Source organism: Streptomyces sp. NPDC087422 (genome assembly GCF_044744145.1).
Classification (GTDB): domain Bacteria; phylum Actinomycetota; class Actinomycetes; order Streptomycetales; family Streptomycetaceae; genus Actinacidiphila.
In genome coordinates this window covers 346029-459515 of the sequence record NZ_JBIUXT010000004.1, presented here as the reverse complement: position 1 = coordinate 459515, position 113487 = coordinate 346029, and the positions used below count along the sequence as shown (strand labels likewise).

102 protein-coding genes (1 of these 102 cut by a window edge) are annotated in these 113487 nt (G+C 72.2%); 72 read left to right on the top strand and 30 right to left on the bottom strand.

Going from position 1 to position 113487, the window contains the following annotated elements:
- From ACIO6U_RS15300 to ACIO6U_RS15280, 5 genes are all read left to right on the top strand, one after another.
- On the top strand, positions 1–262 hold the 3' portion of the coding sequence (locus ACIO6U_RS15300) for an STAS domain-containing protein (protein ID WP_355342692.1). The gene continues 143 nt to the left of window position 1, outside the view; the window shows 262 of its 405 coding nt (coding positions 144–405); its start codon lies off the left edge, out of view; its stop codon occupies positions 260–262.
- Positions 259–672, top strand: coding sequence for an anti-sigma regulatory factor (locus ACIO6U_RS15295; RefSeq protein ID WP_355342689.1), 414 nt, complete (start codon positions 259–261; stop codon positions 670–672). The genes ACIO6U_RS15300 and ACIO6U_RS15295 overlap by 4 nt, the downstream gene beginning before the upstream one ends.
- The gene (locus ACIO6U_RS15290; protein WP_401719152.1) at positions 669–2009 is read left to right on the top strand and encodes a SpoIIE family protein phosphatase; all 1341 of its coding nucleotides are present in this window, start codon (positions 669–671) and stop codon (positions 2007–2009) included. The genes ACIO6U_RS15295 and ACIO6U_RS15290 overlap by 4 nt, the downstream gene beginning before the upstream one ends.
- Before the next feature lie 8 nt (positions 2010–2017).
- Positions 2018–3397 carry a PP2C family protein-serine/threonine phosphatase gene (locus tag ACIO6U_RS15285; protein WP_401719149.1) on the top strand — a complete coding sequence of 460 codons (1380 nt, stop codon included), beginning with the start codon at positions 2018–2020 and terminating at the stop codon, positions 3395–3397.
- A gap of 324 nt (positions 3398–3721) precedes the next feature.
- A complete protein-coding gene (locus ACIO6U_RS15280; RefSeq protein ID WP_401719146.1) occupies positions 3722–5683 on the top strand; it encodes a hypothetical protein in 1962 nt (653 codons plus the stop codon).
- 254 nt (positions 5684–5937) lie between these two features.
- On the opposite strand, the gene ACIO6U_RS15275 is transcribed toward ACIO6U_RS15280, so the two are convergent.
- The 8 genes from ACIO6U_RS15275 to ACIO6U_RS15240 are packed head-to-tail and all read right to left on the bottom strand — an operon-like array spanning position 5938 to position 15289.
- A complete protein-coding gene (locus ACIO6U_RS15275) occupies positions 5938–7002 on the bottom strand; it encodes a hypothetical protein (protein ID WP_401719143.1) in 1065 nt (354 codons plus the stop codon).
- Positions 6999–8207 carry a ring-opening amidohydrolase gene (locus ACIO6U_RS15270; RefSeq protein WP_401719140.1) on the bottom strand — a complete coding sequence of 403 codons (1209 nt, stop codon included), beginning with the start codon at positions 8205–8207 and terminating at the stop codon, positions 6999–7001. Before ACIO6U_RS15270 ends, ACIO6U_RS15275 begins: the two co-directional genes overlap by 4 nt.
- On the bottom strand, positions 8204–9643 hold the full coding sequence (locus tag ACIO6U_RS15265) for an amidase (protein WP_401719138.1): 1440 nt from the start codon (positions 9641–9643) through the stop codon (positions 8204–8206). The genes ACIO6U_RS15270 and ACIO6U_RS15265 overlap by 4 nt, the downstream gene beginning before the upstream one ends.
- Positions 9640–11292: an ABC transporter substrate-binding protein gene (locus tag ACIO6U_RS15260; protein WP_401719135.1), complete on the bottom strand. Its 1653-nt coding sequence runs from the start codon at positions 11290–11292 to the stop codon at positions 9640–9642. Before ACIO6U_RS15260 ends, ACIO6U_RS15265 begins: the two co-directional genes overlap by 4 nt.
- Positions 11282–12370, bottom strand: coding sequence for an oligopeptide/dipeptide ABC transporter ATP-binding protein (locus ACIO6U_RS15255; protein ID WP_401719132.1), 1089 nt, complete (start codon positions 12368–12370; stop codon positions 11282–11284). Before ACIO6U_RS15255 ends, ACIO6U_RS15260 begins: the two co-directional genes overlap by 11 nt.
- Complete coding sequence (locus tag ACIO6U_RS15250; protein WP_391162969.1) at positions 12367–13263, bottom strand: ATP-binding cassette domain-containing protein; 897 nt, start codon at positions 13261–13263, stop codon at positions 12367–12369. Before ACIO6U_RS15250 ends, ACIO6U_RS15255 begins: the two co-directional genes overlap by 4 nt.
- A complete protein-coding gene (locus tag ACIO6U_RS15245) occupies positions 13260–14195 on the bottom strand; it encodes an ABC transporter permease (protein ID WP_355342659.1) in 936 nt (311 codons plus the stop codon). The genes ACIO6U_RS15250 and ACIO6U_RS15245 overlap by 4 nt, the downstream gene beginning before the upstream one ends.
- Positions 14192–15289: an ABC transporter permease gene (locus ACIO6U_RS15240; RefSeq protein ID WP_355342656.1), complete on the bottom strand. Its 1098-nt coding sequence runs from the start codon at positions 15287–15289 to the stop codon at positions 14192–14194. Before ACIO6U_RS15240 ends, ACIO6U_RS15245 begins: the two co-directional genes overlap by 4 nt.
- A gap of 364 nt (positions 15290–15653) precedes the next feature.
- On the opposite strand from ACIO6U_RS15240, the gene ACIO6U_RS15235 reads away from it, so the two are divergent.
- The 5 genes from ACIO6U_RS15235 (at position 15654) to ACIO6U_RS15215 (ending at position 21228) form a co-directional block, all read left to right on the top strand.
- The gene (locus tag ACIO6U_RS15235) at positions 15654–16619 is read left to right on the top strand and encodes an IclR family transcriptional regulator C-terminal domain-containing protein (RefSeq protein ID WP_391046162.1); all 966 of its coding nucleotides are present in this window, start codon (positions 15654–15656) and stop codon (positions 16617–16619) included.
- The gene (locus ACIO6U_RS15230; protein WP_401719128.1) at positions 16616–18007 is read left to right on the top strand and encodes a hypothetical protein; all 1392 of its coding nucleotides are present in this window, start codon (positions 16616–16618) and stop codon (positions 18005–18007) included. The genes ACIO6U_RS15235 and ACIO6U_RS15230 overlap by 4 nt, the downstream gene beginning before the upstream one ends.
- The gene (locus ACIO6U_RS15225) at positions 18004–19299 is read left to right on the top strand and encodes a Zn-dependent hydrolase (RefSeq protein WP_401719125.1); all 1296 of its coding nucleotides are present in this window, start codon (positions 18004–18006) and stop codon (positions 19297–19299) included. Before ACIO6U_RS15230 ends, ACIO6U_RS15225 begins: the two co-directional genes overlap by 4 nt.
- Positions 19296–20642, top strand: a complete 1347-nt coding sequence (locus tag ACIO6U_RS15220; RefSeq protein ID WP_401719122.1) for a dihydroorotase — start codon at positions 19296–19298, stop codon at positions 20640–20642. The genes ACIO6U_RS15225 and ACIO6U_RS15220 overlap by 4 nt, the downstream gene beginning before the upstream one ends.
- 214 nt (positions 20643–20856) lie before the next feature.
- On the top strand, positions 20857–21228 hold the full coding sequence (locus ACIO6U_RS15215; protein ID WP_401719120.1) for a hypothetical protein: 372 nt from the start codon (positions 20857–20859) through the stop codon (positions 21226–21228).
- 195 nt (positions 21229–21423) lie between these two features.
- On the opposite strand, the gene ACIO6U_RS15210 is transcribed toward ACIO6U_RS15215, so the two are convergent.
- Positions 21424–22503, bottom strand: a complete 1080-nt coding sequence (locus ACIO6U_RS15210; RefSeq protein WP_355342638.1) for a glycoside hydrolase family 25 protein — start codon at positions 22501–22503, stop codon at positions 21424–21426.
- Between the two features lie 505 nt (positions 22504–23008).
- Positions 23009–23749, bottom strand: a complete 741-nt coding sequence (locus ACIO6U_RS15205) for a class I SAM-dependent methyltransferase (protein WP_401719117.1) — start codon at positions 23747–23749, stop codon at positions 23009–23011.
- Between the two features lie 131 nt (positions 23750–23880).
- Here ACIO6U_RS15205 and ACIO6U_RS15200 point away from each other — a divergent pair, with 131 nt between their 5' ends.
- The 5 genes from ACIO6U_RS15200 to ACIO6U_RS15180 all read left to right on the top strand — a co-directional run bounded on the left by ACIO6U_RS15200 (position 23881) and on the right by ACIO6U_RS15180 (position 27493).
- Entirely contained in the window at positions 23881–25011 is a 1131-nt protein-coding gene (locus ACIO6U_RS15200) for a histidine kinase (RefSeq protein ID WP_391046149.1), read from the top strand.
- Positions 25008–25658, top strand: coding sequence for a response regulator (locus ACIO6U_RS15195; RefSeq protein ID WP_401308753.1), 651 nt, complete (start codon positions 25008–25010; stop codon positions 25656–25658). The genes ACIO6U_RS15200 and ACIO6U_RS15195 overlap by 4 nt, the downstream gene beginning before the upstream one ends.
- A gap of 260 nt (positions 25659–25918) precedes the next feature.
- The gene (locus ACIO6U_RS15190) at positions 25919–26485 is read left to right on the top strand and encodes a type 1 glutamine amidotransferase domain-containing protein (RefSeq protein ID WP_401719113.1); all 567 of its coding nucleotides are present in this window, start codon (positions 25919–25921) and stop codon (positions 26483–26485) included.
- 127 nt (positions 26486–26612) lie between these two features.
- Positions 26613–27170, top strand: a complete 558-nt coding sequence (dps, locus tag ACIO6U_RS15185; protein ID WP_355342623.1) for a DNA starvation/stationary phase protection protein Dps — start codon at positions 26613–26615, stop codon at positions 27168–27170.
- 44 nt (positions 27171–27214) lie between these two features.
- Positions 27215–27493, top strand: coding sequence for a DUF6479 family protein (locus ACIO6U_RS15180; RefSeq protein WP_355342620.1), 279 nt, complete (start codon positions 27215–27217; stop codon positions 27491–27493).
- A gap of 124 nt (positions 27494–27617) precedes the next feature.
- Here the strand turns inward: ACIO6U_RS15180 and tal are convergent, their stop codons facing one another.
- Positions 27618–29240, bottom strand: coding sequence for a transaldolase (gene tal / locus ACIO6U_RS15175; RefSeq protein WP_401719109.1), 1623 nt, complete (start codon positions 29238–29240; stop codon positions 27618–27620).
- 241 nt (positions 29241–29481) lie between these two features.
- On the opposite strand from tal, the gene ACIO6U_RS15170 reads away from it, so the two are divergent.
- Entirely contained in the window at positions 29482–29610 is a 129-nt protein-coding gene (locus ACIO6U_RS15170; RefSeq protein WP_401719106.1) for a hypothetical protein, read from the top strand.
- Here ACIO6U_RS15170 and ACIO6U_RS15165 read toward each other — a convergent pair whose 3' ends face one another.
- On the bottom strand, positions 29611–30285 hold the full coding sequence (locus ACIO6U_RS15165; RefSeq protein WP_401719103.1) for an HSP18 transcriptional regulator: 675 nt from the start codon (positions 30283–30285) through the stop codon (positions 29611–29613). It lies immediately after the preceding gene.
- A 141-nt stretch (positions 30286–30426) separates the two neighbouring features.
- On the opposite strand from ACIO6U_RS15165, the gene ACIO6U_RS15160 reads away from it, so the two are divergent.
- Positions 30427–30858, top strand: coding sequence for an Hsp20/alpha crystallin family protein (locus tag ACIO6U_RS15160; protein WP_355342611.1), 432 nt, complete (start codon positions 30427–30429; stop codon positions 30856–30858).
- A gap of 174 nt (positions 30859–31032) precedes the next feature.
- Positions 31033–31467, top strand: coding sequence for a DUF2267 domain-containing protein (locus tag ACIO6U_RS15155; protein ID WP_391162989.1), 435 nt, complete (start codon positions 31033–31035; stop codon positions 31465–31467).
- Here ACIO6U_RS15155 and ACIO6U_RS15150 read toward each other — a convergent pair.
- Together ACIO6U_RS15150 and ACIO6U_RS15145 are read right to left on the bottom strand one after the other, a co-directional pair.
- A complete protein-coding gene (locus tag ACIO6U_RS15150; RefSeq protein ID WP_401719100.1) occupies positions 31422–32666 on the bottom strand; it encodes a PP2C family protein-serine/threonine phosphatase in 1245 nt (414 codons plus the stop codon). The genes ACIO6U_RS15155 and ACIO6U_RS15150 overlap by 46 nt on opposite strands.
- A 383-nt stretch (positions 32667–33049) precedes the next feature.
- The gene (locus ACIO6U_RS15145) at positions 33050–33382 is read right to left on the bottom strand and encodes a MerR family transcriptional regulator (protein WP_355342602.1); all 333 of its coding nucleotides are present in this window, start codon (positions 33380–33382) and stop codon (positions 33050–33052) included.
- Positions 33383–34096: 714 nt separating this feature from the next.
- Between ACIO6U_RS15145 and ACIO6U_RS15140 the strand changes: the two genes are divergently transcribed.
- Both ACIO6U_RS15140 and ACIO6U_RS15135 read left to right on the top strand, forming a co-directional pair.
- Entirely contained in the window at positions 34097–35110 is a 1014-nt protein-coding gene (locus ACIO6U_RS15140; protein ID WP_355342599.1) for a dihydroxyacetone kinase subunit DhaK, read from the top strand.
- A gap of 35 nt (positions 35111–35145) precedes the next feature.
- Positions 35146–35892, top strand: a complete 747-nt coding sequence (locus ACIO6U_RS15135; RefSeq protein ID WP_355342596.1) for a DAK2 domain-containing protein — start codon at positions 35146–35148, stop codon at positions 35890–35892.
- Positions 35893–36022: 130 nt separating this feature from the next.
- Here the strand turns inward: ACIO6U_RS15135 and ACIO6U_RS15130 are convergent, their stop codons facing one another.
- Together ACIO6U_RS15130 and ACIO6U_RS15125 are read right to left on the bottom strand one after the other, a co-directional pair.
- Positions 36023–36715, bottom strand: coding sequence for an HAD family phosphatase (locus tag ACIO6U_RS15130; RefSeq protein ID WP_355342593.1), 693 nt, complete (start codon positions 36713–36715; stop codon positions 36023–36025).
- A gap of 161 nt (positions 36716–36876) precedes the next feature.
- Positions 36877–37842: a ScbA/BarX family gamma-butyrolactone biosynthesis protein gene (locus ACIO6U_RS15125; RefSeq protein ID WP_401719095.1), complete on the bottom strand. Its 966-nt coding sequence runs from the start codon at positions 37840–37842 to the stop codon at positions 36877–36879.
- A gap of 111 nt (positions 37843–37953) precedes the next feature.
- Between ACIO6U_RS15125 and ACIO6U_RS15120 the strand changes: the two genes are divergently transcribed.
- The gene (locus ACIO6U_RS15120; protein ID WP_391163259.1) at positions 37954–38613 is read left to right on the top strand and encodes a ScbR family autoregulator-binding transcription factor; all 660 of its coding nucleotides are present in this window, start codon (positions 37954–37956) and stop codon (positions 38611–38613) included.
- A 248-nt stretch (positions 38614–38861) separates the two neighbouring features.
- Positions 38862–39176: a hypothetical protein gene (locus ACIO6U_RS15115; RefSeq protein WP_401308727.1), complete on the top strand. Its 315-nt coding sequence runs from the start codon at positions 38862–38864 to the stop codon at positions 39174–39176.
- 54 nt (positions 39177–39230) lie between these two features.
- On the opposite strand, the gene ACIO6U_RS15110 is transcribed toward ACIO6U_RS15115, so the two are convergent.
- The 6 genes from ACIO6U_RS15110 to ACIO6U_RS15085 all read right to left on the bottom strand — a co-directional run bounded on the left by ACIO6U_RS15110 (position 39231) and on the right by ACIO6U_RS15085 (position 46670).
- Entirely contained in the window at positions 39231–40496 is a 1266-nt protein-coding gene (locus ACIO6U_RS15110) for a chloride channel protein (protein ID WP_355342581.1), read from the bottom strand.
- A gap of 222 nt (positions 40497–40718) precedes the next feature.
- A complete protein-coding gene (locus tag ACIO6U_RS15105) occupies positions 40719–43649 on the bottom strand; it encodes a BTAD domain-containing putative transcriptional regulator (protein ID WP_401719090.1) in 2931 nt (976 codons plus the stop codon).
- A 93-nt stretch (positions 43650–43742) separates the two neighbouring features.
- Positions 43743–44105 (bottom strand): hypothetical protein, encoded by a 363-nt coding sequence (locus ACIO6U_RS15100; RefSeq protein ID WP_355342575.1) that lies wholly within the window; start codon positions 44103–44105, stop codon positions 43743–43745.
- A 117-nt stretch (positions 44106–44222) separates the two neighbouring features.
- Entirely contained in the window at positions 44223–44801 is a 579-nt protein-coding gene (locus ACIO6U_RS15095) for a hypothetical protein (protein WP_401719088.1), read from the bottom strand.
- Positions 44802–45042: 241 nt separating this feature from the next.
- A complete protein-coding gene (locus ACIO6U_RS15090) occupies positions 45043–45675 on the bottom strand; it encodes a response regulator transcription factor (RefSeq protein ID WP_188280250.1) in 633 nt (210 codons plus the stop codon).
- Positions 45676–45701: 26 nt separating this feature from the next.
- The gene (locus tag ACIO6U_RS15085) at positions 45702–46670 is read right to left on the bottom strand and encodes a histidine kinase (RefSeq protein ID WP_401719737.1); all 969 of its coding nucleotides are present in this window, start codon (positions 46668–46670) and stop codon (positions 45702–45704) included.
- A gap of 320 nt (positions 46671–46990) precedes the next feature.
- Here ACIO6U_RS15085 and ACIO6U_RS15080 point away from each other — a divergent pair, with 320 nt between their 5' ends.
- The 6 genes from ACIO6U_RS15080 to ACIO6U_RS15055 all read left to right on the top strand — a co-directional run bounded on the left by ACIO6U_RS15080 (position 46991) and on the right by ACIO6U_RS15055 (position 52005).
- The gene (locus ACIO6U_RS15080; RefSeq protein WP_188280217.1) at positions 46991–47263 is read left to right on the top strand and encodes a hypothetical protein; all 273 of its coding nucleotides are present in this window, start codon (positions 46991–46993) and stop codon (positions 47261–47263) included.
- 45 nt (positions 47264–47308) lie between these two features.
- The gene (locus ACIO6U_RS15075) at positions 47309–47767 is read left to right on the top strand and encodes a CBS domain-containing protein (protein WP_355342569.1); all 459 of its coding nucleotides are present in this window, start codon (positions 47309–47311) and stop codon (positions 47765–47767) included.
- A 181-nt stretch (positions 47768–47948) separates the two neighbouring features.
- Positions 47949–49235 (top strand): ArsB/NhaD family transporter, encoded by a 1287-nt coding sequence (locus tag ACIO6U_RS15070; RefSeq protein WP_355342566.1) that lies wholly within the window; start codon positions 47949–47951, stop codon positions 49233–49235.
- A 400-nt stretch (positions 49236–49635) separates the two neighbouring features.
- Positions 49636–49998: a hypothetical protein gene (locus ACIO6U_RS15065; protein ID WP_355342563.1), complete on the top strand. Its 363-nt coding sequence runs from the start codon at positions 49636–49638 to the stop codon at positions 49996–49998.
- A gap of 226 nt (positions 49999–50224) precedes the next feature.
- On the top strand, positions 50225–51469 hold the full coding sequence (locus tag ACIO6U_RS15060) for an NAD(P)/FAD-dependent oxidoreductase (protein ID WP_355342560.1): 1245 nt from the start codon (positions 50225–50227) through the stop codon (positions 51467–51469).
- A gap of 182 nt (positions 51470–51651) precedes the next feature.
- On the top strand, positions 51652–52005 hold the full coding sequence (locus tag ACIO6U_RS15055) for a PRC-barrel domain-containing protein (protein WP_355342557.1): 354 nt from the start codon (positions 51652–51654) through the stop codon (positions 52003–52005).
- Here ACIO6U_RS15055 and ACIO6U_RS15050 read toward each other — a convergent pair.
- Positions 51993–52634 carry a TetR/AcrR family transcriptional regulator gene (locus ACIO6U_RS15050; protein WP_401719083.1) on the bottom strand — a complete coding sequence of 214 codons (642 nt, stop codon included), beginning with the start codon at positions 52632–52634 and terminating at the stop codon, positions 51993–51995. The genes ACIO6U_RS15055 and ACIO6U_RS15050 overlap by 13 nt on opposite strands.
- A 141-nt stretch (positions 52635–52775) precedes the next feature.
- On the opposite strand from ACIO6U_RS15050, the gene ACIO6U_RS15045 reads away from it, so the two are divergent.
- The 16 genes from ACIO6U_RS15045 to ACIO6U_RS14970 all read left to right on the top strand — a co-directional run bounded on the left by ACIO6U_RS15045 (position 52776) and on the right by ACIO6U_RS14970 (position 69864).
- Entirely contained in the window at positions 52776–53927 is a 1152-nt protein-coding gene (locus ACIO6U_RS15045; protein WP_401719081.1) for an FAD-dependent oxidoreductase, read from the top strand.
- A gap of 326 nt (positions 53928–54253) precedes the next feature.
- Positions 54254–54907 (top strand): RNA polymerase sigma factor, encoded by a 654-nt coding sequence (locus ACIO6U_RS15040; protein ID WP_355342550.1) that lies wholly within the window; start codon positions 54254–54256, stop codon positions 54905–54907.
- Positions 54904–55989, top strand: a complete 1086-nt coding sequence (locus tag ACIO6U_RS15035; protein ID WP_401719078.1) for a CU044_5270 family protein — start codon at positions 54904–54906, stop codon at positions 55987–55989. The genes ACIO6U_RS15040 and ACIO6U_RS15035 overlap by 4 nt, the downstream gene beginning before the upstream one ends.
- 130 nt (positions 55990–56119) lie before the next feature.
- On the top strand, positions 56120–57139 hold the full coding sequence (locus ACIO6U_RS15030) for an aldo/keto reductase (RefSeq protein WP_355342545.1): 1020 nt from the start codon (positions 56120–56122) through the stop codon (positions 57137–57139).
- A 300-nt stretch (positions 57140–57439) separates the two neighbouring features.
- Positions 57440–57985, top strand: coding sequence for a hypothetical protein (locus tag ACIO6U_RS15025; protein WP_401719075.1), 546 nt, complete (start codon positions 57440–57442; stop codon positions 57983–57985).
- A 149-nt stretch (positions 57986–58134) separates the two neighbouring features.
- The gene (locus tag ACIO6U_RS15020) at positions 58135–59106 is read left to right on the top strand and encodes a PQQ-binding-like beta-propeller repeat protein (protein WP_401719072.1); all 972 of its coding nucleotides are present in this window, start codon (positions 58135–58137) and stop codon (positions 59104–59106) included.
- A 659-nt stretch (positions 59107–59765) separates the two neighbouring features.
- Entirely contained in the window at positions 59766–60839 is a 1074-nt protein-coding gene (locus ACIO6U_RS15015; RefSeq protein ID WP_366823751.1) for a substrate-binding domain-containing protein, read from the top strand.
- Positions 60836–61819, top strand: coding sequence for an ROK family protein (locus ACIO6U_RS15010; RefSeq protein ID WP_391046092.1), 984 nt, complete (start codon positions 60836–60838; stop codon positions 61817–61819). Before ACIO6U_RS15015 ends, ACIO6U_RS15010 begins: the two co-directional genes overlap by 4 nt.
- The gene (locus ACIO6U_RS15005) at positions 61816–62640 is read left to right on the top strand and encodes an ATP-binding cassette domain-containing protein (RefSeq protein ID WP_188280229.1); all 825 of its coding nucleotides are present in this window, start codon (positions 61816–61818) and stop codon (positions 62638–62640) included. The genes ACIO6U_RS15010 and ACIO6U_RS15005 overlap by 4 nt, the downstream gene beginning before the upstream one ends.
- On the top strand, positions 62637–63878 hold the full coding sequence (locus ACIO6U_RS15000; RefSeq protein WP_391046090.1) for a sugar ABC transporter permease: 1242 nt from the start codon (positions 62637–62639) through the stop codon (positions 63876–63878). Before ACIO6U_RS15005 ends, ACIO6U_RS15000 begins: the two co-directional genes overlap by 4 nt.
- Positions 63875–64900 carry an SIS domain-containing protein gene (locus ACIO6U_RS14995; protein WP_401719066.1) on the top strand — a complete coding sequence of 342 codons (1026 nt, stop codon included), beginning with the start codon at positions 63875–63877 and terminating at the stop codon, positions 64898–64900. The genes ACIO6U_RS15000 and ACIO6U_RS14995 overlap by 4 nt, the downstream gene beginning before the upstream one ends.
- 106 nt (positions 64901–65006) lie before the next feature.
- Positions 65007–65852 (top strand): GntR family transcriptional regulator, encoded by an 846-nt coding sequence (locus ACIO6U_RS14990; RefSeq protein WP_355342525.1) that lies wholly within the window; start codon positions 65007–65009, stop codon positions 65850–65852.
- Positions 65849–66946 (top strand): N-acetylglucosamine-6-phosphate deacetylase, encoded by a 1098-nt coding sequence (gene nagA, locus ACIO6U_RS14985; RefSeq protein ID WP_401719063.1) that lies wholly within the window; start codon positions 65849–65851, stop codon positions 66944–66946. Before ACIO6U_RS14990 ends, nagA begins: the two co-directional genes overlap by 4 nt.
- Positions 66943–67608 (top strand): N-acetylmannosamine-6-phosphate 2-epimerase, encoded by a 666-nt coding sequence (locus tag ACIO6U_RS14980; protein WP_401719060.1) that lies wholly within the window; start codon positions 66943–66945, stop codon positions 67606–67608. The genes nagA and ACIO6U_RS14980 overlap by 4 nt, the downstream gene beginning before the upstream one ends.
- A 162-nt stretch (positions 67609–67770) precedes the next feature.
- Positions 67771–68640 (top strand): NAD-dependent epimerase/dehydratase family protein, encoded by an 870-nt coding sequence (locus tag ACIO6U_RS14975; RefSeq protein ID WP_401719057.1) that lies wholly within the window; start codon positions 67771–67773, stop codon positions 68638–68640.
- A gap of 231 nt (positions 68641–68871) precedes the next feature.
- Positions 68872–69864, top strand: coding sequence for an ABC transporter ATP-binding protein (locus ACIO6U_RS14970; RefSeq protein WP_401719734.1), 993 nt, complete (start codon positions 68872–68874; stop codon positions 69862–69864).
- Positions 69865–69902: 38 nt separating this feature from the next.
- Here ACIO6U_RS14970 and ACIO6U_RS14965 read toward each other — a convergent pair whose 3' ends face one another.
- Both ACIO6U_RS14965 and ACIO6U_RS14960 read right to left on the bottom strand, forming a co-directional pair.
- Positions 69903–72737 carry a hypothetical protein gene (locus ACIO6U_RS14965; protein ID WP_401719054.1) on the bottom strand — a complete coding sequence of 945 codons (2835 nt, stop codon included), beginning with the start codon at positions 72735–72737 and terminating at the stop codon, positions 69903–69905.
- 209 nt (positions 72738–72946) lie between these two features.
- Positions 72947–76213: an FtsX-like permease family protein gene (locus tag ACIO6U_RS14960; protein ID WP_401719052.1), complete on the bottom strand. Its 3267-nt coding sequence runs from the start codon at positions 76211–76213 to the stop codon at positions 72947–72949.
- 665 nt (positions 76214–76878) lie between these two features.
- Here ACIO6U_RS14960 and ACIO6U_RS14955 point away from each other — a divergent pair.
- From ACIO6U_RS14955 to ACIO6U_RS14910, 10 genes are all read left to right on the top strand, one after another.
- Complete coding sequence (locus ACIO6U_RS14955; protein ID WP_401719049.1) at positions 76879–78609, top strand: DUF4331 domain-containing protein; 1731 nt, start codon at positions 76879–76881, stop codon at positions 78607–78609.
- Positions 78606–79373, top strand: coding sequence for a class F sortase (locus tag ACIO6U_RS14950; protein ID WP_401719048.1), 768 nt, complete (start codon positions 78606–78608; stop codon positions 79371–79373). The genes ACIO6U_RS14955 and ACIO6U_RS14950 overlap by 4 nt, the downstream gene beginning before the upstream one ends.
- On the top strand, positions 79370–80731 hold the full coding sequence (locus tag ACIO6U_RS14945) for a tetratricopeptide repeat protein (RefSeq protein WP_401719045.1): 1362 nt from the start codon (positions 79370–79372) through the stop codon (positions 80729–80731). The genes ACIO6U_RS14950 and ACIO6U_RS14945 overlap by 4 nt, the downstream gene beginning before the upstream one ends.
- 131 nt (positions 80732–80862) lie before the next feature.
- Complete coding sequence (locus ACIO6U_RS14940; RefSeq protein ID WP_355342498.1) at positions 80863–82014, top strand: acyl-CoA dehydrogenase family protein; 1152 nt, start codon at positions 80863–80865, stop codon at positions 82012–82014.
- A 3-nt stretch (positions 82015–82017) separates the two neighbouring features.
- Positions 82018–83136, top strand: a complete 1119-nt coding sequence (locus ACIO6U_RS14935) for an acyl-CoA dehydrogenase family protein (RefSeq protein ID WP_401719043.1) — start codon at positions 82018–82020, stop codon at positions 83134–83136.
- Between the two features lie 148 nt (positions 83137–83284).
- The gene (locus ACIO6U_RS14930; RefSeq protein WP_401719040.1) at positions 83285–84277 is read left to right on the top strand and encodes a zinc-binding dehydrogenase; all 993 of its coding nucleotides are present in this window, start codon (positions 83285–83287) and stop codon (positions 84275–84277) included.
- Positions 84278–84363: 86 nt separating this feature from the next.
- Positions 84364–85635 carry a cytochrome P450 gene (locus ACIO6U_RS14925; protein ID WP_401719037.1) on the top strand — a complete coding sequence of 424 codons (1272 nt, stop codon included), beginning with the start codon at positions 84364–84366 and terminating at the stop codon, positions 85633–85635.
- A gap of 79 nt (positions 85636–85714) precedes the next feature.
- Positions 85715–86572: an SDR family oxidoreductase gene (locus tag ACIO6U_RS14920; RefSeq protein WP_391046062.1), complete on the top strand. Its 858-nt coding sequence runs from the start codon at positions 85715–85717 to the stop codon at positions 86570–86572.
- On the top strand, positions 86572–87816 hold the full coding sequence (locus tag ACIO6U_RS14915) for a cytochrome P450 (protein ID WP_401719033.1): 1245 nt from the start codon (positions 86572–86574) through the stop codon (positions 87814–87816). Before ACIO6U_RS14920 ends, ACIO6U_RS14915 begins: the two co-directional genes overlap by 1 nt.
- A 53-nt stretch (positions 87817–87869) precedes the next feature.
- Positions 87870–89261: an MFS transporter gene (locus ACIO6U_RS14910; RefSeq protein ID WP_401719030.1), complete on the top strand. Its 1392-nt coding sequence runs from the start codon at positions 87870–87872 to the stop codon at positions 89259–89261.
- On the opposite strand, the gene ACIO6U_RS14905 is transcribed toward ACIO6U_RS14910, so the two are convergent.
- Genes ACIO6U_RS14905 through ACIO6U_RS14895 form a run of 3 tightly spaced genes read right to left on the bottom strand, consistent with a single transcriptional unit; the run spans position 89208 to position 91692 of the window.
- A complete protein-coding gene (locus ACIO6U_RS14905; protein ID WP_401308647.1) occupies positions 89208–89996 on the bottom strand; it encodes a hypothetical protein in 789 nt (262 codons plus the stop codon). The genes ACIO6U_RS14910 and ACIO6U_RS14905 overlap by 54 nt on opposite strands.
- Positions 89993–91186: a CoA transferase gene (locus tag ACIO6U_RS14900; RefSeq protein ID WP_401308644.1), complete on the bottom strand. Its 1194-nt coding sequence runs from the start codon at positions 91184–91186 to the stop codon at positions 89993–89995. Before ACIO6U_RS14900 ends, ACIO6U_RS14905 begins: the two co-directional genes overlap by 4 nt.
- On the bottom strand, positions 91183–91692 hold the full coding sequence (locus ACIO6U_RS14895; RefSeq protein WP_188284259.1) for a VOC family protein: 510 nt from the start codon (positions 91690–91692) through the stop codon (positions 91183–91185). The genes ACIO6U_RS14900 and ACIO6U_RS14895 overlap by 4 nt, the downstream gene beginning before the upstream one ends.
- Positions 91693–91883: 191 nt before the next feature.
- On the opposite strand from ACIO6U_RS14895, the gene ACIO6U_RS14890 reads away from it, so the two are divergent.
- The 8 genes from ACIO6U_RS14890 to ACIO6U_RS14855 all read left to right on the top strand — a co-directional run bounded on the left by ACIO6U_RS14890 (position 91884) and on the right by ACIO6U_RS14855 (position 101666).
- The gene (locus ACIO6U_RS14890; protein ID WP_401719026.1) at positions 91884–92747 is read left to right on the top strand and encodes a branched-chain amino acid ABC transporter permease; all 864 of its coding nucleotides are present in this window, start codon (positions 91884–91886) and stop codon (positions 92745–92747) included.
- A complete protein-coding gene (locus ACIO6U_RS14885) occupies positions 92744–94651 on the top strand; it encodes an ATP-binding cassette domain-containing protein (protein ID WP_401719023.1) in 1908 nt (635 codons plus the stop codon). Before ACIO6U_RS14890 ends, ACIO6U_RS14885 begins: the two co-directional genes overlap by 4 nt.
- A complete protein-coding gene (locus tag ACIO6U_RS14880) occupies positions 94648–95370 on the top strand; it encodes an ABC transporter ATP-binding protein (RefSeq protein WP_355342465.1) in 723 nt (240 codons plus the stop codon). Before ACIO6U_RS14885 ends, ACIO6U_RS14880 begins: the two co-directional genes overlap by 4 nt.
- A 189-nt stretch (positions 95371–95559) precedes the next feature.
- Positions 95560–97746 (top strand): acetate--CoA ligase family protein, encoded by a 2187-nt coding sequence (locus ACIO6U_RS14875; RefSeq protein WP_401719021.1) that lies wholly within the window; start codon positions 95560–95562, stop codon positions 97744–97746.
- On the top strand, positions 97743–99179 hold the full coding sequence (locus tag ACIO6U_RS14870) for a CaiB/BaiF CoA transferase family protein (RefSeq protein ID WP_401719018.1): 1437 nt from the start codon (positions 97743–97745) through the stop codon (positions 99177–99179). The genes ACIO6U_RS14875 and ACIO6U_RS14870 overlap by 4 nt, the downstream gene beginning before the upstream one ends.
- Positions 99176–100081: an enoyl-CoA hydratase/isomerase family protein gene (locus ACIO6U_RS14865; RefSeq protein WP_355342456.1), complete on the top strand. Its 906-nt coding sequence runs from the start codon at positions 99176–99178 to the stop codon at positions 100079–100081. The genes ACIO6U_RS14870 and ACIO6U_RS14865 overlap by 4 nt, the downstream gene beginning before the upstream one ends.
- Positions 100078–100809: an enoyl-CoA hydratase/isomerase family protein gene (locus ACIO6U_RS14860; RefSeq protein ID WP_401719015.1), complete on the top strand. Its 732-nt coding sequence runs from the start codon at positions 100078–100080 to the stop codon at positions 100807–100809. The genes ACIO6U_RS14865 and ACIO6U_RS14860 overlap by 4 nt, the downstream gene beginning before the upstream one ends.
- Positions 100806–101666: an enoyl-CoA hydratase-related protein gene (locus ACIO6U_RS14855; RefSeq protein WP_391163033.1), complete on the top strand. Its 861-nt coding sequence runs from the start codon at positions 100806–100808 to the stop codon at positions 101664–101666. Before ACIO6U_RS14860 ends, ACIO6U_RS14855 begins: the two co-directional genes overlap by 4 nt.
- A gap of 47 nt (positions 101667–101713) precedes the next feature.
- On the opposite strand, the gene ACIO6U_RS14850 is transcribed toward ACIO6U_RS14855, so the two are convergent.
- Positions 101714–102196, bottom strand: coding sequence for a MarR family transcriptional regulator (locus ACIO6U_RS14850; RefSeq protein ID WP_355342447.1), 483 nt, complete (start codon positions 102194–102196; stop codon positions 101714–101716).
- Positions 102197–102453: 257 nt separating this feature from the next.
- Between ACIO6U_RS14850 and ACIO6U_RS14845 the strand changes: the two genes are divergently transcribed.
- The 7 genes from ACIO6U_RS14845 to ACIO6U_RS14815 all read left to right on the top strand — a co-directional run bounded on the left by ACIO6U_RS14845 (position 102454) and on the right by ACIO6U_RS14815 (position 108944).
- Positions 102454–103032 (top strand): hypothetical protein, encoded by a 579-nt coding sequence (locus tag ACIO6U_RS14845; RefSeq protein WP_355342444.1) that lies wholly within the window; start codon positions 102454–102456, stop codon positions 103030–103032.
- 4 nt (positions 103033–103036) lie between these two features.
- Positions 103037–103510 (top strand): nuclear transport factor 2 family protein, encoded by a 474-nt coding sequence (locus ACIO6U_RS14840; protein WP_401719010.1) that lies wholly within the window; start codon positions 103037–103039, stop codon positions 103508–103510.
- A gap of 42 nt (positions 103511–103552) precedes the next feature.
- Positions 103553–104662 (top strand): NAD-dependent epimerase/dehydratase family protein, encoded by a 1110-nt coding sequence (locus tag ACIO6U_RS14835; RefSeq protein WP_401308621.1) that lies wholly within the window; start codon positions 103553–103555, stop codon positions 104660–104662.
- Positions 104663–104842: 180 nt separating this feature from the next.
- Positions 104843–105559 (top strand): sugar phosphate isomerase/epimerase family protein, encoded by a 717-nt coding sequence (locus ACIO6U_RS14830; protein WP_401719007.1) that lies wholly within the window; start codon positions 104843–104845, stop codon positions 105557–105559.
- 84 nt (positions 105560–105643) lie between these two features.
- Complete coding sequence (locus ACIO6U_RS14825) at positions 105644–106999, top strand: FAD-dependent oxidoreductase (protein WP_401719005.1); 1356 nt, start codon at positions 105644–105646, stop codon at positions 106997–106999.
- 149 nt (positions 107000–107148) lie between these two features.
- Positions 107149–107499: a ferredoxin gene (fdxA, locus tag ACIO6U_RS14820; RefSeq protein WP_355342430.1), complete on the top strand. Its 351-nt coding sequence runs from the start codon at positions 107149–107151 to the stop codon at positions 107497–107499.
- A gap of 29 nt (positions 107500–107528) precedes the next feature.
- A complete protein-coding gene (locus ACIO6U_RS14815; RefSeq protein ID WP_401719002.1) occupies positions 107529–108944 on the top strand; it encodes a cytochrome P450 in 1416 nt (471 codons plus the stop codon).
- 69 nt (positions 108945–109013) lie between these two features.
- On the opposite strand, the gene ACIO6U_RS14810 is transcribed toward ACIO6U_RS14815, so the two are convergent.
- Positions 109014–109937: an SDR family NAD(P)-dependent oxidoreductase gene (locus tag ACIO6U_RS14810; RefSeq protein WP_401719000.1), complete on the bottom strand. Its 924-nt coding sequence runs from the start codon at positions 109935–109937 to the stop codon at positions 109014–109016.
- 229 nt (positions 109938–110166) lie between these two features.
- On the opposite strand from ACIO6U_RS14810, the gene ACIO6U_RS14805 reads away from it, so the two are divergent.
- From ACIO6U_RS14805 to ACIO6U_RS14795, 3 genes are read left to right on the top strand one after another with little or no spacing between them, the layout of a single operon-like run.
- Positions 110167–111801: a class I adenylate-forming enzyme family protein gene (locus ACIO6U_RS14805; protein WP_401718997.1), complete on the top strand. Its 1635-nt coding sequence runs from the start codon at positions 110167–110169 to the stop codon at positions 111799–111801.
- 3 nt (positions 111802–111804) lie between these two features.
- The gene (locus tag ACIO6U_RS14800; RefSeq protein ID WP_401308602.1) at positions 111805–112974 is read left to right on the top strand and encodes an acetyl-CoA acetyltransferase; all 1170 of its coding nucleotides are present in this window, start codon (positions 111805–111807) and stop codon (positions 112972–112974) included.
- Entirely contained in the window at positions 112971–113450 is a 480-nt protein-coding gene (locus ACIO6U_RS14795; protein WP_355342415.1) for a Zn-ribbon domain-containing OB-fold protein, read from the top strand. Before ACIO6U_RS14800 ends, ACIO6U_RS14795 begins: the two co-directional genes overlap by 4 nt.
- Positions 113451–113487: the final 37 nt, after the last annotated feature.

Here is a 113487-nt window from a genome sequence, read left to right as displayed (position 1 = left end):
CGACATCACCGCCGTGGAGATCGTCGACTCGTTCGTCGGCCGCATGCTGGCCACCATCGCCAACCTCGCCCGGCTGCTGGACGCCCAGACCGTCGTGGTGGGCATGCGCCCCGCCGTCGCGATCACCCTGGTCGAACTCGGCCTCTCGCTCGGCAACGTACGGACCGCGCTCACCTTGGACAAGGGCCTGCGCATGCTCGAACACGACCGCGTCGGGCACGGCTTCGAAAGCACCGTGCCGGACGCCGCGGCTGACGCATGAACGGCGCCTCCCGTACCCCGGAGGTACTGGAGATCACCGCCACCACCCAGGTCGTACAGGCCCGCCAGTTGGTGCGCGCGCTGGCACAGGAATGCCGGTTCTCCCTGGTGGAGCAGACCAAGCTGATCACCGCGGCCAGTGAACTGGCCCGCAACACCCTCATCCACGGCGGCGGGGGCACCATGACCGCACTGTTGGTGGAGCAGCACGGACGGCGCGGCGTGCGGCTCGTCTTCACCGACGACGGACCGGGCATCGCGGACATCGACCTGGCGATGACCGACGGCTGGACCTCGGACAGCGGAATGGGCCTGGGACTGCCCGGTTCCAAGCGGCTGGTCGACGACTTCGTACTGGAGACGACGCCCGGCGAAGGCACCACCGTCACCATCACCAAGTGGGTCCGATGACGACCCCCGGTTCCCCCGGGCTGGCCGACTGCGAGGACGTGGCCTGGTTCCGCGACCGGCTCGACGCCGCGCGTGGCGCGGCGGCGGCGCTCGGCCGCCGGATCGGCCTGGGCGATCAGCGCACCGCCGAGTTGGTCCTGGCCGTCTCGGAACTGGCGGCCAACATCACCAAGCACGCCGTCGACGGCTCCCTGCTGCTGCGGGTGCTGCGCAGCCACGCCGAGTCCGCGGGGAACGTGGTGGCAGGTGTGGAGGTGATCGCTGTCGACAGCGGTCCCGGCATGGCCGACGTCTCCGCCGCCCTGCGGGACGGGATGTCGACCGCGGGCACGCTGGGCATCGGCCTGGGCGCCGTACAGCGTCTCGCCGACACCTTTGACATCCACTCCCAACCGGGCGTCGGCACCGTCCAGTTGGCCCGCTTCTGGCCGCGCTCCGCGGCGCCCGCCACGGCCGGGGAACCCGCCGTCGGAGGCATCACCCGCCCGATCAGCGGCGAACAGTCCTGCGGCGACGCGTGGGCCGCGCGTATGGACGCGCGGACAACGGCGCCGCGTGGCCAAGCGCCGACAGCCCCTGACCAGGCCGCCGGCGCACCGCCCAGTTGGTCGGACCTGACCAGCCCCCGTCCCACCGCGGTCAGCGCCGCGGACGCCGGCCTCCGGGCCGGTCCGTGGCCGGGTTCGGGCGGCCGTCCGGCGTCGGCACACGGAGGCGACCGTCCGGCGTCGGTACACGGAGGCGACCGTCCTGCGCCCGTACACGGGGGCGGACGTCCCGCGTCGGTGCGCGGAGGCGCGCGTCCCGCGCCCGTGCGGGGCGCCGTGCCAGGGCCCGGCGAGGGCCTGCTCGTCATGTCCTGCGACGGACTGGGCCACGGCCCGCTGGCCGCGCTGGCCGCACAGGCGGCCGTCCAGGCGTTCCGCACCGGATCCGGTCATACGCCCGAGCAGGTGATGGAAGAAGTGCACCGCGCGCTACGCGGCACCCGCGGCGCCGCCGTGGCCGTCGCCCGTCTCGAGCCCGACGGGCGGGTGCTGTTCTGCGGCGTCGGAAACATCACCGCGGTCCTGCTCACCCGGACCACCCGCACCACGTTGCTGTCCCACCCCGGCATCGTCGGCCACCAGACGCACCAACTGCGCACCCATGAATACCGGATGCCCGCACAGGGCGCGCTGGTGATGCACTCCGACGGGCTCAGCGAACGCTGGAAAGGCGCCGATCTGGCCGGGATGCTGCACCATCCGCCCGCGGTGATCGCCACGGGACTGCTGCGCCTGGCCGCGACCCGCCGTGACGACGCCAGCGCAGTGATCGCCAAAGCGGCCCAGTGAGCCCGCCCGTGTCCGACCGCCTCAGCCCGACCCCGCTGCTGGTCACCCCCATCAGGACCGAGCGGGACGTGTTCGCGCTGCGCCGCCACGCCAAGACCATCACCGAGGCGGTCGGCCTGGACAGCCGCGACCAGGTACGTCTGGCCACCGCGGTGAGCGAACTGGGCCGGGACCTGCTCCGCCCCGCGGTGAGCGAACCGGGCCGGGACCTGCTCCGCCCGGCGCCGATGACCGCGGTCTTCAGCATGCGGCAGGAACCGCCCGTTCTCCTCACCGTGTTGCAGTGGGGCGACGACCGCGCCCCCAGCCGCGAGTCGCTGACGGCCGTCACCCGGCTGCTGCCCCAGACGCGTTACGAGACCGCCCCCGCCGCTCCCGCGCGGCCCCCGTCGGGCCCCGGCCGCGTCGAGATCGCCTGCCCGATCCCCGAACTCGCCGCCCGCGACCTGCGGATTGAGCAGGTCCGCTCGCTCCTGGCGTCCGCGAGCCCGGCCAGCGCGATCGACGACCTCCAGGCCCAGACCCGCGACCTGATCGCCTCACTCCAGGAAGCGCACGCCCAGCGCGACGAACTCGAACGGCTCAACGACGAACTGACCGAGACCAACGCCGGCGTCATGGCCATGTACGCGGAACTCTCCGTCGAGCACAAAGACGTCGTCGAGCGCTACAGCCAGGAACACGAGCTCGCCCTGGCTCTGCAGAGTACGTTCCTGCCCGCCACCCTCCCACAGGTCCCCGGCGCCGAACTCGCCGTGCGCTACCTGCCCTCCGCCACCACGGCCGAGATCGGCGGTGACTTCTACGAAGCCGTCGACACCTCCCGAGGGCTCCTCCTGGCAGTCGGTGACGTGGTCGGCCATTCCCTGCAAGCCGCCATGGTCATGGGCGAACTCCGCCACGCTCTACGCGCCTACGCCGCCCAGGACCACCCCCCGCACGTACTGCTGGAGCAGCTCGACCGGCTCCTGGGTCTTCATCGGCCCGGATGGACCGCCACCGTCTGCATCGCGCTGGTCGAGCCCGGCAACGCCTGCCTGCGTATCGCCAACGCGGGCCATCTCCCGCCGCTGCTCCTCCACCCCGACGGCACCTATCGCTACCTGACCGAACACGGCCCGCTGCTGGGCCTGGGCCTGCCCCATCCCCCCGCCACCGCGCACCCCGTCGAACCCGGCAGCCGACTCCTCATGATCACCGACGGGCTCATCGAGACCCGCGACAGCATCCTGGACAAACGCCTCGAACTCCTCGCCGCCACCGCCGCGGCCGGCCCCCGAGAACCCGACGCCCTGTGCTCGGAACTCCTCGACACCTTCGGCGCCGAGCCCGACGACGACATCATCGTCTTCACCACCCGCCTCACCCCGCCCCCAGCGGAGGGGTGAGTGTCGCCGTCGGCCGTGGTCCTGCCCGGGGCCGGGCCGGGCCGTGCCGCCGGGTGAGACCCGCCGCACCTCCGGCGATCGACGGTGTCGACGGCCCCTGCCGCCGACTTCGGCGATGACGTGGCGGGCCGTACAGGGTTGCCAGCAGCCGGCATCGTGGTCCGTTGCTCCGTCCTGTCATCATGACCACGGCGCGGGAGTGGGGGCGTCGTGGTCCGCATGAGGGCATCCGCGCCATGTGCCTTCCACCGGTCCTGTGCCGCCTCGCTCCGATGTGCGCGAGCATGCCGGGCGCAAGAGCGCTCGCCTGAGACAGGAGCCGTAATGGCACTGAAGATACGCACACCGAAGACTGCCGCCGTGGCGCTCGCCGTCACCGTGGCCGCGGTCTCGTTGGGCACCGCCCTTCCCTCGGCCGCCGCCGGGTACACCGCTTCGGCGGGACCGTGGAGCGCGGCCGTCGCCCTGACCGGAGCGGACGGCCAGCAGTCTCTCATCGATGTCCAGGTGGCCGGTGACGGCGCCGCGTTCGCGCTGTGGCGGGACAAGGCCGCCGGGGCCACCGGTTGGGACTTCCGGACCGCCGTACGGCCTGCCGGAACCACGACGTGGAGTGCGCCGCACACCCTGGCGACCGGGCGTGCCGAGAATTCCGCGGCCGTCCTTGCCGTGAGCGCCGACGGACGGGCCGTGGTGTCCTGGCTGGACGGCAGTGGCGCGGACGGTTCGCTGGTCGCCCTGGCCGCGGGCTGGAACCCGGCCACGGCGGCCTGGTCCGCCCCGGCCACCCTCGCAGCCTGGGACGGCCTGGACATGTCCACGCCCCGCCTGGCCGCGGCGGCCGACGGCACCTTCACCGCCGTATGGGACCAGGGCGACGGGTACCGTAACTACGATGTGAGAACCGCCGCCCTCGCCCCCGGCGACCAGGCGTGGTCCGCACCCCGGACGCTGGCTTCCACCACGACCGGATCCCTCTGGAGCATCGACCTCGCGGTGGCCCCCGGCGGCGCCGCCACCGCGGTCTGGGATGAACTCAACCGTTTCACCGGCGAGCACACGGTCTCCACCGCCACCCGCACCTCGGCCCGGTCCAGTTGGAGCGGTGCCTCCGTGCTGCCCGGCACCGACGCCACGTCAAGCGACGTACAGGTGGCGATGGACGCCAAGAACGCCTCCACCGTGCTGTGGCGCAACGGCGCCAACGACCTCAAATCCGCCACCCGCACCGCTCCTTCGGGTAGCTGGAGCGCAGCTCAGACCGCCGTTTCCGCCATCAACTACAGCGACGGAAGCGAACCGTTGGCCGCGCCCAACGGGGACGTCACCTACGTGTGGACGGGCTGGAGCCCCACCGCCGGTGTCCCCGTGGTGCAGACCGTGACCCGTACCGCGAGCACCGGGACCTGGTCGGCGCCGAAGACGCTGTCCACCGGCTACGTGAACTGGCGGGTGGACGCCTCCATCGGCGCTGACGGAACCGTGCAGGTCGTGTGGCCGCAGGTGCCGAGCATCGACAACGGCAACGACCACTACCTCGAGTGGGCGGTGCGCGCCGACGGCACCTGGAGCCAGGCCACCGCTTTGAACAGCACACCTGTCGTCGACGTCCCCAACACCGACGCCCTCGCGGGCGAGGTGGCTGCCGGACCGGACGGCCGGGCCACGGTGCTGTGGCGCAAGGCCGAGTACGTCGGCAGCGGCGGCTACACCTCCCAGGTGTGGTCCGAGGCGCAGACCCTGTTGATGGTCAAGCCACAGATCACCACCAACGCCGCGGTGAGCGGAACGGCCCGAACCGGCTCCACCCTCACCTGTTCCGCCGCCTGGAACGGCACCAACGCCAAGGCCGCCTTGGCCTGGTTGCGCGACGGCGCGGTCATCTCCGGTGCCACCGCCAAGACCCGCGTCCTCACCTCTGCCGACTACGCCCACCAGGTGTCCTGCCGGGTCACGGTCAGCAACGGCGCGGGCTCCGTCGCTTCCACCTCGCCCGCGCGGAAGGTCGAGGTCGGCCCCGCGCTGAAGACCACCACCGCGCCGTCGATCTCCGGCTCCGTCAAGGTCGGTCACAAGCTGACGGCTGCCCGCGGCACCTGGTCGCCGTCCGCCACTTCCTACACGTACCAGTGGAAGCGCAACGGCAAGACCATCAAGGGTGCGACCAAGTCCGCCTACGCCCTGGTGAAGGCCGACCGCGGCCGGAAGATCACGGTCACGATCACGGCCCACCGCAACGGCTGGACCAGTGGCGCGGCCACCACAAAGCCCGTCACCGTGCGCTGACCCGACGCGGGCCGGTACCACCGGCCCGCGTCCGCCGGTCCGGAGCCCGGCCGACTCAGAGGTGGTGGGCCAGCCCCGAGTCGGCATGTTCAGGTGGGCGAACGCCGCGCGCGTCAGCGCCGGAGGCCGGGCGACGCCACGGCGGCGACCGGGGCCGAAGGGTCGGTCTCCGTGCCCGGTCGCCTGCCTCGCTGACCCGCGGGGACGGTGTTCCGTGAGGTGCGCCGCCCGCTGACGGGATCAGCGGGGGCGGTTCAGCCGATGCCGAGGCGGCGCATTGTCAGGCAGGCCAGGGCCACATCGCAGGCGGCGACGCCCTGGACGATGCCGAGCACCCGCTCGTCGGGGTGCGTGCGGCCGGGGAGGGAGCCGGCGGCGACGGCGGGGAGGGAGCCGGTGAGCCGGGCGTCAAGGGTCCGCGGGGGCAGGCCCGCCGCGAGCCAGGAGGCGATCGAGCCGATCTCCCGGGCGTAGCCGAGATCGTCGACGAAGAAGCGGTCGGCCGTCCCGGTCCCGTGCCCGGTGGCCTCCGGGGCGAGCACGGCTCCCGCGACGCCTCCGCACCCGGCTGCCTCGGCGGCATCGGGGGCGGGGGCCCGCGTGCCGTACGGCGTCGGCCCGGTCACGATCTCGGCCGCGATCTCCGCGCCGCCGCCGAGGCCGAGCAGCGTGACGCCGGGCCCGAAGTGCCGCGGGTGGACGACGGGTTGGCGGGCCGAGGTGAGGGCGACGACGATGTCCGAGCCCGGTGCGGCGGCGTCCAGGCCGTCGTACGGGGTGAGGGTGGCGCCCGGTGCGACGGGCTGCCGGGCGACGAAGTCGGCGGCGGAGCCGGCCGTGCGCGCCACCACCCGGATCTCCTCCAGCGCGAACGCCTCGGCGAACGCGGCCGGGACGAAGGCGGCGATCTGTCCGGCACCGACCAGCGTCAGCACCTTGCTGTCGGGCCGGGCCAGCAGCCGCGCGGCGACGGCGGCGGAGGCCGCCGTCCGCAGCCGGTGCAGCCAGGTCTCCTCGACGGCGACCAACGGGCGGCCGGACTCGGTCTCCAGCACCAGGCACCAACTGTTGCGCCCGGCGGTGTGGGTCGGGGTGACCCGCACCCCGGCGACCCCGTACCGGTCGAGCAGCGCGCCCTTGAGGCCGAAGCCCCGCGTGCCGCCGCTCACGCCGAGCCGGGTGATGGTGGGGGCGGACAGGGAGAGCCGGTCGGCGCCGAAGTCGGCGTAGGTGGCCTCGACCACCTCCAGCGCGTCGGCGACGGTGATCACCGACCGTACGTCGGCGTCACCGACCATGGGCAGGGTCGGCAGGCTCATACGGCGCCACCCGCCGGGGAGGCCGCGACGGAAGCCGGTACGCCGCGCGGCGGCACGTCGGTGGCCGGCGCGCCGGAGACGGGCGGCCCGACGATCGCGACGCACAGGCCGCCCCCGTCCGGTGCCTGGTGGACGGAGTTGGCGGAGATGAACATCCGCCCGGTGCCGAGCACCGCTCCCGCCACCCCGCTCATGATCGCCCGGACGTGCTTGTCCGGGTCCAACTGGCTGGTCAGCACGGTGGTCCGGGCGCCACGCAGAGTGCCGTCCCGCCGGTTGCCCGCCTTGATCAGCAGGGCCGCGACCTGTCCCGGCTCCCGTACCGTCCCGTCGGCGGTCAACTCCGCGCCCGCCGCGGCCAGGACGCGGCGGATGCCGGGCGCGTCCAGGACGTCGGCGAGCAGGCCGGAGACGATCCGGAGGTCGCCGCCCGCGCCGGGGCGGTTGCCGAACACCAGGACCTCGACACACGCGGCCTCCGAGCTGGAGAAGACCATGGTGCGGCGCGAGTGCAGGGTCAGGTCACGGCCGAAGGCGGCCGGGACGACGTCGGCCCGCTCCACCTCGCCGAGCGCGAGCGCCGCGCCGAGCGCGCCGACCGCCTTGGCCTCGGCGGAGGTGACCCGCATGGGCTCGTCGTGTGCGGTCAGCGGCGTCTTGACGACGGCCAGCGCGACGTCGGCGGGGTCGAGACCCGCGTCCGCGACGGCCTCCGCGACGGCCTGCTCGGCCAGCGCGACGTGTTCGGCCGAGCCGATCTCGGAACCGCGGATCCGGCGGCTGCGCCCGATGCCCACGCAGAGCGTGCCCGCTGGGCCGGGCGCCCCGCGAGGAGCCGGGGCCGACCCCCCGCCGGTGGACTCCGCGCCGTCCGTCACGGCAGCGGCCTCTGCGGCACCCGCGACGTCCGCGTCGTCCAGCTCGACGACGAGATAGCCGAACGGCGTCATCGCCCCCTCGGAGCCCGTGGAGTGCAGGAACACCGAGCGTTCCAGCAGGTCCCCGCCGCCGTGCGCGAGCACGGCCTCCCGGGCCCGCCAGGACGCGAGTTCGCGTGAGAAGTCGTTGGTCTCGGCGCTGCCCTCGGTCTTCACCAGCAGGGCGAGCCGCCGTATCCGTGCCGGGTCGTGGGCGCTGAGCACCGCCACCAGCCCGTCGGTGTCACCGGGCCCCGCGGTGTCGAAGGAGTCGATCCTGACTGTCATGCTCGGGCGCCTTTCGGAAGGGGGGCGGCGACAGCCGGCCAGCGGTCGGCCCAGCCGTACGCGGCCTCGTAGTCGGATGCGAGGTCCAGCAGCGCCCGGTCCGCGCCGTACGGGCCGACGAGCTGGAAACCGATCGGCAGGCCGGCCGGGGACGGCGGTCCCGGCAGGCTGAGAGCGGGCACACCGGTGGCGTTGGCGATGCCGGTGAACACCCGCTGGTAGGGCGGGGCGAGCTGGTCGGCGGCCCAGGGCATCGCCCCGGCGACCGGGGTGAGCAGCAGGTCGGTGCCGGTGAAGAAGTCGGCGAGCTGCGCGAACAGGTCACGGAAGGCGTCGAGCGCGTCCACGTAGTCCGCGGCGCTCAACGAGCGGCCGTGCTCGACCATCGGCGGGTAGATGTCGCCGACCGCCGCGCGCCAGTCCGGGTGACGCCGCATCAGCCAGGCCAGGCCGGTGGTGCCGATGGTCCGCCAGTGGGTGTCGAACCGGTCGAAGTCGAAGGGCACTTCGCCGGTCTCCACCCGGTGGCCGAGCGCGCTGAGCCGGTCGGCCGCGGCCGTCAGCGACGCGGTGATCTCCGGTTCGACCGGATAGTCGCCGAACCGCCCCACCATCCTGATCCGCAGCGACCGGCCGCGGAAGGCGGGGCCGTCCGGCACACCGAGCGAACGGCGGTCCCGCGCGTCGGGCCCGGCCACCGCCCCGAGCAGCGCGGTCAGGTCCGCCACCGTACGGGCGGCAGGTGCGATCACCTCCAGGTCGTGCAGCACGGTCGGCAGGCCGTCGAGCCGGGCGACCCGGCCCAGCGTCGGCTTGAGCGCGACCAGCCCGCAGTACCCGGCCGGCCAGCGGATCGAGCCGCCGCCGTCGGTGCCCAGCGCCACCGGCCCGACGCCCGCGGCCACCGCCGCCGCGCCGCCGCCGGTGGACGCGCCGGTGGTGAGCGCGGGATTCCACGGGTTGCGGGTGGTGCCGTGCAGCAGGGTGCTGACATTGCCGAGACCGAGGGTGAACTCCGAGACATTGCTCTTGCCGAGGATCACCCAGCCGCCGGCCCGCAGCCGTCCGACGCACAGTTCGTCGCGCTCCGGCGTGCGGTCGGCGTAGAGCCGGCTGCCCCAGGCGCAGGGCATCGCGGCCACCGGGATGTTGTCCTTGACCGTGAGCGGCACGCCGTCGTACGCGCTCAACGGGGTTCCCGCGCGCCACCGTTCACCGCTGGCGGCGGCGGACCGCCGGGCGGCGTCGAAGGCGCGGTGGGCGAAGACGTTCAGACGCCGGTCGACCTGCTCGGCGTGCTCGACCACCGCTTCCAGCACTTCGGCGGGCGTGGCCGAGCCTTCGGCGTAGGAGGCGGCGAGTTGCCGCGCCGAGCGGCGCCACAACGGCTCGGAGCCGGACTCCCCGGTCGACGGCCCGGCCTGCCCGGCCGTCACTTCTTGGGCTCCAGCGTCCAGTAGAGGGTGACGGGCTCCGGGGTGAAGGTCAGGCCGGAGACCCCTGAGGCGCTGACCAGGGTGCGGCCGGTGACCACCAGCGGCAGGAACGCGGCGTCCTGCGCGGCGAGTTGCTGGATCTTCTCGTACGCCTGGTCACGCGCCGGGCTCGGCGCCGCCATGGCGAACTCGCCCTGGAGCCGGTCGATCTCCGGGATGCTGGTGCGGGAGAAGTTCACGACCCCGCCGGTCACGGTCCACAGCTTCACCGGGGTCTTGGCGTCCTCCACGTACGTCGACAGCGTGGTGAGCACCATGCCGTCGTCGGCGCTGCCGCCGGTCTTGGCGGTGGCGCGGCCGATGATCGAGGTGATCAGCGCGGCCGAGGTCTGCGGTTGCAGGGTGACGTCGACGCCGATCGGCTTGAGCGCGCTCTTGATGAGCTGGGCGGCGGTCGCGAAGTCGGTGTTCTCGCTGGGGTAGCGGAGCTTGGTGGAGACCGACGGGTTCCCGGCCTGCGCCATCAGGCTCTTGGCCTTCGCGGCGTCGCCGTAGTCCTTCCAGGCGGCGCTGTAGCCGGGGGCGCCGGCGGAGACGTAGGAGTCGGCACGCTCGGCCTGGCCGTAGTAGACGTTCTTCACCAGCGCGTCGTACGGGAGTGCCTCGGCGACGGCGCGCCGCACCAGCGGGTCCTTGAACGGGCCTGCGTCGGAGGCGAGTTGGAGGTAGAGGTAGCTGGAGGTGTTGGCGTGCTGGACGTTGAAGCCGGCCGACTTCAGCGAGGTCGCGTCCCGGGGGCTCAGGCCGTACTGGGCGATGTTGACGCTGCCGCCGCGCAACAGGCCCGCCACATTGCCGTCGTTGACGACGCGCAGTGTCACGGCGGAGAACTTCGGCGCGTTCAGGGCCGCGCCGGGCACCGCCGCGAGATTCAGCGACTGGCCGGTCTGCCGGCTCTTGACGTAGTACGGGCCGCTGCCCGCCACGTGGCTCTTCAGCCACTCGGCGGCGATCGGGTCGGACGGGCCGGCGTTCTTGAGGGCGGCGGCGGAGTCGATGACGCCGTACCAACAGGTGCGCAGCGTGGCGATGTTGACCTCGCTGGCCTTGATCGGTTTGCCCGCGCTGTCCTGGTAGCGAATGGCGACGTGGGTGGCGTCGGGGGCGGTGATCTGCGCGGCGTCGAAGACACCGCTGTTGTTCAACTCGACGGCGCCGTTGAGCTTCAGCGCCCGCTGGAGCGACCAGACGGCGTCCTTGGCGGTGACCGGGTTGCCGCTGGGGTAGAACTTCAGGCCGTCGCGGAGAGTGAAGGTGACGGTGTCCCCTGCGATGGTCCAGGAGGAGGCGAGGGCGGGTGCGGCGGCGAGGCCGCTGGAGGCGGAGTGGCCGCCCTGGGCCGTGGTCTTGTAGCCCACCAGGTTCTGGTAGACGTTCATCGCCAGCTCTTTGTCCTGGTCGGTGTTGACGTTGCCCGGGTCCATGGTGGAGATGTCGCTCGGCCAGGCGGCGACCAGCGCCGCGGGCGGTTTGGCGGCGCTCTGTCCGGTGGTGCCTGCCGAGGACGAACAGGCCGTCAGGACGGCGGCGACCGCGACCGCGGCCGTACCGGCCAACAGCCGGGCGCGCCGCGGAGATCTACTGGTCATCTGAGTCTTGCCTCTCTCTTCGCGCGGCCGAGAGGTCGGCGCTGACCTGTCGGTGGGTGATGGGGCAGGCGGCGTCGTGCGTGCCGCCGAAGGACAGTTGCGGGGGCCTACCGGCCGTGCAGGACTCCTCCGCCAGCGGGCAGCGGGGGGCCAGCGCGCAGCCGGCGGACAGGTCGAAGGGGCCGGGGTTCTCGCCGCTGAGCCGGATGGCGCGGGTGTGGCCGCCGTACGCGGCGACCGGCGCGGCGTCCAGCAGCGCGCGGGTGTAGGGGTGAGCGGGACGGCGCAGCACCTCCTCGGTGGTGCCGGACTCCACGACCCGGCCCACGTACATCACCTGCACGCGGTGCGCGATCCGGCGTACGGCCTGGAGGTCGTGCGAGATCAGCAGGTAGGCGATGCCGGTCTCGCGCTGGAGGCGGGCCAGCAGGTCCAGCACGACGCCCCGGGTGGAGGCGTCGAGCGAGGCGGTGGGCTCGTCGAGGATGACGGCCCTGGGCTGGACGGCCAGCGCGCGGGCGATGCCGATCCGCTGCCGCTGGCCGCCGGAGAGCGCGGCCGGCCGCCGGTCCAGGAGGTCCTCGGACAGCTCAACTGAGGCCAGCAGCTCACGGATTCGGGCCTCGCGCCGCGGCGCGGGCATCCGCAGGTGCAGCCGTAGCGGCTCGTCCAGGATCGAGCGGATCTTCTGCCGGGGGTCGAGGGAGGAGCGGGGGTCCTGGAAGACCATCTGCACGTCCCGGTACACCTCGCGCCGGTCGCGGAAGGACGACAGCGGGCGCCCGGCGACGGTCACCCGGCCCGCGGCCGGTTCGACCAACCGCAGGATCGACCGGGCCAGCGTGGACTTGCCCGAGCCGCTCTCCCCGACGACGGCCAGCGTCTCGCCCGGCCGCAGCACCAGGTCCACGCCGTCCACGGCGCGCAGGGTGTGCCGCAGGCCCCGGCTGCGGACGGTGAACTCGGTCCGGAGGCCGTCCACTTGGAGGACCGGTTCGGACCCGGCCGGGGCGGACGCGCCGACGGCGGCCGAGTGGGCGGCGGAGGCGGAAGAAGCGGGTACGGCGGACGCGGTCATGACGGCCTCCCGGAGTCGTCGTCAACGCGGTTGGCGGCCAGCAGGAGTTGGGAGTAGTCGGCCTGCGGAGCCCGGAAGAAGTCCTCGGCGGCGGCCTGTTCGATCACCGTGCCGCCCCGCATCACCACCACCCGGTCGCAGGTCTCGCCGACGACGCCCAGGTCGTGGGTGACCAGGCACACGGTGAGCCCGTCCTGCCGGGCCAGCTCCACGACAAGTTCCATCACATCGGCCTGGGTGGTGACGTCCAGCCCGGTGGTCGGCTCGTCCAGCAGCATCATCCGGGGGCGGCACAGCAGTGCCATCGCGATCATCGCCCGCTGCGCCATGCCGCCGGAGAACTGGTGCGGGTACTGCGCCATCCGCCGCACGGGGTCGGGGATCCGGACGCGTGCCAGCGTCTCGGCCACCAGTGCGCGGCCCGCGCGTTTGCCGAGGCCGTGGTGGAGCCGGGCCACGTCGGTGAGCTGGCGGCCGACGGTGAGCACCGGGTTGAGCGAGGAGCGGGCGTCCTGGAAGACCATCGCGATCTGGCCGCCGCGCAGTTCGCGGTAACCGGCCTCGTCCAGGCCCAGCAGTTCCTTCCCGTCGAAGCGGATGGAGCCCTCGACGGCCAGCCGGGGCGGGCACAGTCCCATCACGGTGAGCGCGGTCAGCGACTTCCCGCTGCCGGTCTCGCCGACGATCGCGGTGATCTGCCCGCGCGGCAGCTCGAAGCTCACATCGCGCAGCACCTGGACGGCGCGCGCCCGGTCGCCGTGCCCGGAGCGGAAGGCGCCGGACAGGCCGGCCACCGTGAGCAGCGGGACGCCGGGGTCGGCGCCGGACGCGTTCCCGGCTCCGTCGGCCAGGGGCGCGGGCGGCTGTACGGCCGCGCCGGAGGTGGCGCTCATCGGTCGTCCTCCCGTTCCAGCAGGCCGTCGCCGAGCAGGTAGAAGGCGGCGGCGAGCAGCAGAATGCAGACGCCGGGGAACAGCGAGATCCAGTACGCGTCCGGGGAGTCCTTGCCGCCCGCGATCATCGAGCCCCACTCCGGGCTGCCGGGTTCGATCCCGACGCCGACGAAGCCGAGACTGGAGACCACGATCGCCACCCAGGCGGCGTTGACCGCCGCGTAGGACACCAGCGGGGTCAGGCCGTTGGGCACCAGGTGCCGGGCCAGGACACGCCGTCCGCTGTTGCCCGCCAGTACGGCGGCCTCGGCGAACTCCCACGACTTGCGGCCCTTGACCTCCGCGCGCAACAGCCGCAGATAGCCGGGCAGTCCGACGAAGGCGACCACGACGATCACATTGGCCAGGCCCGAGCCGAGCGTGGTGACCAGCAGCAACGCCAGCAGCAGCGCGGGGAAGGACTGGAGGATCTCGGTGACCCGCATGATCACCGCGTCCGCCCAGCCGCCCCAGTACCCGGCGACCGCGCCGAGCAGGCTGCCGATCACGAAGGCGATGGCGACCGCCACCAGGGTCAGCCACAGGTCGGTCCAGGTGGCGGCGAGCGTCTTGGAGAAGACGTCGGACCCCGCCTGGTCGGTGCCGAACCAGTGCTTCCCGCCCGGGGACTGGTACGGCAGCCCCACGCCGGGCTGCTCGGGGTCGTACGGCGTCCAGATCCGGCCGACCGCGGCGGCCACCAGCAGCACGGCCATCAGGCCGAGGCCCAGGCGTACGGTCAGCGAGTCGGCGCCGCCGGCGCCGGGCAGCAGGCGGGTCAGCCGACGGCCGGACGGGCGCCGGTCCTGGTCCGGGCCGCCGGGCCCCGCGGGCGGGCCCGCTGAGGGGGCGGCGGTCAGGTCGGCGGAGGGCACGGGGGCCGGGGCGGTCATGAGCGGATCCTCGGGTCGGCCAGCGAGTAGGCGAGATCGACCAGTGCGTACAGGGCGACGTATACGACGGCCGCGTAGAGCACGAAGCCCTGGAGCGCGGGGAAGTCGGACTGCTGGACGGCGGTCAGCGCGTACTGGCCGATGCCCGGCCAGCCGAAGACCCCCTCGACCAGCACCGCGCCGGTGAAGGCGAAGGCGACGCCGCCGGCGATCATGGTGATCACCGGGAGCAGCGCGTTGCGGAGCGCGTAGCTGCGGTAGATACGGGACCGGCTGAAACCGTAGGCGTGCGCGGTCCTGACGTATTCGCTGCGCAGCGCCTCGACCATGCCGGACCTGGCCACCCTGGTGATGGGGGCGAAGATGCCGCAGACCAGGACGACGCAGGGCAGCACCAGTTGGAGCAGGGCCTGCCGGACGGTGTCCCACTGCCCGGCCAGCAGCCCGTCGATGACGTAGCTGCCGGTGACGCCGGGCGGCGGCGCCAGGCCCGCGGGCAGTCGGCCGATGGGTCCCGGCAGGATGCCGAACCGGACGAAGAACAGCGACAACAGCACCAGGCCGAGCCAGAACTGCGGCATCGCGAGCGCCGCCACGGTGACCACCCGGATCGCGTGGTCGGCGGCCTTGCCCCGGCGGACCGCGCTGATCACGCCGAGCGCGGTGCCGAGCAGGACGCCGATGATCAGGGCGGGTACGGCCAACTCCAGCGTGGCGGGGAGCCTGCTGGTCAGGTCGGCGCTGACGGCGCGGCCGGTGCCGAAGGACGTACCGAGGTCGCCGTGCAGCAGATCGCGCAGGTAGATGAGGTACTGGCGAGGGATGCTGTGGTCCAGGCCGAGGGAGGACCGCACCTGGGCCCGGACCTCCTCGCTCGCCCCGGGCGGTACCAGCAGGCCCGTCGGGTCCGGCGCCACGACGCGGGCCACGACGAACGTGAAGGTGACCACGCCCCAGACGACCAGCACCGCGCCGCCCAGTTTGCGGGCGACCAGCAGCAGGGCGCCTCGTGGCAGCAGGCCACGGGACGGGGACCGGTTCGGCGGCCTGGCGGCGGCCGGAGGTACGGCCACCTCGATGTCGGAGACGGTCATCAACCCCCCTTCCCTTATTTCCGTGAGACGGAAACGAATATTCCGCACTGCGGATTCGACAGTATTGGAAGGCCCCGGTCCGGCTGTCAAGGGTTTCGTGCCCGATGACCTTGCGAATCGGCATTCCCGCTGCGCAGTCTGAGGAAGTGTCATTGACAGGGGGTCGGTGAGGCTCCGATACTCCAGTGGTGCGGAGCCGATATGTTGATTCCGTGTTACGGAATGACTCTCGCCGACACCTCAGCGGTAACGGCGGGGAAATCCAAGGGATCCAGCGGCGACCAGCGGGACGGACGCGACCTGCGCGACGATGCGATCCAGGCGATCTGCGGGATCAACGGGATCAACGGGATGGGGACACCTCATGAAGAAGACCGGCGCCCAGCGACCACGGTCTGACAAGTCCGCTGCGGAGACGGCGGGTTCGGACAAGCCGGGTCCGGAGCGGTCGGGCGCAGACAAGCCGATGCACGTGGTGGTGCGGGCCCTGTCGGTGCTCACCCACCTGTCCGCGTACCGCCAGGGCCTCACCCTCCAGCAGCTCCACCAGCAACTGGAGATCCCCGTCGGCAGCATGCACCGGGTGATGAGCACCCTGGAGCACACCGGCTTCGTCAGCCGGTCGCCCACCACCAAGCGGTACGTGCTCGGCCCCAACGCGCTCGAACTCGGCCATGTCGAGGACTACGAGCCGTTCGTGATCCAGCCGCCCTCTGCGCTGGTGGAGGCCGAACGGCGGTGCGGGGAGAGCGTGGTGCTCACCCAGTTGATCGACGGCCGGGTGGTCGCGGTGTCCATCGCGGGCACCAAGCGCCCGCTGCGGCTGTTCGTCAGGCTCGGCCAGGAGGTGCCGCTGCACGCCGCCGCCTCGGCCCGCGCGATCCTCGCCTACCAGGACCCGGCCTTCGTCGAGACGCTGCTGTCGTCCTACCCCCGCGCGTCCTTCACCTCCGGCACCGTCCGGGAGATCAACCGGCTCATCGACCACCTCGCCGTGGTCCGCCAGCGGGGCTTCGACGTGTGCGACAACGAACTCGACGAGGGCGTCTGGGCGGTCTCCGCGCCGGTCCGCAGCGGTCCGTCCGGACGGGTCAGCTCGGCCGTCACCGTCTGCGCGGCCTGGTCGCGGGTCGCCGATCCGGCCGACCGTGCGGTCAAGGCACGGATCGTGCTGGACGCGGCGCAGGCGCTGTCGCGCGAGCAGGGGTACGAGCGGCCCTTCGCGCCGGACCCGACCCAGGAGCAGCTCGTCGCACTGATGCAGGCCGACAGCACGTCGCCGGACGTCTTCGTCCCGCGGCCCTCCTTCGCGGGAGGGGACCGGCCATGACGGCGGAAGCGGGAGCCGGGGCGGGGGTCGGGGCGGTCTCCACGGTGCCGGTGGTCGCGGGGGTCGGGGCGGTCTCCACGGCGACGGCGGTCGCGGGGGTCGGGGCGGTCTCCACGGTGCCGGTGGTCGCGGCGGCCGGGGCGGAGGCGGTCGCAGCGCGCGGCGTGGCGGAAAGCCGGTCGCGGGTCGGCGCCCGGGTGCTTCCCGGTCTCGACCGGGCGCCGGGAGTGCTGGCGGAGGAGCTGGCCGGGGACCTGGCCGCGGCCGGGTACGCCGCGGGTGACGCCGCCGCCGGTGACGCTGTCGGCGACCGGGGGAGTGGCTCGGGCTGGCTGGACCGGCCCGCGCTGCTGCGCCGGCTCGCCGCCGCCCTGGCCGCCGAAGTCCCCGCCACCGCCGACCGGTTGGTGGCGGCGGGGCCCGGCGCCCAGGCTCTGGGCGCGGCTGTGTCGCTGGAGACGGGACTGCCGTTCGCGGCCCTCGTCGCGGGCGCCCCGCCGTTCGGCGTGATCCACCCGGGCGAGACGGTCGTCGTGATCGCCGTCGACGCCGCCTCGGCCGCCGGAGCGCTGCCGCTGCTGCGCGAGGCCGGAGCCCTGCCGCACAGCGCGGCCGTGGTGGTCGCGCCATCCGGGGAACCGCCCGCCGGCCTCGGCCTCCACACCGCCCTCGTACGGCGGACGGCGACCGGCTACGCACCCGTCGGGTCTCTCGGCCCGCTCGAAGGGGTCACCCCCGCGGACCCCGCAGGCCCCGCAGCCCTCGCCGGACCCGCCGGACCCGCCGGACCCGCCGGCCCCGCCCCGAAACCCACCGCCCGGCAGGAGAACCGTACGACCCGACAGGAGAGCGCCATGCCCACCAGCCCCCTTCCGCATCCCCCCGCCCCGCCGGCCCCGGCCGCCAAGTCCCCCGCGGAGCCCGCGGATTCGACGACGGGCGCCGGTGCCGCTCTGCTCGCCGACGACCCCGCCACCGTGGAACGGGCGGGCGCGGCGCTGGCCGAACTGGCCGCCCGCTACCGCCCCGAGGCCGTCGTGAGCTGGAACGCGACCGCCGACGTACTGCTCGCCCATGTGGTCGCCCACACCCTCGGGCTGCCGCGCCGGGTCGTGGTCGAGGACCTCGGACGGCTGATCGTGGAGGACGTGCTGCCCGGCGAACGCACGGTCGTGGTCGCCCGGGGCGGCGTCGACAGCGGCGGCCCCGGAGCCGAACTCGCGCCGCTGGTAAGGGCGGTGACCGGTCACGGCGGCCGGGTCGTCGCCGTCTGCTCGCTCGCCCCGCTCCTCGGGGCGGCCCCCGACGGCGTGGACGTGGTCAGCCCCGGGAACGGCGGAGCCGACCGTGACAACGGCCGCACCGGCCACGACAGGGACGAAGCGTGAGCACCGGGACGGCCCAGCCGGCGACCGCCGACCTGCTCGACGGGGTCGACCTCGGGCGGATCGACGCTCATCTGGCGGGCTTCGCCGCGCTCACCGAACCGGGGCCCGGCTGCACGCGCCTGGCGTACAGCCCGCTGGAACGCCAGGCGCACGCGGTGTTCGCCGCCCACATGACGGCCCTCGGGCTGACGGTCACCACCGACCACGCGGGCAACACCGTGGCGGAACTGCCGCCCACCGGGCCGAACACGGGCTCCGGCGACGCACGCGCGCTGGGCACCGGCTCACATCTGGACACCGTGCCGCAGGGCGGCGGCTTCGACGGCATCGTTGGCGTCGTCGCGGCCATGGAAGTCGCCGAGATCGTGGTCCGGCAGGAGGCCGCGCACCGTCGACCGTGGCGGTTCGTGGCGTTCGCGGCCGAGGAGGGCGCGCGGTTCGGGCAGGCGTGCAACGGCAGCCGGATGGCGGCCGGGCTGACCGGCGCGGCGGATCTCGCGGGGCTCACCGACCGCGACGGCGTGACGATGGCCGACGCGATGGCCGCCGTCGGGCTGCGGCCGGACCTGGTGGACGCGTCGCGCTGGCGGCCCGAGGAGTGGTTCGCCTTCGTCGAACTCCACATCGAGCAGGGCGAGGTGCTGCGGTCGCAGGGGGTCGACCTCGGCGTGGTCGACGTGATCTCCGGCAGCACCCGGCTGCGGGTGCGGGCCGAGGGCCGCGCCACCCACTCCGGCGGCACCCCCATGCACCTGCGGCGCGACGCCCTGGTGGCCGCCGCCGAGTGCGTGGTGCTGGGCGACCGGCTCGCCCGCGACCCCCGGCACCACGGCGTACGGGTCACCGTCGGCCGGCTCCGCGTCGAGCCCGGCTCGATCACCACGGTCCCGGGGTCGGTCGAGTTCTTCGTCGACGTACGCGACGTGGACTCCGTCCGCCAGCGCGACACCGCCCGTACCCTGGCCGCCGAGTTCGCCGCGCTGGCCCGAGACCACGGGGTCGCGCTCACCACGGAGGTCATCGCCGATACCTCACCGGTCATCCTGCCGGGCTGGGTCGCCGACCACATCCGCCATGCCTGCGCCTCCCTGGGCCTTCCGTACCGCGTCCTGCCCAGCGGGGCCAGCCACGACGCGCAGCAGATCGCCCATGTCATCCCGACCGGCCTGCTTTTCGTCCCCAGCGACGACGGACTCAGCCACGTCCCCGCCGAGTTCACCCCTACGTCCCAGATCGCCTCGGGCGTCCGTACCCTCCTCGCCGCCCTCCACCGGCTCGACGGCGCCTCGTGAACACGACGCCGGGGCACGGGACATGGCGGGTGGAGCGGGTCGGCGTCGCCGGGCGGACGGGGGTCTTCGACCTCACTGTCGAGGACGGGGTGATCCGGGCCGTGGACGCGGTGGCCGGGGAGCCGACAGGCGGGACGGTGCTGCCCGGGCTGGTCGATCTGCACACGCATCTGCGGGAGCCGGGCGGAGAGGAGGCGGAGACGCTGGCGTCCGGGGCCGCCGCGGCGGCGGCCGGAGGGTTCACCGACGTCTTCGCGATGGCGAACACCTCACCGGTGACGGACACCGTCGCGCGAGTACGGGAGGTACGGCGGCGGGCCCGGGGGCTCGGCGTACGCGTCCACCCGGTGGCGGCGGCGACGGCCGGTCTGGCCGGAGAGGCGATCGTGGACGTGGCGGCGTTGGCGGCGGCCGGGGTGACGGTCTTCTCCGACGACGGCAAGTGCGTGAACGACGACAATCTGGTCCTGGAACTGCTGACGGCGATGGCCCGGTACGGCACCGCGTTCGCCCAGCACGCGCAGAGCGCCGCCATCGTCCGCGACGGAGTCGTCAACGCGCCGGTCGCCGCCGGTCTCGGCGTGCCCGGCTGGCCGGGCGCGGGGGAGGAGGCGGTGATCGGCCGGGACCTGGCGCTCGCCGCCGCCACCGGTGGACGGCTGCACATCTGTCATGTCTCCACGGCGGGTTCCGTCGCGCTGGTACGGGCCGCCAAACGCGAGGGCCTTTCCGTGACCGCCGAGGTGACGCCCCATCACCTGATGCTCACCGACACCCAAGCCGCCGAGCGGGGACCGGCGTTGAAGGTCAACCCGCCGCTGCGGTCGGCCACCGACGTGGCCGCGGTGCGCGCGGCGCTGCGCGACGGCACGATCGACGTCGTCGCCACCGACCACGCTCCGCACCCGGCTCGAACGAAGACCTGCTCCTGGCTGAGCGCCGCCTTCGGCCTGACCTCGTTGGAGACGGCGCTGCCGGTGGTGGCCGAGGTGTTCGCGGACCCGGCCACCGGGGCGGTGGACTGGACCGCGGTGGCGCGCGTGATGTCCACGGCCCCGGCCGCGATCGGCCGGATCGCCCACCTCGCGGGCCGCCCGGTCGCGGTCGGCGAACCGGCGACCTTCTGTGTCGTCCGGCCGCAGGCATGGCGGGCCGAGCCCGCCACCTGGCTGAGCCGGTCGGCCAACTCCCCTTTCCACGGCCGGGACTTCGCACACAGAGTCACCCTGACCGTCCTGGAAGGCCGCCCCACCCACGGCCGCCTCACCCCCGACCCCCCCACGCCTATGAGCCCGCCGCGACGCAGCAGCCCGCTCGCGGAGCCTCCTTCGTCTCCGCGATGACCCGGATTTCGCCACTCCAGCGACATCAGCGCCTGGAGGACTCCGCCCGCAGGCGCTGGCGTTGCCTCGCCGGGGACGGCGTTGTGCGGATGCCGTATTACGGTGCCCGTAGGTTCCACGAAGGGGCCCGTGTCGTGAGCGACCGCCGCGGTGAGACGTTCTTGCGGCGGGCGGATGGAAGCGACGTAGCCGGAGCGGCGGAGATGGGGAGCGGATGACTCTGAAGGCGGGCCAGCGGGTGGTGCTGGCAGCGGACACCAGACTGACCGATTCGGCGGAGGTGTCGGGGGTCGTGATCGGGTTCCTGTCTTTGGCCGCGGGCACAGGCGGGGCCGTCGAGCGGGTGGTCGCCCACCGGGACGAGAGCGACGAGGTGCGCGAGTACGAGCGGCTCAAGTCGCTGCTCGACGCCTTCGGAGGCGAGATGCCCACGGAGAGCAGGAGACAGCTCGAAGAGAAGGTCGGCTCTCTGGAACCCGCGTGGACCGCCTTCCAGGAACAGCCGCCTCGCGTGAGCGTGCGGGTCCGCTTCGACAACGGGTTCATCCTCGACGGGGCCCACGAGGCTCTCTTCGTCCCCGCCTGATGCGTCACCGATCCGGGTCATGCGCAGACCGGCACGGGCGGGACTCGGAAAGCGGGGTCCACGACCGGCTCTGGCGTTCTTCGCTGACGCGCGGTCGGACATCACCGTTCCCCGCCCCGACATACCGGCCGCCCCAGTGGCGCTGGCCGGTACGTCGGGTCTTGAGGGGTCCGGGGGAGCCCCCCGCGCGAGGGGTCAGTCCCAGGCGTTCTGGTTGAGGAAGCGGGCCACGCCGCGCCAGGAGTTGGGGCCCATCACGCCGTCGATCGGGCCGGTGTAGCCCCACTGCGCGGCGAGCCGCTGCCAGGCGGCGTACGTGTTGACGCCGGGCACGCCGTCGACGGGACCGGCGTAGCCGAAGTGCGCCTTCAGGTACCGCTGGAGGGCCGCGTAGGTGTTGACGCCGGGCACGCCGTCGACCGGACCGGTGTAACCCGAGGTGAGCGACAGCCACTTCTGCGCCCGGCTCCAGAACACCGGTCCCGGTACGCCGTCCTGCTCCGTCGTGGTCTTCGGCAGACCTCCGCCTCCGCCGCCCCCTCCTCCGCCCCCGCTGCCCGGAGCGACCAGATCGAACGCCGAGCCGCGAGCGAGATTGTGGTCCACGTTCCGGATGCCGCCGATGGAGCCCACGGAGGTGTACTGGTGGACCGCCCAGTCCGGGTACGCGCCGCCCAGCTCCGGTTCGCCTTGCCGCGTACCGTTGTTGGAGCCGTACGCGGCCACCCACAGCTTGGCCCCGGTGGCGATCGTCTGGCCCCAACTGCCGCCGCGCAGATTCGCGGCGCCGATGTAGAACCAGGGCACGCACGTACCGACCCTGGCCTGTACCTGCCGGAACCAGGCGGCGACCTGGCCGTCGTTCCACAACCCGGTGGAGTCGTCCAGCACTTCGTCGTCCAGGGCCAGTACGTCGCCCTGCCGGTAGTCGTGCAGGTGGTCGACGAAGTAGTTCGCCGCGTCCGTCGGCGCCTGGAAGTCACCGGACAGCCAGTAGTGGCCGACCCGCAGTCCGGCCGCTCGCGCGCTGTCCACTTGGGCCGTGTAGTACGGGCTGACGTACGGTCCCTCGCTGAGCTGGCTGCCGCCGGTTTTGGCGATGGCGAACTGTTGGCCCTGGTTGCGGGCGAGCGCGAGGTCGATGCCGCCTTGGGTGGTCGCGACGTCGATTCCGTACGAATCGGCCGCGGCGGACGCGCTTCGTGCGCCCAGTCCCAGACCTGCCGGGGCGAGCGTGCCTACGGCGAGGGCGCGTATCAGCGTTCTCCTGCGCATGTTTCCTCCGTGACGGTGGGGACGAGAGGGGCTGTCGAACTTTCGTTCCCTACCCACGGTTGGGTCCGCGCAGTTCCTCGCGCCCCTGCGAAGACGGGGCTCGGGCAGAGTTCTGGATTTCCGAACTAGCGCGGGAGCGGGGCGAGTTGGCGCTTCCTACGGTCACGGTGGAGGGCGGGGGCGCGGGCGGGGCGGGCCGTGGAGCCCTCGAGTCCACGAAGGGCCGCAGGACGCGGTCGTAGTTCGCCAGCGCGGTCGGCAGGTCGTGCTGGAGGAGCAGGCGGACGCGGGGGCGCCGGACGTTGTCCCCGTCGTCACTCACGAGGAGGCGTTCGAGGCGGGCCTCGCGCTCATCCTCGGGGGCCTCGATCAACCGGCGGGAGACCCCCGTACGTTCGAGGGCCCCTTGCGGGGCCGGCTCCGGTCGCTTCCGCGGGCAGAACGGGCGTTGGCGGTCGCGGGGTATGACGCGACGATCCGGCGACGCGCCAACTGGGCTCTCCGGTCAGGGAGTTGGCCGAGACGTCACGGCCGCGACGGGCGATGCCGCCGCCGGGGCGGACACGTCGGCGGGTCGGCACAGCCGCCAGACCCTCGCCGGGGGCAGGTTGCCCCACACGGTCCGGCAGCCGGTGGCGTACTGGTCCTGGTATCCCGCGAGGACCTCTTCGACGGCACGGTGGCGGCGGGCTTCGCGGCGGGTGGCGGTCAGGGCGCGGGCGTAGCGGGTGCCGCGGTAGGCGAAGTACGTGAGCGTGCCGCCGGGCCGGAGCAGTTCGATGTACCGGTCCATGATCGTCGTGACGTGCGCCGGGGTGAAGTTGGTGAACGGCAGGCCGGAGACGATCACGTCGTAGCGCCGGTCGGTGTCGAGCTGTTCGACGAAGGCGTGATGGACGCGAATCCGTTCGCTCCCGTCCGCCGGAAGCGGATGGGAGCTGACGAGGCGTCGCAGTTGGGAGGCGAAGCGGGAGTTGGCCTCGACGATGTCCAGGCTGCTGCCCGGAGAGAGGCGGGGGAGGAGCGTGCGGGTGACGGAGCCGGTGCCCGCGCCCGCCTCCAGGACGTTCAGGGGCCGCGCTCCGTATTCGCCCGCGGGATCAGTGAGCAGACGGGCCAGAGCCTTGCCGCTGGGAGCGATGGCGCCGGTGGTGCGCAGATCGCGGGCCGCTTCGAGCAGGAACATCCAGCTCTCCGCTTTGCGCCGCGCGGGGGCACGGTGGTGTGAGGTGGTCCAGTCGTCCATGTCCGAGACGCTAGAGACGCCTTCAGCCGCGCATATCCTCCCTTGTGCGGCCGTCCTCCCCTACCAAAGGTGGAGGTCGGCGTAGCCGAACGTCGGACGACAGGCATCCGGGCGCGTGCCACGCTCTGCGGGTGAACGGGGAACAGGGGCAGGGATGGGCGGTCTACGGCCGCTACGGCTTGGTGGCGTTGCTGGCTCTGGCGGCTTTCCGGAACGAGGCGTTGAGCGCTGAAGGCCGGTACGCGCCTGCCGGCGGTGCGGCGGCCGTGGTGTGCGGGCTGGCGCTGCTGCGCCGGGCGCCCTGGTGGCTCGCTCCGGTGGTGACCACAGCGGCGGCGGGGGTATGGGGATGGCCGCTGCTGCCGCTGCTCCTGCTCGCCCTGTTCGACCTCGCCGCGCACCGGCACGTCGTGGCGGCTGTGACCTGTTCGGCTGTGGCGCTCTCGGTGAGCGCCGTGCTCCACCCGGCGGTCTCCCTGTGGCGCCCGCAGCAGTACGGCTCCACGGTGCTGGCGGTGGTGGGAGGGCTGTGGATGGGCAGTCGGCGACGCCTGGTGAAGGCGCTGAACACGCAGGTGGAGCATCTGCGGACCGAGCGGGAACTGCGCGAGCAGGCCGTACGCATGGCCGAGCGGTCCGCCATCGCCGCCGAGATGCACGACGTACTCGCCCACCAGCTCAGCCTGATCGCCCTGCACACCGGCGTGCTCGCTGCCAGGAAGGACGTCCTGCCCGCCGCACTCGTCCACCGCCTCACCCTGTTGCGCACCGCCTCCACCCATGCCCTGACCGACCTGCGTGACGTGCTGGGCGCCTTGCGCACCACCGACGTCCCCCACGGTGCCGAACGGCCGGCGCCGGTCCTGCGTGATGTCGAGGAGATGATCGGGCAGGCGCGGACGGCCGGGCAGCACATCGACACCGTCATCGAGGGCAGGCCGGAACAGGCCCCGTCGGCCCACAGGCTGGCGGTCTTCCGCCTGGTCCAGGAAGCCCTGACCAACGCCCGCAAACACGCTGCCGACGCCCCCGTCCGCGTCCGTATCGACTACGGGCCGCCCGCCACCGTCGTCGAGGTCACCAACACTCCCGGCGGGCGCGGCGAGGCGACGGCGCCCTCGGGGTTCGGCCTTGTCGGGCTGCGCGAGAGGGTCGAAGCACTCGGCGGACACCTGAATGCCGGGCCCGGCGGCAGCGGGTCCTGGCGGCTGGCCGCCCGGATACCGCACCGCGCCGCCGCGCCGAACGGTCCCCGCGCATGATCCGCGTCATGGTCGTCGACGACGACGCACTCGTCCGCCTCGGACTGACCGACCTCCTCGACGGCGACGAGGCCATCGAGGTCGTCGCCCAGGCCGCTGACGGGCTCCACGCCATCGAGCAGGCCACCGCCTACCGCATCGACATCGCCCTGGTCGACATCCGGATGCCCCGCATGGACGGCATCGTCGCCACCAAGCGGTTGCGCGCCTTGCCCCACCCGCCCAAGGTCATCTCGCTGACCACCTTCGATCTCGACGAGTACGTCTACAACGCGCTGGCCGCGGGTGCCGACGGCTTCCTGCTCAAGGACACCGACCCCGCCGAGATCCTGCGCGCCGTCCACCTCGTCGCCGCCGGCTCCGCCTTGCTCCATCCCGCCGCCGCTCGCCGTCTCATCGACTGCTACCACCGCACCAACCGCCCTCGGGCCGCCCAGGCCCGGACGCGGATCGACCCTCTGACCCCGCGGGAGAAGGACGTGCTGGCCCTGCTCGCCGAGGGGGACACCAACGCCGACATCGCGAACGCGCTCGGCATGCGGGAGAGCACCGTCAAGTCCCACGTCAGCCGCATCCTGACCACCTTGCGCGTGACCAACCGGGTGCAGGCCGCACTCCTGGCCCGCGACGCCGGCCTCGCGCCGTGAGCCGTGAGCCGTGAGGTCCAGCGCGGCCGTCCGGGGAAGGTGCCGCCGGGTCCCGCGCACCGGGCGTCGCAATCCCTCGGCCCTCGGCCGCGTGCCCGCGAGGGGAGTCCCGGAGGACGTCCGACCACCCGGATCGCCGCAATATCGCGCCATTCGGGCAAATCGGTGAGCATTTCGAGGCATTAAAGCTGGTGAAGGGGTAGCCGCACATCGAGCCCGGGGGGCCACCAGCACAAGAAGCGCGTAAGGAAGGAACCGCCATGGCGGTCAGCAATCTGAAGGACCGGAGCGTTCTGGCGATCGTGACGAACTACGGCGTCGAGCAGGACGAACTCGTCGTCCCCGTGGAACACCTGCGGGCGGCGGGCGCAAGAGTCGACGTGGCGGCCGTGTCCGACGAGCCGATCCGGACGCTCGTCGGCGACAAGGACCCCGGCAAAACCGTGCAGCCGACGCTGACCCTGGAAAAGGCGGACGTCACGGCGTACGACCTGCTGCTCGTACCCGGCGGCACGCTGAACGCCGACAGCCTCCGGCAGGACGAAACGGCCGTGCGGGCCGTACGGGCCTTCGCGTCGGCCAAGCGCCCCGTCGCGGCGATCTGCCACGGCCCGTGGCTCGCGGTCGAGGCCGATCTCGTCCGCGGAAAGACGCTCACCTCCTACGCGTCCCTGCGCACCGACATCCGCAACGCCGGCGGCGCATGGGTGGACAAGCCTGTGGTGAGCGACACCGCCGACGGCTGGACGCTGATCACCTCGCGCACGCCCGACGACTTGGACGACTTCCTCCGCGAGGTCGAGACCGCCCTCGTCCCGGCGCCCTGAGCCCGTCAAACCCTGGCGCGACCCGCCCCGCCGACCGCGCGGGGAGCGCTCACCATGCCCGGCTCGTGCCTGACACGTGTCCGAGCCGAAATTCACGACCCTCTCGACCGACGAAAGCGAGACAGCCATGCCCACGCGCAAGCTTCCGAAGTACACCGTCCCCGGCCTGACCACCAAGCAGGGCGGCGAGCTCATCGGGATTCTCCAGATGCGGCTGCACGCCCTCAACGACCTCCATCTGACGCTGAAGCACGTGCACTGGAACGTCGTCGGGCCGCACTTCATCGCCGTCCACGAGATGCTCGACCCGCAGGTGGAGCAGGTCCGCGCGATGGCCGATGACGTCGCCGAGCGCATCGCCGCGCTCGGTGGTGTCGCCCTGGGCACCCCGGGCGCCCTGGTCAGTGAGCGGACCTGGAACGACTACAGCATCGGCCGGCAGGACGCCATCGCCCACCTCGGCGCCCTCAACCTGGTCTACAACGGCGTCGTCGAGGACGTCCGCAAGGCGATCGAGGTGGCCGGCGAGATCGACCCGGCCACCGAGGACCTGCTGATCGGACAGCTCCGCGACCTGGAGCAGTTCCAGTGGTTCGTCCGGGCGCACCTGGAGACCACCGGCGGCACCCTCGTCACCGACGGCGCCGCCACCGAGAAGGGCGCGGCCGGCAAGGCCAAGGGCTGACCGCTCGTCACCGCCGGACAGCCCCAGAGCAGGAGACAACCCTCATGACATCCACCCACTACCTGGCAAGCTCCGGGGTTTCCGGCAGCCTGCTCATCCTCCTGGCCGCGATCGTGGTGGCCGCGGTCCTCCTGGGCGGCTTCTGGTACGGCAGCCGCCGTATGCGCTCCCGCCGGACCGCCGCCCCGGCCGTACGTCCCGATCCCGCCGCGCCGAACGGGCAGCCGGATCCCGCCGCCTCGGCCGACGCACAGCGCGGCCGGACGTGGCAGACCATCGATGACGACCCCGAGCAAGGCGCCCCTCACCGTCAGACGCGGTGACGGGCGGCCTTCCCGGCTCGTACCCGCGCCCGCCGTCGCGTACGTCGGGACGTAGAACGCCGAACCCCGCATCCGCCTCACGGCAGGTGCGGGGTTCGGCGTTGTCGGCGATGACGGCCGGGAACTACGGGAGGACGCGGGCGGCCGCGGCCAGACGCAACTCCTCGAGCACGGCGCTCTGGTGCTCGGCGCGCTCCAGCAAGGTGTCCAGGTGCTCGGGGTACAGCCGGGGCTCGGTCTCGGCCAGAGTGCGCAGGGTGCGCCAGCAGGCCGCCTTGCCCGCAACACCCAGGCACATGGATTCCAGCTCCAGCAGGTCGCTGAGCGGGGATCGCGTGAAGAGGTGTCCGTTGGGCTTGAGGCGGCCGACCTTCTCCGCCACCCATCCGATGGCGACCTTCGAGCGGTCGGGGGACACGTCCAGATCGGTCATGATCTGGATCAGCGAGTCACGGTCCTGTTCGATCTGGCGGGCCAGCTCCGCCAGTTCCGGGCCGCCGTCGCGGTCCTTCTGGGCCTGCGCCGCCCGGCGGAAGAGCTCCAGTCCGCCGGTCGCGCCGGACAGGTGGTCGTTGAGATAGATCGCCAGCAGACCGGCTCCGCCGGAGGCGGACGCGGCGGCGCCGCTGGCGCCGCGCATCTCGTTGTCCACGGAGGCGCCCAGTTCGGTCCAGCTGTCCTCGAACTTGGTCAGCCCTTCGCGCTCCAGGGTGTCGGTGACATCCGCGAAGTCGACGCCGACCCGCGCCAGCGCCTCGAAGTGGGCGGTCGCCGCGGTGTACTCCTCGCCGGTCGGCGGGTGGGCCGGAAGGGCGCCGTGGTCGGCGAACGCTTCAAGGGTCGTGCCGGGCATGGTGTTGACGGTGCCCGCGATGACGAGTTCGCCGACGTACATCGTGTCGGGGTAGTCCGGGTTCTTGACCCCGGTGGACGCCCACAGGGGGCGCTGCGGGCGGGCTCCGGCGGCGGCGAGCGCCTGCCAGCGCGGCGCGGCGGTCATCTCCTCGTAGGCCCGGTACGCCAGCCGGGCGTTGGCGACGGCGGCGGCGCCCCTGAGGTCGCGCGCCTCGGGGGTGCCGAGCGCGTCGAGCCGGGCGTCCACCTCGGTGTCCACGCGCGAGACGAAGAACGAGGCGACCGAGTCGATGGCCGCCAGATCGCGACCCGCCTCACGGGCCTGTTCGAGGCCGCTCTGGTAGGCGTCCATCACCGCGCGGTAGCGGTCGAGGGAGAAGATCAGCGTGACGTTGACGCTGATGCCCCGGGCGACGGCGGCGGTGATCGCGGCGAGGCCCTCGCGGGTGGCCGGGATCTTCACCAGGAGATTCGGCCGGTCCACGGCCTCCCACAGCTTGCGTGCCTGCTCGATCGTGGCGTCGGTGTCCCGCGCCAGCCGGGGGTCCACCTCGATCGAGACCCGCCCGTCGGTACCACCGGTGCGCTCGTGCACCGGGGCGAAGAGGTCGCAGCCGGTACGGACGTCATCGGTGGTCAGGGCGAAGACGGCCTCGTCCACGCTCGCGCCCTCGGCGCCCAGGCGCCGCAGTTGCTCGCTGTAGCGGTCCCCCTTGGACAGCGCGGAGGCGAAGATCGTGGGGTTCGTCGTGACCCCCACCACGTGCCGGTCCGCGATCAGCCGCTTCAGCTCACCACCGGCGAGCAGCTCGCGGGACAGGTCGTCCAGCCAGACCGAGACTCCGGCCGCGGAGAGTTCGGCGAGCGGATCGGATGCGACGGGAACAGACATTGCGGGACCTCCATAGGGGCGCTGCGCCGAACGACGCGCGGTGTACGCGGTGCGCGTACCGGCCCGACGCCCGGGGACGCGGGGTTCGTACGTGTACGAGGGGCAGGCAGAGCGCCGTGCGCCGGGCGTACGGAGCGCCCAGCGGATCAGCGCGTGCCGTGCCGGGGAACGGCCAGCTGGAGCCCGACGGATTCCTCGGCCTACGGCATGACTGGGCACCTCAGAAGGACCGGCCCCCGTTATGCGGCTGCCCAGCCAGCGAATTCAAAACCTCGAACGCCGCCGGGTCCGCGCGCTGCCCGGCCGGAGCACGTCCGGCGGCCGGCCGGGCCGGAACGCGGCGGGCGAGACCGCCTGGCCGGAGGTGTGACTACGGGGTGTGCGGCGGTCGCCCCGGGGCGTTGCGGAGCTGGTGGGTGTGTTCGGTGACGGTGTGGACGCGGTCGGCGAGGTCGGGGTGGCCCGCTTGGAGGTGGGCGTGAGTGGCGGTGAGCGGGGTGATGAGCGCGGCGGCGTCGTCGGCGGCCAGGGCGGTGTCGAGGTGGCCGAGGGCGGTGTCGGCGGCGGTCGGCAGGTCGGTGAGCTGGGTGATCTGGCCGGCGAGTCTGCGCAGGTCGGCGGCGTTGGTGCGGGCCCAGGCGTCGACGGTTCTGTCGGCGGCGCGGCGGTTGCGGGTGGCGTTGACCCTTTCCTCGCCGGTGGAGCCGGCCGGGCCGGGGCGCAGGCGCAGGTAGCGGCGCTCGGCGGCCTGGCGGCTGGAGACGCCGAGGGGCGCGGCGAGGTCGGCCCAGCTGGCACCGGCCGCGCGCGCGGTCTCGATCAGGCCGGTTTCCCAGCCGGCGAGTTGTTCGCGGATCTCGCGCAGGAGCAGGAGCGAGGCGAGTACGTGCCGGGGGTCGGCCGCAGGGGCCGACGGCTGGTCGGGTGCCGGGCCGCGGGCGTCGCGGACGGCCGCGTCGATGGTTTCCAGTGCCGCCGCGGCGGCGGGGAAGGTGGCCGCGGCGGGCGGTGGCGACGGTGTCGGGGCGGGCTGGTCGGCTGTCATGGCGCCTCCTCCGGGCTGTCACCCAGGGGTGTCACCCTCAGGGTGACATCAATGTTTGTCATCGGATGGATGACATGCTACAACAGAGGGCAGGTGAACGACACCGGCGCCAAGCGCCCGACTTCCTGGAGGTGTTCCGCGATGCTGATGCGTACCGACCCTTTCCGTGAACTGGACCGACTCACCGAGCAGCTCCTGCGCCCCGGCACCTGGTCGAGGCCCGCCGCGATGCCGATGGACGCCTACCGCGACGGCGAGCAGTACGTGGTGTCCTTCGACATCCCCGGGGTCTCGCCGGACGCGATCGACATCGACGTCGAGCGCAACATGCTGACGGTGAAGGCCGAGCGCAGGCCCGCCCCGCACGACGAGGGCGTGCAGATGGATCTGTCCGAGCGGCCGCTGGGGGTCTTCTCCCGCCAGATCGTGCTGGCCGACTCCCTGGACACCGAGCAGATCCAGGCCGACTACGAGGCCGGGGTGCTGACGCTGCGCATCCCGATCGCCGAGCGGGCCAAGCCCCGCAAGATCTCCGTCGGCGCGGGCGACAACCGCCGGCAGATCGCCGGCTGAGCCCCCGCCGCCCGCGGTACCGCCCCCGCCGCCCGCGGTACCGCGCTGGCGAAGGACGCGAACCCGTCGGCACCCTCCTTCGCCGCCGACCGACATCTCCTCCACCCCACCCGGCGGCCGGCCCCGCTCACCGGGCCCGGCCGCCGCCCGAAACGGAAGGCCACCGCCGCAGCCATGCCCGCCCAGTCCGAACAGCGCCGGACCGCGTCGGCGCTCACCTACGACCAGATGCTGGAAACCGTCCGTTACGACGGCGCCTACCCCACCCGCGAACGCGCAGAGCAGGCCGTCCACGCCGTGCTCGCGGCCCTGGGAAGCCAGCTCGGCGACGACCCGCGCACCGCACTCGCCGCCCATCTGCCCCGTCAGGCCGCTGACATCCTCACCGCCCAGGCGCCCACCGCGCAGCCCCGCACCGGCTGGAGCTTCGTCCAGGACATCGCGGCCCGCACCGGCGTCACCCCCGCCGTCGCCCGCTGGGACACCGGCGCCGTCCTGAGCACCGTCGCCGCCCTCCTGCCCGGCGACCTGCTCACCCGCACCATCAACGAACTCCCCGCCGGCTACGCCCTGCTGTTCGGCCGCGCAGAACTCGCCCGAGCCGCCTGACCCCCCGTCGCGCCGTCCGGGCCGTGCCATTCGCAGAACAGGACGGTGGCGTCGTCCTCGAGGCGTCCGTGGTGGTACTCCATGACGGTGCGCATCAGGCGGCGCAGCGTCTCGTCGACGGGAAGGTTGTCCGCGTGGTGGCGGGTGATGAAGTCGGTGAAACGCTCCACACCGAATTCCCGGCCGTCGCTGTCGCGGGCCTCGGTGATGCCGTCGGTGAACAGCAGCAGCCGGTCTCCGGGCTCCATCTGCTCGGTGCGCTGCTCGACCGGCAGGTTGAATCCGCTGCCCATCGGCCCGGCCGGAGGGCAGTACAGGGTGCTGGACCACCGGCCCCCGCGGATCAGTACCGGCAGCAGGTGGCCCCGGTTGACCCAGCTGAACTTGCCGGTGTCCAGTTCCAGGTCCGCCAGGACGCCGGTGGCGTACCGGGTGTGTCCGAACTGCCCGACCAGCGTGTCTTCGATGGCTCTGCTGGCGTCGGGAATGGTGGCGCCGGCGCGGCGGTGGCTGCGGCAGGTGGACATCGCCAGAGCGGCGGTCAGTCCGGCGGAGGTGTCGTGCCCCATGGCGTCGAAGATCGCCAGGTGCAGGATGTCGTCCGCCAGCGCGTACTCGAAGGCGTCCCCGGCCACCTCGTAGGCCGGTTCCATGAAGGCGCTGACCGTGGCCCGCTGGTCGGAGAAGGTCCGTGGCGGCATCAGCGCCCATTGGAGTTCGGCGGGCACGCCCATCGGCCGGGTGCGGGTCAGCCGGGCGTGGGAGTCGCTGTTGGCCCGCTTGGAGACCAGCAGCAGTCCGGCCATCGACGCCAGCGCCAGCGCCACCTCACCGTCGGGCGTGCCCGTGTCGTCGGGGCCGGGCTCGACGTGCAGGACGCCCAGACGTTCCGTGCCGTCCCGCACCGGCATCCAGCACGCCCCGCCGGACGCCGGGGCGGTGACCTGTGTGATCTGGTAGGCGCGACCGGGCAAGGTGCCCTCGATCCGGTGCTCCTCGCCGCCTTCGCCGGCGTTCAGGCCGGTCCCGGTCACCTCGCGCAGTACCTCCTCCTGGAGATCCGCCACGAAGAGCCGGGCCCCGCCCGCGCCGGCCTGCTTGGCCGCGGTGTCCAGCAGACGCGGCAACCGCTCGAACGGCGCCGTATGGCTGGCCTCCAGCAACCCGGCCAGTGCGCGCGCCAGACCGTGCGCGGTCATGCCCACCGCTTCGGACCGGAACGCACCCTGCCGGCATCAGTCTCTTCCGCCATGACTCAATCCCCTCACAGCGCGGGACCACGAGGTCGCGCACATCGACCAGCACATGCCACCGGGGACCACAGGGCACACGCCCGAGGGAACGACACCAGCGCGACCACCCCACCCGGCCACTCCGCGGCGGCCGGGACGACGGTCCCCACAACCCTGCCACCCAGGCCCGTCCCCAACAAGCGGCTCTCGCCGGGAGCGGCGAGGACACGGCTCGGGCCTCCGCCGGGAGCACGCGGAATGCCGGGCCACGGCACGTCGGAGTCGTTCAGGCAGCGAGTCGTTCAGGCAGCGAGTCGTTCAGGTCGGGAGTCGCTGAGGTCGGGAGTCGTTCAGCCGGTGGCCCGGTCGCGGGGCTCGGAGGAACTCAGCTCCTCGTTGATGCGCTGGGCCTCCGCGAGCTGGTCCTCGAGGATGACGATGCGGCACGCTGCCTCGACGGGGGTGCCCTGGTCGACGAGCTCGCGGGCGCGTGCGGCGATGCGCAGTTGGTAGCGGGAGTAGCGGCGGTGTCCCCCCGCGGAACGCAGCGGGGTGATCAGGCGGGCTTCGCCGATCGCGCGGAGGAAGCCTTGGGTGGTACCGAGTATCTCGGCTGCTCGGCCCATGGTGTACGCGGGGTAGTCGTCGTCGTCGAGTCGGCCGAACGAGTCGTCTGCTGTCATCTCGCCTCTCTGTGGAACGCGCTTGAGGGGCCTTGGTGCCGAACGGCACCAAGGCCCCGAAGGAACTGCTACACCATCTACCGGCTTACGTACTGCGCCGGCTCTCTGTGTCCGCATCGCCACCGGGAGGGGGTTGGCGGCTGATGCGGGGATCGCGGTTGCTTGACCGGAGACCACCTCACTATCGATGTCCTGCGGTACCCGGGCTCGAAAATCCGCCCGGGCGATCCTGATGGCGCTCGGCTCCTCCGTTCTTCCCTCGGGATCAACTCTCTGAATCATCTCTTGGCACTGCGGTACTGCTCGTGGCGGCCCCTGATCACCTCGGGCCACCCGGTCCGGCGGTCAGTCCCATCGCCCGTCTGGCAACAACCCCGGCTCTGGAACTCCACCACCGCACCGTCCTGCGTCCTGCGCTCGTACTGCTGCCCGGCAGTTCGTGTCTGCCGGGCCTTGCTGATCTCGGCTACGAGAGAAACCATAACCACGTCACCGCCGAATGTCTACTCCGGCCGACATAGATTCTGCGTGTCCCGAGAGGGAGATAACCTCCGGCGGCCACGCGGCACGCCTTATACCCGACCGCCCGCTCGTGCGTCCGGTACTTCCGGGACAGCCACTCGTACGTGGGCGGAAAGTTGCCGTTTCGGGTGATACCGAACAGCATGATTACGCAGGAGACCGACCGCGTTCTCCGGAAAGGTCTGGTGCACCATGGGCCTTTACTTCGCGAACGAGATCGACGACCTCGTCGTGGACTCCCTGGCCGGTTTCGAACGGGCGCACGCCGACAGCGTCGCCTGGGACGAGGCGAACGGCTTCGTACGGGCGCTGACCCCCTCGCCCGCGCGGCGCGTGGGCCTGGTGTCCGGTGGCGGCTCGGGGCACGAGCCGCTGCACATCGGCTACGTGGGCGCGGGCATGCTGGACGCCGCCTGTCCCGGCCGCGTCTTCGCCTCGCCGCACAACCGCCAGATCTTCGCCGCCTCGCTCGCCGTGGCGCGGGAGAACGGTGTGCTGCACCTGGTGAAGAACTACACCGGCGACAAGATCAACTTCGGTATCGCCGCCGAACGGCTCGCTCGCGAGGGCGTCGACTGCGCGCGGGTCCTGATCGACGACGACGCCGCCTCGGACTCCGCGGAGGTCGTGAACGGCCGCCGGGGAACCGGTGCGACGGTGCTGGTCGAGAAGATCCTCGGCGCGGCGGCGGACACCGGGATGGGCCTGAAGGACCTGGCTGCCCTGGGCGTGGACGTGGTGGGCCGCTGCCGCAGCATGGCCGTGGCCTCCGCCGCCCACACCGCTCCCGCCACCGGCCTGCCCGCCTTCGACCTGCCGGCCGGCGGTCTCGAGTACGGCGTCGGCATCCATGGTGAACGGGCCCGTCGCACGCTGCGCGAACGCCCGTTGCGCGACCTGGCCGCGGACATGGTCGGCACGCTGGCCGACCCCCTGGGCCTGGTCCCCGGCACGTCGGTGATCGTGCTGGTCAACGGCCTCGGCGGCATCACCAGGATGGAGCTGTACGCCGTCCTGCACGAGGTCACCAAGGTGCTCGACGGGCGCGGCGCGGCCGTCGAGCGCACCCTGGTCGGCGACTTCGTCACGGCCCTGGACATGCGCGGCTTCTCGCTGACGTTGCTGGTGGCCGACGCGGACACCCTCGCCTACTACGACGCGCCCGCCCACACCCCCGCCTGGCCCGCGACCGCACCGGTCGTATAGGAACCCCGCGACTCACGAGTTCCCCGGAGGCAGTCATGGCCGCACCGTCCCGCACCGCGTTCACCGATGCCTGGATACGCCGCTTCGCCGCCTCCGCGGAGGCCACCGAGCCCGAACTGACCGCACTGGACCAGCAGGTCGGCGACGGTGACTTCGGCGCGAACCTCGTCGCGGGCCTCCGGGCGACGCTGCGACGTCTCGACGACCCGATCGGCCCGGAGGCGTGGAAGGCCGCCTCGAACGGCGCACCGGAGCGGGTCAGGCCCCCCGAGGCGAGCTGCGCCGGCCCGCTGGACGCCGCCGCGGCCGCTTTCCTCGATGAGGTCGGCGGCACCAGCGGGCCCCTGTTCGGCCTGCTGTTCCATGAGATGGCGGCGGCGCTCGCGGTGAGCGAGGGGGGACCCGACGCCGGAGCGCTGGCCGCCGGTGTCGGCAACGGCCTCGCGGCCATTCAGCGGGTCGGAGAGGCGACCGTTGGCGACAAGACCCTGGTCGACGCGCTCGCCCCGGCCTCCGACGCGCTGACGGCGCAGCCGCCGGGGACCGACCCGGCCACCGCCGTGGCCCACGCGGCGCGGGCCGCGTGGGAAGGCGTCGGCAACACCGCCCGGCTGACGGCCCGGCGCGGCCGCGCGAGCTACCTCGGCGACCGGGCGGCCGGCGTCCCGGACCCGGGCGCGGTGGGGATCGCGCTGCTGTTCTCCTCCGCGCGCGGAACCGTCTCCCGGCTGGGCCCGCTGCTCGCGGCGGCGGGGGACGTACCGGAGGAACAGAGTGCCTGACCGGCCACGCGGCTGACGGACGACCGGCGGACCCGGCGGGTGACCCGCGGGCGGACGGGGCAGCGGGGGAGTGGGCCGGTCCGTCCGGAGGACACGGGGCGGGAGACCCGCCGGTCCGCGGCGGGTCGGATCAGACCGGCAGCCGCTGGGCCATCCGGCGCGTCGCCCACTCGAAGATGCCCGGCTCGTCGAGCGTCGCGACCCACAGGTCGACCCGCGCCGCGATGTCCTCGCCCGGCCAGGGGCCGACGCCGACGACGCGCAGGCCGCCGCGTACGGCCGCCTCCACCCCGCAGGCGGAGTCCTCGACCGCCAGTGTGTCGCCCGGCGCGGCGCCGCAGAGCCGGGCCGCGGTCAGGTAGACGTCCGGGTGGGGCTTGGGCCGGTTGTCCTCGTCGGCGACCACGATGTGGTCGAAGTGGTCCCGGAGCCCGGCGTGGTCGAGGCAGGTCTCCACGACGTCCAGAGGGCAGTTGCTGGCGACCGCGAGCGGGGCGAACTTGGCGGCCGTCTCCACCAGCTCCCGCGCGCCGCGCATGGTCTGCGGTTCGCGGGCCACCAGCGCGCGGAAGTGGTGCAGCAGGCCGGAGGTGAGCTGGACGCCGAGCTCGGGGCGGCCTGCTTCGTCGGCCATGAGCTGACCGCACTCGGTGAAGTGCAGGCCCTTCGCCCGTTCGGCGAAGCCCTCGGCGGGGGCGACCCCGACATCGTTCATGGCCAGTTCGCGGGCCTGCTGCCAATGGCGTTCGGTGTCCATGAGTGTGCCGTCGCAGTCGAAGACGATGGCCGCGGGTGTCCACGAAAGAATGGGATGAGAGTTCATCGGGGATTTCCTTTTCAGGAATGCCTGAATGTGCCGGCGATGCGACGTCGCATTCCTCGCGGCGGGGTCGGCATACCGGTGAAAGCAGACGGGCGCGGGCCCTCGGCGGACGCGGCCCCGTAAAAGGGCCGTCTGGGAGACCGCCAAGAACATATCGATCGTTACGTTATGGACGTCAACCCAACGTAGTCAAGTGAGTCCTCTGCGTAATCACCCGAGTCGCCGTATCCGAGTACGCCGAAAGCGGCGCGCTCGGCGCCGTTGTGGATGCGGAAGACGCAGGTCCGGTGGTGCGGGACGCACTCCACGCTGGCCCGCGGCGTGAACTCGGCGAACCGCGCCGCCACCAGACGGCCGCACGTCGGATGGAGTAGTACGCCGCCGCTGACCTCGGCGGCGGCCTGCCGCGCCGCCTCCAGGAGCACCATGCCGGGGACGTGGTCGGTCGGGTGGTCGAAGAAGAACGGGTGGCAGGGGTCGGCCGGGTCGATCTCGACCGTGCCGCCGCGGTGGGTGATCAGCACATCTCTGAGGTGGGCGACGGCCAGCGCGGCGGGCGCGGGGCGCCCGTCGGCCGTCGGCGTCGGCTGGCGCGCCGTGAGGCGTTCGGCGCGCAGCGCCGCGTATCCGTGAGCGCTCAGGAAACGGGCACCCCCGTTGGCCTGCGCGAACGCTCGGCCGTCGGCGAGGTAGGTGACGTCGAGCCGCAGGCCGGTGGTGACGCCGTCCGCCCCCTGGCGGCGACCGCCGACCGCGATCCGGCACGTCACCTCGGTGCAGCCGTGGCCCGCCCGCGGCGCGCGTCCGGGCCGCAGGTCGAACGACAGGTCGGTGATGAGCAGGTGGCTGGTGGGCGGGACCCCGTACCAGCGCAGGGGTATGTAGATGCCGAGTTGCCGCAGGGTCTCCACCAGGACCAGCGGGCTGTGCCGGTCGGTCCCGTCGAGGGGGAAGGTCGTATGCGATCGGGGCCAGGCGGCGGCGGCCTCGAACGCGTCGTCCGCCGTCGGCCGTACGTCGGTCAGGAGAACCTCGGCGACGGACGCGCGGTGCACTGTCTCGCGGGGGACCGTCCGGGACCAGGTCAGCGGACGGGCACGACCGCCGACCCCTGTCGGAGAATTCATACCATAAGGAGAACTCACGCCCTGGGGATTTGCACGCGCATTGCTTCGTGGATGTTACGCGGAGGTAGTAGATTGCCTGCTGTTGGTGACGGCGCGGCAGGCGGAGTGAACGTGCAGGAGCGGGCGGAGACGACACGGCGGTTTCTGCTGGAGGCCGCGGCGCGTCTGTTCGACGAACGTGGTTATGCGGGGACGAGTATCAGCGACATCAGCGCGCTGTCCGGCCGCACCAGCGGTGCGATCTACTTTCATTTCGCCAACAAGGAGAAACTCGCGCTGGCCGTCGTCGAGGCGCACTTCGCGACCTGGCCGGAACTGGTCGACCGTGCCCGGACGGCCGACGCGCCCGCGCTGGAGAAACTCGTCGCGCTCAGCTTCACCGTGGCGCGCGCCTTCCGCGACGATGTCGTCGTGCGCGCCGGGTCCCGGCTGTGGATGGAGCGCAAGGCGATCGACGCGAGGCTGCCGACCCCGTTCAGTCCCTGGATCGAGACGGTGACCGCGTTGCTGGAGGAGGCCGGCCGCCGTGGGGAACTGGCCGACGGCGTCGCCCCGGCGGTCGCGGCCCCCGGTGTCGTCTACGCCTTCTTCGGCCTCCACACCGTCTCCGACGCGCTGGACGGCCGCGACCAGATCGAGGAGCGGCTGCACGACCTGTGGGTGCTGCTGCTGAGGGCGCTCCAGCGGGTGCCGGAGGCGGCGGGGCTGCTGGGGCGAGTCAGGAACGGGAAGGCCGAGCCGGTGGGGGAGCGGGTCGCCTCGCCCGCGTAGCGGCGGTGGAGCCGGCGGAATCCGCTGAGCCGGGCCATGGTTCTCCGCACGGTCCCGCGTCACGCGGGGCCGGGTCCGCGCGTGCGGTGATGCGTCCGTTGGCCACGGGCCGCCGCGCGGCGACGTCCCGACCGTGATCTGATGGAATGGCGCTCTCGCCGCCGAGCGCGACCCGCGGGCGAAGAGGTCCGCCGACGGATCGGGCGTCTCGCCCCCCGATCACTTTCCAGCGCCTGAACGAGGCCGCTATGAACCAGCTCCATCACTTCCACATCGAACACGCCGGGCACTCGATCAGCGTGGACGTCAGCGGCGGACACCACCGAGAGGTCGAACTCCTCGTCGACGGGCGGGAGGTGGGCCACCGGGAGGACGGGAACGCCGACCGGCTCACGCTCTCCGGGGAACTGCCGGAGGACCCGCCCCGGCCCTTCGCCGTCCGCGTGGAGGGGCGACCGCACCACCGATCCCAGCCTCCGACCTGCACGCTCGTACTCGCCGGAGACGAATTCCCCGTCCCCGACCGGACCCCTGTGCGGCGTCCTGACCACCGCGTCCGCTGAGCAGGAGCCGGAGCCGGAGCCGGAGCCGGAGCCGGAGCAGGACCGGGGCCGGGGTCACGCGGGTCGTCCGGAAAGAACGGGCCCCTGTGGCAGCAGTTCGGCGGCCATGAAGGAGATCACGGAGGCGAGGACGATGACCGGCACGGAGCCGGAGTGGCCGAGCATGATCGCGACCAGTACGACGCTGCTGACCGGCAGCCGCAGCGCCGATGTGGCCGCCGCCGCCATTCCGGCCGCCATCGCGGGTACCAGGCCGAGCCCCGGCAGCGGGGCGAGCAGCGCGCCCGCGGCTCCGCCCAGGAAGAGGGCCGGGAAGACCGGGCCGCCGCGCAGGCTCCCCAGGCACAGGACGTAGGCGGCCCCCTTGAAGACGAGCACCGCCACCAGCGCCCCCACCGACCAGGCATGCGGGTCCTTGGCCAACTGCGACAGCGTCGCCTGACCCGACAGCGCCGCCTCGGACGGCGAGCGGCCGGTGCTGACCGCGAAGAGCGCGACGCACCCGCCGGCCGCCAGCGCGCAGAGCGTCGTGTGCGGCAGCAGTCGGCCGGACACGAAGACCGCCACGTACCGTCCGCCCACCACGAGTACGTGGACGGCCGCTCCGATGACCAGCCCCATCAGCAGCGACCAGACGACGTCACCGGTGTCCAGCACGGGAGGGGCGGGCAGACCGACCGCCAGGCTCCCGGTCTTGAAGCCGGTCCACTGGCCGAACCCGCTGAAGATCACCGATCCGATGCCGCTGGCCAGCAGGGCCGGCAGCATCACGGCGAAGAGCTGCGGCCCGCCCACGCCCGCCACCTCCATCAGCAAGATGCCCGCCACCAGCGGGTTGCCGAAGATCGCGGAGATCGCCGCCGCGGAACCGGCGGCACCGAGCAGGGCGGTGCTCCGCGGTGAGGCCGGCGCGCGCGCCAGGTCACGGAAGACCAGGGCCAGCCCACCGCCGAGCGCGATCAGCGGGGCCTCGGGTCCCAGCACCGCGCCCAGCGGCAGGCTGAACAGCGCCGCGATGATCACACCGGGAATCGCTGCCCTCGTTGGCCCACCTGAGTGCAACCCGGCCGCCGGTACGTGTCCGCCGCGGCCGGGCAACCGGCCCGCCACCAGCGGGACGACCAGTCCCGCCAGCGCGAACGCCGGAAAGGGCCACCACCAGGGTGCGTGCGGCCACCCCAGATCCTTGGGCCAGTCCGTCCAGACCAACTGCTCCAACTCGTGCAGCGCCGCGAGGAACCAGAAGGCCAGCGCGGACACCGGAATGCCGATCAGGGCGCAGAAGAGCAGCGCCCGCCGGTAGGCGGGGTCGCGCAACATCGTCCGCAGCCGCTCGGCCTCGGGCGGCTGGGTTCCGGGGGAGGCCCCCGCGGTGGCGGCCTTCGACTCGGCGATAGGTCATCTCCATCGGTCGGCGCGCAGGCGGAACTGCACCCGGGGCAGCGCGAGACTACCCACCCCGACCCCGCCGCCCCCCGGTGGCCACGGCCCCGTGACCTGGAATTCCCCTGGGTGGCGGTACGGACGGACCGCGCGGCGTCGTCATGGTGACGACGGGGGCGCCGGGGCCTTCGTCCGGTGCGCGTCACCGATGGTCTGCCACAGCCGCAGTGCGCGTTCGTGGTGGCGGTGTGCCAGGTCGTGGGCTCCGGCGGCTGCGTCCAGGTCGCCGAGCAGTTGCCAGCACGCGGCTTCGTCGTGGCGGTCGCCGTGTCGTTGGAAGATTCCGGCCGCGCGCTCCAGCGCCGGGCCTGCCCGGTCCCGGTCGTGCCGGCCGGCGTGCACGCGGCCGACTTCCAGCAGTGTGTACGCGGCGCACCGCTCGTCGGCCAGTTCCTCGAAGGCGGTCAGCGCCTGCCCCAGGCAGCGCAGCGCCTCGTCCGGATCGCCGCGCCGGTCGTGCAGCCGGCTGAACCGCCGCAGCACGACCGCCACCCGATGCCCGTCGTCGAGCGCCCTGGCCTGGCGCAACGCCTCGCCGAACCAGGACTCCGCCTCGTCGAGTTCGTCCTGCATGAGCCGCATCACGCCCATCGAACAGGACAGTTGGGCTTCGAGGTGGCGGTCGCCCTCACCGACCGCGATGGACAGGGCCCGCTCGATACGGGCGGCGGCTTCGTCGTAACGGCCCTGTACCCGGCTGATCGTGCTCAGCATGGCCATCGCCAACGCCTGGCCGCGCTTGTCCTCGCCGTTCTGGCACAGGGCGGCGGAGGACTCCAGGGCGCGGGTCGCCTCGTCGAACTCGTCGCGGTAGATGTTCAGTTGGCCAAGGCCGCGCAGCAGCACCGACGCGCCGCGCGTATTGCCCGCGGCCTCGGCCGCTTCCCACGCGAGCAGGTGCCCGTGCTCCCAGTCCTGGTACAGGCACCGGTGGTCGTAGTAGGTCGCGGGACCTGCCGCCAACTCCCAGGCCAATTCGTCCAGTCCCCAGTCCACGGCCAGCCGGACCGCGCCGAGCAGGGTGTCGCGTTCGGCGTCGAACCAGGCGACCGGGTCGGCCATCAGCCGGTCCACGACCGCGTCCGGCAGCGAACGGCGCGGCGCGGAACCGGGTTCGGCGACCAGCAGCCCTGCGGGCAGCCGATCGGTGGCGCGCCCGGCCAGGTCGAGCCAGGTGGCCAGCACGCGGACCATCGCGTCCCGCCTGTCCGCCTCCGGCAGCTGTGCGGCGAGCTCCACGGCACAGGTCCTGATCAGGTCGTGCAGCCGGTAGCGCGGCTGGCCGATGGCGTCGGTGGCGGTGAGACGGACCAGGCTGGCGTCGACGAGGGTGTCCAGCACGTCGTCGGCGTCGCGGCGGTCCAGCAGCGGACCGACCACCCAGCCGGGCAGGGTGGACGCGCCGAGCAGCCCCAGCAGGCTCAGCGCGCGTACCGCGTCGGGCGGGAGCAGCCGCACGCTCAGTTCGACGTTGGCTCGCACGCTGAGGTCCCCGATCCTCAGCTCGGCCAGTCGGCGGGACTCGTCCTCGATCCGTTCCCGCAGCACCCGCAGCGACCAGGCCGGGCGGCCGGTGAGCTTGGCGCCGGCGATCCGGATCGCCAGCGGCAGGTTGTCGCAGCAGGCGAGGATCGCGTCGGCCTCCGCCGGTTCCCGCTCGACCCGCCGCCGCCCGACGATGCCGGTGAACAACTCCCGCGCCTCCGCCAGGCTCAGCACGTCCAGGTCGATGTGCCGGGCGCCGGGAAGCTGCGTCAGCAGCATGCGACTGGTGATGAGCACCGCGCAGCCGTCGGCGCCCGGCAGCAGGGGCAGCACCTGACTGGCGTGACCGGCGTCGTCCAGTACCACCAGCATCCGGCGGTCCGCCAGTAACGACCGGTAGAGCGCGGCCCGTTCGGGCAGGCCGGTCGGGATCGCGCTGCCGCCGACCCCGAAGGCGCGCAGTGCCTCGGCCAGCATCAGCGCCGGGTCCCGTGGCGCGTCCGACGTTCCGGCGAGGTCGAGGTAGAGCTGGCCGTCGGGAAAGGAGGCGCTGGCCAGCCGCGCGGCGTGCGTCACCAGGGAGGATTTGCCGACACCGGGACCGCCCACGACGACGGCCACCGGGGCCCGGTCGGGCGCCGACACGTCCAACTGCCGTGCGACCTGCGCCAGCGCGTCGGCTCGGCCCACGAAGTCGTGCACGCCGAGGGGCAGTTGGCGTACCGGTAGCGCCATGGCCGGTTCGGCGGCGGCGCCGGGCCCGTCCGGTCCGGTGGCCGCGGGGCCGCTCGCCGGGGCGGGTGCCGCCAGGGACGGATCGGCGGCCAGAATGCGCTGGTGCAGGGCTTGGAGCGGCGGGGTGGGATCGACGCCGAGTTCGTCCGCGAGCGTCCGGCGCAGCCGCTCGTACACCTGTAACGCCTCGCCCTGCCGCCTGCACCGGTACAGGGCGACCATCACGTGCTCGGCGACCTGCTCGTCGAAGGGGAACTCCCCTAGCAGGGCGGTCAGTTCCTCGATGACCTCACGATGGCGCCCCAGGTCGACCTCGATGCTCAGGCAGAGCTTGTGCGTGGCCGCGCGCTTCTCGTTCAGCCGTGCCGCGTCCAGCTCCAGGACCCGGCTCGCCATGCCGACCAGGGCGTCACCGCGCCAGCAGGCCAGCGCGCGCCGCAGCGCGACGGCGGTCTCCAACGCTGAGGTGTGCCGCTCGGCGAGCTGCCGCTGGTGGTCGAATTCCAGCAGGTCCAACTGCTCCCGTTCCAGGTGGATCTGGTAGCCGCCGCGCCGCGTGCTGATCAGGGAACGCGACGCCCCGCACGCGGCGAGGTTGCGGCGCAGCCCGGACATGGCGTCCTGGACCTGGCGGACCGCGGTGGCGGGGACCTTCCCGTCCCACATCACGGCAACGAGCTGTTCCATGGTGACGAGGTTGTTCGCGTCGACCAGAAGCGCGGCAAGCATCTTCGCCTGCCGCGCTCCGTCGAGTCGGACTTCGCACCCCGCGACCTGGGCGTGCAACGGCCCCAGCACGCCGAATCTCATGCCCCCGGCACTCCACGATCAGTGCCGGACCCCCGTCTGACCCGGCATCAGACCCGATCCTAGCGCCGCCCCGTGGCCCGCAGGGGTGCAGGTTCAGCCATACGCCGCGAGGAAGCACGCGGACGTCAGAACGTCATAGTTCCTGTCATTGACGTCCTTTATCGTGGCGGCCAATGCGGGCACACAGGCGACGAAGGCGTTCTCCGCGTTGACGAAGGCGGCGACAGCGGTCGTGTTGCAGATGATGATCCGCGTCGTCGTGGCCGCGTAACCCCACTGCGTGAGCGTGCTGATGCAGGAGTTCGGGTTGGCGTCGGGCTTCACCTGCGCCGCGGGCGCGCCGGCAGGGGCCGTGGCGGCGGAGGCGGCAGGCGCCATCGCCAGACCACAGCCCGCGAGAGCGACCGCGGACAGCGCGGCGGCGGCGAGGCGGCGGCCGGAGAGCGGCTTTCTCATCTGTTACCCCGTTTCGTGGGAAAAGGTGCTGATGGTACGGACGGTGTCCGTCACCAGACGGACGACGATCTTGGACAGGGGACTTCCTTCGACGGCGGCTTCCGTCGACAGGCGGACTCAGGTGGCCACGTCGAAGACGAGCCACGCCTGGTATCCCGAGTCCTGGGACGTTCCATTGCACGGATAGCCGCGCAGGCCGTACTGGAGGGAGAGATCGGCGCACATGTTGGCGTGGTCTTCCTGGTACCGCCCGTTCTGGAGCACGACCTGGGTGATGCCGTGAGCCTGGCGGGTGACGAGCCGCCACTCCTGCCATCCCCCGGTGTAGCTGGTGTTGTAGCAGGGGAAACCGCGCAATCCGTATTCCTGGGAGTAGTCGAGGCAGTTGCTGCTGCCCACGTTCTCGAGGTTCGCCCAGCCGTTGGCGTTGATGACGACCTGCCACCGGTACGACGTGTCGTAGAGATCGCACGGAGTGTTGCGGACCCAGCCGACCGGATGCCCGTGATAGGTGGTCAACTCGCGGGAGTCCTGCATGCAGGTGTTGCCCGCGTCCGGCGACAACGATTCGAGCCGGTAGATGTGGCCGGTCTGCCACGACCAGGCGGGCGCGGCGTCGGCGGATCCCGTGGCGGCCAGGATCAGTCCCGCGGCCATCGCCACCGCGGCGGCGATACGAGGCAGGGGTTTTCTCATGTGGGCTCCTATCAGCCGGGTGACGGGACTCCCCGCCCACCGGCGCGGCGGGCTCACAAGCCAGGGAAACGGGTCCTTCCGACGTCCTTGACTCGTCCTAGCGCGAGGTCGTGGGGGCCATCGGGAAGCGCCGCTGATGTCGCCGCGTGCGTCGCGCCGGACCCGGACCGGGACCCGGCGCCGGACCCCTGGCCGATGTCGGACCCCTGCCCGGTGTCGGACCCAGCCGCGGCCCCGGGCCTCAGGGTTCGACGAGGCCGGCCCGGATCGCGTACCGGGTGAGGTCGATCCGGTCGCGCATGCCGAGCTTCTGGAGGATGTTCGCCCGGTGCCGGTCGACGGTCTTCACGCTGATCACCAGCGTCTCGGCGATCTCCTTCGCCGAATTCCCCTCGGCGATCAGCTTGGTGACCTCCTCCTCCCGCGGCGTGAGGATGCTCTCCGGCAGCTTCTCGCCCTGCCTGGCCCGATGCAGGTAGTCCCGGATGAGCGCGGTGATCGCGCCGGGATAGAGGAACGGCTCGCCGCGCATCGCCGACCTGACCGCCTCCAGCAGGTCCCGGTCGGCGACCGACTTGAGCACGTATCCGGACGCGCCGGCCCGGAGCGCCTCGAAGAAGTACTGCTCGTTGTCGTGCATCGAGAGCATCAGGATGCGTACGCCGGGGGCTCGCCGGGAGATCTCACGGGCCGCTTGCAGGCCGGTCATCCGCGGCATCGCGATGTCCAGAATCGCCAGGTCGATCTCGGACCCGCGGATCATCTCCACCGCTTCCGCCCCGTCGGCGGCCTCGGCGACCACCGTCATGTCGGGCTCGGCGTCGAGAATCAGTCGCAGGCCCCGCCGGACCAGTGCGTGGTCGTCCGCCAGCATGATCCGGGTCTTGGTCGTGGACACGCTTACCCCCGCTTCCTCTCCGCCGCCGACGGAATCGGGCCGTCGGCGGGAACGGTCAGCCGGACCTCGGTGCCGGTGCCGGGCACGGCGGTGATGGACAGCCGCGCGTCGATCAGGAGCGCCCGTTCCCGCATTCCCCGGATGCCGGCGCCCTCCCGGCTCACCTCGCCGAGGCCGTCGTCGGCGACCCGCAGCACGACCGTGTCCGCCTCGGGCCGCAGCGACAGCTCGACCCGGCCGGCCCGGGCGTGCCGGGCCACGTTGGTCAGGCTCTCCTGGGCGATCCGGTAGATCACCAGTTCCTTCTCCGTGCTCAGCGCGGGCAGGTCCGGCTTCGCCCGCCGGACCACCGGCACCCCGCTGACCTGGGAGAACTCCGTCGCCAGCGCGTTCATCGCGCTGAGCAGCCCGAGATCCTCCAGCACGTCCGGGCGGAGCCTGCGGGCCACCCGTCCCACCTCGTCGAGGCTGGACCGCACCGTCTCCTGCACGGCGTGCAGGTCGTCGCGCAGGTCGTCCGGGGCCCGGTCCACGGCCCGCTTGAGGCCGAGCAAGACCACCGTGAGACTCTGCCCGATCTCGTCGTGCAGTTCCCGCGCGATCCGCTGCCGCTCCGCCTCCTGGGCGGCGAGCGCGTCCGCGCTGCTGGCGCTGCGTTCGGCCCCCAGCCGGTCCAGCATCGCGTTGAAGGTCGCGATCAGGTCCGCCAGGTCACCGTTGCCGGAGTCCGCCAGCCGGTCCCCGCCGCGCAGCAGGTCCACCCGGCGCATCAGCGCGGTCAGCGCTTCGAGCGGGGCCAGGCTGGCCCGCAACAGCAGGGCGTTCACCGTCAGGATGAGCGCCAGTCCGACGATCAGCACCGGGATCTCGGCCAGCCGTACCCGTGAGGAGACGGTGGCCGGTGAGAGCGCGAGCACGAGCGTACCGATCGTGAAGACCAGGCCGTTCAGCACGACCAGACGGCGGAACAACGCCTGGGCAGGTGCCCTGCGACCGGGCTCGTCCCGGCGCCCGTCCTTGCCCCGGCGGTCGGCTTCTTCTCGGTGCCCGGGCTCCTCTCGGCGGCCGGGCTCGGGGATGGCTGCCCGGTCAGCGGAATTGGTCACCGTGCCAGCCTCGCTCGGGAGCGGCCCGTTTGTCCATCGGGTCGCTCACCCATCCACAACCCCGTTCACCTGCATGTTCCGCGCGGGCAGAGATGGGTGTCGGACCCCATGGCCGGGTCGGCCGAATTCCCGAAACGTAGAGGGGGACCAGCCTCCCTTGCTCGAATGACCCGAAGGAGCCCTCAGTGGAGATCACCCGCACCAGTGTTTTCGGCGTCGGCGTCGTCAACCACTTCTCGACCCGTGAAGGGCAGCGCTTCGGCGTACTTGTGCATCAGTCCGGCCGCCGATCGCTGCTCTGTTACGGCGCGGGCGATCCGGACGTACCGGTCAACCAGATCGAACTGGACCTCGACGAGGCCGACCAGGTCGCCGAGGTGCTGCACAGCGTCTCGGTCGCCGACCGGCTGGCGAGCCTGGAACGCCGGCTCGCCGAGCTCCAGGGCGGGTTCGCGTGATCAGGACGTATCCGAAGGTTGGTCCAGGCCAGGGGAGTTGGTGGAATGCAGGCACAGCAGATCGCCGTGACCGTACCGACGGTGACCGTTCGGGACTCCGTGGCCCACGCGGTCCGGTTGATGGCGCTACGCCGGTTGCCCGGCATGATCGTGGTGGACGACAGGGGCCGACCGCGTACGGTGCTGCCGGGCACGCAGGTGCTGCGGATGGCGGTGCCCGACAGCTACCGGGCGGACCGGGCGTTGGCCCGGGCCATCGACGAGGCGCACGCGGATCACTACTGGGACGAACTCGGCGACCTGACCGTGGGCGACTGCCTGCACCAGGGGCTGGCCCGGGTGGTCACGGTCGGCCTGGACGGGACGCTGCTGGAAGTGGCCGCCCTGATGGCCGGGCAGCGCAGCCCGCTGGTGGCGGTGGTCGACCACGCCGGTGTGCTGGTCGGGGCGATCACGCTGGAGCGGGTGATCGCCGAATTCGCGGTGGCCCACCCGGACGTCTGATCGCGCCCGGACGTCTCATGGGGCCGGGACGGCTGATCACGCCCGGACGTCTGCTCCCGCCGGGACGGCTGATCACGCCCGGACGTCTGCTCCCGCCGGGACGGCTGAGTCCGGCTGGACGTCTCATGGCGCCGGGACGGCTGATCCCGTCGTGCGGCGCGAGCCGGTCGGGGGGTGACCGGTGAGCGCCGTCGTCGCGCTGGCCATCTTCTCGGTGGCGTTCTTCTTCATCGCCACCGAGAAGGTCGACAAGGTCAAAGTCGTACTGGTCGCGGCCGCCGTGATGCTGGTGTTCGGGCTCGCGCCCGGAGCCGAGGTGTGGTTCTCCCAGCACGCCGGGGTCGACTGGGAGGTCATCCTCCTGCTGCTCGGGATGATGATCATCGTCGGGGTGCTGAAGCAGACCGGCCTCTTCGACTACCTCGCCATCTGGTCCGCGAAGCGGTCGGGCGGCCGGCCGTACCGGCTGATGGTCATGCTGATGCTGATCACCGCTGTCGCGTCGCCGTTCCTGGACAACGTCACCACGATCATGCTGGTCGCCCCGGTGACCGTGGTGGTCTGCAACCGGCTGCACATCCCCGCGCAGCCGTACCTGATCGCGGAGATCCTGGCCTCCAACATCGGCGGCGCCGCGACCCTGATCGGCGATCCGCCGAACATCATCATCGGCAGCCGCGCCGGGCTGACCTTCACGGACTTCCTGGTGCACATGGCCCCGATCGTCGTCGTGATCTTCGCGGTCTTCGTGCTCTTCACCCGGGTGCTGTTCCGCAAGTCGTTCCGGTACAACCCGGAGCACGTCAACGCGGTCCTGGCGTTGCAGGAGCGGCGGGCGATCACGGACGTACGGCTGCTGGTGCGCTGCCTGGCCGTACTCGCGCTGGTGGTGGTCGCCTTCTCGCTGCACTCCGTGCTGCACCTCGACCCTTCGGTGGTGGCGCTGGTCGGCGCCGGGCTGATGCTGCTGGTCTCCCGGATGGACGTCACCGAGGTGCTCAACGAGGTCGAGTGGCCCACCCTGGTCTTCTTCATGGGCCTGTTCGTGATGGTCGCCGGTCTGGGGCACACCGGTGTGATCAGCACGTTCGGCGATTGGGTGGTCGGCCAGGTGGACGGCAACTTCTTCGGCGCCGCGACCGCCCTGCTGTTCGGTTCGGCGATCCTGGGGGCCTTCTTCGACAACATCCCGTACGTCGCCTCCATGGCCCCGGTGGTCGAAGGGCTGGTGGCCGAGGCGCCCGACGAGCGCACCGGTCAGGCGATCTGGTGGGCCTTCGCCCTCGGCGCGGACTTCGGCGGCAACGGCACGGCGGTGGCGGCCAGCGCCAACGTGGTGGCGATCGGCATCGCCGCCCGCAGCGGCCACCGCATCTCGTTCTGGCAGTTCACCCGTTACGGCATCATCGTGACGACCATGAGCTGCGTGATCGCCTGGCTCTACATCTGGCTCCGCTACTTCCTCTGAGCGGGCCGAGGCTTCTCCGAGCGGGCCGAAGCTTCTCCGAGCAGGCCGTATTCCCTCTGGGCGAGCCCGCCGACCGGGCAGGACATCCCGTCCTGCCCGGTCGGCGCGCTGCCGCGCGGCCGACCGACCGCGGCCTCACCTCGCCCCGGCGTCTCGCGTCCCGGCGTCTCGCGCCCCGGTGTCCCCGGCAGCCCCTCCCGCCATCCTCCGACGCCCCTGACGCATCACTGAACTCACTTCTTTTCAGGCTGAGTTACGGAAATTTCTTTCACTTGCCCGGCTTATTGCGCGACTGTGTCGCCGAACCTACGATCGGTGGCGCGCGGAGACCCCGCCCCGTCCCACGGATGCTGCTTCCGGCTCGTTCCGCTCCCCCCGCCCACCGAAGGGACAACGACCTGTGAGAAAGCTCCGTCTGACCGCCGCCGCGTGTACCGCGGCCCTGGCCGCCCTGCTGGTACCGGGCGCCGCCACCGCGTCCGCGAGCACCACGGACTGGCCCAGCGGCTGCCAGTACTACACCGACTTCGACTTCATCTACGGCCAGCTCTCGATCTACAACAGCAAGGTCTGCAACGGCGTCAGCCAGCCCGCCTACGCCGTGATCGAGAAGGTCAGCAGTACGGGCACGATCACCGCGGTGGCGTACGGCGTCGGCATCGTCCGCTACACCTGCCAGGGCACCGCCGTGAACACCTTCCGCTTCGACGGTGACCTCAGCCACCAGGTGACCCTGACCCCGGGGGCGCTTCCCTGCGGCTGACCACCGCGCACCCGTCCGCCGCCTCCCCTCCGGCCGACGGTGAAGACGGGTCCTGTCACGGCGGTGGCAGGACCCGTTCACCGGCGGGCGCCCGCGCGGAGCCGGTGATCCCACGGGCTCACAGGCCGTGGCAGACGTGCGGGGCCGCCGACGGCCTGCCATGATCCGCAGGAAGAGGCAGCGCGTCGCCGAATCCGCGTTGGCCGTCGCGCGGCGGGAGGCTCGAATGACACGCGGAGCGAGTGAAGGCGCCGTCGACGTGGTGGTCGTCGGCGCGGGTGTGGCGGGGCTGGCCTGCGCGCAGGACCTGGTGGCCGCGGGGCTGCGCGTGCGAGTGCTGGAAGCGTCGGACGCGGCGGGCGGCAGGATGCGTACCGACGTACGCGACGGGTTCCGCTTCGACCGCGGCTTCCAGGTGGTCAACACCTCCTACCCGCAGTTGCGCCGTCGCCTGCGGCTGAGCGAGCTGCGCCTGCGGCCGTTCACGCCCGGCCTTCTGGTGCACACCCCCCAGGGGAAGCTCCGCCTGGGCGACCCGACGCGCCACCCGCGGATGGCGGCCGACCTGCGGCCCGGGCGGTTGGCCACGCTGCGTGATCTCGCCGGACTCGCCATGATGAGCGGCCGCGACCTGCTGGCACCGCCCCGCGTCCTCAAACGCCAGACGGACCGCACGACCCGCACCGCGCTCGCGCAGGCGGGCATCGGCGACGAACTGGTCGAAACCCTGTTCCGCCCGTTCCTGTCGGGAGTCTTCCTGGAGGACGAGCTGGAGACCTCCAGCCGGTTCTTCCACCTGGTGTGGCGCTCCATGCTGCGCGGCACCCTGTGCCTGCCCGCTCGGGGAGTCGCCGCGGTGCCCGAGCTGATGGCGGCCGCGCTGCCGGACGGCACCGTGGCCTTCGACGTCCCCGTGGAACGGCTCACCGACGACGGGGTGCTGACGGCCCGCGGTGACGAACTGGCCGCGCCCGCGGTGGTCGTCGCCGCCGGCCCGGCCGCCGCGGCCTCACTCGTACCCGGCCTGCGCGTACCGGCGACGCGATCGGTCACCACGTACTACCACGCGGCTCCTGAGCGACCGCGGGCCGAACCGACGCTCATCGTGGACACCGCACGGCGCGTGCTCAACACCGTCGTGCTCAGCGAGGTCAGTCCCACCTACGCGCCGCCGGGCCGGGCCCTGGTCTCCACCTCCGTGCTCGGAGTCGACGAGACCGAGGGCGGCGAGGCGGAGGTGCGCCGGGTACTGGCCGAGCTCTACGAGACCGACACCACGACGTGGGAGCCGGTGGCCGCCTACCGCGTCGCCGAAGCGCTGCCCGCCATGCCGCCGCCGTGGCCGCTCAGCCGTACCACGCGGGTCTCGCCCGGCCGCTACGTCTGCGGCGATCACCGGGCCACCGGCTCGGTCCAGGGGGCGATGGCCTCCGGCGCCCGCGCGGCTCGCGAGCTGCTCGCCGATCGCTGAGGCCGTTCGAGCGCTGAGGCCGTTCGGGCGTTGAAGCCGTTCGGGCGGGCGAGTCGGGGCCTGAGGTGTGGGCGCGGGGCGGGCGGGCACGCGACCGTCTGAGTACGCGTCACCGGCGAGCAGATGCCGCGACGGCATTCTCGTCACTCGGGGCGCGACGTTTCCGATGGAGGAGCCGCGACATGAGGGACAACATCTGGGGCTATCAGCACACCACCGGCCATACGGCGGGGACCGACCTGATCGGTTACCAGGTCGAGGCGACGGACGGTCACATCGGCAAGGTCGACAAGCACTCCGACGACTTCGACTCGGCGTATCTGGTCGTCGATACCGGCGTGTGGATCTTCGGCAAGCACGTACTGCTCCCCGCGGGCACCGTACGGTCGATCGACACGGCGGACCAGAAGATCTTCGTCGATCTCACGAAGGACCAGATCAAGAGCTCCCCGGAGTTCGTCGTGGACGAGCACACCGGCGATACCCACTACCGCGAGCTGGTGGCTCGGTACTACGAGAACCACTACAACATCTGACCCGCCGTCGGGGCGGCGGGGCCGGGCGGGGTGACCGCGGCCGTCCATCCCCGGTCGAGCAGGAGCATCGCCTGGTCGATCGCGGCGACGGGATCGGGACGGGAACCGGCGAAGGCGAGGGTTTCCAGGGTGAAGCGGGCGTAGGCGGCGCAGAGCAGGTCGTCGTGGGGGCGGCCGGTCTGCTCGGCGAGGGCGACGGCCAGGGCGTTCTCGTGGCGCAGGGTCATCGCGCGGGAGTACTCGCGCAGGGCCGGGGTCTGCCGGACGAGCTCCTGGAGGTCGGCGAAGCGCGGGTCACGCGTGTGGGGCGAGGTGGCGAAACCGGTGAAGTGCGCGCGCAGGGCCTCGGGGATCGTCCGGTCCGCGGGGCGGTCAGTCACCGCGGCGACGAGGCGGGCCTCGTTCCCGGCGTCCTCGTCGAAGACCAGGGCCTCCTTGCCGCCGGGGAAGTAGTTGAACACCGTCGACACCGACACATCGGCGGACTCGGCGATCTCGCGGACGCTCACCTGGTCGTATCCGCGCTCCAGGAACAGCCGCAGCGCGGCGTCGGCGATCGCCTGCCGGGTGGCGGCCTTCTTGCGTTCGCGCCTTCCGGCGGGGGCGGTCCGGCCGATGGTGTCGTCCATGCGCCGACCGTACCCCGAAAGTTGCCATCGCACCATTATTGGAGTCGTTGTATGTTTGGAGGCGTTCGAATAATGTGACGGCGCCGGACATGCCTGCGGCATCGGGCCGCGGCCCTCCGGCGTCGGCGAGAGGAACCACCCATGAACCCCACGAACCCCGTAGCACCGGCCCAGGCCAGGATCAGCGTCATCGGCGCGGGACCCGGCGGCCTGACCTGCGCCCGCATCCTCCAGCGGCGCGGCCTCGCGGTCACCGTCTACGACCGCGAGGCCGGTCCCGACGTCCGCGACCAGGGCGGCTCCCTGGACCTGCACGCCGACAACGGCCAGATCGCCCTGCGCGAGGCCGGTCTGCTGGAGGAGTTCTTCGCGCTGTCCCGGCCCGAGGGCCAGGAGATGCGCCTGCTGGACCCGGACGGCACGATCACCGTCCGGCACGTCCCGGAAGCCGACGAGCTGTTCAAGCCGGAGATCGACCGCGGGGTGCTGCGCGACCTGCTCCTGCGGTCGGTGGAACCGGGAACGATCCGCTGGGGAAAGGGACTTGAGTCCGTCGGCGGTCCCGCCGAGGGTCCGCGGCTGCCGCGCTTCACCGACGGCACCACCGTGGAGACCGACCTGGTCATCGGCGCCGACGGCGCCTCGTCACGCGTACGCCCGGCCGTCTCGCCCGCCGTCCCCGCGTACACGGGGGTCAGCTTCCTGGAGGCCTGGTTCGACGACGTCGACGACAGCCACCCCGAGATCGCCGAACTGGTCGGCCAGGGCATGGCCCACGCGGGCGACGGCGAACGCGCGCTGGTGGCCCAGCGCAACGGCGGCGACCACATCCGCGTCTACATCGTCCAGCAGGTCCCGGCCGACTGGATCAGCCGCGGCGGCCTGGCCGCCGACGACACCGACGCCGTCCGCGCCCTGCTTCAGGAGCGGTTCGCCCACTGGTCGGCGCCCATGCGACGGCTCATCACCGACAACGACGGCCCCTACGTCCAGCGGCCGATCTTCGCCCTGCCGGTCCCGCACACCTGGGAGCCGCACCCCACCGTGACACTCCTGGGCGACGCCGCCCACCTCATGCCGCCGCTGGGCGTCGGCGTCAACCTCGCCATGCTCGACGCCGGTGAACTCGCCGTCGCCCTGGCCACCGAGGCCACCGTCGCCGACGCCGTCCGCGCCTACGAGAGCACCATGCTCCCCCGCTCCACCGAGACCGCCGAACTCCTCGACGGCGCCGTCGCGGACCTCCTCACCCCCGACCTCCCCGACTTCGCCGACGCCCCCGCAAGGCCCTGATCCCGCAGGGACCTCTTACGGCCCTGAGCCGCGAGGGCGGATTCCGTCATACGAACCCCGGCGCTCCGTCGGTGGCGGGACGGAGCGCCGCGGGCCCCGGTCAGCAGCTCGTGAAGGCGACGCGGGCGTTGTCGTAGGAGCAGACGTCGAGAACGAGGCCGGGCACCCCCCTTGCGGGCCCGGCAGACCCGTACTTCACCAGATAACGGAGCGCACCGTCAGCCCTTTGTGCAAACCGGACGCACCGTTACTCTCGGGCGCGGGAAGCGGGCGGGCGGGCGGCTGTGACGGCGGACACAGGAACTCGGCCGGTGCTGCGGAGAGTAATGAGTGTGACGCAAACAGAACCAGCGGAGCCGTTGCGTGGGCGGATCCGTGCCGGAGACCGTTCCGCGTTCGCCGAGCTGTACGAACAGAGCGCGCGGGCGGTCTACAACCATGCGCTGCGGCTGACCGGGAGTTGGCCGGAGGCCGAGGACGTGATGTCCGAGACCTTCCTGGCCGCCTGGCGCGGGCGGGAGACCGTGGAGCCGGAGGGCGGGTCCCTCACGCCATGGCTCCTGGGCATCGCCACGCACAAGGCGCACAACGCCAACCGCGGACGGTGGCGCAGGCTCGCCTTCCTCGCGCGCAGCCCGGAGCCCCGCGCGGTCGAGGACTTCGCGGAGGAGGCGATCGGCCGGATCGACGACGCGCGACGGCTGGCCGCCGTCCACGAGACGCTGCGCCGACTGCGCCGCCAGGACAGGGAGGTGATCGCCCTGTGCGTGGCGGCCGGGCTGGACTACCGGCAAGCCGCCGAGGCACTGGGCATCCCGGTCGGCACCGTGCGCTCGCGGCTCTCGCGCGCCCGCAAGCGACTGGCCGAGCTGAGCGCCGTACCGGCACGCGACACGGCGGGGGAACCGGACCGCGTTCCCGGAGAGAAAGACGGCGAGGCCGTGTTCGCGGCGCTCTTCTTGCAGGAGGAAACCCGATGAAGGCTGACAACGCGCCCGCCACCGTCCCGGCCGAGGCGGAAGAACTGCTGGCCGCCTCGGCCGCCTGGGACCACCTTTCGCCGAGCCGCCATCGGCACCTCAAGGACGTTCTGATGCGGCGGATCGACCAGGACCTCGCCCGCGGGACCCGTACGACGGCGACGGCGACGGCGACGACGATGGTGGCGACGGCGGCGGCCCCACAGCGCCGCCGCCGGCAACCGCGTCCGATGATGGTGCTTCCCGTGGCGGCCGCACTGACCGCCGTGCTCGTCGTCACCGCGTCCGGCGGCGGACACGCCCCTGGGCACTTCCCCGCGGCCCCTCCGGCGCACTACAACAGCGCGTCCGCCACGCTCAGCCGCATCGCCGCCGTCGCCATGACGGGCAACGTCACGCCGGTGAAGGACGACCAGCTCGTGTATGTCGAGACGCTGACCCGGGGGAACAAGGGCGCGTTCGGCGGCCAGGTCCGGCTCGGCGCGCTGCACAAGCAGGAGTACTGGACCGTCCAGCGCCCCGGCCCCATGACGGAGGAGGGCTGGATCCGTGAATCGGGGAAGGACGCGGTGATGCCGGGGCTGGGGCCCATGGTGGCCACCTCGCCCGTGTACGCGGGACTTGACCACCCCACCTACAAGTGGCTGGCCACGCTGCCCACGGACCCCGAGGCGCTGCGCGCGCTGCTCTACGCCGAGACCGAGCCGTGGGGCACCTCCTCGCTGGACGAGACCGTCTTCTCGAACATCGGCGGGATGCTGAGCACGGCGATCATGCCCCCGGCCACCGCGTCCGCGCTGTACCAGGTCGTGGAGAAGATCCCCGGCGTCCGCGTGGTGCCCGACGCCGTCGACGCGGCGGGCCGGCACGGCTTCGGCATCACTCGCCACGACCCCGGAGCCGCCACCCGCGACACGTGGATCTTCGACAAGGCCACGCTCACGTATCTGGGCTCGCGGTCCTACATGATCGGTCACCAGGGCGACGGCACCGCCGTCGAGACGTTGTACGGCGTGAATGCCGTCATGCGGCGCGGCGTGGTCGACCGCCCTGGTGAGGTCCCCGCGAGCGTCGAGGGCTGACGACGGGCGGGCCGGCCGCCGTAGCCGGACGGTGGTCGGACGAGTCGCCGTACGAAGTGCTGGACGTATTGCCGTACGAAGTGCCGTACGTATTGCCGGATGAGACCGGCACGACAGTGGAGAGCGCACCATGAAACGCAGAGTCCTCGGCGGTACGGGTATGTCGGTGAGCGAATTCGCCCTCGGGACGATGATGCTCGGCGCGATGGGCAACACCGACCACGGCGAGTCCGTGGCGATGATCCACACCGCGCTGGACGCAGGCATCAACTTCATTGACACCGCGGACGTCTATTCGGCGGGCGAGAGCGAGGAGATCGTCGGCAAGGCGCTGAAGGGGCGGCGTGACGAGGTCGTCCTCGCCACCAAGTTCGGGCTGCCGATCGGATCGGACGACAACCGGCGGGGCGGATCGCGCAGGTGGATCACCCAGGCGGTGGAAGGGAGCCTGCGCCGTCTCGGCACCGACCGCATCGACCTCTACCAGATGCACCGCTGGGATCCGTTCACGGACCTCGACGAGACGCTTTCCGCGCTCTCGGACCTGATCCGGGCCGGGAAAGTACGGGCGATCGGCTCGTCGCTGTTCCACCCGGAGCAGACGGTCGAGGCGCAGTGGGCCGCCGAGCGCGGCCACCACCACCGCTTCCGGTCCGAGCAGCCGCCGTACAACGTCCTGCTGCGCGGCGTCGAGGCCACCACGCTGCCGACCGCCCAGCGATACGGCATGGGCGTCCTCACCTTCGGCCCGCTCGGATCCGGCTGGCTCTCCGGCCGCGCCGATCCCACCGCCGGTCACCGCAACGCGGGAGCTGCCACGCCCCTGTTCGACCAGGCGGAACCGGGGAACCGGGCCAAGGCGAAGGCCGTTGGAGAGCTCACCGAACTGGCCGCCGAAGCGGGGCTGAAACTCGCCCATCTGGCCACCGCGTTCGTGCTGACCCACCCGGCGGTCACCTCGGTCCTCCTCGGTCCGCGCACCCCCGCGCAGCTCACCGACCTGCTGGCCGGCGCCGATGTCGCACTCAGCGACGACGTACTGGACCGCATCGACGAGATCGTCCCGCCGGGGGTCAACCTCAACCAGAAGGACATCCTCTTCCTGCCCTCCACCCTCGGCGACAAGCACACCCGCCGCCGCCCCCGCTGACGCCGCCCCAGGACGAGTTGCCCCCGACGACGGGCTCGGTCCCCTCCAGGTGCGCGGGGACCAGCTTGGGGCTGTTTCCTCCAGGGACGACCGATGACCCCGGGGGCCCAGCGGCACACCGGGATGGGGTCCGTACGGGCAGTGACCTGTACGGGCCACGATCTTTCGGAGGGGGCCGCACCGGCACCGGGCTTGACATCGTGACGACGCGTTCGCGCGATCCTCGGGGGTAGACGACTGTCCTTGTGGCGACGGCAGTTGGGGGCGCGGATGAACAGCGAGTACCGCCAAGACGGGGATGTGGACTGGGATGGTGAACGCCGTTGGTACGACCGCCTGTGGGTGCGTGTCGGGACGGCAGTGGCCTTCCTCGCGGTGATGTACGCCGCGCTGTGGTTCTGGCTGGGCTTCAACTTCGGCGGTTTCGCGGGAGGCTTGGGCGCCGCCACGGCGGGCTTGTGGCGGCAACGGACCTTCCGGCGACACCTCGCCCAGGAGGCCGGAATCCGGCCCCGGCAGATCCCGGTGATCGCCCGCCGCCTGCGCAAGGGACGCGTTCCCGCGGACCCGGCCGTACGGCACGCCATGACCGTCCTTCTGCGACGCCAACGCAAGGCGGCGCGCAGCGGCCTTCGGTGGCTGCCCTGGCTCGCCGGGTTCTATCTCGTCCTCGGCACCATCCTCCTGATCGTGGGTACCACCGGCTTCGGTGTCTTCTGCCTGACGATCGGCGTCCTCCTCGCCGCCGCCCGGGCCGCCCACAGCCGCACAACCAGACGCCTCGACCGCGCCGAAGCCCGACTCATCCCCCCGCCGCCCCCTCCCGCCACCATGGCTCGCGGCTGACAGTGACACTCTCCGTCGCGCATAGGCGCCTTCAACGAGGTGCGTCGATCCGTCAGGGGTCGAGTGGGGAATTTTGGGATGCGGCCTCCGCTCGTCGGAGCTCTGGAGATGTGTCGGCGCCGCGTAATGCGGAAAGATTGGGAAGCGTTGTGCTCGAATTGCTAGATGTGGTCCTGGAAACAGTGTTTGCGGAAGAAGCTCCGGACGGCGTCGTGCCGGTTTTGGCTCAAGGTGAGAGTGATACGCCCATATTGCTCTCAAATGGTACCGGCTACGATTTTTGGCGTTGGGACCCTCGCACCGGTGAAATGCTCTGGAGGTTTGCGGGTGAGGATCTGATATCGACGGTTGCGGTGGCCACCCCGACGAATGGTGATGCCGTCGTCGCGGTAGCCACGGATATCGGGGTGGTGCGGGTTGATGCTGCAAGTGGCAGGCCCGTGCCCGTTGGCGCGATGGCTGAGTTTGATGACACCGCTTGGGACGTCACCAGTGGGCCGCTGCCCGGTGGGCGAGCGTTCATCGCTGTTGCCGCGCAGTGTGAGCCGTTCATCCACTATTGGGACGCGACTACCGGCGAAGCGTTGAGCCCTCAACTGACGGGGCCGGATTATCCGCTGAAGACCATCACGTCACTGTCGCTCAAGGACGGCACGGTCCTCATCGCAGCGGAGGACGAGGCTGGAGTTGTGTATCGGTGGGTCGCCTCGACCGGCGAGCCATTCGGATCACATATTCATGGTTTTGGCGAATACAACATGAGGATGACTGCGCTGACGCATCCCGACGGCCGGGCTGTCCTGGCGTCACTCGACATGAATGGAAACTTGTCTCGGTATAACGGGGTGACTGGTGAGCCACTGGGTCCTGCTTTGTCGATGGGCTCGGACGTCGGTGCCATCGCCGCGGGCTGTCTGAATGAGTCCGCGCTTCTGTTCGTGTCTTCCGGTGCGGGCCCTGTGCACATTCTCGATGCCTTCACGGGTGAAGCCGCCTATGCACCGATCCCGGGTAACAACCCAGCGGTTCTCGAGTGTTCTGACGGCGCTATCCTGTTGGCTACGGTTCACGCATCCGACGACTATGCAACGGTGAGTCGATTGACTCACCCTTCCGGCTAGCTCGGCCACTGCGGGCGGCCCGCCGAAGTCGGCGGAAGCGCCATGGGCCGGTGCTGGTCTTGGAGCCGCCCGGGAATGGATCTTCGCCCACCTGAGGCACCTGAGGTGAGCCGAGGAGGCTGCGCCGATCCGGTCGCGCGTCCGCTCGCCGGGCATCTTGGGGGTCCTCGTCCACGCCGCCGCCCGTGCGCTGTCGTCCGCTGGGCCCACGTGCGTCCCCAAGGTTCCACAGGCCGTCCAGTTCGCTTGCCTCCGGTGAGGCGCGTCCGGGCCGGCCTCTTCCTGTCTGCGGGGGCTTTCGGTTCGGAGGGGGTGGGTGCGGCGGGGTGGGATTGGATACGACCGGTGGTTCGTACCAGAGGGAGGGCGGGGGGTCGGGGGGAATCGCGGGGGAGTTGGGGTCGACGGGGGCGGCGGCGCGGGGTGTGCGGGTGGGGCGGGGGGAAATTTGCTGGTCACCTCGGGGTAATACCAGTGGTTTGCTTAGGTTATCGAGCTGTAATACCAGAGGGTTGACCACTGGTTGATACCAGATCTAGCTTGAGGCAACTCACCCCGCTACACATGGCTCAGAGGTGGACGAAACTCTCATGAACGTTACTTCTCATTCACACCGCCGACGCATGGCCGTTGCGGGGGTGGCTGTAGTTGGAGCCCTCATGCTGGCCTCGTGCTCGTCGGACACATCCGACGCGACCTCCGGCTCGACCGGCGGCTCCGGCGGCGGCAAGGCCAAGGACAAGCCGATCGTGGCGCTGCTGCTCCCGGAGAACGCGACCGCCCGGTACGAGGCGCGGGACAAGCCGACCTTCGAGAAGCAGCTCGCGGAGAGCTGCCCCAAGTGTCAGCTCCGCTACTACAACGCGGCCGGGGACGCGAGCAAGCAGCTCAGCCAGGCCGAGTCCGCGCTGACCGAAGGGGCGAGCGTGCTGGTGATCGACCCCGTCGACTCCAAGGCCGCCGGGGCGGTGGTCGCCAGCGCCCGCAGGCAGGGCGCGAAGGTCATGAGCTACGACCGCGTCATCTACAACGCGGCCGTGGACTACGGGGTGAAGTTCGACAACGTCCAGCAGGGCGCCGTCGGCATGCAGTCACTGCTCGACAAGCTGAAGAAGGACGGCAAGACCTCCGGCAACGTCGTCATGATGAACGGCGACCCCGTCGACTCGGGAGCCAAGCCGGAGAAGGACGGCGCGCACAGCGTCATCGACAAGTCCGGCTTCACCGTCGCCGCCGAGTACGACACCAAGGGCTGGTCGGCGGCCAACGCGCAGAACCAGATGCAGCAGGCCATCACCAAGCTCGGCGCGTCCAAGATCGCCGGTGTCTACGCGGGCAACGACGGCATGGCCACCGGTGTCGTCGCCGCGCTGAAGAGCGCGGGCATCAAGCCGATGCCGCCCGTCACGGGCCTCGACACGCAGCTCGACGCCATCCAGAACATGGTCGCGGGCGACCTGTACGAGAGCACGTACCTGCCGGTCGAGACCGAGGCGCGGATCGGCGCCAAGGCCGCCGCCGCCCTCGCCACCGGGCAGAAGCCCTCCGGCGAACTGCTCAACGGCACCATCGACGACGGTGCGGGCAAGGTGCCCGCCTACCTGCTCGAATCCATCGCCGTGACGATGGAGAACATGAAGGAAATCCTGCTCGACAGCGGCTATCTGACCGTCGATCAGATCTGCACGGCCAACTACAAGAAGGCGTGCGTCGAGGCGGGACTCATCAAGTGACCTCCTTCTCCACCGGCGATGCCGCCCAGGTCGTCGCAGTCGACCTGGGCGGCACCACCGCCCGCGCGGCGCTCGTCGACCGCGGCGGAACCGTGACCGCCAGGCTCAAGGAGCCCGTCCGGCACGACGCGGCGCACGAGCAGGTCGCCGATCTCATGACGCGGATCGCGGCCGGTACGGACGCCGTCTCGGCGGTCGTCGGACTGCCGGGACGGGTGGACCACGTCGAGGGCCGTCTGCACGTGGCGCGCAATCTGCCGTCCACCGACCTCGGCCGCCTGTCGGCCGCGTACCTCTCCGAGGCCACCGGACTCGCCGTCGAGCTGGCCGGTGACGCCGAGTTGGCCGCGATCGGCGAGGCGTACTTCGGCGCCGGGTCCACCGCGGGGACAACGGCCTATCTGACCCTCTCGACGGGGATCGGCGCGGCGGTGGTGAGCGACGGCCGCGTGCTGTCCGGACGCGTGTCGGGGTTCCAGATCGGATTCCTGCACCTGCTCGGCGCCGGGCGCCCCATGATCGAGGACCTCGGCTCGGGACAGCGCGTACGCGAGGCCGGGCGTGAACTGGGCAGGGACGTCGACTACCGCGCCCTGACCGACCTCGCCTCAAGCGACGGCGCCCCCGGCGCCGACCCCGTACCGACCGCGCCCCACCCCCGCGCCCTGGCCGCCGCCGCCCTCACCGACATCGCCGACGCGGCGGCCGCCGCCGCGATCCTCCTGTGCCACGTCGTCTCACCCGACGTACTGGTCGTCGGCGGCGGCCTCGCCCGCGCGGCCGGCGCGCAGCTCCTCGACGAGCTCGACCGCCGCATCAGCGACACCGCGCGCTCGCACGTCTCCTGGGACGTCGACGTACGCGCCGCCGTGTGCGGCGACGACGCCGGTCTCGTCGGCGCCGGCGCGTGGCACCTCGCCCAACCGATCGCGGTCGCCACCGCGGCGGACCGACTCGGCATGAAAGGAGACCGCCGATGACAACGACCGTTGACAGGGCGGCCGACCGGGCGGGAGAACGCCCGCCGCCCGTGCTGGAACTCGAACACATCAGCAAGAGCTTCGGCGCCGTTCAGGCGCTCAGCGACGTCAGCATGACCGTCGCCGCGGGAGAGGTCGTCGCGCTCGTCGGCGACAACGGCGCGGGCAAGTCCACCCTGATCAAGACGATCGCCGGTACGCACCCCCGCGACGGCGGCACCATGGCGGTGAACGGCGAGCCGGTCTCCCCGCGCAAGCCCACGGACTCCACCCGCCTCGGCATCGCGACGGTGTACCAGGACCTCGCGCTGTGCGACAACCTCGACATCGTCGCCAACCTCTTCCTCGGCCGCGAGAAGCACCACGGCGGCTTCCTGAGCGCGCTCGACATGGAAGAGGTCGCCGTCGGGCTGCTCAAGCGGCTCTCGGTCAAGATCAAGGACCTGCGCGCGCCCGTCTCCTCGCTCTCCGGCGGGCAGCGCCAGTCGGTGGCCATCGCGCGGTCCCTGCTCGGCGACCCGCGGCTGGTCATCCTGGACGAGCCCACCGCGGCGCTCGGCGTCGAGCAGACCGCCGAAGTGCTCGAACTCATCGAGCGGCTGCGGAGCGAGGGGCACGCCGTCCTCATGGTGAGCCACAACCTGGCCGACGTCTTCGACGTGGCGGACCGCATCGTCTGCCTGCGGCTCGGGCGCAGCGTCACCGAGTTCCCCGTCGAGGGGACCACAGAAGAACAGGTCGTCGCCGCCATCACCGGCGTCGCCGACAGCAGTGCCCAAAAGCGCCGGACGCTGCGCCGCGACCGGGCTCAGGAAGGATGACCGTGACCACCAACACCGCAACCGCCCCCGCCGGGCAGAGCGTGCTGCCGCCAGGACCGCCGGCGCAGGAGAACTGGGTGCGCGAGCGCGTCCAGCGCCTGCGTACCGGCGACTTCGGGGCGCTGCCCGTCATCCTCGGCCTCGTCGTCATCTCGCTGGTCTTCCAGATCGCCAACCAGCGGTTCCTCTCGCCGCAGAACCTCTCCAACCTGAGCCTGCAGATCGCCTCGACCGGCGTCATCGCGCTGGGCATCGTGTTCGTCCTGATCATCGGCGAGATCGACCTGTCCGCCGGATCGGTGAGCGGGATCACCTCCGCCTCCATGGTGGTGCTGAGCATCAACCAGGGCTGGCCGCCGGTGCTCGCGATCGTCCTGGCCGTCGTGTTCGGCGCCGCGATCGGCCTGTTCCACGGCTTCATCTTCACCAAGCTCGGCGTTCCGTCGTTCGTGCTGACCCTGGGCGGCCTGCTCGCCTGGCAGGGCGGCCAACTCCTCGTCCTGGGCAACCAGGGCACGATCAACATCCCCTACGACGGCACCATCGCCTCGCTCGCCAACACCACGCTCCCCGCGTGGATCGGATACGTGATCGCCGCTGTCTACGCGGGCGCGGCCTTCGGCGGGACGGTCCTCACCGCGAGACGGCGACGCGAACGCGGCCTGACCGTACGGCCGCTCACCGGGGGCCTGGTGCGCGCCGGAGTGATCACAGTCCTGATCGTCGCGGCGACGACCGTCTTCGCGCGGTGGCACGGCATACCCCTGTCGCTGATCATCTTCGTCGGACTCGTGGTCCTGGTCGACCTGCTGCTGCGCGGCACGACCTTCGGCCGCAAGCTGTTCGCCGTCGGCGGCAACGCCGAGGCGGCCCGGCGCGCGGGCATCCAGGTCGGCACCGTCAAGGTCATCGCCTTCACGATCGCCTCGTCGCTCGCCGCCTTCGGCGGTGTGCTCGCGGCCTCACGCCTGTTCGCGGTCAACCAGGCCAGCGGCGGCAGCGACATCCTGCTCAACGCGATCGCCGCCGCGGTCATCGGCGGCACCAGCCTGTTCGGCGGACGCGGCACCGCGTACTCCGCACTGCTCGGCATGCTCGTCATCGGAGCGGTGTCCAACGGCATGGATCTGCTGAACCAGACCTCCGCCGTCAAGTACGTGATCACCGGCGCCGTACTCGTGGCCGCCGTGGTGATCGATTCCCTGGCACGACGAGGAAGGGCGGCCAGCGGCCGATGAGTGTCAACGCGTTTCTGCGCCAGGGGTTCATCCCCTTCGACGAGGGCGTGCTGAGCCAGACCAGCCGGCTCACCGAGGTCGCACCGGTGCTGCGCGAGCGGGCGCTCGCCGCGGCGGGTGCGGTCGGCCGCCCCGACCAGGCCACGTTCATCGGCATCGGCGCGAGCCTCGCGGCGCTCGCCGCACCGGTCGCCCACCTGTCGGCGCGCGGCATCCCCAGCGTCCGGCTCAACGCGGCGCAGGCGGGGCCGTTCGACGAGACCACCACGCTCGTCGCGCTGTCCCAGTCGGGCCGCAGCCGCGAGACGGTCGACGTGATGCGCGCGGCCACCGGCCGCAAGCTCGCGGTCGTCAACGTCACCGACTCGCCGATGGCCGCCGCCGCCGACTCGGTGCTGACCCTCGGCGACCTGCCCGACAGCCTCGCCTCGACGATCGGGTTCACCGCCTCGGCGATGGCCGTCTCCATGCTCGCCGAGACCTGGACCGACGGCGAACCGTCGCCGACGTGGCTCAGCCTGGGGGAGCGGCTCGCCGGGTTCCTCGACGCGACCTCCGCGCAGGCCGAGGAGATCGCGGACCGGCTGTCGGCCGCGTCGATCATCGACCTGGTGGCGCCCGCGGACCAGTACGGGGTCGCCGAGAGCGGCGCGCTGCTGCTGCGCGAGGTGACGCGGGTCCCCGCGGCGTCGTTCGAGACGCGGCAGTACCTGCACGGGCTGATGGAGTCCACCCACCCCTCGACGCTGCACGTCGTTCTCGACGGTCCCGACGACGGGCAGATCCTGCGCGCCCTCGGCTCGCTCGGCCGTCAGATCGTCGAACTGCGGACGGGCGCCCCCGTCGTCCACGGCGAGCGGACCCTGGTCGTGCCGGTCGAGGCGCACAACCCCCTGGAGATACCGGTGTTCGTGGCGGCGCTGCTGCAACAGGTGGCGCTGCGCTCGGCGCGGGCGCGGGGGATCGATCCGGACGAGTTCCTCTTCCTCGACACCGGAACCAAACTCGACGACGGCGAATAGCCCGGCCGGGCGGCCGTACGAGGGCGGTACGGCCGCCTTCGCACCGTGCGACACGGGCTGCTGATTACGTTCATTCCCACCAACTCCACGAGACACAATCGGGGTCATGTCTACTTCGCCAGCACTGCACCGCAAGGTGGCGCAGCACCTCAGGGAACGCATCGAATCGGGTGTGATCGAGCCCGGTTCGAGACTGCCTTCCGAGCGGGTTCTCGCTGAGCAGTTCGACGTCAGCCGGGTCACCGTCCGTCAGGCACTGAAGGATCTGGAGGCGGCCGGCCTGGTCACCGTCGTCATGGGCGCCCGGTGGGTGCGCGGGCAGACGCCCGCGCCGGCCCCGGCCCGGCCCGCGGACCAGGACGAGGCGGAGTCGATCGAGGAGGGCGCCACCGGGCTGGTGAGCTTCTCCGACCTCGCGGAGGCGAACGGCCTGACCTCCAGCTCGAAAGTGCTGAAGTGCCTGACCCGCGCCAGCTCGCTCGACGAGGCGGACCTGCTGGGCGTCGCCCCGGGCGCACCCATCGTCGACCTGGTCCGGCTGCGGTATCTCGACGGCATCCCGACCCTGATCGACTTCTCGCTCATCCCTGAGCAGTTGGCGCCGGGCCTCGGCGACCACGATTTCACCACCGCTTCCCTGTACTCCACGCTCTCCGACGAGTACGGCCTGCACGCGGTCAGAGCCGACTGCGTCATCGAGGCGCGCGGGGCCACCGCCGACATCGCAGAGAACCTCGGCCTTGCTCCGGGCGACCCCGTCCTGGGGATCGTCCAGACCACGTTCGACGAGAACCGCCGGGTCGTGCAGTGGTGCCGCAGCGTCTACCGCGGTGACCGTTACCGCTTCCGCGCCGCCCTCCAGGGCCAGGCCGGCCGCGCGCACCGCCATCAATCCGCCGCAGAGCCGACCGGCCGCGGCCCAGCCCCCCATATAGCGAGGTTGTATCCATGAGAATTTCCGCACGCGGCGCCGTCGTCGCCGGCGCCTGGGTGAAGGGCGACGTCGAGGTCGACGGCGGACGGCTGGTACGCACCGGCCTGCCCTCGACCGGCACGGGGTACGTCCTGCCCGGCCTGGTCGACCTCCAGGTCAACGGTTACGGCGGGGTCGACTTCAACGCGGCCACGGCCGAGGAGTTCGAGCGGGCGCTCGCCGCCCTCACCCGCGACGGCGTCTTCCACGTACAGCCCACCGTCATCACCGACTCCGAGGAGAACGTGGTCCGGCAGCTCGGCGTGCTGGACAAGCTCCAGGCGTCCTCGCCTCCCGGCGCGAAGGTCGTCGGCGTGCACGCCGAGGGCCCGTTCCTGTCGCCGCACCACCGGGGCGTGCACCGGCCCGAGTACCTCCGCGACCCCGACATCGGCATCGTGCGACGCTTCCTCGACGCCGGGCCGCTGCGTACGATCACCGTCGCCCCCGAACTGCCGGGCGCGCCGGAGCTGATCGCCTGGGCCGCGGGCCAGGGGGTCATCGTGCAGGCCGGGCACTCGGGCGCCGACGCGGCGACCGCGTACGCCGGTTTCGACGCGGGAGCCCGCGCGGTCACGCACCTGTTCAACGGGATGATCGCGTTCAGCCACCGCGCGCCCGGCATCGCGGGCGCCACGCTCAACCGGGAGGAGGTCGCCATCCAGCTCATCGCCGACGACATCCATCTGGCGCGGGAGACCTCGCTGTTCGCGCTCAAGGCCGCCGAGCACCGCATCATGCTCGTCACCGACGCCGCGTCGCCCGCGGGGGCCGGTGACGGTGTCTTCACCGTGGGCGGTTTCACCGTCGAGGTCACCGACGGGGTGCCGCGCCTGCCCGACGGCACCCTCGCCGGCAGTACGGTGACGCTGCTCCAGCAGGTACGCAAGCTGGTCGAGCACGACTGGCCCGTCGACCGGGCGGTGAACCTGGCCAGCCGAGCGCCCGCCCGCTTCTACGGGCTCACCGGCGCGGGGGAACTCACCCTCGGCGGCCCGGCCGACCTGATCGTCACCGACGAGAACGTCGCCGTCGAGCGCGTCCTGGTCGCCGGAGAGGAGTTCGCGGCGTGAACATCCTTCCTCGCGGCCTGATCGTCTCGCTCACCCCGTCGCCCCAGTCGCCCTGGCAGAACATCGACGACGTCGTCCGGCTCGCCGCCGCCGCGCAGGCCGGTGGCGCCGTCGCCGTGAAAATGGACGGCCCGGACGCCGTACGCGCGGTGAAGCGCGCGCTCCCCGGCTTCCCCGTGCTCGCCGTGAGCATCGACGGCTCGCACGGCGGGGTCGTCCGCATCACGCCGACGCTCGACCACGCCGCCGCCCTGGTGGACGCCGGGGCCGACGTCGTGGAACTGGAAGCGGACGCGGCGGCGCGCCGACACGACGGCCAGGACCTGGCCGAACTCGTCGCGTCCTTCGTCGCGCTGGGCAAGCCGGTCAAGGCGGGCGTGCCGGGGATCGACGACGCACGCACCGCCGTGGAGGCGGGCGCCGCGATCGTCAGTTCGTCCACGATGGGCTACCCCGCCAAGGCGAACTCCGGGCCCCTGCCCGACCTGGGACTTGTGGCCACCCTCGTCGCCGGCGCCGGGGTGCCGGTCGTCGCCGAGCGCGGCTACTCCACGCCGGACGACGTACGCGCGGCCCTGGCCGCGGGCGCGCACGCCGTCGTGGTCGGCTCGGCCATCGTCGACCCCGTCTGGCTGACCGCCCGCTTCGCGGGCGCGGCCTAGGGCCTGGCCGGCCCCACGCTCCTCGCCTTCGCGGTCCTAACGCCCAAGTCGACAGGCGCGGTTACCGCCGGGTGACGGCGTCTCCTGTCGAGGCGGGCGCGGCATCGCACGGCGGGGAGGGTGCTTCGGACCGAATCCGCGCGGGGCTGGCAGAATCGGGGTGTGAGCGCCGAGCGGAGGATGCGGGCCCCTGGCGGGGCGGTTGTCGTCACGGGAAGCTCGGGCCGGGTCGGATCGGCCCTGGCCGCGGCCTTCGACGCGGCGGGCCGGGAGGTCCGCGGCGTGGACAGGGTGGCCGGCCGCTGGACGAGCGTCGTCGCCGACCTGCGGGACCCGCGCGAGCGGCGGGCGGCGCTGCGGTCGGCCGACGTCCTGGTCCACACCGCCGCGCTGCACGCCCCGCACGTCGGGCGCGTGGCCGATGAGGAGTTCCGGGCCGTGAACGTCGGCATGACCGCGGAACTCCTCGACGACGCCGCGCGCCTCGGTGTCCGGCGCGTTCTCTACATCAGCAGTACCAGCGTCTACGGCCACGCCCTGGTGCCCGCCGACCGCGCCGTCTGGGTGGACGAGCACCTCACGCCGCTTCCCCGGGACGTCTACGACGAGACCAAGCTGGCCGCGGAGCGGCTGGTCGCCGCCTGCGGCGTCTCCGCGGTCACGCTGCGCATCGCGCGGTGCTTTCCGGAGCCGCTGCCCGTACGCGCGCGCCATCTGCTCCACCGGGCGGTCGACGTGGCCGATGTCGCGGCGGCGGGGGTCCTGGCCGTGACGCGCCCTGAGGTGACCGGCACGTTCAACGTCTCCGGGCCGCACGTGTTCCAGCGTGAGGACTGCGTCGCTCTCCACCGCGACGCGGGCGCGGTCCTCGCCGGTCGGGCTCCTGACGTGGTCGAGGCGTTCCGCGACCGGGGGTGGCCGGTGCCGGATCGTCTGGACCGCGTGTACGACTCCACCGCGGCAACGAACGCCTTCGGCTACCGCCCTGTTCGCGGCGTCCGGGAACTCTTGCGGGACGCCCGCGCGGTCTGACGGCACGCTGTCCGATCGACGGCATGCGGATCGTGGCGGATGTGACGCGGGCCGAAGCGGACGCGACGACCTCGGTGACGCTGACCCTTGATCGAGGTCCGGTCCCGCGGACGGCGGCTCCCGGGCGGGTTCGCGCATTACCCTGGCGGCTGTCCGACAGTGGGATTCGCAGACTTCACCTTATCGGGGGACCGCGTGGCAGTTCACCAACAGCCCACCGGGGCAACGGACTTGGACGAGCTGCGGCGGCGGGCCGTCGCGGCGCCACGGCGGGAGGAGGGGCTGGTCGTCTGCGAGAACCTGGTGCGGATCTACCAGACCGAGGGCGTCGAGGTGCAGGCGCTCCAGGGCCTCGATCTCGCCGTGGCCCAGGGCGAGATGATCGCGGTGGTCGGGGCGTCCGGCTCCGGGAAATCCACCCTGCTGGGCATACTCTCCGGCCAGGACGTGCCCACCGCGGGCGCCGCCACGGTCGCCGGACACGACCTGCTGACGATGAAGCGCCGCGAGCGGCTCAGCTACCGGCGGGGCACCGTGGGCTTCGTCTGGCAGCAGACCTCGCGCAATCTGCTGCCCTACCTCTCGGCGGCCGAGAACGTGATGCTTCCGATGACGTACACCGGGATCAAGCGCTCCCAACGCCGGGCGCGGGCCGAGGAATTGCTCGACCTGCTGTCCGTCGGACACTGCCGGGACCGTACGCCCGACACGCTCTCCGGCGGCGAGCAGCAGCGGGTCGCAATCGCCGTGGCCAACGCCAACGAGCCGCAGGTGCTGTTCGCCGACGAACCCACCGGCGAACTCGACACCGCCACCAGCGACGAGGTGTTCGCGGCACTGCGCCGGGCCAACGAGGACCTGGGCGTCACCGTGATCGTGGTGACCCACGACGCGCTGGTGTCCGAGCAGGTCCAGCGCACGGTGCGGATCCGTAACGGCCGCACCTCGACCGAGGTGCTGCGCCGGGTCACCACCGGCGAGGACGGCGTCGAGGTGCTCACCGCCGAGGAGTTCGCGGTACTGGACGCCAGCGGGCGGCTGCAACTGCCCGGCCAGTTCACCGAGCGCCTGCACATGCGCAAACGGGTGCGGCTGGCCCTGGAGACCGACCACATCGGCGTATGGCCGGACGAGGCCGCGCGGCGGGCGAAGTCCGCGGCGGAGAGCGCCGCGGGCGCAGGAGACACGGAGGGCGACACGGAGTCCACCGAGAGCGCCCCGTAAGCCCTGCGCTCGACGGCCGCACCCTGAGCCGCGGCCGTTCACGTGAGCCGCAGCACGGCCCCCAGTCGCCGCCGACGCGCGAGGACGGTCTCGGCCGCGGCGGCGACCAGGATCAGCGCGGTCACGGCGACGACGAGGGCGAGCGTCAGCGAGTAGTCGGTGCGCAGGGCCGGTTGGGCCGGGCCGCCGGTGAACTGCCGCAGGTCCAACGCCGGTGCCATGAGCCGCGGTTCGAGCAGCCCGAGCAGCGTGCCGCCCACCGCGGAGGCGACCGCCAGCGGCAGCAGTTGCAGGAAGTGCAGCGCCCCGGCCTCCTTGCCGCCGAGCCCGAGCGTGCGCAGGAACGAGGCGGTGCGACCGCGCTCGTGCGCGGTGAGGGTCAGTTCCAGGGCGAGCGTGAGCAGGCCGGCCAGCGCGGCCAGGATCGACGTGACGGCGTAGGCCGTGTCGAGTCCCCGCGTCAGCCCGTCCGCGCGCAGGGCGCTCAGCGTTTCGGAGCGGACGCGGATCCGGGCCAGCGGCCCGAGCGTCTGAGCCGCCGCCGACCGCAGCGCGGCGGGCGTGGCGGGGGCGGTCCCGTCGGGAGCGCCGCCCTTGAGCAGCATGACGGTGCTCCCCGAGGACTGCTCGGGCATCAGGTGCTCGGCGCCCGCCGTGGTGATCAGCAGCGGCGTCCCGGCGGGAATCCGCGCCGTGACCGGCCCGAGGAGGGGGTCGTGCAGGTCCGCGCCGGTGAGGGTGCCGACCGGCGTGAGAACCAGGTCCACCGGCCGCCGCCCGAGGATCGAGACGCTGGAGGTGAAGCCACCGGTGCGCTCGCGCGCCCGCAGGTCGGGCGAGAGGAAGGACGGCAGCGGGACGCGCGCGTCGATCCTGGTTCCCGCCGGGGTGGCCAGCCCGGACAGCAGGGCGTTGGCCAGCGGCGACTTCGGTGCGACGGCCGCCAGTTGCCGGGGGTCCACGGTGATCACGGCGACCTGCGTGATCAGCGCGCCGTCGACCTGTCCCACCAGGTCGAGGGTGTGCAGATGCTGGACGACGGTCCGTATGCCCTTGCCTGCGCCGGTCCCCGGCGCGGCGGTCCCGGTCGTGGCCCCGTTCGCGGTCCCGGCCACGATCGCGCTCGCGTCCGCGCCGGTGGTCCAGTCCGCGCCCGCGGCCAGGCCGTCGCCGATCGTGCGCTGCACGAGGCCGCCGAACACGGCCGTCCCCAACGTCAGGACCAGGACGAACAGCGCCAGCCCGGTCGCCGGGGCGTCGTGGGCGGCCCGTGCCGCCCCGATGAAGCCCACCGCTCCCCGGGCGCGCCGGGTCCGCCGCAGCACCACGCGCAGCGCGAGCGGGGAGATCCGCAGCAGGAGCAGCACGACGGCCAGCGCCACCAGCACCGGCACCGCGCCCAGAATCCCGTCGGGCCCCTGCGAACGCAGCGCGACCACGCCCGCCGCCGTCGCGAGCAGCACCGTCAGCTCCAGGACCACGCGGCGGCCGGTGACAGCGCGGCGGCGCGAGCGCCGCGGTCGGCCGGGCCTGCGCGGCTCGCGGACCGCGAGCCACGTCATCAGCGGCACCGTCACCATCACGACCGCGGCGGCGAGCGCGGCGGGCACCGGCTGCGGCGATCCTGACGTGCCGCCGGGAGCCAGGGCCCGACCGGCCGCCCAGCCGAGCGCAGCGCCGATCAGCACCACCGGCCAGGCCACGGCGCAGCGCAGCAGCACCAGCCGCGCGGTGGACGCGCCCCGCGCGCGCTGCAACCGCAGGTGCGCCCGCCGTCGGCGCAGCAACAGCCGTACGGCGACGGCCACGGTCGCCAGCGCGACCGCGGCCAGCGCGTCGACGGCGTACATCGCCAGCGCCCTGGCCTGATGGTCCTGAGCGGTGAACTCGGCGAGCAGCGGCGTCAGGAAGTCGGTCACCAGCAGGGACCCGGTGGCCTGACCGCGTACGTGGCAGCTGATGTCGCCGGAGATCCAGTCGGTTCCCTGGCACAGGGCGGCGCTCAGGTCCGCGCCGTAGTGCGACAGCGGCCCGGCCAGCGCGCGGGCCTGGTCGAGCGCCGCTCCCGACAGGTCGGCCCGCAACTGCCAGGTCACCCGGGGCCCGACGACCCCGGCCCCTGCGAGCAGGTCGGCGGCGTCGAGGCCGACGAGGCCGCTGACGGCGAGCACCGTGCCGGCGGAGCGCTCCGCCGGGTAGCGCGTCGGCTGGTCCAACGACGCCCGCCCGGCCCAGAAGCCGTCGGCCGCGGCCGTGGTGCGGTAGACCCCGCTGACCAGCAGGTCGACCTGGGGCGGCGCGTTCCCCACCGCGGGCGTCCTGGCGAATTCCAGCGTCAACCGGCTCCCGGTCGTGACGCCCAGGGCCCGCGCCGTGGCCTGCGACAACCCGATCTGGGGCGCGGTGCCCAGCGGCGTGCGGTCGGCCGGGGCGCGGCCACTGACGTAGCGCAGATGGGCCCGCGCGGACGGCAGGTAGCTGAGCGCCAGCTTGGTAGCGGTGTTCGCGGGGCCGGGAGGCGGCGGTGCGACCAGGGACGCCGGGTTGTAGTCGTAACCGCCGCCGACGGAGGTCAGGCGGCGCGCGCCGGTGCCGCTGAGCTGCTCGGTGAAGGTGCTTCCCGCGCCCAGCAGGGTGGCCATGTCCACCGCGGGCGGGTCGGTGTCGAAGACCTCCGGAGTGGCGCTGACGCTGATCAGCGGCGCCTCGGCCTGCGCCGCCGCGACGCGCTGCCGCAGCGCCCGGTCCTCCTGGCGGCCCACGACGGCCGGGGCCCAGGCGCACAGCGCCGTCAACACGATCACCATGACCGTCAGGCAGACCAGCAACGGGAGGTCGCCGCGGGTCTCCTGACGTATCAGGCGCAGTGTCACCGAGGCGCCCGTACCGCCCGGCCGCCTCACCGCCGTGTCCGCTCCCGCCGATCCCGTCTCTGTCGTACCCGTTGCCCCAAGTCCCTTTCCGGTCACGTCCGTTCGCTCGGCTCGCGTCTCCGCCCCGTCCGTTGCCCCACGTCCGTTGTCCCCCGCGCCCGTTCCCTCGGCTGGTGTCCGCCGCCCCGCGCGGTCGCGTCCGGCCCGGCTCATCGGTCCTCACCCGCTCGCAGCACGCGTACGAGGTCCACCCGGGCCAGCAGCCGGGCGAGCGCCAGCACGATCGCGCTGATGGCCACAGCGGTCGCCACCGCCGTCAGCGTCACGGTGCCCCACGGAGTGACGTTCGGCAGCGGGGGATACGGGGCGTGGCCGCTGTCGTCCACGGTGACCAGCGGCAGCACCGCCGAGGCCAGGGCCATGCCCATCAGCGCGCCCGGCACCACCGCGAACAGCGCCAGACTCAGCTGCTCGGCGCCCAACAGCGCGTACAGGCCGGTGGACCGGACGCCGATCGCCCGCAGCAGCGCGAATTCCTTGCGGCGCCGCCGGGTGGAGACCACCGCGTGCACGGTGAAGGCGATGACCGCGAAAGCGGGGGCCAGGTAGCGGACGAGTTCCAGCACCCGGCGCAGTCCGGCGCGGAACGGGTCGTCGCGCAGCGCCGCCGCGGTCCGTTCCGCTGTCGTGACCCGGCCCAGCGCGGGCCGCGCCTCGGCGGCAGCGGCCGTACGCGCGCTGTCGGTGCTGCTGATCCACCAGAACGCGGGATCCTCCTGGTCGACTCCGGCCACGGTCATCGCCGCGGCGAGCTGGCGCTGATCGGCGATCAGATGCCCCTGTCCGCGGCCCAGTCCCGGCAGCGAGTCGACCAGGCCCACGATCGTCGCGGTGATCCGGCCGCCGCCCAGATCCAGTGTGGTGGTGCTGCCCACGCTCAGGCGCGTGTCGCGCAGGGCCGCGGCGTCGGCGCGTACCGGGAGCGGCGAAGGCCGGTCGGCCGGGCCCGCCACGAGGCGCACCTGGCTGCCGGGCCGGGTCTCGTAGTCGCTGTCGGCCAGGCCGCCGAAGGCGTCTCCGGTCGCGGTCGAGGCCCTGACGCCGGTGCTGACGGTGGTCCTGAGCACCTCGGAGCGGCCGGGGGCGATCGCGCACACCCCGGGAGTGCCCGGACTGTAGTCGCCCGCCGGTTTGCCTTCGCAGGCCCCGGCGGTGGCGTCGGAGGCGTGGGTCGTACCGTCGGCCCAGACCTGGCCGCCGGGAAGGCCGGTGACCCACGTGTCCGCGCTGTCCCGCGCGCCGACCCGGATCAGCTCCAGGTCGAGCCGCGCGGGCCGCGCGTTCGGCTGCGGCAGGACGTTCACGGCGGTCACCGTCAGCGGATACGCCCGCGGGTGGCCGTCGCTCAGCGCCACGTCGAGGGGGACCACGACGGTGTGCCGGGCGCCGTCGGCGGCGGGCAGGCGGGTCGCCAGCGTACTGACGAGGCCGGACGCGTCCTGCACGGTCAACTCCAGATTCGGCGCCGCGCGGCTGCCGTCGCTGCGCAGCCGCTCGTCCAGCAGCAGCGCGGTCGGACGGCCGGGGAGCGGCACCCCGAAGACGGCCGGTGACGGGGTGGGGGGAGCGGGCCCGCCGACCGTGCCGACCAGGCCCTCGGTGGCGTCGCCCGGCAGGTTCACCGTCGACTGCGTCACCGGGGTCACGGCGGTCACCGCGGGCAGCGCGCGATAGGCGGCGCCCAGTACGGACGAGGGGTAGCCGCCGTCCGCCGACGGCTGGACGCGTACGTCCGCGCCGACGGTGAACGCGGCCTGCTCGGACGCCAGTCCGCCCAGGCAGGCCAGCGCGGTGGTCGCGAAGGCGCTCACGGACACGGCCAGGCACATCAGGACGACCGGTCCCGCGTTGCGCGCGGCCCGGCGGCTCAACTGCCAGCCCGCCAGCGCGAGGGCCAGGCCCCGGCTGCGACGGCCGAACGCGTCCAGGAGCAGGGAGGTCAGCGGCAGCAGGCGCAGCAGCAGGAGGGCGGCGGCCCCGGCCACCAGGGCGGGCACCAGGACCAGCACCGGGTCCGCGCCCGCGCCGCCCGTGCCGACGTCGGCGATCAGCGAATGGTGCCGCCGCAGCTCCAGATAGCCCAGGGCCGCGACGGCCAGCAGCGCCAGGTCGGCGCCCAGCCGCTGGGCGGCGGCGCGTACACCGCGGGCCGGCCGGGACCGCGTCGAGCGCAGGACGGGCAGCAGCACCGCCGCCGCGTGCACCAGCAGGGTCAGGCCCACCGCCGCCCACGCGGCGGCTCCCCGGCTGCCCGGACGCAGCAGCCCGGCCAGGAACGGCGCGACGGCCGCGGCCGGAACGCCGGTGACCGCCCACTCGGCCGCCGCCGCGCGCAGCAGTCGCGGGGTGCCCGCGCCCCTGGCCTGCTGGAGTGCCAGTTCGTCGCGCCGGTGCTCGGTGAGCTGGCGGGCGGCCAGTACCAGGGTGGCCAGGGCGAGGACCGCCAGCAGCACGCTCGGCAGGTACAGCGAGGACCGGGCCGCCACCATCGGCACCGCCAGGCCGTCGATCGCGCCCGGCAGCCCCGAGGCCACCGTCAGGTCGTCCAGAGCGGGCTGCCGTCCGCCGAACACCGACACGCGGCTCGCGCTGCCGGAGAAGGCGCGCATCCGGTCGTGCAGTCCGGGGAGGCTGTCGGCGTCGATCCGGGCGAAGTCCGGCTGCATACTCCAGTGGGCCGTCAGATGGCTGTTCAGGACGACGCTCCCGTTGAGAGCCGACGCCGAGACCACGAGCAGGTCCTGGCTGGCGGTCTCGTCCGCCGTCACGTCGCCGGCCATCGCGGGCCAGAATCCGACGGGGCCGGTCGGCCGGAAGACGCCGGTGATCCGCAGCGTCATGGAGTGCCTGAAGCCGTCGCGCACCTGGAGGCGGGAACCGGCGGTGACTCCCAGCCGCCTGGCCAGCGCGTCCGGCAGCGCCGCGTCGACCGGGGCGGTGGACCCGGCGGCGATCCGTACGTCGGGCAGCGAGGTGAAGGCGCTCGCCGTCGCGTCCGCTGTGCCGACCGGCCACCGTCCGGCGACCAACTGCCCGAATCTGCCCGCGTTTTGGACGGCGACCGGGTGCAATCCGGTTCCCCCGGGGCCGCGCGGCGGGCCCGTGACCCCGTCGATCCCCGTCACCGAGACCGGTGAAGACCCCAGCAGCCCCACATAGGTGTGCTGCGGCACCCCGGCGAACGTCCGGTCGGCGGCGGCCCGTACATCCCGGTCGGCGACGGCCATGCCTCCGGCGCGGAAGGGCGCGTTGACGGTCACCTGCGCGTCGAGGTCGGCGGCCAACCGCCGTACGGCGCCCGCCTGTACCGAACTCCCGGCCAGCGCCGCCAGTGCGGCCAGCGCCGTCGCGCACAGCAGGACGGTCACGGCGACGGCGGCCAGCACCAGCCCGTGCTGCGTGGCCTGCCGTACCACCGTGGGGAGCCGCCGTCGGGCCGGTCCCGGGACTCCCGGGCGTCGTCGCGGCGACGACGTGAAGGCCGTGGCGACCACATGAACCCCCGCGTTATCGAACATGTGACGGTGACGGCGCGTCACAGTCCTACCAGGGCATCCCCCAACGGGGCAAGCAGAGGCCCGGCGCGGGCCTGTGGGGAGGCCCGGCGCGGGGCCTACGGGGAGGCCGAATCCCGGCCCGGCGGCGCGGGCGGGGCCGCGCGCGTACCCGATGGGCCGACCCCGCACCTGTCACGGGCGCGCCCTCACTCGGGCGGCTCACCGCTGCCACCGGGGTGGCGCACAGGGCCGGGGTGCGGAGGGAGGCAGCCCCGGCTCCGGAGCCCACTGTCGCCCCGTCACCACCGCCGCCCCTGGCCCGAGTACCGGCGAATCCAGGTTTGTTGACCGTGGTGGCCCACAGCGAGAACCCTTCTGCCGCATTTCGGACCTGGCGCGTTGCAGGCCCCCTCGGCGCATGGTGCTTTATGCGTAGCTTAAGCCTCATATCGGACTTGCTCGGTGCCGTCGCCGTCACCGTACGGCGCGGTCATCGAGGTTCCGTTCAGGGCTGAGCCGTCCCCGCTCTGCGCCGTCCCGCCCCCAGCCGGGGGGCGGCGGCCCCGCCTGGAAACGGATGGTCCATGCAGTCTTCCCACCCGCCCCGCCGCACGGCGGCCCGCGCCGCCGAACGCTCACTCGCCACCGCCGGCCTGCTGGCCCTGGTGTCCTCCGTCGTCCTGACCGGTCTGACACCCGGTGTCAGCTCCGCCTCCAGCCACCGCGAGGCGCCGCTGATCGCCGGGGACCCCAAGGCGGACAACACCGACGTCTACGCCTTCACCAGCCCGGACAACCCCGACACCGTGACCCTGGTGGCGAACTGGATCCCGTTCGAGGAGCCCAACGGCGGCCCGAACTTCTACCCGTTCGCCAACGACGCCCACTACAACATCAAGATCGACGCGGACGGCGACGGCAAGGCCGACACCACGTACACCTGGTCCTTCACCGACCACTACCGGGACGAAGCCAACCAGTTCCTGTACAACACCGGGGTCGTGAAGTCGCTGGACGACACCACCTTGAACTTCCGTCAGACGTACACGCTGACGGTGACCGACGCGGAGGGCAACACCAAGACGCTCCTCAAGGACGCGCCCGCGGCCCCCTCCAACGTCGGCAAGGCGTCGATGCCGGACTACGCCTCACTGCGCAAGGAGGCCACCGTCGCCCTCCCCGACGGCGGCCAGACCTACGCCGGGCAGGCGTCCGACCCGTTCTTCCTCGACCTGCGGGTCTTCGACCTGCTGTACGGCGGCAACCTCAAGGAGACCGGCCACAACACGCTCGCCGGTTACAACGTCAACACCATCGCCCTCCAGGTGCCCAAGTCCGCGCTGGCGCTGAAGGGGGACGCGACCCGCAACCCCGTCATCGGCGTCTGGTCCACCACCGACCGGCAGGGCGCGGCGGTCGCCGCGCCGTCCGGCAAGGGCGACGAGGGCATGGCGTCCCACGGCGCGGAGGGTGCCGGGGGCGCGGGGGGTGCCGGGGAAACCGCGGGCGCCGCGGACTCGCAGGACGAGGGCAAGGGCGGCCCGCCGATGCCCGACAAGGGCGGCGAGACGGGCTGGCACCAAGTCTCGCGCCTCGGCAACCCGCTGGTCAACGAGGTCGTCGTCCCGCTGAAGTACAAGGACGCCTTCAACACCCTCAACCCGGACCAGGACCACACCGTGCAGCCGGTCGTCGACAAGGTCCTGGACCCGATCGTGCCCAAGCTCATCCAGAGCATCTACGGCGTCCCGGCGCCCGCCACCCCGCGCAAGGACCTCGCCGAGATCTTCCTGTCCGGAATCTGCAAGGCGTGCGGACCGGTCCAGGCCGACCTCAACTCGCAGTTGCTCAACGCCGACGTGGACAAGGCGAAGTTCACACCGTCCGAGGAACTGCGGCTGAACATGGCCGTCGCGCCCTCCGCCAACCCCAACCGGCTCGGCGTCCTCGGCCAGGACCTGGCCGGCTTCCCCAACGGCCGGCGGCTCAACGACGACGTCGTCGACATCGAGCTCCAGGCGCTGGAAGGCGCGGCGGAGACCGGAAAGATCGTGCCCGCGCTGGCCGCGGGCGACGCCGTCGACACCCCCTACCGCCAGCCCGGTTCGACCTTCCCGTACGTGGCGCTGCCCAACACCGCCGCGGTCAACCAGGCCGACTCGCTGCACCCCGACGGCGGCGTGGGCGCCGGCTTCGGCGGCACCGCGTTCCACGGTGGCTTCCCCGCCGTTCCGGTGACGGCCCTGGGCGGCGGCGCCCTGCTGGCCACCGCCGGACTCCTGGCGCTGCGCCGCAGGCGCGCCGACCGGGTGTGACCGCCCCCGCCACCTCGGGCCGCCCGGCCTCCGCACCGGAGGCCGGGCGGCTGCGGCGCGCCCTCAGATTCCGCCCCGCCCGGCCCTGGCGCCTGATCACCGCGCTGGGCGTCCTCGCCGGTCTGGGCATGATGACGGCCGGAGGCTGCGCGCTGCTCACCGCCCGGCCGCCGAAGACCACGCAGGTCGACGTCGGCACGCTGCCGGTCCCCGCGACCGCCGGGGGCCACGCCGCCGCCGTCGCCCCCGCGGCGCCCGCCGCACGGCCGGTCCGGATCCGTATCCCCGGCATCGGCCTCGACCACCCCCTGATCGGCCTCCAGGTCCAGCAGGACGGCCACCTCGGCGTGCCCGAGGACCCCGGCCAGGTCGGCTGGTGGAGCGACGGCCCGCGCCCCGGCGACCCGGGCGCCGCCATCGTCGTCGGCCACGTCGACTCCCTCACCGGCCCGGCCGCCTTCTACGGACTGTCCACGCTGCGCCCCGGCGACCGGATCACCGTCGACCGCGCCGACCACACCCACCTGGACTTCACCGTGCGGGCGCTGCGGCAGTACGAGAAGGACGCGTTCCCCGACGACCAGGTCTACGCGACCGCCGGTCCGCCCACGCTGCGGCTGATCACCTGCGGCGGCGCGTACGCGGGACCCGAGGGCGGCGGCTATCTCGACAACGTCGTCGTCTACGCCACGCCCGCCGACCCGAAGCCGCCGCGCCCGTCCCCCCACGCCACCCCCAAGACCCCCCAACGGAGCGGGAATTGACTACGTCCGTCCGCCGGAGCCCCCGGCGTCATCTGCTGTCCGCCGCCGTCACCACCGTCCTCGGCGTGGGCCTCTTCCTCGCCGGCGGCCTCGGCCTCGCCCCCTGGCCGGTGACGGGCGCCGACCGCGCCCCGGGTCCCACGGGCGAGGCCGGGGCCCCGGCGGCCGGCGCGGACCCGCTCGCCCAGGACATCGACGGCATCCAGGTCCACCTGCGGCAGAGCCCGCGCGACGCCGTCGCGCTCGGCACCCTCGGCCTCGACTACGTCCAGCAGGCCAAGAACACCGCCGACCCGACGTACTACCCCAAGGCGGAAGCCGTCCTGAAGCGCTCGCTGTCGGTGGACGCCACGGACAACTTCACCGCGATGGGCGGCATGGCCGCCCTGGAAGCCGGGCGGCACGATTTCCGCCAGGCGCTCACCTGGTCGCGCAAGGCCGTGGCCGTCAACCCGTACAACTCGTCCCTGTACGGCACCCTGGCCGACGCCCTCACTCAGCTCGGCCGTTACGACGAGGCCGCCGACGCCGTACAGCGCATGGTCGACCTCAGGCCCGGCGCGCCCTCGCTGGCGCGCGCGTCGTACGTCGCCGAACTGCGCGGCGACATCGACACGGCCAGAACCGACATGCGCCGCGCCCTCCAGGACTCCGCGGGCCCGGCCGACCAGGCGTTCGCCCACTACTACCTCGGCGAACTCGCCTTCAACAACGGCGATCCGGCCACCGAGCTGACCGAGGCCGCCGCCGGTCTGCGCGTCGCGCCGACCTACACCTCGCTGTTCCAGGCCAAGGCCAGGGCCGAGGCCGCGCTCGGCAGGACCGACGCCGCCCTCGCCGACCTCAACCGGGCCGTCCAGCGGGTACCGCAGCCCGAGTACGTGCTCCAGCTCGGCGAGCTGTACCAGTCCCTCGGCCGCACCGCGCAGGCCGACGAGCAGTACCAGCTCTTCCGCGCCGAGCAGAAGCTCTTCGCCGCCAACGGCGTCGCCCTCGACTCCGACGCGGCCCTCTTCGAAGCCGACCACGGCGACGCCGCGCAGGCCCTCGCCATCGCCCGCCGGGGCATCGAGTCCCGCCCCTTCATGGACACCCACGACGCCCTGGCCTGGGCCCTGCACGCCAACGGCCGCGACCGCGAAGCCCTCGCCGAGAGCGACCTGGCCCTCGCCCAGGGCACCCGCAACGCCCTGTTCCGCTACCACCGCGGCATGATCGAACGGTCCCTCGGCGACGCCGCGGCGGCCCGCACCGACCTCGCGACAGCCCTGTCCGTCAACCCCCACTTCAGCCCCCTGGCCGCCCCCAAGGCCCGCGCGGCCCTGACCGCCCTGACCGGCCCATCCCGGCGCACCTGACCGTCGCGGAGTCCCGGTCCTCGGCGGCTGGGCCGGGCACCGGGGCGTTCGCGCTTCTTGACGGGGGTTCGGGTGGCGTGCCACGGTGAGGATATTACTTAGGGATGTTAAGTGATTCCTCGAGGAGCCGTATGAAGCTGAGGTTGTCGCCCGAGGACGCGGCCTTCCGTGACGGGTTGCGGCGGTTCTTCACCACGCGGGTGCCGGGGCACATTCGGGAGACGGTGGCGGCGCGCGAGGAGTTGACCAAGGAGCAGATGGTCGAGTCGATGCGGACGCTCGACGCGGCCGGGATCGCGGTGCCCAACTGGCCGGTCGAGTGGGGCGGGAGGGACTGGACGCCGCTGCGACGGCACATCTGGCACGAGGAGATGCAGGCGGCCTGCGTTCCGCCGCCGGTCACCTTCAACGCCTCGATGGTCGGCCCGGTCATCGCCGCGTTCGGCTCGCGGGAGCTCAAGGAGCGCTTCCTGCCGGCCACCCGGAACGTCGACATCTGGTGGTCGCAGGGCTTCTCCGAGCCCGACGCCGGTTCCGACCTGGCCGCTCTGCGCACCTCGGCCGTACGCGACGGCGCGCACTATGTCGTCAACGGCCAGAAGACCTGGACCTCCTACGCCCAGTACGGCGACTGGATCTTCACGCTGGTGCGCACCGATCCGGACGCCCCGCGCAAGCAGGCCGGCATCTCCTTCCTCCTGATCGACATGGCCTCGCCGGGCGTCACCGTCCGGCCGATCCAGCTCATCGACGGCGGGAGCCTGGTCAACGAGGTCTTCTTCGAGGACGTGCGCGTCCCCGTCGACAACCTCGTCGGCCAGGAGAACCACGGGTGGGACTACGCCAAATTCCTCCTCGGCAACGAGCGGGTGGGGATCGCGGGCGTGGGCGGGACCAAGTGGCTGCTGGCGCAGGCCAAGACATGGGCCGGGGACCGGCTGCGCGAGGATCCGCTGCTCGCGGCGGACTTCGCGCGGCTGGAGAACGACCTGCTGGCGGTCGAACTGACCTCGATCCGGGTCGCCGCCGACTCGGCGGACGGCAAGGCGCAGCCCGCCTCGTCCGTCCTCAAGCTCGCCGGATCCGAACTCCAGCAGGCCGTCACCGAACTCGTCCTCGGCCTCGCGGGCGAGCAGGGGCTCTCCGGCGACCCGGCCGCGGGCGCGCCGCCGTGGACCCGCCCGGCCGCCGCGGCCTATCTCCACCTGCGGGCCGCGAGCATCTACGGCGGCTCCAACGAGGTGCAACGACAGATCATCGCCGGCACGATCCTGGGGCTGTGAGACATGGACTTCGACCGCACCGACGAGCAGCGCGCCCTGCGGGACGCCGTACGCGGTCTGTTGGGCACGGCCTACGCCACGGTCCAGGGCCGCCGTGACGCCACGGCCGAGGAGCCGGGATACGACGAGACCATGTGGTCCCGGCTGGCCGCGATGGGCGTCCTCGGACTGCCGTTCGCGGAAGAGGCCGGCGGCATGGGCGCGGGCCCGGTCGAAGTCGGCGTGGTGGCCGAGGAGATCGGGCGCGTACTGGCCCCCGAGCCCTTCGTCGAGGCCGTCGTCCTGTGCGGCGGCCTCCTCGCGCGGGCGGGCGGCGACGTGTCCGGCATCGCGGACGGCACCCTCCTTCCGGCGTACGTCGGCGGTCCCGGCGTCACGGCCCGGCGCCACGGCGAGCGCTGGGTGCTGGACGGCGGCGCCTCGCCCGTACTCAACGGAGCCCGTGCCGACCTGCTCGTGGTGGTCGCCGACGCCGGCGGAACACCGGCGCTCTTCACGACGGCCGGGGGTGAGCGGACCCCGTTCGGTACGTACGACGGGGGACGCGCCGCCCGGGTGACCTTCGACGCGACCGCCGCCGAGCCGCTGGGCGATCCGGCCGCCGACGCGACCGGCGTGATCGCGTACGCCCGGGCCCGCGCGCAGGTGGCGTACGCCCACGAGGCGCTCGGCGCCATGGAGCGCGCGCTGGAGATCACCCGCGACTACCTGCGCGACCGCCGCCAGTTCGGGAAACCGCTGAGCGCCTTCCAGAACCTCACCTTCCGCGCCTCCGACATGTACGTCTCGCTCGAACTCGCGCGCAGCACGGTGCTCTGGGCGTCGATGGTGCTCGCGGAAAGCGACGAGAGGGAGCGGGAGGGCGGTCTGGCGGGGAGCGGCGCGGCCGAAGGCATCGAGGCGGCGTCGCGCGCCAAACTCCGGGCCGCCGAGTCCGGGCGGCACATCGGCCAGGAGGCGATCCAGTTGCACGGCGGGATCGGCATGACGATGGAGTACCAGGTCGGGCACTACGCGATGCGGCTCACCACCATCGAGCACCTGCTGGGCGACCGGCGCCACCATCTCTCCCGCCTGGCGGCGGCGGTCGGCGACCACCGGGCCGTGAACCCGCTGCAATAGCCGGCGCCCGGCCGCCGCAGGAGCTGACGCACGAGCCGCCGCACGAGCTGACGAACGAGCCGGCGGACGAGTCGTCCGATGAGCCGGTGGATTCTGTCGATAATCCATTAACCATGCTAATTTATTGCGCAATCCGAAAGGGGCCCCCATGGCAGGGTCGGTCACCACACACGAAGCCCGGCTCACCCACGACGGCGCGGAACCCCTCACCGCCGGTTCGTTCGAGGTGGCCGAACGGGAACTGCCCCCGGCGGTCGACGGCGAGATCCTCGTCGAGGTCCGGTACGCCTCCCTCGATCCCTCGCAGCGGATCCGGCTCCGGTCGGAGGGCGCCGGTTTCGTCCCGCCCGCCGGAGTCGTCGGCACCGTCGTGGAGTCCCGGAGCGACGCGTTCGACGTCGGGGACACGGTGACCGCGCCGGGCGCCTGGGCCACCGCGGTCCGCGTCCCGGCCGCGAGCGCCGAGCGGTACGACGCCCCGGAGGGTGTGGCCCTCCACCACGCGGTCGGTCTGCTCGGACTGACCGGTCTGACCGCCTACTTCGGGGTACGGCGGGTGCTCCGCCCGCGTCGCGGCGAGAAGATCGTCGTGACCGGCGCCTTCGGGGGAGTGGGGCAGGTCGCCGCGCAGCTCATCGCCGCGAGCGGCGCCGACGTCCTCGGCGTCGTGGGCGGCCCCGACAAGGCGCACGGCCTCAAGCGGCTCGGCATCACCGCCGTCGACCACCGGGCTCCGGACTGGACCGCCGAGGTCGACCGCTGGGCGCCCGAAGGGCTGCACGCGGTCTTCGACAACGTGTGGGGCGAGACGTCCGCGCGGCTGGTCGAGCGGCTGCGACCGCTCGGCCGCGTCGCCCTGTGCGGGCAGATGTCCGGCATCGGCGAGGCGGTGGTCCCGCCGCTGCCGCTGGACAACTGGTTCCGGCTGGTGACCCGTTCGCTGACCGTCCAGGGTTTCCGCGCGGCCGACTTCGCCGCGGAGAACGCCGACGCGCGCCGGGCGCTCGCGGACATGATCGCCTCGGGCGCCCTCGACCAGGAGATCCACCTGGCGCCCGGCCTGGCCGCCGCGGGCCCGGCCTTCGCCGACCTGCTCACCGGCCACGTCGTCGGCAAGCTCGTCGTAGCGGTGCGGGAGTGAGCGACGGTGCGGGATCACGTAGCGGTGCGGGAGTCAGTGACGGTGCGGGATCAAGCAGCGGTGCGGGAACGAGCGGAGGTACGGGCATGAGCAGCGGTACGAGCGCGGGCGCGGACGCCCTGCGGGACGACGTACTCGCCCTGCTGGCCGGGGACGGCGACAGACTCGCGGACCCGTACCCCACCTGGAACCGGCTGCGCGAGGAGATCCCCGTCTGGAAGCAGGGCGACGTGGTGATCCTGAGCCGGCACGAGCACGTGCACCAACTGCTCGGGGACAACAACATCCTCTACAGCCGTCAGGGCACGAAGACCTCCGCGCGCTACGAGCGCGCCAAGCGGGAGTTCAGCCCGCACGGCAGCGCCGCCTTCGGCCAGGTCCTCGACCAGGAGTTCCACCAGTTGGTGCGGATGGACCCGCCGGACCACCCGCGGGTGCGGCGGGCGGTCCAGCCGCCGTTCTCGGCGCGCAATCTGGCCCGTGAGATGCAGGACAAGGTCAGCGAACGGGTCGACCGCAATCTGACCGCGCTGGCGGCGGGCGGCGGCGAGGCCGACTTCAAGAAGTTCGCGTACTCCCTTCCGCTCCAGGTGCTCGGCGACCTCCTGGGCATCCCGATCGACGACCTCGACATGGTCCACTCATGGGCCCAGAAGATCGCCGAGAACAAGTTCAACGCCGACTCCGAGAGGGCGGCGGTCGAGGCCGACGAGGCGTACCGGCACCTGATGACGTACATCGACGTGCTCGTGGCGCGCCAGCGGGCGAGCGGCTCCGAGACCGGCCTCGTGGCCGCCCTGCTGGAATCGGAGGACAGCGGCGTGGTCTCCCACGAGGAGGCGATGGCCATGATGGCGCTGATGATCTTCGCGGGACACGAGACGACCAGCAATCTGCTGGCCATCGGGCTGCTCGAACTGCTGCGCCACCCGGACCAGTGGGACCTGCTCGTCGCGGAGCCCGAGCGGGTCCCGGCGGCGGTGGAGGAGCTGCTGCGCTTCGTCACGCCCGCGCACTTCCTGCCGTACGTCGCGAAGGAGGGGCGGGAGGTCGACGGCGTCGCGGTCGAGGCGGGCGACACCGTCATCGGTGTGCTCGCCGCGGCCAACCGGGACCCCGCGGTCTTCGCGCGGCCGGACGAGCTGGACATCGCCCGCTCCGACAGCCGCGCGCACGTCTCGCTCGGCCTCGGGCCGCACTTCTGCCTGGGGGCCGGTCTGGCGCGGATGGAGGCGACGGCGCTGTTCGGCACGATCGCGCGCAGGTTCCCCGGCGCGCGGCCGGTCGAGGCCGACCTGCGCTGGGGCGGCCGTTCACTGCGTACGCCACTGGCCATGCCGGTCCGACTGCTGGGCTGATCGGATGCCGTGACGGCGGCCGATCCCGTGCCTTGACGGTGGCGGGCAGCACTCCTATCGTGTTATTTCACATCGCTAAATGAATGATCGGGAGGTTCCGGTGCGCTACCTCATCACGGGCGCGGGCAGTGGGATCGGACGTGCGGTGGCGACCCTGGCCGCGCGCGCGGCCGGGAGCGAAGGAGCCGGGCAGGCGCGGCTCGCGCTGCTCGACCGCGACGCCGGGGCCATCGAGGCGGTCGCCGCCGAACTCCGGGGGACCGGCGCCGAATGCCTGCCGCTGGCCGTCGACCTGAGCGACCCGGCGGCGGTCGGCAAGGCGGTGGAAGAGGCCGTCTCCGCCTTCGGCGGCCTCGACGCCCTCGTGAGCAACGCCGGGATCAGCTCGGCCGACCCGCTCGAAGACCTCAGCCTGGAGACCTTCCAGCGCACGTTCGACGTCAACACCCGCGCGACCTTCCTGCTGGCACGGGCGGCCTTCCCGGCGCTCCGCGCGTCGCGCGGTGCGATCGTCGCCACCGCGTCGATCTCCGCGACGCATCCGACACCGCCGCTCGGCATGTACAGCGCGAGCAAGGCGGCGCTGAAGATGATGGTCCAGCAGATGGCGGTGGAATGGGGCCGGTACGGAATCCGGGCCAACTGCGTCTCGCCGGGACCGACGGACACCGGCCTGACCCGTAAATCGTTCGGCGACGCGGAGGACACGGCCGCCGCGGCGAACCGGCGTTACCGCGAAGCGGTCTCCCCCATGCGGAAGATCGCGCGCGCCGAGGACATCGCCGACGCCGTGCTCTACCTCGCGGGTCCGCGCGCCGGGCATGTCACCGGCGTGGACCTGCCCGTCGACGGCGGCCTGTCGCTGACCGTCATGCCGCTCACGGGGGGCACACCCGGATACCGACTCGACGAGATCGCGCAGGAGGCGACGTCGTGATGACCGACACCACCGCTGGGACGCTGCCCGGATTCCTCTCCTCCGAGGTCGCGGCCGACCCCGACGCCTTCTACCGGCGGCTGCGGGCCGAGGCCCCCGTGCACTGGGACGACGGCTACCGCGGCTACCTGATCAGCAAGCACGCCGACGTCGGAGCCGCCTACCGCAACCCGCTGTTCTCCACCCAGAACTACGAGGTCAGCCTCCAGCCCGTCTTCGGCCGCTCGATGCTCCAGATGGACGGCGCCGAACACAGCCGCAAGAAGGCCCTGGTCACCCCGTACTTCCGCGGCAAGGGCCTGGAGAAGTGGGCACCGGTCATCGCGCGCAATGTCGCGACGATCCTGGACCGCTCCGTCGCGTCGGCGTCCGCGCACCTCACCCGCGGCTTCCGGCCGGGCGACACCGTCGACCTGCTGGCCGACTTCGGCTACTACCTGCCGGTCTACGTGATCACCGACATGCTCGGGCTGCCGCACAGCGACTACGACCGGTTCTTCGACTGGTACAGCAGGCACGTGGCCTTCCTCGGCAACCTCGCCCGCGACCCGGAGATCGACGAACTCGGCCGCCGGGCCACCAAGGAACTCTGGGAGTACCTCGCCCCCGTGATCGAGGACCGCCGCTCGCACCTCGGCGAGGACCTCATCTCCGGGCTGATCACCGCCGAGATCGACGGCGAGCGCCTGGACGACCTCGAAATCCTCACCCACGTCACGCAGTTGCTCAACGCCGGGTCCGAGACCACCGGCAAGGCGCTGGCCAGTATGTTCGCCTATCTGCTGCGCGAGCGGACGCTGTTCGAGGAGGTACGGGACGACCGCTCGCAGGTCATCCCCGCGATCAGCGAGACCCTGCGGATCAGCCCGCCGTCCCAGATGAACGGCCGCAAGGTCACCCAGGACGTCGAGGTCAAGGGCACCCTGCTGCCCGCGGGCACCCTGGTGATGCTCCTCATGGCCTCGGCCAACCGCGACGAGGACCGGTTCTCCGACCCGGACACCTTCGACTTCCACCGGCCCGACCTCGACCACGCCAAGACGTTCACCGCGGCCGGTGACACCTTCGCCTTCGGCTCGGGGCGGCACTTCTGCCTCGGCGCGATGCTCGCCAAGTCCGAGCTGGAGATGGCCTCGAACGTCCTGCTCGACCGGTTCCCCGGCATGCGCCTGGCCGACGGGTTCGAGCCCGCGTGGTCGGGCCTGAAGATGCGGTCGGTGGACAGGCTGACGGTGACCCTCTGAACGACCGGCCGCCGGGGCCGGGGGCGAGCGGGCGTGCCCTGTCGGCACTGCTGGTGTCCGCCGCCCTGGTCTCGGCGGCGGTCGTCACCCTCGGCGCCCCGCTCGTGCCGCGGGTCCAGCAGACCTTCGGCGTCGGCACCGAGGCGTCCCAGTGGTCGTACACGATCACCCTGCTCGTCGGCGCCACCTTGACCCCGCTGCTCGGCCGGCTCGCCGACGGACGGCGGCGAAGACCCGCGATGGTCGTGGTGTGCGCGCTGGTCACCCTCGGATGCGCGGTCTCCGCCGCCGGGACCCACTTCGGGGTCTTCCTGGCGGGACGCGCGCTCCAGGGCATCGCGGTGGCGCTGGTGGCGATGACCATCGCGTGCGCCCGCGACCTGTACTCCGGTCCCGCGACGGCCCGCCTGGTCGCGCTGCTGTCGATCACCACGGCGCTCGGCGCCGGGGCGGCCTACCCGCTCACGACGTTCGTGGCCGACCACTTCGGCCTGCGGGCGGCGTACGGCGGCGCCACGGTGCTCGCGCTGCTCGTCACGCTCGCGGTGGCCGCCGGTCTGCCGCGAACGGTGCCGGTGGGCCGCGACGCGCCGCTGGACGTGCCGGGCGCGGTGGTCCTGATCGCCGCCACGGCGTGCGCGCTGCTGGCCGTCAGCCAGGGCAACTCCTGGGGCTGGTCGAGCGCCGGGGTGCTCGTCCTCGGCGCAGCGGCCCTCTGCCTGTCGCTGTGGTGGATCCGGCTCGAACTGCGCGCCCCCCACCCCTTGGTGCAGCTGCGGCTCTTCGCCCGGCGCGACGTCCTCGCCGCGCACCTCACCGGCCTGCTGATGGGCGTGAGCCTCTACAACACCCCCGTCCTCATCACCCGCATCGGTCTCGCCTCCCGCGACACCCGGTACGGCGTGGGGCTCAGCCTCAGCGCGATCGGTGTGGTGATGGTCCCCATCGCGCTGTGCAACTACCTGAGCAGCCGCACCGCGACGGCGCTGGCGCGGGCCAGGGGCCGACGGGTCGCGCTGGCGTCGGGAGGCGTCGTCGGCGCGCTCGGGCCGCTGATGCTGATCGAGGTCGACGGGCACCTGGCGCTGCTGGTGGCCGCGGTCGTCCTGACGTCCTGGGGAGCGGGGGCGACCTTCGGCACGCTGCCCGGCCTCATTGTCGACTCGGTCGAACCGGGCGAGACCGGCAGCGCCACCAGCGTCAACATCCTGCTGCGGGCGGTCGGCGGCGCGGTGGGCAGCGCGGTCACCGCAGCGCTGATCGGCGCGGCCCACGGACCGGCGGGGGAGGCGACGACGACCGGGCTGACCTGGGCCGCGCTCGCCTGCGCCGCCACCTGCGCGGCCTCGGTCGTGGTCAGCTGCTGTGTGCCGAGCCGCCGCGCGCGCCGGTCAGAGCCGCGGCCGGCCGCCGTCGAACCAGTCCCACTCCCACGGGCGGATTGACAGCATCGGGGTGCTCAGCAGGACGTGCTCCGCGTCGCCGGGCGCGCTGTCCCGCCCGATCCAGTCGGGCCGCGCGTCCTCGACGCGAGCGCTTGTCTCCAGGACGTCGCCGTCGAGGTACAGCACGCGCACCGTCAGACCGTCGTCGGCGCTCCCGGCCGGTGACCCGAACCCGCCCGCGCCCTCGGCGAACCGGTACGTCGCCGCGCCCGCGACACCGGGCACCGCGAGCACCGCCGGGATCAACTCCCGGTCCAGCGCGGCGAAACGGGCCGCGCCCGCGGGCTCGGCGGGAGCGGCCGTCCTGGACAGCGTGAGGTGGACGCCCCGGTGCGGGCGGTGCGGGAGCGCCGCCGCCGCGACGAGGACGCGCGGGGCCGCGTACTCCTTGACCGGGTGGAAGAAGCCGACCGGGCGTCGTTCGGTCCAGGGCAGTTCGGGGCGGCGGCCCCACCACAGCGCGCGCTGGTTGAGGCCGGTCCACTCCCGCAGCGCGGACTCCAGCGGGGCACGGAACCCGTAGGCGACGGCGTACTGGACGGGTGCGTAGGCGTCGTCGCCGACATGGCCGGCCGCCGCGCACCGCGGGGTGCGGACCCAGCGGTCCCCCCAGGCGACGCCGGGGAGCAGCGCGTTCTCCGGCAGGTGGTCGAGCTGGTGCCACGCGTTGTACTCGGCGTGCCGGGTGGCGTCGTTGAGGTGCGTGAAGGTGAGGAAGAGCCGGGCGGTGCTCATATCGGGCGGCTTTCGACCCGCGGCTCTTCGGCAGGTGCCCGCGACCACTCGCGCAGGACCGCGTCGTTGTCGGCGCCGAGCCGGGGCGCGGGGGCGGGCGTGTCCTGCCCCCATCCGGCCGACCGCGTGACCGGACCCGGTACGGGGAACACGCCGACGCCCGGCTGATCCACCTGGTGGAACAGGCCGTTGGCGGTCACGAGCGGATCGCGGACGAATTCGCCGACGGTCCGGTAGTCGCCCCACAGGACGTGCCCGGCGTCGAGCGCGGCGACGGCCTCGGTGTGGGTGTGCGCGGAGAACCACGGCGCGAGGATCGCCGAGATCAGGTCCCGGTGCTCGTAGCGCGCCGCCTCGTCGCCGAAGTCCACGCCGAGCGTGCGCTGAAGGCTGTCGAGGACGGTACGTGTGCCGGTCAGTCCGACGAGCTTGTCCCAGTGCCTGGCGGTCAGGGCGACGACCATGACCCGGCGGCCGTCGCCGGTCGCGAAGTCGCAACCGTAGCTGCCGTAGAGGTAGTTGCCGTCGCGCAGCCGTCCCGCGCCGTTCACCACCGCGTCGGCGACGAAGCCGAGGTGGGCCATGGTCGCGGCGGCGACGTCCGCGAGGTTGACCTCGACGAGCCGGCCGCGACCGGTGGCGGCGCGTTCGGTGTGCGCCGCGAGCAGGGCCAGCGCCACGTGCAGACCGGTGAGCAGGTCCCAGGCGGGCAGGACGTGGTTGACCGGGAGCGAGGAGTCCACGGGCCCGGTGAGCCAGGGCAGGCCCACCTCGGAGTTGATCGTGTAGTCGACCGCCGGACGTCCGTCGCCGCGCCCCCCGATGTGGGCGACGATGACATCGGGCCTGACGCGGCGCAGTTCCTGGTAGTCCAGCCACGACTGGCCGACCGCGTTGGTGACCAGCAGGCCGTGGCCGCCGCCCGGTGCGGCCAGCAGCTCGCGCACCACGTCGCGCCCGGACTCCGACCGCAGATCGGCCTCGACCGAGCGCTTGCCCTTGTTGAGCCCTGCCCAGTACAGGCTGGTGCCGTCCGCGCCGCGCGGCAGCCGCCGGGTGTCCGTGGCGCCGCCGACGGGGTCCACCCGTACGACGTCCGCGCCGAGTTGGGCGAGCGTCATCGTCGCGGAGGGGCCCGCGACGTACGTCGACAGGTCGAGGACGTGGAGTCCGGTCAGCGGCCCGCTCATGCGAACGGGGAGACGTACGGGATGTTCTTGGCGGCGGCGGCCTCGGCGATCCAGCCGTCGATCTGCTCGGCCACCTCGTGCGAGACCAACTCGATCCACATGCCGGGGGATTCGGGGTTGTAGTGGAAGGTGGCGCGGCCGATGCCGCCGTCCTCGGCGACGCCGTTCAGCTCGCGCCGGTATCCCCTGGCCTCCAGAGCCGCCGCCGCGGCGCGCAGGTCGTCGGTGTAGTAGCCGAGGTGGTGGACCCTGCGCCCGCCCGTCACGTTGAGGTACGGCGCCGGGTCGATCTGCTCCAGCAGTTCGATGAAGTGCGGGCCCTGGAGCGAGTAGGTGAAGCGGACCTCGCGCCCGACGACGCCGTCGGGGCACTCCAGCGGAACGGTCGAGGTCAGCGGCGGTGCCCAGTCCAGGCGCAGGGCGTCGCCCATGGCCGCCATCGCCTTGTCGAGGCTGTCCACGATCATGCCGGTGTGGTACAGCCGGAGCAGCGGCTCGGTGCTCATGAAGGGCCCCTCTCTGTGGTCGGGCGACGAACGTTACATCATGCTAAGTAAATCCGGCAGTGCCGACGCGGGCCGACGCGGAAGGTTTCCGACGACCCCTTGACAGGGATGATCCGCGACCTCAGTCTCATAGCAGTTAGCCATGTGAAAGATTCTGGTGCGGACCGTTCCTGGGCACAAGGGAGTGCGCAATGATCTCGCTGGTCGTGACCGGCCTCTCGCAGGCGGCGGTGCTGATTCCGCTGGTCCTGGCGGTGAGTCTGGTGTTCCGTGTGAGCGGCGTCGTCAACTTCGGCGCGGGGAACTTCTGCGTCTTCGCCGGTGCCGCGTGCGCCTCCTGGGGGGCCGCCAACAGCGGCCTCGGCGTCGTCCTGACGATCGTGGTCGGCGGTGTCCTGGGCGCTGCCTGCTACGCGATCGCGATCGTGCCCGCGCAGCGCAAGAAGGTGCCGGTCATCGGCCTGACCCTCGCCACTCTCGGCTTCGGACTCCTGCTCAACTTCCTGACCCGCACGTGGTTCGGCGGCGAGCCCTCGATCGTGCAGCCCTGGATCCACGGCTCGGTCTCGATCGGCAGTTACGAGACCTCCAAGCAACGGCTGCTGGTCATCGGCCTGTCGCTCCTCCTGCTGCTCGTGATGTGGTTCCTGTTCGACCGGACGCTCATCGGGCACCACCTGTCCGCCGTCTCCTTCGACCACGAACTGGCGCAGGTCTACGGCGTCCGCACGATGCGGTTCGAACTGCTCGCCTGGGTGGTCTCGGGCGCCTGCCTGGTCATCGGCGGCATCTTCCAGGCCTCGCTCGGCAGCGTCTCGGTCGACGTCGCGCCCACCCTCCTCGTCCTGAGCCTGGTCGGCGCCGTCATCGGCGGCCTCGGAAGTCTCTTCGGCGCGGTGGGCGGCGCCGTCGTGGCCGGCTTCGTGATGACCTTCACCGACCAGCACATCGCCGCCAGTTACCACCTGACCTCACTCTTCGTGATCCTGTCCCTGGTGCTGCTCGTGCGGCCGACAGGGCTGTTCACCTTCCGCGGAACGGCTGAGCGCGTATGAGCACCATCGGACTGGACAAGGCCGCACCGCGCGAGGTGAGCGGCGCCCCGAAGAGACCCGAAGGAATACGCAGGGCACTGACCTCGGTCTGGGCCAAACACGTCGCGGGCCCACTGGTCCTGGTGATCGTCGGACTCATCGCCAGCGGCAACGACTACTACGTCCACCTGGCGTCCGCCGGAGTCATCGCGTACATCCTCACGACGGCCTTCAACATCGTCTACGGCTACGCGGGCATCTTCAATCTCTCGGTCGTCATCACCTACGGCGTCGGGGCCTTCACCAGCGTCTATCTCGAAGTCCGGTTCGGAATGCCGTTCTGGCCCGCGCTGCTGATCTCCGTCGCGGTCACCACCGTGCTCTCCGTTCTCGTGGCGGTTCCCACCCGAGGGCTCAACGAGCTGTTCCTCGCCATCCAGACGCTCGCCTTCGCGCTCGCGCTCGCCGAAGTCATGGTGAACTGGCACCAGTTCAGCGGCGGCACGATCGGCATCTACTCGATTCCGCTGCCCACCTTCTTCGGCCACCAGCTCATCAGCGGCTATCTCTCGTACTACTGGCTCGCCGCGTTCTTCGCGTGGCTCACGTACGAACTCGTCCTGCGCATCCACCTGTCGGCGATGCGGCGCAAACTGACCGCGCTGCGCGAGGGGCCGCGCGTCCTCGCCTCGGTGGGGGTCTCGCCCGACTCCACGCGGCTGGTCGCCTTCGCGATCTCCGGCGGCCTCGCCGGACTCGCCGGGGTGCTCTTCGCCCACTTCCAGCTCGTGATCGACCTGGAGACCTTCAGCTTCACCCGCCTGGTGGCGCTGCTGCTCGCCGCGATCCTCGGCGGAAGCGGCTACTTCCTCGGCCCGGTGTTCGGCGTCGTCGCCATCCTGGTGATGGACGAGCTGTCGCTGGCCACCAGCCAGGCCCAGGACCTGGTCTACGGCGTGGGCATCCTGGTGCTCGTCGTGCTCACCCGCGGCGGCATCGCGGGCGGCCTGGACAACCTCGTGAAGTGGCTGCTCAGGCGCCGACGGCCGGACGAAGCGGCAGAGCCCACCGGCGAGTTGGAGCCGCGGGAACCGGGCCTCGCCGTCGCCGAGACGGTGACCCAGGTGACCCACCGCCTCGCGGACTCGGTCAGGGCCGTGCACCGGGACGCACGGGTCGAGGTGCGCGGAGTGTCGGTCGCCTTCGGCGGCAACACCGCGGTCAACGATGTCTCGCTCTCCTTCGCGACCGGTGAGGTCATCGGACTCATCGGCCCCAACGGCGCGGGCAAGACCACGCTCCTGAACGCGATCACCGGGGACGTCCGGGCGACCGGCTCCGTGCGCCTCGGCGACGACGAGATCCTCGGCACGCCCGCGCAGAACCTCGTACGGGCGGGCATCGGCCGGACGTTCCAGAGCCCGAAGGTCATCCCCGAACTGACCCTGCTGGAGAACGTCATGCTCGCCGGGGACGGCATCGGCAGGGTCGGCTGGCTCCGCCAGTCGCTGCTGAGCCCGGCCGCCCGCAAGCAGGCGCTGGCCGGACGCGACCGGGCGATGACCCTGCTCACCGACCTCGCCCTCGCCGACCGCGCCAGGAGCCTGGCCGCGGACCAGCCGTACGGCGTGCTCCGCCTGGTCGAGATCGCCCGCAATCTGATGCTCGACCCGGCGTTCCTGCTGCTGGACGAACCCGGCGCGGGACTCACCGAGTTCGAACGCCAGGAGATCGCCGCGACCGTCCGCGCGCTCGGCGCCCGCGACCTCGGGGTGGTCCTGGTCGACCACAATCTTCCGCTGATCACCAGCGCCTGCGACCGCGTCTACGTCCTGGACCACGGCCAGGTCATCGCGGAGGGCCCGCCCGACGAGGTCTTCGCACAGCAAGAGGTCATCTCCGCCTACCTGGGGGTTCCCGGATGAGCACGCCGCTTCTCGACGTCACCGGCCTGACGGCCGGCTACGGCGACCACCAACCCGTACTCCACGACGTCTCCTTCACCCTCGCCGAGGGCGAACTGCTCGGCCTGGTCGGGATGAACGGCGCGGGCAAGACGACCCTGATGCGCGCCCTCAGCGGCGGCCTCAAGCCCAGGTCGGGGGAGGTCTCCTTCCAGGGCGAGCGGATGAACGGATTCTCGACGGCCGCCAGCGTCCGCAAGGGGATTGTGATCGTGCCGGAGGGGCACCGCGTCCTGCGCCCGCTCACGGTCGAGGAGAATCTGCAGATCTCCGCGATGCGGCTGAGCAGGCGCGCCGTGCGGCGCGCGATCGCCGAGAAGCAGGCCCTGGTCTACGAGTTGTTCCCGATCCTGGCGGAGCGCCGCACGCAGCTCGCGGGCCTGCTCTCCGGCGGGGAGCAGCAGATGCTCTCCCTGGCCCGCGCCGTCATCCAGCGGCCCAGACTGCTGCTCCTGGACGAGCCGTCGCTGGGGCTCGCCCCGGTCGTGATCGAGAAGATCTACGCGTCCCTGCGGGCCCTCCAGGCCGAGGGCATCTCGATGCTGGTCGTCGAGCAGAACAGCGACCGCCTGGCCAGGGCCAGCGAACGGCTGATCGTCCTGCGCGACGGCCGGATCGCCGCCACCGGCACGCCGTCCTCCCTCCAGGGGGCCGAGCTCAACGCCGCCTATTTCGGCTGAGCGGCCGGGGCGCCCAGGTGTCCGGCCGCAGGGCCATGGGCGATACTTTACGTAGCTAAATAAATTGCCCCATGTCCTTCGCCCCACGTCCTTCGCGCGACGTCCCTTCGCCCGACCTTCCCCGCCCGAATCCCCGCCCGAATCCCACGGTCCGATCTCCATCGCCCGACTCCCGAGGAGTTACGCCCCATGCTCACCGTTGACTACGCGGCACGACGCTCGATCGTCGAGCCGGACAGGCTGCGCCGCTTCTTCGGCGCCCGCAGTATCGCGGTCGTGGGAGCATCGCCGAGCTCCAGTTGGGCGCGCAATCTCCTCAACGCCCTCGAACTCGGCGGCGGGGTGCGGGATGTGCGCTTCGTCCACCCCAAGTACGACGAGGTGTTCGGCAAACCGACCGTCCCGACGCTGCGGGACCTCGAAAAGCCCGTCGACATGGCCTACATCATGGTCGGCCCGAGCCGGGTCGACGCCATCCTCGAGGACGCCGCCGCGGCGGGTATCAAGAACGCGGTCATCCTCGCCTCCGGATACGGGGAGTCCGGAGCCGACGGACGCGACCGGCAGCGGCGGCTGGCGCAGAGCGCGGTCGATCTCGACCTGACGCTCATGGGCCCGAACACCATCGGGTTCATCAACGCGGTGGACGGGGTGGTGCCCTGGGCCGTCGCCACCGAGTCCGCACCCGTGGCCGGTCCGGTCGGCGCCGTCTTCGAGAGCGGTTCGATGGCGCGGGCGACGTATCAGTTCGCCCAGGCGCACGGCGTGGGCTCCACGCTGTGGGCGTCGGTGGGCAACTCGGCCGTACTGACCAGCCTGGACGTCCTCGACTACCTGATCGAGGACGAGAGCACCCGCGCCATCGCCCTGTTCCTGGAGACCGTGCGCGAGCCGGACCGGCTCTTCGAACTCGGCACGAAGGCGCTGCGGGCGGGCAAGCCGATCGTGGTCTACAAGGCCGGGCGGAGCGAGGAGGGCATGCGCTCCGCCATGGCGCACACCGGCGCCATGGCCACCGACGACGCCGTCGTGGACGCGGCGTTCCGGCAGGCGGGCATGGTCCGCGTCGAGAGCGTCGAGGAACTGGTCGCGACCGCCGGGGTGTTCGGCTACAGCCCGCGGCTCCCGGACGGCCGCCGCATGGGCGTCGTGACCTCGTCGGGCGGCGGCTGCAACATCATCGCCGACCTCGCCTCGGTCAACGGCCTGGCCCTGCCCGGCTGGCAGGAGGACACCGGCGCCAAACTGGCCGCGCACCTGCCGGAGTTCGCCTCGATCCTCAACCCCCTCGACACCACCGGCTTCGGCCACGCCCGCGCCAGACCCCGGCCGACGAAGGCCGAGGACGACCTCATGGAGATCGCGGTCGAGGACTCCGGGATCGACTTCATGTTCTCGATGATGACGCCGCTGCCGGACGAGCGCCCCGAGGACCCGACGTTCATCGAGAGCCGGATGAAGATCATCGGCGAGATCGTGGCCGCCTCGCCCGTACCGGTCTTCCTCTCGTCCAACACCTGCCTGGACATCTCGCCGTACGCCCTGTCGCTGCTCTCCGAGAACAAGCTGTTCCTGCTGCCCGGCGTCGACCTCGCGATCACCTCCCTCGGGCATGTGGCCCGGTGGGTCGAGCAGCGCGACGCGCTTCGGGTGACGGCGAGCAGGACCGGGGAAGTGCCGCCCGCCGCGGTCGGCGACGGGCCGACGGTCGGCACCTGGGCGGAGGACGAGGGGCGGGCCCTGCTGGAGGCGGCCGGTGTGCCGATCGTCCCGGCCGTGCTCGTCCACTCCGCGGCCGAGGCGGCGGGCGCGGCGGCCAAGGCCGGCGGCCCGGTGGCGATGAAGATCTGCTCGCGGGCCGTCGCGCACAAGTCCGACGTCGGCGGAGTCGTCCTCGGCGTCGAGGGCGCCGGGGCCGCGGCGGCGGCGTACGACTCGATCACGGCGACGGTGGCGCGGAACGTCCCCGGCGCCGACCTGCGCGGTGTGCTCGTCTCGCCGATGCGGGAGCCGGGACAGGAACTCCTCGTCGGCGTCACGGTCGACTCGACCTTCGGACCGGTGCTCGCGGTGGGCCTCGGCGGCATCTGGGTGGAGGTCATGAAGGACACCAGCCTGCGGGTGCTGCCCGTCGACGCCCGCGAAGTGCGCCGGATGCTGGGGGAGTTGAAGGGCGCCGCCCTGCTGCGCGGCGCACGCGGCAGCACGGCCGCCGACCTCGACGCGCTGAGCGAGGCGATCGTGGCGATCAGCCGGGCCGCCCTGTCGGTCGGACCCAGCCTGGACACCCTGGAGGTCAACCCCCTGCGCGTCAACGGCAGTCGGGTCGAAGCGCTCGACGTACTCGTCACGGCCACGGTGGGGGAGGACGCATGACCGCGCCCGACATCGAGCGCGCGACCGCGCCTGAGGACGGAACCGGCGTCGAGCGCGCGACCGCGCCTGAGGACGGAACCGGCGTCGAGCGTACGACCGCGCCTGAGGACGGAACCGGCGTCGAGCGCGCGACCGCGCCTGTGGTCACTCCGGACACCGTGCCCCGGCCCGCGCCCGGCGCGCCCGAATTTCTCGCCGGAGCGCTCGACGGGATCAAGGTCCTCGACCTCACCCGCTTCCTCCAGGGCCCCTACGCGACCCGCATCCTCGCCGACCTCGGCGCGGAGGTCGTCAAGGTGGAACGGCCGGGCGGCGAGTGGGACCGGCGGCTGCGCCAGGCCCCGGACGGATACGCCGGGTTCTTCACCGGCCTCAACCGCGGCAAGAAGTCGATCGCCGTCGACATCACCACCCCCGAGGGCCGCGACATCGTCAAGGCCCTCGCCCGCGAGTGCGACGTCGTCGTGGAGAACTTCCGGCTCGGCGTCATGGAGAAGCTGGGCCTGGGCTACGACACCCTGCGCCAGGAGAATCCGGGCATCGTCTACGCCGCCGCGTCCGGCTACGGCCCCCTGGGCCCGCGCGCCAAGGAGCCGATGTTCGACATGGTCGCGCAGGCCGTCTCCGGCCTCTCGGACTTCGTCCGCACCCCGGACGGGGCGCCCCGGCTCGCCAGCCGCGGGATGGCCGACTCGGCCGGCGCCGTCTTCCTCGCGATGGGCATCCTGACCGCGCTCCTGGCCAAGGAGCGCACCGGGCGCGGCCAGCGCGTGGACGGCTCGCTCGTCGGCTCCTGCCTGGCCATGCACACCGCCGAGGTGACCATCGCGCTGCACGGCGACGAGGTGAAGCGCACCCAGGGCCGTGTGACGTCGACCTCGGGCGCGTTCCGCTGCGGGGACGACCGCTGGATCGTCATCGGCGCCACCGACCAGAAGGTGTGGCACGGGCTGACCGCGGCCCTTGGCCGGCCCGACCTGCGCGACGATCCGCGGTTCGAGAAGAGCAGGATCCGCGAGCGGCACCGCGACGTCCTGGAGCCGGTCCTGGAGGAGATCTTCCTGACCGCCGACCGGGACACCTGGGTCGAGCGGATGCGGGACAACGGCGTACCCGTGGCTCCCGTCAACACCTTCGTCGAGGCCGCCCGCGACCCCGACGTCCTCGCGAACGGCTTCGTCGTCGAGCAGCCGGACGCGACCTGGGGGACCGTCCGCACCGTGGGCAGCCCGTTCCTGCTCAGCGCCACCCCCGCGCGGGTCGGCGACTGGACACCGGAGCTGGGCGCCGACACCCGCGACGTGCTCGCGCGCCTCGGCGTCCCGCAGGACCGTATCGACGCGCTCGTCGCGGACGGCGTGGTCGAGCAGGCGCGGCCCGCGCACGCACCGTCGGAATCACCCCGAGCAACGGAAGAGGTGGGCAAGGCGTGAAGTACGGAACCCCGGAGAGCATCGCCGCCGCGGCGCGACAGGTGCTGTACGAGGCCGACCCGGCGTCCGGCATCGCGTATCTGACGCTGAACCGGCCGGAGAAGCACAACGCCATGAGCGTGCCCATGCGCGACCGAATCATCGAGTTGATGGCACTTGCCGGGGACGACCCGACGGTGCGGGTCATCGTGATCCGGGGCAACGGGAAGTCGTTCTGCAGCGGCAACGAGATCAACGAGCAGTGGGGCCAGAAGCGCCCGCACGAGCGGCGCCGCACCCTGACGGTCGGCTACCGGTACGGCGCGGACATGGCGTGGGGCCGACTGGGCTTCAGCCAGGCGATCTCCCGGTCGCCGAAGGTCACCGTCGCCCAACTGCACGGCTACTGCGCCGCGGCGGCCTACTTCATGATCGCGTGCAAGGCCGACGTGGTGACGGCCGCCGAGGACAGCAGGATCGGCGCGCTCGAAGCGCGCTTCCTGGGCCCGGCGGGCGCGGTCGCCAGCGTGCACATCAACCGCATCCTGGGCATGAAGGCCGCCCGCCGCACCGGCTTCACCGCGATGCCGATGAGCGGGACCGAGGCGCACCACCTCGGCCTCGTCGACACCGTCACCCCGGCCGCCGAACTCGCCGCGGCCACACGGACGATCGCGGCCGACCTCGCCGCCCGGCCCCCCGGCCACCTGCTGTACCTGAAGTCGCGGCTGCGCGCCGCCGAGGGCGCGATGGACACCAGCGTCCCTTCCATTACAGGGCTGTTGGTCTCGCACTTCCTCCAATCGGGCCCGGACGAGATGGACTTCTGGAAGACCGCGAGAGACGTCGGCGTCGGCGGCGCGCTCGACGCCGACAAGAAACGCAAAGGCGCGGCCGACCCCCGCCTGGGGGTGAAGGGATGAGCGCCGTCGACCTCCGCGTGGCCGACGGCCGCGCGTACATCGAGGTAGAGAGCTTCGCCACGCTGACGGCCCATGACCCCGCCTTCGCCGCCGAGTTGGCCGCGGCCGTCGTCGAGGCGTCGGACGACGACCACGTCAAGGCGATCGTGCTGCGCACCACGGGGCCCGACTTCGCACCGGAGGCGGCCACCGGATTCCCGTCCGCGGCCGAGGCGCCGACCACCTGGCACCGCGCCTTCGCCGCGTCGACCGCGGTCTACCAGGCGACCTGCTTCGCGAAGAAGGTCGTGATCGCCGAGGTGCGCGGGGCGTGCCACGGGGCGGGCACCGCGCTCCTGCTCTGTACCGACCTGGCCGTCGCGAGTGAGGACGCCGTGTTCGGCTCGCCCTTCCTCGACGTGCCCGAGGCGAATTTCGTCCTGGCCGCGCTGACGGTCCGGCTCAACCGCGCCAAGTCGTGGCTGCTCAGGGGGACCGTCCACGACGCGGCCACCGCCGGGCGGATCGGGCTGGTCAACCGGGTCGTCCCGGACGGCCGGCTCCGCGCGGAGGTCGTGTCGATGACCGCCGCCGTCATCGGCATGCCGCTGGACGGCATGACGATGTCGAAGATGCTCCAGCAGGCCGTCTACGACGCGCACGGCGTGGGCCGGGAGTTCGACCTGGCCGACCACTACGCGATCCACCGCGCGGCGGTCGGGTCCGGTCTCACGGAGGAGAGCGCATGAGCGAGGGCCGGGTCGAACTGGGCAAGGACCACGAGAACCACATCGCGACCGTCACCGTACGGCGTCCCGCGACGGGCAACCTCATGACCCGCGCCATGGCCGAGCAGTTCGCGGCCCACCTCGCGGACGTCGACCGGGACGACGACGTGAAGGCCGTCCTGATCCGCGGCGAGGGCGACGACCTGTGCGCGGGCTGGGACCCGGCCGACGCCTGGGACCAGTACGTGCAGGCGCCCGGCGGATCGGTGCGCAAGCACCCGAGCCAGCGGGCGCGGCTGATCGCGCTGGACGAGGCGTGGTGGGGGAGCACGGGCCTGTACAGCCGGCTGCTGCACTGCCGGAAGGTGACGGTCGTCGAGGCGCGTGGCCGCTGCTGGGACACCGGCCTCTACCTGGCGCTCTGCGCGGACCTGGTGGTCGCGGGCGAGGACGCGACCTTCGGTTCCCCCCGGTGGCACAACGTCGGGGTGGACGGCGACATGTCGCTGCTGTTCGCGACGGTCGGCCTCAAGCGGGCCAAGGAGCTGATGTACTGCAACGTGGCCTGGTCGGCGCGGACCGCGCTCGACTACGGTCTGGTCGACCGCGTCGCCGAGGACGCGCCACGGGGGGCGGCCGAACTCGCCGCCATGTGCGCGTCGATCATGCGGGACGGCATCGTCACCGAGAAGTACGCCGTCTTCGCCTCGCTGGAGAAGCTGGGCGTCGGGCTCTCGTTCGCCGCGACCACCGTCGTCGGCGCCTCGCTGAGCAACATCCACTTCCAGCCGGGCGAGTTCAACTTCCTGCGGGAGGTGCGTCGCGAGGGCGCCGAGGCGGCCCTGGCGCGCTCACGCGAGGAGGTCGAGATCCGCTGACCGCCACCTACGGCCGGTGCCCGCCGGCCGCCGCGGGCCGGGGGACGTCAGGGGCGGCGCGGCAGCTCGGGGTCGCAGAGCCGCTCCAGGGCGGGCAGCGCGGTGAGCAGGCTCTCCAGCTCCGTGTCGTCCAGCCGTCCCAGGTGCTCCTCCAGCCAGACCTCGCGGCTCTTGAGCACCTGCTCCCGCTCGTCGGCGCCGCTGGGCGTCAGCTCGATCAGCGCCGCCCTGCGGTCGGCGGGGTCGGCGGTACGGGAGACGTAGCCGAGTTCGATGAGGCGGTTGAGCGACCTGGTCACCGACGGCGGGGACACCCTTTCCGACGCCGCCAGCTCGCCCGCGGAGACGGGCTGGTTGCGGCCGATGTTGAAGAGCAGCGAAATGAGGGCATAGCTCAGACCGTCGTCATTCTGCTGCCGCAATACCCGTCCGAGGCGACCGAGCGTCATCCGCAGGCGCGTCAGATCCTCGCGCCGGATGGCGTGCTCGTGCTTGACGCGGTCGACAGAGCCGTTAGTGGTCGTGGTCATCCTTACCCCGAATCTGGGCGTTCGCCTCATCAACTTCGCGCTGCTAAGTATGCGCCCGGCGGGCTTCCCGACGCCACGTGCCCACGCCGTAGATCTGTCAGGGCCATGTCCAGAAACCCCGTTTCATCGGGGGTTTGCGTACATCTGCGCTGATTCGCCGAACACCCTTGCGGGTGTCGGATTCAGCCATTAGTTTACATGGTTAGATAAATTGTGGCGACCGTCACACGGAGATCCCGTATCCCTGAGGAGGGAAAATGAAGGACTTCAGGCCGGAGCTGACATACACCAGCTTCGAGGCGCACATGCACAAGGCCAAAACACCTCTGCAGCTCAAGCATCTCGAGACGGTCGTCCACCACTCGAAGGGCGAGGTGCTGGCCGACCTCGACATGGTCCTGCCGACGCTCTCGGACGACCCGCAGTACCACGAGTACGGCGTCCTGGGGAACGTCAAGGGGGACACCGGCCCGAAGGGCATCGAGCAGGTTCGAGCCAACTACACCGAGATGGTGAACAACGGCTCGTACGTCATCGAGTCGAAGAAGACCCGTGTGGTGGTCGGCGACTACGACATCGTCACCGAGGGCACCTTCCGGCAGATCCTGACCGCCGCGGTCGCCCGCAAGATGGGCTTCGTGGACGACACCTCGCCCGCGAGCCCCTTCTACGTGCTGTCGGCCAGGACCGTCGTCTTCTGGGAGTTCGACGAGAACGACAAGGCCAAGGGCGAGGACCGCTACGTCCTGGACCACCACATCGTCCCGCTGGCCGAGGAGGACCTGCCGGACGACTACCCCGACAAGTTCCGCACCGCGCCGAAGGCCGAGGTCTGAGCACATGACGACACGCACCGAGGGCCGGTCGCTGGAGCAGCGGATCGACGAGCTGGAGGGCCGGGCGGAGTTCGCCGACATCGTCGCGGGCTACTGCGAGGGCACCGACCGCCGCGACATCGACCGCTTCATGAGCATCTGGCACGACGACGCCGAGTACCTGATCCCCGGCGGGCGCGGCGACTTCCACGGCACGGACGAGATCCGCCGCTCGCAGGAGGTCATCGGGAAGGTGTGGAAGGAGACCTATCACTGGACCACCAACCACACGGCCCGCTACGAGACCCCCGACCGCGCGACCGGCCGCAGTGACGCCATCGCCGTCTGCGTCCACCCGGACGGCAGGATCAGTTGGGTGAGCTGCACCTACCACGACGTCTACGAGCGCCGCGCGGGCGCCTGGAAGCTCGCCCGGCGCCTGGTCGAGCGCTACTTCGTGAGCGCGCCGCAGGACGTCGCACTGCTTCCGCCCTTCTGACCGCAGGACCGCCGACACGGGCCCCATCGTCAAGGAGACGAGATGAGTGCTGGACGAGTGCTGGTGGCCGGGGCCAGCGGGCTCATAGGGGCCGCGGCGATCACCGCCTTCGCCGCCGAGGGGTGGGACGTGGTCGCCTTCTCACGACGCCCGCCCGAGGCGGCCGGATTTGTACGGTGCCGGCACGTGCCGGTGGACCTCACGGACGGGTCCGCGGCCCGCGAGGCCGTCGCCGCGCTGGCACCCCGGCCGACCCACCTGGTCTACGCGGCGGCGTACGAAAAACCGGACCTGGTCGCCGGGTGGTCCGACCCGCGGCAGATGGCGACCAACGAGGCGATGCTCGGCAACGTCCTCGGGCCGCTGGCCGAGGGGGGCGCGCTGCGGCACGCCACCGTCATGCAGGGGACGAAGGCGTACGGCGCCCACCTGCACCCGATCCCGGTCCCGGCGCGGGAGCGGGCGCCGCGCGATGACCACGAGAACTTCTACTGGCGCCAGGAGGACCTGCTCAGGGAGGTGGCCGACCGCCACGCGTTCGACTGGACCATTCTGCGGCCGGTCCAGGTCGTGGGACCGGCGTACGGCGTCTCCTACTGCACACCGCCGGTGATCGGCGCCTTCGCCGCGCTCAGTGCCGCGACGGGCATCCCGTTCGGCTTCCCCGGCGGCACGGTCCACCCGGTCCGCCAGGTGGTGGACGCGCGGCTGGTCGCGGGCGCCCTGGTGTGGGCGGCGACCTCGCCCGCGGCTCGGGGCGAGCACTTCAACCTGACGAACGGCGAGGTGTTCTCCTGGCAGGAGCTCTGGCCGTCCCTGGCCGACGCGATGGGCGTGCCGTGCGCGCCGCCCCGTCCGATGAGTCTGACCGAGGAGCTGCCCCGGCTGGCCGGGGTCTGGCAGGACATCGTGACCAAGCACGGGCTCCGCCCGCTCTCCCTGCTCGACGTCCTCGGCCGGTCGCATCAGTACGCCGACTACACCTTCGGTTACGGCCTGACGACGATGCCGCCGCCCGCGCTCGTCAGCACGGTCAAGGTGAAACAGGCCGGCTACACCCGGGTCCACGACACCGAGGCGACCTTCCGCGACGCGCTGCGGACGCTGGTCGAGCGCCGTGTGCTGCCCGACCTGACGGGAGCCGCCGGGTGAACGCGCCGCCCGCGGCGCGCGAGCCCCGGCTGGTCCTGGCCTGGGGCACCGTGCGCGACGCGTCGTTCCCCGACCGTGTCGCCGCGGCCCGCCGGGCCGGGTGCGAGGGGATCGGGCTCGCGATCCCGTACTTACCGGGACCTGCTCGCGCGGGGGTGGAAGGACCGCGACCTCGCCGCGGTGCTCGCCGAGTGGGACGTGCGGATCAACGAGGTCGAGGTGCTGTTCGGCTTCCACGGCGCGCCGGGCCGACCGGCGGGTGTCGCCGGCCGTCCTGGTCTGGTCTACGCCGACCCGGAGCTGGAGAGGACCGCCTTCCACCTGGCCGACACCTTCGGGGTGCCCTTCGTGCAGACCGTCGGCACCTTCGACGCCCGGCCGGTTGCCGACGCCCGGCCGATCGGACCTGAAGTGGTGGACGCCTTCGGGGAGTTGTGCGACCGGGCGGCGGCGCACGGGCTGAGGGTGGCGCTGGAATTCGTGCCGTACAGCAGCATCCCCGACCTGGCGTCCGGGCTGGCCGTCGTGGCCGGGGCGGACCGTGACAACGGCGGTCTGTGCGTGGACAGTTGGCACTTCTTCCGCGGTGACCCGGACCTGGGGCTGCTGCGTACGGTGCCGCCGGAGCGCGTGTTCATGGTGCAGTTCAACGACGGCCCGGTGCCGCCGGTCGACCCCGACCGCATGGTGGACGCCGTCCACCACCGGGTCCTGCCCGGCGAGGGCGACTTCGACCTGCGCGCGTTCGTGGCGGCCCTCGACCGGCCGGGCGTCGAGGCGCCGTTCTCGGTCGAGGTCTACTGCGACGCGCTGCGGTCGCGGCCGACGTCCGAGGTGGCGCGGCGGGCGGCGGACGCCACGCGCGCGGTCGTCGCGTCCGCGCCGCGAACCCTCTGAAACGACCCGTGGTGTGACCGTTGACACGTATTGCTTCGCCTGGTTAAGTACACATGGCTAAGTAATGGTGGGGATGAGGAGCAGATGAACCCTTACCGTGTCGCCGTCGTCGGTTCGGGACCGGCGGGCGTCTACGCGACCGACGCTCTCGTGCGCGGCGCGCTCGATGTGTCGGTCGACGTCTACGACCGGCTGCCCACGCCGTACGGCCTGGTGCGGTACGGCGTCGCGCCCGACCACTCGAGGATCAAGTCCATCGTGGTCGCCCTGCGGAAGGTGCTCGAACGCGACGGGGTCCGCTTTCTCGGTGACGTCCACGTCGGCCGCGACGTGACGACGCGGGAACTCGCGGAGCTGTACGACGCGGTGGTGTTCGCGACCGGCGCCTCCGTCGGCCGCAGGCTCTCCGTACCGGGGGAGGAGCTGGCCGGGGTCTGCTCGGCCACCGACTTCGTCGCCTGGTACAGCGGCCATCCCGACCACGCCCGCGCGGGGGAGTCCTTCCCGCTGGAGGCGGAGTCGGTGGCCGTCGTCGGCGCGGGCAATGTGGCGCTCGACGTGGCGCGCCTGCTGGTGAGGTCGGCGGCGGACCTGGCGCGGACCGACATGCCGCCGCACGTCCTGGACCGGCTCGCGCGCAGCCGTGTCCGCGACGTCCACCTCGTCTGCCGCCGCGGGCCGGAGCACGCGAAGTTCACCGCGAAGGAACTGCGTGAACTGCTCGAACTCCACGATGTCGCGACCGAGTTGGACGCCGGGCTGCTGCCCGCCGGGTCGCAGGACCCGCTGACCGCGGCCAACCTCAAGGTCTTCGCCGACCTCGCCTCCCGTGAGGTGCCCGCCGTCCGGCGCACCCTGCGCTTCCACTTCTGGTCCCGCCCCGTGGAGCTGTTGGGCGACGGCGGCGCCGTCACCGCCGTGCGCCTGGAAAGGACGCGGGAGGCCGACGGCGCGGTCGTGGCGACCGGCGAGGTCACCGATCTCACGGTCGGCATGGTCGTCCGGTCGGTCGGCTACCACAGCACACCGGTCGGCGCCCTGCCGTTCGACGAGGACCTGGGCCGCGTCCCGCACGACGCCGGCCGGGTGCTGGGCCCCGACGGCCGGGCGCTCGACGGTCACTACGTCGCCGGGTGGGCCAAACGCGGGCCGTCCGGGGTCGTCGGCACGAACCGGGCCTGCGCCGCCGACACGGTGGCCGGTCTCGTCGCGGACCTGGCGGCCCGGCCGCCCCGCGGCGCCGGGCCCGACGAGGTCGACCGGGTGCTCGCCGAGCGCGGCGTCAGGCCCGTCACGTACGACGGCTGGCTGTCGATCGACGCGGAGGAGGAGAGCCGCGGCCGGAATTTCGGCCGGGCGCGTACCAAGATCTCCGACTGGGAGACCCTGCGGCACGTCGCCGCCGCGGACGCCGACCGGCCGGACCGCGGCGCCGCCTGACGCGCGGGCGCCCACGACCGCCCGAACCCCGGGCGCACCGCAGGCCGTTCACCACCGCCCGAACCCCGCCCCCACCGGGAGCCGTTCATCACCGCCCGAACCGGCGGGCGTTCACCACTGTCCCTCTCAACCAGGAAGTCGGCATTCCCATGGCCTACGTCATCCACGGCGCCTGCATCGACGTGCTCGACCGGAGCTGCGTCGAGGTCTGCCCGGTCGACTGCATCTACGAGGGCTCGCGCAAGGCGTACATCCACCCCGACGAGTGCGTGGACTGCGGTGCCTGCGAGCCGGTCTGTCCCGTCACGGCCATCAAGTACCGCGACGAAGTACCCGAGGGCCAGGCCGACTTCGTGGAGGACAACGCCCGCTTCTTCCTCGAACCCCTTCCGGGGCGCGACGAGCCGCTGGGCCACCCCGGCGGCTCGGCCGACCTCGGACCCACCGGTGTCGACACCGCTCTGGTGTCCCACCGCCCGGCGTCGTCGGGCGGCGCCTGACCCCATCCACCTCGGAGGCCCAACCCGCCATGGAGAGCCTGAAGGAAGCACGCGACCAAGACCCGTATCCCTTCTTCGCCGACCGACTCGCCCGCGGTCCCGTCCACTGGGACGAGGGCATGAACGCCTGGATCGTCGTCGGCTACGAGGAGTGCCGGTACATCCAGCTCAACGAGGATCTCTTCGCCCACCCGTACTTCGAACTCAAGGGCGCGGCGGACGTCTACGGGGGACCCAAGGGAGTGCTGCTCCTCCAGGGCGAGCAGCACCACCGCGTCCACAACTTCCTCCTCCAGCACTTCACGCCGACGACGGTCCGCAAGTACCGCACCGCCTTCATCGCGGAGCTGGTGAGCACCCGGCTCGACGCGATCGAGGGGCGCACCCATGTCGACCTCGCCGCCGAGTTCGCCTCGGTGGTGCCCAGCGACGTCATCGCCGCGCTGCTCGGACTCGACTGGCGCGACGAGGAGTTGATGGCCAAGTGCCGTCGCTGGAACTCCACGATGTTCCGCTGGACCGAGACCTTCGGCGAGGACGAGGAGGCGTACGCGGAGGCGGCCGCCGCGGCCTCCGCCCTCAACGAGGTGCTGCTCCCGGTCATCAGGGCGCGCCGGGACGAGCCGCGCGACGACCTGATCTCGGTGCTGTGGGAGCAGGGGCAGGGCGTGCTGGAGCAGTGGGGCGAGGAGGAGATCCTGGCGCAGGCGCGGGTGCTGTTCTTCGCCGGTACCGACACCACCGCGCACTTCCTGAAGAACGCCATCCACACGCTGCTGAACCACCCCGAGTTGCAGGACCGCATCCGCGGGGACGAGCGTCAGATCGTGGCCTTCGGCGAGGAGGTGCTGCGCTACCTGGCGCCCGTGCAGTTCCGGGTGCGCGTGGCGACCCGTGACGTGGAGGTGGCGGGACGGCTGATCGCCAAGGGCGACCGGGTGCACCCGGTCAACGGGGCCGCGAACCGGGACCCCCGGCAGTTCCACCACCCCGAGACCGTCGACCTGGACCGCGGCAATCTCAAGACGCACGTCGCGTTCAACGTCGGCCCGCGCTACTGCGTCGGCGCGGCGCTCTCGCGCGGCGAGGAGGTCGAGGTGATCTCGCAGTTGCTCGACCGCTACGGGACGCTGCGCTGGGACCGCGACGCGGAACCGGCGCGCTACCGCGGCTACATGCCGCGCTCGTTCAGCCCGCTCAACGCCGTGGTGACCCCGGCCGAAGAGGCCGCCCCGGCCACCGCCACCGCAACCGCCACCGTCAGCGCGGACGCGGACGCCTGCGTGGGCGCGGGGAACTGCGTCCTGGTGGCGCCCTCGGTCTTCGGCCTGGACGACGACGGGGCCGTGGCCGTGCTGCGGGAGCGGATCGGCGCCGCCGACCGCGCCGCGGCGGACGCGGCGGCGGCCGGGTGTCCGGCCGCCGCGATCATCGTGGAGGACTGACGACGCGGACAGCGAAAAGGTGGCCGGGCCCCGAGGGCCCGGCCACCGTCGTACGCGGCTGACGTACGGTCAGATCGCGGCCACGCGGCCCGATCGCGCGGACGCCTCGGCGAAGTCCACGACGGTCGTGTCCCGGACCGAGCCGAGACGGTCCCGCTGGGCGATGATGTCGTCCAGCCGCAGCGCCGTGCTCCCGGTGATCTCGTCGGCGGGCGTCCACTCCCGCATGCGGGACACCGTCGGGCCGTGGACGACGAAGACCTGGCCGGTGATCCCCCGCGAGTGCGCGCAGCCGAGGAAGGCCGTGAGCGCGGCGACGCTCTCGGGGTCCCACTCGTCGGCCGCGCCCTCGGCGGGCGCCATGCCCTCGACGACGCCTTCGGTCATGCCGGTCCGGGCGCGCGGGCAGATGGAGTTGGCGCGTACGCCGTAGCGTGCCAGCTCGCGCGCCGCGACCTGGGTGAGGGCGACGATGCCCGCCTTGGCGGCCGAGTAGTTGACCTGCCCGAAATTGCCGTAGAGCCCGGCCTCCGAGGACGTGGTCACCACGGCGGCGTCGACCGGCTCGCCGGACGCCTGGTGCAGCGCCTTCCAGTGGGCGGCGGCGAAGTGCAGGGGACCGGCGTGGCCCTTGAGGTGGACGGCCATCACCGCGTCCCACTCGGCCTCGGAGATGTTGACGATGGTGCGGTCCCGGATGATGCCCGCGTTGCAGACGAGGAAGTCGAGCTTTCCCCGGACGCCGGCCGCCTGGGCGATCAGCCGCTCCGCGCCGTCCCAGGTGGAGATGTCGTCCCCGTTGGCCTCGGCGCTGCCCCCGGCCGCGCGGATCTCCTCGACGGCCTCGTCGGCGACCGGCCGGCCCTCCGGCGTACGGCCCACGTCGTTGACCACCACATGCGCGCCCGCCCGTGCGAGCGCCCGCGCCTCGGCGCGCCCGATGCCCTGGCCGGCCCCCGTGACGACGGCGACCTTCCCCTTCAGCTCGTCCATTTCTCGCCCTTCTCCTCCGTGCTCGTGCGGCTCGGTCCGCGAGATGTGCCCCCGGGTGATCAGCGTGAACAGCGTGATCAGGAGGCACTGAAACACATTTGCTTAGCCAGGTAAAGAGATTGACGCGATCCATTGCGCTCGGTTTAAGACGATGTTACACATGGCTAACCACTTCCCGTGAACGGCCTCCGCTTCGCCGTCCGCACAGTTCGCGACGAGAGGAAAGAGCATGGCCGCTGCTCCCGCGCCGACGACGAGGACCGACCGCGAGGCGTACTACCGCGAGCACGGATACTGGACCTCCGAGCGTCTCGGATGGTGGGTGTTCGACGTCGCCGAGCGCACCCCGGACCGCGAATTCCTGGTGATCGGCGACCTTCGGCTGACGTACGGCGAATTCGCCGCGTGGGCCGATGTGCTCGCCGCGCACTTGGTCGAGGCGGGAGTCGTACGCGGCGACCGCGTCATGATCCAGCTGCCGAATCTGGCGGAGGCGCTGCTGGGCCAGGTCGCCGCCTTCCGGATCGGCGCGGTCAACGTCCCGGTCGTGCCGATCTACCGCGAACACGAGATGGCGCACATCGTCAACGACTGCAAGCCGCGCGCGGTGATCTCGATCGCGGAGAACCGCGGCAGGCGCCCCGCCGAAGAGCTGGACGGCATCCTGGAGGGCGCCACCTGGGGACCGGTCGCCCGCTTCTGCGTGGACCTGGTGGAGCCGCGGCCCGGCTGGCGCGCCTTCCCCGGCCGGGACGACCGGCGGCCCGCCGTCTCGCTCCCCGACCCGCTCGAACCCGACCGGTGCTGCCTGATGCTCTACACCTCGGGGACGACCTCCGCGCCCAAGGGCGTCGAGCTGACGGGCCAGGGGTTCGTGTCCAACGCGCGCAGCATCCGGCACACCATGTCGCTGAGCGCCAAGGACGTCTTCTTCTGCGCCTCGCCCCTGTCCCACCTGGCCGGTTTCAACGCCGGGGTCGTCTGGCCCGCGTCCATGGGCGCCAAGATCGTCGTGATGCCGGTCTGGAACGGCGCGGAGGCGGCCCGGATCATCGAACGCGAACGGTGCACCTTCACCACCGCAGCCTCGGTGTTCCTCCACGACCTGGTCGCGGCCCACCGCGAGGGCATCGGCGCCGGCCACCCGATCTCGGTGTTCATGTCCGGCGGCGCGGCGACCGTACCCGATCTGATCCGGGAGGCGGGCGAGGTCGGGATCACCGCGCTGCGCGGCTACGGCATGACGGAGACCGGCGGGGGAGTCTCCTGGGTCGCCCCCACCGAACCGCTCGACATCAGGGCCGAGTACGACGGCGCCGTCGTCCCCGGCAGCGAGATCCAGGCCGTCGACGCCGAGCGCCGGCCGCTCCCGCCCGGCGCGGAGGGCGAACTGCGGATCAGGGGTCCGCAGGCCCTCATCGGCTACACCGACCCGGCCCTCACCCGCGAACAGCTCGACAAGGAGGGCTGGTTCTACACCGGCGACCTCGGCCGGGTCGACGCGCGCGGTCTGGTCCGCATCACCGGCCGTACCAAGGACATCATCAACCGCGCGGGCGAGAAGTTCTCCGCCCGCGACATCGAGGAACTCATCCAGCGGCACCCGGCCGTCGACATGGCGGCCGTGGTCGGACTGCCCGACCCGCGGCTCGGCGAGGTCGTCGGCGCCTTCGTCACCCTCGCCGCGGGCCAGAAGTGGCCGGGCGACGGCGAGATGACGGCGTACCTGGACCGGGCCAAGCTCGCCAAGCAGAAGATCCCCACCTCGTGGCAGGTGCTCCCCGAGCTGCCCAGAACCGCCTCGGGCAAGATCCAGAAACACGAACTGCGCCACACGAACTCCACGACGAACAGGAGGAGTTGAGCCGTGACCCGCCCCGACCGCACCCCGGTCATCGCCGCCGTCGGACTGTCCGACGGTCCCAAGGCGCCCCATCTCGACGCGCTCGGCCACCAGGCCCAGGCGATGCAACGCGCGCTGGCCGACTCCGGCCTGCGCAAGGACGACATCGACGGCTTCGGCTGCGCCGAGGCGTGGATCCCCGGCGTCCCCGGCGTCGACCTCCCCGAGACCGCGGAGTACCTGGGCCTCGACCCGCGGTGGATCGAGGGCACGTACACCGGAGGATCGGCCTACGAGTTCCAGATCCAGCACGCCGAGGCCGCGATCCGGTCCGGCATGGCGGACACGATCCTCCTCACCTACGGCAGCGATCTGTTGACCCGGATGGGCCGGAGCCTCGGCACGGCGTACGGCCGCAGGCCCGTCGGCGGCGCGGCGTACGAGGAGCCGTACGGCAAGACGACGGTCGCCGCGTACGCGATGGCCGCGCGGCGCCACATGTACGAGTACGGCACCACGCCGGAACAGCTCGCCAGCGTCGCCGTCGCGGTCCGCGAACACGCGGCCCACAATCCGCAGGCCATATACCGCAAGCCGCTGACCGTGGACGACGTCCTCGGCTCCCGGATGATCGCCGACCCGCTGCACCTGTTCGACTGCTGCGCGATCACCGACGGCGGCGGCGCCGTCATCGTCACCACCGAGGAGCGCGCCCGCGACCTCAGGCAGCCGTACGTCTCGATCCTGGGCACGGCCGCCCGCCAGAACCACTGGAACATCTCGCAGGCGCCGGACGTGACCACCACGGCGGGCGCCCGCTCCGGCCCCGACGCCTTCGCGCGCGCCGGACTGACCCCGGCCGACGTGGACATGGCCATGCTCTACGACAGCTTCACCATCACGGTCATCCTGCTGCTGGAGAGCCTGGGCTTCTGCGAGCCGGGCGAGGGCGGCCCCTTCGCCGAGGAGGGCAACCTCCGGCTCGGCGGGAAGCTGCCCGTCAACACCGACGGCGGCGGCCTGTCCGCCTGCCATCCGGGACTGCGCGGGATCTTCCTGCTGATCGAGGCGGTCAGACAACTGCGCGGCCAGGCCGGTGAGGTGCAGGTGCCGGACTGCGAGGTGGCGCTCGCGGCCGGCTCCGGCGGCTGGTTCTCCACGATCGGCGTCACCATCCTCGGGAAAGGCAGATGAGGCAGATGGCAACCGAGAACATCCGCGGCCCACAGGGGACCCTCGACGTCATCGACGTGGCCGACACCTGGGCGAAGCCGGTCCCCGAACTCGACCCGGTCAGCGCCACCTACTTCCGCGCCGCCCAGGAAGGCACGCTGCTGATCCAGCGCTGCCCGTCCTGCCACGCCACGCAGCACTACCCGCGGCTGATCTGCCGCGTCTGTGCGGCGACGCCCGAGTGGGAGGCGGCGAGCGGGCGGGGCACCGTCTACACCTACACCGTCGTCCGGCAGGCGGGCATGCCCGGATTCGACGAGGACGCGCCGTACGTGATCGCGCTGGTCGACCTCGACGAGGGGCCGCGCATGATGGGCAACATCACCGACTGCCCCGTGGACGAGGTCCGCGTCGGCCAGCGCGTCCAGGCGTATCAGTTGCGGATCGCCGACGGGATCGGCCTGCCCCAGTGGCGGCCCGAGGCCACCTCCGGCTGAGACCGCGCCACGCGACCGAGGCCACCTCCGGCTGAGA

Excerpts from the sequence above, each read along its gene's own strand:
- ACIO6U_RS14795 (WP_355342415.1), top strand. The coding sequence starts at position 112,971 with ATGAGGCAGATGGCAACCGAGAACATCCGCGGCCCACAGGGGACCCTC.
- ACIO6U_RS15075 (WP_355342569.1), top strand. The coding sequence starts at position 47,309 with ATGCAGGCACAGCAGATCGCCGTGACCGTACCGACGGTGACCGTTCGG.
- ACIO6U_RS15195 (WP_401308753.1), top strand. The coding sequence starts at position 25,008 with ATGATCCGCGTCATGGTCGTCGACGACGACGCACTCGTCCGCCTCGGA.
- ACIO6U_RS14920 (WP_391046062.1), top strand. The coding sequence starts at position 85,715 with ATGAATGATCGGGAGGTTCCGGTGCGCTACCTCATCACGGGCGCGGGC.
- ACIO6U_RS15140 (WP_355342599.1), top strand. The coding sequence starts at position 34,097 with ATGGGCCTTTACTTCGCGAACGAGATCGACGACCTCGTCGTGGACTCC.
- ACIO6U_RS14900 (WP_401308644.1), bottom strand. The coding sequence starts at position 91,186 with ATGAGCGGGCCGCTGACCGGACTCCACGTCCTCGACCTGTCGACGTAC.
- ACIO6U_RS14840 (WP_401719010.1), top strand. The coding sequence starts at position 103,037 with ATGACGACACGCACCGAGGGCCGGTCGCTGGAGCAGCGGATCGACGAG.
- ACIO6U_RS14825 (WP_401719005.1), top strand. The coding sequence starts at position 105,644 with ATGAACCCTTACCGTGTCGCCGTCGTCGGTTCGGGACCGGCGGGCGTC.
- ACIO6U_RS15100 (WP_355342575.1), bottom strand. The coding sequence starts at position 44,105 with ATGAGAAAGCCGCTCTCCGGCCGCCGCCTCGCCGCCGCCGCGCTGTCC.
- ACIO6U_RS15215 (WP_401719120.1), top strand. The coding sequence starts at position 20,857 with ATGACTCTGAAGGCGGGCCAGCGGGTGGTGCTGGCAGCGGACACCAGA.
- ACIO6U_RS15290 (WP_401719152.1), top strand. The coding sequence starts at position 669 with ATGACGACCCCCGGTTCCCCCGGGCTGGCCGACTGCGAGGACGTGGCC.
- ACIO6U_RS15030 (WP_355342545.1), top strand. The coding sequence starts at position 56,120 with ATGAAACGCAGAGTCCTCGGCGGTACGGGTATGTCGGTGAGCGAATTC.
- ACIO6U_RS15205 (WP_401719117.1), bottom strand. The coding sequence starts at position 23,749 with ATGGACGACTGGACCACCTCACACCACCGTGCCCCCGCGCGGCGCAAA.
- ACIO6U_RS14810 (WP_401719000.1), bottom strand. The coding sequence starts at position 109,937 with ATGGACGAGCTGAAGGGGAAGGTCGCCGTCGTCACGGGGGCCGGCCAG.
- ACIO6U_RS14990 (WP_355342525.1), top strand. The coding sequence starts at position 65,007 with ATGTCTACTTCGCCAGCACTGCACCGCAAGGTGGCGCAGCACCTCAGG.
- ACIO6U_RS15280 (WP_401719146.1), top strand. The coding sequence starts at position 3,722 with ATGGCACTGAAGATACGCACACCGAAGACTGCCGCCGTGGCGCTCGCC.
- ACIO6U_RS15250 (WP_391162969.1), bottom strand. The coding sequence starts at position 13,263 with ATGAGCGCCACCTCCGGCGCGGCCGTACAGCCGCCCGCGCCCCTGGCC.
- dps (WP_355342623.1), top strand. The coding sequence starts at position 26,613 with ATGCCCACGCGCAAGCTTCCGAAGTACACCGTCCCCGGCCTGACCACC.
- ACIO6U_RS15170 (WP_401719106.1), top strand. The coding sequence starts at position 29,482 with ATGCGGCTGCCCAGCCAGCGAATTCAAAACCTCGAACGCCGCCGGGTC.
- ACIO6U_RS15055 (WP_355342557.1), top strand. The coding sequence starts at position 51,652 with ATGAGGGACAACATCTGGGGCTATCAGCACACCACCGGCCATACGGCG.
- ACIO6U_RS14860 (WP_401719015.1), top strand. The coding sequence starts at position 100,078 with ATGAGCGCCGTCGACCTCCGCGTGGCCGACGGCCGCGCGTACATCGAG.
- ACIO6U_RS15230 (WP_401719128.1), top strand. The coding sequence starts at position 16,616 with ATGACGGCGGAAGCGGGAGCCGGGGCGGGGGTCGGGGCGGTCTCCACG.
- ACIO6U_RS15105 (WP_401719090.1), bottom strand. The coding sequence starts at position 43,649 with ATGAGATTCGGCGTGCTGGGGCCGTTGCACGCCCAGGTCGCGGGGTGC.
- fdxA (WP_355342430.1), top strand. The coding sequence starts at position 107,149 with ATGGCCTACGTCATCCACGGCGCCTGCATCGACGTGCTCGACCGGAGC.
- ACIO6U_RS15045 (WP_401719081.1), top strand. The coding sequence starts at position 52,776 with ATGAACCCCACGAACCCCGTAGCACCGGCCCAGGCCAGGATCAGCGTC.
- ACIO6U_RS14870 (WP_401719018.1), top strand. The coding sequence starts at position 97,743 with ATGACCGCGCCCGACATCGAGCGCGCGACCGCGCCTGAGGACGGAACC.
- ACIO6U_RS15050 (WP_401719083.1), bottom strand. The coding sequence starts at position 52,634 with ATGGACGACACCATCGGCCGGACCGCCCCCGCCGGAAGGCGCGAACGC.
- ACIO6U_RS15015 (WP_366823751.1), top strand. The coding sequence starts at position 59,766 with ATGCTGGCCTCGTGCTCGTCGGACACATCCGACGCGACCTCCGGCTCG.
- ACIO6U_RS15005 (WP_188280229.1), top strand. The coding sequence starts at position 61,816 with ATGACAACGACCGTTGACAGGGCGGCCGACCGGGCGGGAGAACGCCCG.
- ACIO6U_RS15260 (WP_401719135.1), bottom strand. The coding sequence starts at position 11,292 with ATGACCAGTAGATCTCCGCGGCGCGCCCGGCTGTTGGCCGGTACGGCC.
- ACIO6U_RS15035 (WP_401719078.1), top strand. The coding sequence starts at position 54,904 with ATGAAGGCTGACAACGCGCCCGCCACCGTCCCGGCCGAGGCGGAAGAA.
- ACIO6U_RS15155 (WP_391162989.1), top strand. The coding sequence starts at position 31,033 with ATGCCCGCCCAGTCCGAACAGCGCCGGACCGCGTCGGCGCTCACCTAC.
- ACIO6U_RS15275 (WP_401719143.1), bottom strand. The coding sequence starts at position 7,002 with ATGAGCCTGCCGACCCTGCCCATGGTCGGTGACGCCGACGTACGGTCG.
- ACIO6U_RS15060 (WP_355342560.1), top strand. The coding sequence starts at position 50,225 with ATGACACGCGGAGCGAGTGAAGGCGCCGTCGACGTGGTGGTCGTCGGC.
- ACIO6U_RS14855 (WP_391163033.1), top strand. The coding sequence starts at position 100,806 with ATGAGCGAGGGCCGGGTCGAACTGGGCAAGGACCACGAGAACCACATC.
- ACIO6U_RS15150 (WP_401719100.1), bottom strand. The coding sequence starts at position 32,666 with ATGACCGCGCACGGTCTGGCGCGCGCACTGGCCGGGTTGCTGGAGGCC.
- ACIO6U_RS14845 (WP_355342444.1), top strand. The coding sequence starts at position 102,454 with ATGAAGGACTTCAGGCCGGAGCTGACATACACCAGCTTCGAGGCGCAC.
- ACIO6U_RS15000 (WP_391046090.1), top strand. The coding sequence starts at position 62,637 with ATGACCGTGACCACCAACACCGCAACCGCCCCCGCCGGGCAGAGCGTG.
- ACIO6U_RS15160 (WP_355342611.1), top strand. The coding sequence starts at position 30,427 with ATGCTGATGCGTACCGACCCTTTCCGTGAACTGGACCGACTCACCGAG.
- ACIO6U_RS14955 (WP_401719049.1), top strand. The coding sequence starts at position 76,879 with ATGCAGTCTTCCCACCCGCCCCGCCGCACGGCGGCCCGCGCCGCCGAA.
- ACIO6U_RS15135 (WP_355342596.1), top strand. The coding sequence starts at position 35,146 with ATGGCCGCACCGTCCCGCACCGCGTTCACCGATGCCTGGATACGCCGC.
- ACIO6U_RS14875 (WP_401719021.1), top strand. The coding sequence starts at position 95,560 with ATGCTCACCGTTGACTACGCGGCACGACGCTCGATCGTCGAGCCGGAC.
- ACIO6U_RS15190 (WP_401719113.1), top strand. The coding sequence starts at position 25,919 with ATGGCGGTCAGCAATCTGAAGGACCGGAGCGTTCTGGCGATCGTGACG.
- ACIO6U_RS14895 (WP_188284259.1), bottom strand. The coding sequence starts at position 91,692 with ATGAGCACCGAGCCGCTGCTCCGGCTGTACCACACCGGCATGATCGTG.
- ACIO6U_RS15295 (WP_355342689.1), top strand. The coding sequence starts at position 259 with ATGAACGGCGCCTCCCGTACCCCGGAGGTACTGGAGATCACCGCCACC.
- ACIO6U_RS14805 (WP_401718997.1), top strand. The coding sequence starts at position 110,167 with ATGGCCGCTGCTCCCGCGCCGACGACGAGGACCGACCGCGAGGCGTAC.
- nagA (WP_401719063.1), top strand. The coding sequence starts at position 65,849 with ATGAGAATTTCCGCACGCGGCGCCGTCGTCGCCGGCGCCTGGGTGAAG.
- ACIO6U_RS15130 (WP_355342593.1), bottom strand. The coding sequence starts at position 36,715 with ATGAACTCTCATCCCATTCTTTCGTGGACACCCGCGGCCATCGTCTTC.
- ACIO6U_RS14815 (WP_401719002.1), top strand. The coding sequence starts at position 107,529 with ATGGAGAGCCTGAAGGAAGCACGCGACCAAGACCCGTATCCCTTCTTC.
- ACIO6U_RS14935 (WP_401719043.1), top strand. The coding sequence starts at position 82,018 with ATGGACTTCGACCGCACCGACGAGCAGCGCGCCCTGCGGGACGCCGTA.
- ACIO6U_RS14850 (WP_355342447.1), bottom strand. The coding sequence starts at position 102,196 with ATGACCACGACCACTAACGGCTCTGTCGACCGCGTCAAGCACGAGCAC.
- ACIO6U_RS14905 (WP_401308647.1), bottom strand. The coding sequence starts at position 89,996 with ATGAGCACCGCCCGGCTCTTCCTCACCTTCACGCACCTCAACGACGCC.
- ACIO6U_RS14880 (WP_355342465.1), top strand. The coding sequence starts at position 94,648 with ATGAGCACGCCGCTTCTCGACGTCACCGGCCTGACGGCCGGCTACGGC.
- ACIO6U_RS15245 (WP_355342659.1), bottom strand. The coding sequence starts at position 14,195 with ATGACCGCCCCGGCCCCCGTGCCCTCCGCCGACCTGACCGCCGCCCCC.
- ACIO6U_RS15115 (WP_401308727.1), top strand. The coding sequence starts at position 38,862 with ATGAACCAGCTCCATCACTTCCACATCGAACACGCCGGGCACTCGATC.
- ACIO6U_RS14835 (WP_401308621.1), top strand. The coding sequence starts at position 103,553 with ATGAGTGCTGGACGAGTGCTGGTGGCCGGGGCCAGCGGGCTCATAGGG.
- ACIO6U_RS15235 (WP_391046162.1), top strand. The coding sequence starts at position 15,654 with ATGAAGAAGACCGGCGCCCAGCGACCACGGTCTGACAAGTCCGCTGCG.
- ACIO6U_RS14940 (WP_355342498.1), top strand. The coding sequence starts at position 80,863 with ATGAAGCTGAGGTTGTCGCCCGAGGACGCGGCCTTCCGTGACGGGTTG.
- ACIO6U_RS15180 (WP_355342620.1), top strand. The coding sequence starts at position 27,215 with ATGACATCCACCCACTACCTGGCAAGCTCCGGGGTTTCCGGCAGCCTG.
- ACIO6U_RS15145 (WP_355342602.1), bottom strand. The coding sequence starts at position 33,382 with ATGACAGCAGACGACTCGTTCGGCCGACTCGACGACGACGACTACCCC.
- ACIO6U_RS15110 (WP_355342581.1), bottom strand. The coding sequence starts at position 40,496 with ATGTTGCGCGACCCCGCCTACCGGCGGGCGCTGCTCTTCTGCGCCCTG.
- ACIO6U_RS14995 (WP_401719066.1), top strand. The coding sequence starts at position 63,875 with ATGAGTGTCAACGCGTTTCTGCGCCAGGGGTTCATCCCCTTCGACGAG.
- ACIO6U_RS15255 (WP_401719132.1), bottom strand. The coding sequence starts at position 12,370 with ATGACCGCGTCCGCCGTACCCGCTTCTTCCGCCTCCGCCGCCCACTCG.
- ACIO6U_RS15125 (WP_401719095.1), bottom strand. The coding sequence starts at position 37,842 with ATGAATTCTCCGACAGGGGTCGGCGGTCGTGCCCGTCCGCTGACCTGG.
- tal (WP_401719109.1), bottom strand. The coding sequence starts at position 29,240 with ATGTCTGTTCCCGTCGCATCCGATCCGCTCGCCGAACTCTCCGCGGCC.
- ACIO6U_RS15095 (WP_401719088.1), bottom strand. The coding sequence starts at position 44,801 with ATGAGAAAACCCCTGCCTCGTATCGCCGCCGCGGTGGCGATGGCCGCG.
- ACIO6U_RS14890 (WP_401719026.1), top strand. The coding sequence starts at position 91,884 with ATGATCTCGCTGGTCGTGACCGGCCTCTCGCAGGCGGCGGTGCTGATT.
- ACIO6U_RS14930 (WP_401719040.1), top strand. The coding sequence starts at position 83,285 with ATGGCAGGGTCGGTCACCACACACGAAGCCCGGCTCACCCACGACGGC.
- ACIO6U_RS14925 (WP_401719037.1), top strand. The coding sequence starts at position 84,364 with ATGAGCAGCGGTACGAGCGCGGGCGCGGACGCCCTGCGGGACGACGTA.
- ACIO6U_RS15090 (WP_188280250.1), bottom strand. The coding sequence starts at position 45,675 with ATGCTGGCGGACGACCACGCACTGGTCCGGCGGGGCCTGCGACTGATT.
- ACIO6U_RS15270 (WP_401719140.1), bottom strand. The coding sequence starts at position 8,207 with ATGACAGTCAGGATCGACTCCTTCGACACCGCGGGGCCCGGTGACACC.
- ACIO6U_RS15240 (WP_355342656.1), bottom strand. The coding sequence starts at position 15,289 with ATGACCGTCTCCGACATCGAGGTGGCCGTACCTCCGGCCGCCGCCAGG.
- ACIO6U_RS15210 (WP_355342638.1), bottom strand. The coding sequence starts at position 22,503 with ATGCGCAGGAGAACGCTGATACGCGCCCTCGCCGTAGGCACGCTCGCC.
- ACIO6U_RS14885 (WP_401719023.1), top strand. The coding sequence starts at position 92,744 with ATGAGCACCATCGGACTGGACAAGGCCGCACCGCGCGAGGTGAGCGGC.
- ACIO6U_RS14915 (WP_401719033.1), top strand. The coding sequence starts at position 86,572 with ATGACCGACACCACCGCTGGGACGCTGCCCGGATTCCTCTCCTCCGAG.
- ACIO6U_RS15165 (WP_401719103.1), bottom strand. The coding sequence starts at position 30,285 with ATGACAGCCGACCAGCCCGCCCCGACACCGTCGCCACCGCCCGCCGCG.
- ACIO6U_RS15040 (WP_355342550.1), top strand. The coding sequence starts at position 54,254 with ATGAGTGTGACGCAAACAGAACCAGCGGAGCCGTTGCGTGGGCGGATC.